General features: G+C 65.9%; 111 protein-coding genes, 3 tRNA genes and 2 pseudogenes (1 of these 116 cut by a window edge). 46 read left to right on the top strand and 70 right to left on the bottom strand.

What is annotated here, in order from left to right; genetic code table 11:
- Positions 1-136 precede the first annotated feature (136 nt).
- Positions 137-766 (top strand): gamma-glutamyl-gamma-aminobutyrate hydrolase family protein, encoded by a 630-nt coding sequence (locus RE429_RS15155; protein WP_414471558.1) that lies wholly within the window; start codon positions 137-139, stop codon positions 764-766.
- Between the two features lie 14 nt (positions 767-780).
- On the opposite strand, the gene RE429_RS15160 is transcribed toward RE429_RS15155, so the two are convergent.
- Complete coding sequence (locus tag RE429_RS15160) at positions 781-1,602, bottom strand: LuxR C-terminal-related transcriptional regulator (protein WP_414471559.1); 822 nt, start codon at positions 1,600-1,602, stop codon at positions 781-783.
- A 252-nt stretch (positions 1,603-1,854) separates the two neighbouring features.
- Here RE429_RS15160 and pyrE point away from each other — a divergent pair, with 252 nt between their 5' ends.
- Together pyrE and RE429_RS15170 are read left to right on the top strand one after the other, a co-directional pair.
- Positions 1,855-2,439, top strand: coding sequence for an orotate phosphoribosyltransferase (gene pyrE / locus RE429_RS15165; RefSeq protein ID WP_414471560.1), 585 nt, complete (start codon positions 1,855-1,857; stop codon positions 2,437-2,439).
- Positions 2,440-2,680: 241 nt separating this feature from the next.
- Positions 2,681-3,337 carry an NYN domain-containing protein gene (locus RE429_RS15170; RefSeq protein ID WP_414471561.1) on the top strand — a complete coding sequence of 219 codons (657 nt, stop codon included), beginning with the start codon at positions 2,681-2,683 and terminating at the stop codon, positions 3,335-3,337.
- Positions 3,338-3,507: 170 nt separating this feature from the next.
- On the opposite strand, the gene RE429_RS15175 is transcribed toward RE429_RS15170, so the two are convergent.
- The 3 genes from RE429_RS15175 to dapA all read right to left on the bottom strand — a co-directional run bounded on the left by RE429_RS15175 (position 3,508) and on the right by dapA (position 5,627).
- Positions 3,508-4,038 (bottom strand): glycine cleavage system protein R, encoded by a 531-nt coding sequence (locus RE429_RS15175; protein ID WP_414471562.1) that lies wholly within the window; start codon positions 4,036-4,038, stop codon positions 3,508-3,510.
- Between the two features lie 223 nt (positions 4,039-4,261).
- A complete protein-coding gene (smpB, locus tag RE429_RS15180; RefSeq protein WP_414471563.1) occupies positions 4,262-4,735 on the bottom strand; it encodes an SsrA-binding protein SmpB in 474 nt (157 codons plus the stop codon).
- A gap of 7 nt (positions 4,736-4,742) precedes the next feature.
- Positions 4,743-5,627 carry a 4-hydroxy-tetrahydrodipicolinate synthase gene (gene dapA / locus RE429_RS15185; protein WP_414471564.1) on the bottom strand — a complete coding sequence of 295 codons (885 nt, stop codon included), beginning with the start codon at positions 5,625-5,627 and terminating at the stop codon, positions 4,743-4,745.
- Between the two features lie 183 nt (positions 5,628-5,810).
- Between dapA and RE429_RS15190 the strand changes: the two genes are divergently transcribed.
- Positions 5,811-7,847, top strand: a complete 2,037-nt coding sequence (locus RE429_RS15190; protein WP_414471565.1) for a lytic transglycosylase domain-containing protein — start codon at positions 5,811-5,813, stop codon at positions 7,845-7,847.
- Between the two features lie 246 nt (positions 7,848-8,093).
- Here RE429_RS15190 and RE429_RS15195 read toward each other — a convergent pair whose 3' ends face one another.
- The 4 genes from RE429_RS15195 to RE429_RS15210 form a co-directional block, all read right to left on the bottom strand.
- Positions 8,094-9,338, bottom strand: coding sequence for a porin (locus RE429_RS15195; RefSeq protein WP_414471566.1), 1,245 nt, complete (start codon positions 9,336-9,338; stop codon positions 8,094-8,096).
- A 502-nt stretch (positions 9,339-9,840) separates the two neighbouring features.
- Positions 9,841-10,956, bottom strand: a complete 1,116-nt coding sequence (gene hppD, locus RE429_RS15200) for a 4-hydroxyphenylpyruvate dioxygenase (RefSeq protein WP_414471567.1) — start codon at positions 10,954-10,956, stop codon at positions 9,841-9,843.
- A gap of 84 nt (positions 10,957-11,040) precedes the next feature.
- The gene (maiA, locus tag RE429_RS15205) at positions 11,041-11,670 is read right to left on the bottom strand and encodes a maleylacetoacetate isomerase (RefSeq protein WP_414471568.1); all 630 of its coding nucleotides are present in this window, start codon (positions 11,668-11,670) and stop codon (positions 11,041-11,043) included.
- Complete coding sequence (locus RE429_RS15210; RefSeq protein WP_414471569.1) at positions 11,667-12,167, bottom strand: MarR family winged helix-turn-helix transcriptional regulator; 501 nt, start codon at positions 12,165-12,167, stop codon at positions 11,667-11,669. The genes maiA and RE429_RS15210 overlap by 4 nt, the downstream gene beginning before the upstream one ends.
- Positions 12,168-12,290: 123 nt before the next feature.
- Between RE429_RS15210 and hmgA the strand changes: the two genes are divergently transcribed.
- Complete coding sequence (gene hmgA, locus RE429_RS15215) at positions 12,291-13,658, top strand: homogentisate 1,2-dioxygenase (protein ID WP_414471570.1); 1,368 nt, start codon at positions 12,291-12,293, stop codon at positions 13,656-13,658.
- Positions 13,659-13,835: 177 nt separating this feature from the next.
- Here hmgA and RE429_RS15220 read toward each other — a convergent pair whose 3' ends face one another.
- Complete coding sequence (locus tag RE429_RS15220) at positions 13,836-14,924, bottom strand: TRAP transporter substrate-binding protein (RefSeq protein ID WP_414474218.1); 1,089 nt, start codon at positions 14,922-14,924, stop codon at positions 13,836-13,838.
- A gap of 74 nt (positions 14,925-14,998) precedes the next feature.
- On the opposite strand from RE429_RS15220, the gene RE429_RS15225 reads away from it, so the two are divergent.
- Positions 14,999-16,018 (top strand): fumarylacetoacetate hydrolase family protein, encoded by a 1,020-nt coding sequence (locus RE429_RS15225; protein ID WP_414471571.1) that lies wholly within the window; start codon positions 14,999-15,001, stop codon positions 16,016-16,018.
- A gap of 94 nt (positions 16,019-16,112) precedes the next feature.
- Positions 16,113-16,328, top strand: coding sequence for a dodecin (locus tag RE429_RS15230; RefSeq protein WP_414471572.1), 216 nt, complete (start codon positions 16,113-16,115; stop codon positions 16,326-16,328).
- Between the two features lie 296 nt (positions 16,329-16,624).
- Here the strand turns inward: RE429_RS15230 and RE429_RS15235 are convergent, their stop codons facing one another.
- The 3 genes from RE429_RS15235 to RE429_RS15245 all read right to left on the bottom strand — a co-directional run bounded on the left by RE429_RS15235 (position 16,625) and on the right by RE429_RS15245 (position 20,817).
- Complete coding sequence (locus tag RE429_RS15235) at positions 16,625-17,740, bottom strand: NADH:flavin oxidoreductase/NADH oxidase (RefSeq protein WP_414471573.1); 1,116 nt, start codon at positions 17,738-17,740, stop codon at positions 16,625-16,627.
- Positions 17,741-17,899: 159 nt separating this feature from the next.
- The gene (locus tag RE429_RS15240) at positions 17,900-18,865 is read right to left on the bottom strand and encodes a DUF6454 family protein (RefSeq protein WP_414471574.1); all 966 of its coding nucleotides are present in this window, start codon (positions 18,863-18,865) and stop codon (positions 17,900-17,902) included.
- A gap of 131 nt (positions 18,866-18,996) precedes the next feature.
- Positions 18,997-20,817 (bottom strand): ABC-F family ATP-binding cassette domain-containing protein, encoded by a 1,821-nt coding sequence (locus RE429_RS15245; RefSeq protein WP_414471575.1) that lies wholly within the window; start codon positions 20,815-20,817, stop codon positions 18,997-18,999.
- Between the two features lie 112 nt (positions 20,818-20,929).
- On the opposite strand from RE429_RS15245, the gene RE429_RS15250 reads away from it, so the two are divergent.
- Positions 20,930-22,975: an HWE histidine kinase domain-containing protein gene (locus tag RE429_RS15250; RefSeq protein WP_414471576.1), complete on the top strand. Its 2,046-nt coding sequence runs from the start codon at positions 20,930-20,932 to the stop codon at positions 22,973-22,975.
- Between the two features lie 6 nt (positions 22,976-22,981).
- Here RE429_RS15250 and RE429_RS15255 read toward each other — a convergent pair whose 3' ends face one another.
- Positions 22,982-24,340, bottom strand: coding sequence for a coniferyl aldehyde dehydrogenase (locus RE429_RS15255; protein ID WP_414471577.1), 1,359 nt, complete (start codon positions 24,338-24,340; stop codon positions 22,982-22,984).
- 266 nt (positions 24,341-24,606) lie between these two features.
- Here RE429_RS15255 and RE429_RS15260 point away from each other — a divergent pair, with 266 nt between their 5' ends.
- The 6 genes from RE429_RS15260 to RE429_RS15285 all read left to right on the top strand — a co-directional run bounded on the left by RE429_RS15260 (position 24,607) and on the right by RE429_RS15285 (position 32,689).
- On the top strand, positions 24,607-26,247 hold the full coding sequence (locus RE429_RS15260) for an ABC transporter ATP-binding protein (RefSeq protein WP_414471578.1): 1,641 nt from the start codon (positions 24,607-24,609) through the stop codon (positions 26,245-26,247).
- Between the two features lie 32 nt (positions 26,248-26,279).
- The gene (locus RE429_RS15265) at positions 26,280-27,716 is read left to right on the top strand and encodes an aldehyde dehydrogenase family protein (protein ID WP_414474219.1); all 1,437 of its coding nucleotides are present in this window, start codon (positions 26,280-26,282) and stop codon (positions 27,714-27,716) included.
- Between the two features lie 200 nt (positions 27,717-27,916).
- Positions 27,917-29,059: a class C beta-lactamase gene (gene ampC, locus RE429_RS15270; protein WP_414474220.1), complete on the top strand. Its 1,143-nt coding sequence runs from the start codon at positions 27,917-27,919 to the stop codon at positions 29,057-29,059.
- A gap of 173 nt (positions 29,060-29,232) precedes the next feature.
- The gene (locus tag RE429_RS15275; protein WP_414471579.1) at positions 29,233-30,714 is read left to right on the top strand and encodes an ABC transporter substrate-binding protein; all 1,482 of its coding nucleotides are present in this window, start codon (positions 29,233-29,235) and stop codon (positions 30,712-30,714) included.
- A gap of 188 nt (positions 30,715-30,902) precedes the next feature.
- Positions 30,903-31,850: an ABC transporter permease gene (locus RE429_RS15280; RefSeq protein ID WP_414471580.1), complete on the top strand. Its 948-nt coding sequence runs from the start codon at positions 30,903-30,905 to the stop codon at positions 31,848-31,850.
- Positions 31,847-32,689: an ABC transporter permease gene (locus tag RE429_RS15285; protein ID WP_414471581.1), complete on the top strand. Its 843-nt coding sequence runs from the start codon at positions 31,847-31,849 to the stop codon at positions 32,687-32,689. The genes RE429_RS15280 and RE429_RS15285 overlap by 4 nt, the downstream gene beginning before the upstream one ends.
- A gap of 13 nt (positions 32,690-32,702) precedes the next feature.
- Here RE429_RS15285 and RE429_RS15290 read toward each other — a convergent pair whose 3' ends face one another.
- Both RE429_RS15290 and RE429_RS15295 read right to left on the bottom strand, forming a co-directional pair.
- Complete coding sequence (locus RE429_RS15290) at positions 32,703-33,692, bottom strand: LLM class flavin-dependent oxidoreductase (protein ID WP_414471582.1); 990 nt, start codon at positions 33,690-33,692, stop codon at positions 32,703-32,705.
- Positions 33,693-33,876: 184 nt separating this feature from the next.
- Positions 33,877-34,965: a TRAP transporter substrate-binding protein gene (locus RE429_RS15295; RefSeq protein ID WP_414471583.1), complete on the bottom strand. Its 1,089-nt coding sequence runs from the start codon at positions 34,963-34,965 to the stop codon at positions 33,877-33,879.
- Between the two features lie 333 nt (positions 34,966-35,298).
- Between RE429_RS15295 and RE429_RS15300 the strand changes: the two genes are divergently transcribed.
- Positions 35,299-36,036 (top strand): hypothetical protein, encoded by a 738-nt coding sequence (locus RE429_RS15300; protein ID WP_414471584.1) that lies wholly within the window; start codon positions 35,299-35,301, stop codon positions 36,034-36,036.
- Between the two features lie 109 nt (positions 36,037-36,145).
- Here RE429_RS15300 and RE429_RS15305 read toward each other — a convergent pair whose 3' ends face one another.
- The 3 genes from RE429_RS15305 to RE429_RS15315 all read right to left on the bottom strand — a co-directional run bounded on the left by RE429_RS15305 (position 36,146) and on the right by RE429_RS15315 (position 37,837).
- Positions 36,146-36,472, bottom strand: a complete 327-nt coding sequence (locus RE429_RS15305; protein ID WP_414471585.1) for a cupredoxin domain-containing protein — start codon at positions 36,470-36,472, stop codon at positions 36,146-36,148.
- Positions 36,469-37,020 carry a DUF4142 domain-containing protein gene (locus RE429_RS15310; protein ID WP_414471586.1) on the bottom strand — a complete coding sequence of 184 codons (552 nt, stop codon included), beginning with the start codon at positions 37,018-37,020 and terminating at the stop codon, positions 36,469-36,471. The genes RE429_RS15305 and RE429_RS15310 overlap by 4 nt, the downstream gene beginning before the upstream one ends.
- 118 nt (positions 37,021-37,138) lie before the next feature.
- Complete coding sequence (locus tag RE429_RS15315; protein WP_414471587.1) at positions 37,139-37,837, bottom strand: RNA polymerase sigma factor; 699 nt, start codon at positions 37,835-37,837, stop codon at positions 37,139-37,141.
- A gap of 349 nt (positions 37,838-38,186) precedes the next feature.
- On the opposite strand from RE429_RS15315, the gene RE429_RS15320 reads away from it, so the two are divergent.
- Positions 38,187-38,408, top strand: coding sequence for an alkylphosphonate utilization protein (locus RE429_RS15320; RefSeq protein ID WP_414471588.1), 222 nt, complete (start codon positions 38,187-38,189; stop codon positions 38,406-38,408).
- A gap of 151 nt (positions 38,409-38,559) precedes the next feature.
- Here RE429_RS15320 and RE429_RS15325 read toward each other — a convergent pair whose 3' ends face one another.
- From RE429_RS15325 to RE429_RS15345, 5 genes are all read right to left on the bottom strand, one after another.
- Positions 38,560-39,108: an SRPBCC family protein gene (locus tag RE429_RS15325; RefSeq protein ID WP_414471589.1), complete on the bottom strand. Its 549-nt coding sequence runs from the start codon at positions 39,106-39,108 to the stop codon at positions 38,560-38,562.
- Positions 39,101-39,469: an ArsR/SmtB family transcription factor gene (locus RE429_RS15330; RefSeq protein WP_414471590.1), complete on the bottom strand. Its 369-nt coding sequence runs from the start codon at positions 39,467-39,469 to the stop codon at positions 39,101-39,103. Before RE429_RS15330 ends, RE429_RS15325 begins: the two co-directional genes overlap by 8 nt.
- Positions 39,470-39,535: 66 nt before the next feature.
- Positions 39,536-39,757, bottom strand: coding sequence for a SlyX family protein (locus RE429_RS15335; protein WP_414471591.1), 222 nt, complete (start codon positions 39,755-39,757; stop codon positions 39,536-39,538).
- Entirely contained in the window at positions 39,750-40,508 is a 759-nt protein-coding gene (locus tag RE429_RS15340; protein WP_414471592.1) for a rhodanese-related sulfurtransferase, read from the bottom strand. Before RE429_RS15340 ends, RE429_RS15335 begins: the two co-directional genes overlap by 8 nt.
- A gap of 103 nt (positions 40,509-40,611) precedes the next feature.
- Entirely contained in the window at positions 40,612-42,033 is a 1,422-nt protein-coding gene (locus RE429_RS15345) for an amidase (RefSeq protein WP_414471593.1), read from the bottom strand.
- Between the two features lie 330 nt (positions 42,034-42,363).
- On the opposite strand from RE429_RS15345, the gene RE429_RS15350 reads away from it, so the two are divergent.
- From RE429_RS15350 to RE429_RS15360, 3 genes are all read left to right on the top strand, one after another.
- Entirely contained in the window at positions 42,364-43,104 is a 741-nt protein-coding gene (locus RE429_RS15350; protein WP_414471594.1) for a Crp/Fnr family transcriptional regulator, read from the top strand.
- A 165-nt stretch (positions 43,105-43,269) separates the two neighbouring features.
- On the top strand, positions 43,270-43,551 hold the full coding sequence (locus RE429_RS15355) for a hypothetical protein (RefSeq protein WP_414471595.1): 282 nt from the start codon (positions 43,270-43,272) through the stop codon (positions 43,549-43,551).
- Positions 43,552-43,704: 153 nt separating this feature from the next.
- Positions 43,705-44,142 carry a hypothetical protein gene (locus RE429_RS15360; protein WP_414471596.1) on the top strand — a complete coding sequence of 146 codons (438 nt, stop codon included), beginning with the start codon at positions 43,705-43,707 and terminating at the stop codon, positions 44,140-44,142.
- Positions 44,143-44,211: 69 nt separating this feature from the next.
- Here the strand turns inward: RE429_RS15360 and RE429_RS15365 are convergent, their stop codons facing one another.
- Positions 44,212-44,649 (bottom strand): Lrp/AsnC family transcriptional regulator, encoded by a 438-nt coding sequence (locus RE429_RS15365; protein ID WP_370438224.1) that lies wholly within the window; start codon positions 44,647-44,649, stop codon positions 44,212-44,214.
- Between the two features lie 123 nt (positions 44,650-44,772).
- Here RE429_RS15365 and rocF point away from each other — a divergent pair, with 123 nt between their 5' ends.
- Both rocF and RE429_RS15375 read left to right on the top strand, forming a co-directional pair.
- Complete coding sequence (rocF, locus tag RE429_RS15370) at positions 44,773-45,717, top strand: arginase (protein WP_414471597.1); 945 nt, start codon at positions 44,773-44,775, stop codon at positions 45,715-45,717.
- A 7-nt stretch (positions 45,718-45,724) separates the two neighbouring features.
- Positions 45,725-46,783, top strand: a complete 1,059-nt coding sequence (locus RE429_RS15375) for an ornithine cyclodeaminase (RefSeq protein ID WP_414471598.1) — start codon at positions 45,725-45,727, stop codon at positions 46,781-46,783.
- A gap of 104 nt (positions 46,784-46,887) precedes the next feature.
- Here the strand turns inward: RE429_RS15375 and RE429_RS15380 are convergent, their stop codons facing one another.
- From RE429_RS15380 to RE429_RS15410, 7 genes and pseudogenes are all read right to left on the bottom strand, one after another.
- Positions 46,888-48,135 (bottom strand): NAD(P)/FAD-dependent oxidoreductase, encoded by a 1,248-nt coding sequence (locus RE429_RS15380; RefSeq protein WP_414471599.1) that lies wholly within the window; start codon positions 48,133-48,135, stop codon positions 46,888-46,890.
- Between the two features lie 84 nt (positions 48,136-48,219).
- Positions 48,220-48,927, bottom strand: a pseudogene (locus RE429_RS15385) (ABC transporter permease); the annotation flags it as partial.
- A 1-nt stretch (position 48,928) separates the two neighbouring features.
- Positions 48,929-49,642, bottom strand: coding sequence for an ABC transporter permease (locus tag RE429_RS15390; protein WP_414471600.1), 714 nt, complete (start codon positions 49,640-49,642; stop codon positions 48,929-48,931).
- Positions 49,643-49,842: 200 nt separating this feature from the next.
- Complete coding sequence (locus RE429_RS15395) at positions 49,843-50,604, bottom strand: transporter substrate-binding domain-containing protein (protein ID WP_414471601.1); 762 nt, start codon at positions 50,602-50,604, stop codon at positions 49,843-49,845.
- 50 nt (positions 50,605-50,654) lie between these two features.
- Positions 50,655-51,518 carry a MurR/RpiR family transcriptional regulator gene (locus tag RE429_RS15400; RefSeq protein ID WP_414471602.1) on the bottom strand — a complete coding sequence of 288 codons (864 nt, stop codon included), beginning with the start codon at positions 51,516-51,518 and terminating at the stop codon, positions 50,655-50,657.
- Positions 51,519-51,896: 378 nt separating this feature from the next.
- On the bottom strand, positions 51,897-52,271 hold the full coding sequence (locus tag RE429_RS15405; protein WP_414471603.1) for a hypothetical protein: 375 nt from the start codon (positions 52,269-52,271) through the stop codon (positions 51,897-51,899).
- 47 nt (positions 52,272-52,318) lie between these two features.
- Positions 52,319-52,825 (bottom strand): hypothetical protein, encoded by a 507-nt coding sequence (locus tag RE429_RS15410; protein ID WP_414471604.1) that lies wholly within the window; start codon positions 52,823-52,825, stop codon positions 52,319-52,321.
- A gap of 445 nt (positions 52,826-53,270) precedes the next feature.
- Between RE429_RS15410 and RE429_RS15415 the strand changes: the two genes are divergently transcribed.
- Positions 53,271-53,525: a hypothetical protein gene (locus RE429_RS15415; RefSeq protein ID WP_414471605.1), complete on the top strand. Its 255-nt coding sequence runs from the start codon at positions 53,271-53,273 to the stop codon at positions 53,523-53,525.
- Positions 53,526-53,761: 236 nt separating this feature from the next.
- The gene (locus tag RE429_RS15420; RefSeq protein ID WP_414471606.1) at positions 53,762-53,923 is read left to right on the top strand and encodes a hypothetical protein; all 162 of its coding nucleotides are present in this window, start codon (positions 53,762-53,764) and stop codon (positions 53,921-53,923) included.
- Between the two features lie 248 nt (positions 53,924-54,171).
- Here the strand turns inward: RE429_RS15420 and RE429_RS15425 are convergent, their stop codons facing one another.
- Complete coding sequence (locus tag RE429_RS15425; RefSeq protein ID WP_414471607.1) at positions 54,172-54,564, bottom strand: GFA family protein; 393 nt, start codon at positions 54,562-54,564, stop codon at positions 54,172-54,174.
- A 172-nt stretch (positions 54,565-54,736) separates the two neighbouring features.
- A tRNA-Ser gene (locus RE429_RS15430) sits at positions 54,737-54,827 on the bottom strand.
- Positions 54,828-55,006: 179 nt separating this feature from the next.
- Here RE429_RS15430 and RE429_RS15435 point away from each other — a divergent pair.
- Positions 55,007-55,360, top strand: coding sequence for a RidA family protein (locus tag RE429_RS15435; protein WP_414471608.1), 354 nt, complete (start codon positions 55,007-55,009; stop codon positions 55,358-55,360).
- 24 nt (positions 55,361-55,384) lie between these two features.
- Here RE429_RS15435 and RE429_RS15440 read toward each other — a convergent pair whose 3' ends face one another.
- Complete coding sequence (locus RE429_RS15440) at positions 55,385-56,179, bottom strand: glycosyltransferase family 2 protein (RefSeq protein WP_414471609.1); 795 nt, start codon at positions 56,177-56,179, stop codon at positions 55,385-55,387.
- A 162-nt stretch (positions 56,180-56,341) separates the two neighbouring features.
- Positions 56,342-57,184: an endonuclease/exonuclease/phosphatase family protein gene (locus RE429_RS15445; protein ID WP_414471610.1), complete on the bottom strand. Its 843-nt coding sequence runs from the start codon at positions 57,182-57,184 to the stop codon at positions 56,342-56,344.
- A gap of 217 nt (positions 57,185-57,401) precedes the next feature.
- On the opposite strand from RE429_RS15445, the gene RE429_RS15450 reads away from it, so the two are divergent.
- On the top strand, positions 57,402-59,963 hold the full coding sequence (locus tag RE429_RS15450; protein ID WP_414471611.1) for a heavy metal translocating P-type ATPase: 2,562 nt from the start codon (positions 57,402-57,404) through the stop codon (positions 59,961-59,963).
- Positions 59,960-60,409: a Cu(I)-responsive transcriptional regulator gene (cueR, locus tag RE429_RS15455; protein WP_414471612.1), complete on the top strand. Its 450-nt coding sequence runs from the start codon at positions 59,960-59,962 to the stop codon at positions 60,407-60,409. Before RE429_RS15450 ends, cueR begins: the two co-directional genes overlap by 4 nt.
- A 50-nt stretch (positions 60,410-60,459) precedes the next feature.
- Here cueR and RE429_RS15460 read toward each other — a convergent pair whose 3' ends face one another.
- The 3 genes from RE429_RS15460 to RE429_RS15470 form a co-directional block, all read right to left on the bottom strand.
- Positions 60,460-60,882, bottom strand: a complete 423-nt coding sequence (locus RE429_RS15460) for a VOC family protein (RefSeq protein WP_414471613.1) — start codon at positions 60,880-60,882, stop codon at positions 60,460-60,462.
- Between the two features lie 245 nt (positions 60,883-61,127).
- Complete coding sequence (locus RE429_RS15465; RefSeq protein ID WP_414471614.1) at positions 61,128-61,706, bottom strand: tyrosine phosphatase family protein; 579 nt, start codon at positions 61,704-61,706, stop codon at positions 61,128-61,130.
- A gap of 109 nt (positions 61,707-61,815) precedes the next feature.
- A complete protein-coding gene (locus RE429_RS15470) occupies positions 61,816-62,007 on the bottom strand; it encodes a hypothetical protein (protein WP_414471615.1) in 192 nt (63 codons plus the stop codon).
- On the opposite strand from RE429_RS15470, the gene RE429_RS15475 reads away from it, so the two are divergent.
- The 3 genes from RE429_RS15475 to RE429_RS15485 all read left to right on the top strand — a co-directional run bounded on the left by RE429_RS15475 (position 61,991) and on the right by RE429_RS15485 (position 64,307).
- A complete protein-coding gene (locus RE429_RS15475; RefSeq protein WP_414471616.1) occupies positions 61,991-62,695 on the top strand; it encodes a L,D-transpeptidase in 705 nt (234 codons plus the stop codon). The genes RE429_RS15470 and RE429_RS15475 overlap by 17 nt on opposite strands.
- 170 nt (positions 62,696-62,865) lie before the next feature.
- On the top strand, positions 62,866-63,282 hold the full coding sequence (locus tag RE429_RS15480) for a DUF1622 domain-containing protein (protein ID WP_414471617.1): 417 nt from the start codon (positions 62,866-62,868) through the stop codon (positions 63,280-63,282).
- Between the two features lie 212 nt (positions 63,283-63,494).
- Positions 63,495-64,307: an alpha/beta fold hydrolase gene (locus tag RE429_RS15485; RefSeq protein WP_414471618.1), complete on the top strand. Its 813-nt coding sequence runs from the start codon at positions 63,495-63,497 to the stop codon at positions 64,305-64,307.
- Between the two features lie 215 nt (positions 64,308-64,522).
- On the opposite strand, the gene RE429_RS15490 is transcribed toward RE429_RS15485, so the two are convergent.
- The 4 genes from RE429_RS15490 to galE all read right to left on the bottom strand — a co-directional run bounded on the left by RE429_RS15490 (position 64,523) and on the right by galE (position 68,600).
- A complete protein-coding gene (locus RE429_RS15490) occupies positions 64,523-65,497 on the bottom strand; it encodes a phosphoribosylaminoimidazolesuccinocarboxamide synthase (RefSeq protein ID WP_414471619.1) in 975 nt (324 codons plus the stop codon).
- A 127-nt stretch (positions 65,498-65,624) separates the two neighbouring features.
- Complete coding sequence (locus RE429_RS15495; RefSeq protein WP_414471620.1) at positions 65,625-66,716, bottom strand: outer-membrane lipoprotein carrier protein LolA; 1,092 nt, start codon at positions 66,714-66,716, stop codon at positions 65,625-65,627.
- 213 nt (positions 66,717-66,929) lie between these two features.
- Positions 66,930-67,460 carry a DoxX family protein gene (locus RE429_RS15500; protein ID WP_414471621.1) on the bottom strand — a complete coding sequence of 177 codons (531 nt, stop codon included), beginning with the start codon at positions 67,458-67,460 and terminating at the stop codon, positions 66,930-66,932.
- A 147-nt stretch (positions 67,461-67,607) separates the two neighbouring features.
- A complete protein-coding gene (gene galE, locus RE429_RS15505; RefSeq protein WP_414471622.1) occupies positions 67,608-68,600 on the bottom strand; it encodes a UDP-glucose 4-epimerase GalE in 993 nt (330 codons plus the stop codon).
- A 110-nt stretch (positions 68,601-68,710) separates the two neighbouring features.
- Here galE and RE429_RS15510 point away from each other — a divergent pair, with 110 nt between their 5' ends.
- A complete protein-coding gene (locus RE429_RS15510; protein ID WP_414471623.1) occupies positions 68,711-69,022 on the top strand; it encodes a hypothetical protein in 312 nt (103 codons plus the stop codon).
- 146 nt (positions 69,023-69,168) lie between these two features.
- Here RE429_RS15510 and RE429_RS15515 read toward each other — a convergent pair.
- The 7 genes from RE429_RS15515 to RE429_RS15545 all read right to left on the bottom strand — a co-directional run bounded on the left by RE429_RS15515 (position 69,169) and on the right by RE429_RS15545 (position 75,697).
- Positions 69,169-69,244, bottom strand: a tRNA-Phe gene (locus RE429_RS15515).
- Positions 69,245-69,341: 97 nt separating this feature from the next.
- Positions 69,342-69,548: a DNA gyrase inhibitor YacG gene (yacG, locus tag RE429_RS15520; RefSeq protein WP_414471624.1), complete on the bottom strand. Its 207-nt coding sequence runs from the start codon at positions 69,546-69,548 to the stop codon at positions 69,342-69,344.
- A 19-nt stretch (positions 69,549-69,567) separates the two neighbouring features.
- Positions 69,568-70,218 carry a Maf-like protein gene (locus tag RE429_RS15525; RefSeq protein WP_414471625.1) on the bottom strand — a complete coding sequence of 217 codons (651 nt, stop codon included), beginning with the start codon at positions 70,216-70,218 and terminating at the stop codon, positions 69,568-69,570.
- 106 nt (positions 70,219-70,324) lie between these two features.
- Entirely contained in the window at positions 70,325-71,179 is an 855-nt protein-coding gene (gene pssA, locus RE429_RS15530) for a CDP-diacylglycerol--serine O-phosphatidyltransferase (protein WP_414471626.1), read from the bottom strand.
- A 249-nt stretch (positions 71,180-71,428) separates the two neighbouring features.
- Positions 71,429-72,130, bottom strand: coding sequence for a phosphatidylserine decarboxylase (locus RE429_RS15535; RefSeq protein WP_414471627.1), 702 nt, complete (start codon positions 72,128-72,130; stop codon positions 71,429-71,431).
- 157 nt (positions 72,131-72,287) lie between these two features.
- Positions 72,288-74,201: an ABCB family ABC transporter ATP-binding protein/permease gene (locus tag RE429_RS15540; protein WP_414471628.1), complete on the bottom strand. Its 1,914-nt coding sequence runs from the start codon at positions 74,199-74,201 to the stop codon at positions 72,288-72,290.
- A gap of 176 nt (positions 74,202-74,377) precedes the next feature.
- A complete protein-coding gene (locus tag RE429_RS15545; RefSeq protein WP_414471629.1) occupies positions 74,378-75,697 on the bottom strand; it encodes a LysM peptidoglycan-binding domain-containing protein in 1,320 nt (439 codons plus the stop codon).
- 129 nt (positions 75,698-75,826) lie between these two features.
- On the opposite strand from RE429_RS15545, the gene RE429_RS15550 reads away from it, so the two are divergent.
- The gene (locus RE429_RS15550) at positions 75,827-76,435 is read left to right on the top strand and encodes a TIGR00730 family Rossman fold protein (RefSeq protein ID WP_414471630.1); all 609 of its coding nucleotides are present in this window, start codon (positions 75,827-75,829) and stop codon (positions 76,433-76,435) included.
- Positions 76,436-76,646: 211 nt separating this feature from the next.
- On the opposite strand, the gene RE429_RS15555 is transcribed toward RE429_RS15550, so the two are convergent.
- The 5 genes from RE429_RS15555 to cysS all read right to left on the bottom strand — a co-directional run bounded on the left by RE429_RS15555 (position 76,647) and on the right by cysS (position 81,051).
- The gene (locus RE429_RS15555; protein ID WP_414471631.1) at positions 76,647-77,096 is read right to left on the bottom strand and encodes a DMT family transporter; all 450 of its coding nucleotides are present in this window, start codon (positions 77,094-77,096) and stop codon (positions 76,647-76,649) included.
- A 247-nt stretch (positions 77,097-77,343) separates the two neighbouring features.
- A complete protein-coding gene (gene cimA, locus RE429_RS15560) occupies positions 77,344-78,939 on the bottom strand; it encodes a citramalate synthase (RefSeq protein ID WP_414471632.1) in 1,596 nt (531 codons plus the stop codon).
- Positions 78,936-79,445 (bottom strand): N-acetyltransferase family protein, encoded by a 510-nt coding sequence (locus tag RE429_RS15565; protein ID WP_414471633.1) that lies wholly within the window; start codon positions 79,443-79,445, stop codon positions 78,936-78,938. Before RE429_RS15565 ends, cimA begins: the two co-directional genes overlap by 4 nt.
- Positions 79,445-79,585 carry a hypothetical protein gene (locus tag RE429_RS15570; RefSeq protein ID WP_414471634.1) on the bottom strand — a complete coding sequence of 47 codons (141 nt, stop codon included), beginning with the start codon at positions 79,583-79,585 and terminating at the stop codon, positions 79,445-79,447. The genes RE429_RS15565 and RE429_RS15570 overlap by 1 nt, the downstream gene beginning before the upstream one ends.
- Positions 79,582-81,051, bottom strand: a complete 1,470-nt coding sequence (cysS, locus tag RE429_RS15575) for a cysteine--tRNA ligase (RefSeq protein ID WP_414471635.1) — start codon at positions 81,049-81,051, stop codon at positions 79,582-79,584. Before cysS ends, RE429_RS15570 begins: the two co-directional genes overlap by 4 nt.
- A 294-nt stretch (positions 81,052-81,345) precedes the next feature.
- On the opposite strand from cysS, the gene RE429_RS15580 reads away from it, so the two are divergent.
- Entirely contained in the window at positions 81,346-81,672 is a 327-nt protein-coding gene (locus tag RE429_RS15580) for a hypothetical protein (RefSeq protein ID WP_414471636.1), read from the top strand.
- An 88-nt stretch (positions 81,673-81,760) separates the two neighbouring features.
- On the opposite strand, the gene RE429_RS15585 is transcribed toward RE429_RS15580, so the two are convergent.
- Positions 81,761-82,267, bottom strand: a complete 507-nt coding sequence (locus RE429_RS15585) for a CreA family protein (RefSeq protein ID WP_414471637.1) — start codon at positions 82,265-82,267, stop codon at positions 81,761-81,763.
- Between the two features lie 256 nt (positions 82,268-82,523).
- Here RE429_RS15585 and RE429_RS15590 point away from each other — a divergent pair, with 256 nt between their 5' ends.
- The 3 genes from RE429_RS15590 (at position 82,524) to RE429_RS15600 (ending at position 85,575) form a co-directional block, all read left to right on the top strand.
- Positions 82,524-83,648: a DUF2865 domain-containing protein gene (locus tag RE429_RS15590; RefSeq protein WP_414471638.1), complete on the top strand. Its 1,125-nt coding sequence runs from the start codon at positions 82,524-82,526 to the stop codon at positions 83,646-83,648.
- A gap of 197 nt (positions 83,649-83,845) precedes the next feature.
- Positions 83,846-84,817 carry an ABC transporter ATP-binding protein gene (locus tag RE429_RS15595; protein ID WP_414471639.1) on the top strand — a complete coding sequence of 324 codons (972 nt, stop codon included), beginning with the start codon at positions 83,846-83,848 and terminating at the stop codon, positions 84,815-84,817.
- A complete protein-coding gene (locus tag RE429_RS15600) occupies positions 84,814-85,575 on the top strand; it encodes an ABC transporter permease (RefSeq protein ID WP_414471640.1) in 762 nt (253 codons plus the stop codon). The genes RE429_RS15595 and RE429_RS15600 overlap by 4 nt, the downstream gene beginning before the upstream one ends.
- Before the next feature lie 193 nt (positions 85,576-85,768).
- Here RE429_RS15600 and gltX read toward each other — a convergent pair whose 3' ends face one another.
- From gltX to RE429_RS15615, 3 genes are all read right to left on the bottom strand, one after another.
- A complete protein-coding gene (gltX, locus tag RE429_RS15605; RefSeq protein WP_414471641.1) occupies positions 85,769-87,109 on the bottom strand; it encodes a glutamate--tRNA ligase in 1,341 nt (446 codons plus the stop codon).
- Positions 87,110-87,303: 194 nt separating this feature from the next.
- On the bottom strand, positions 87,304-89,037 hold the full coding sequence (locus tag RE429_RS15610; protein WP_414471642.1) for an NAD+ synthase: 1,734 nt from the start codon (positions 89,035-89,037) through the stop codon (positions 87,304-87,306).
- 332 nt (positions 89,038-89,369) lie between these two features.
- Positions 89,370-90,755 carry a class II 3-deoxy-7-phosphoheptulonate synthase gene (locus RE429_RS15615; RefSeq protein ID WP_414471643.1) on the bottom strand — a complete coding sequence of 462 codons (1,386 nt, stop codon included), beginning with the start codon at positions 90,753-90,755 and terminating at the stop codon, positions 89,370-89,372.
- Positions 90,756-91,051: 296 nt separating this feature from the next.
- Between RE429_RS15615 and RE429_RS15620 the strand changes: the two genes are divergently transcribed.
- Entirely contained in the window at positions 91,052-91,888 is an 837-nt protein-coding gene (locus tag RE429_RS15620; RefSeq protein ID WP_414471644.1) for an FkbM family methyltransferase, read from the top strand.
- A 33-nt stretch (positions 91,889-91,921) separates the two neighbouring features.
- On the opposite strand, the gene gor is transcribed toward RE429_RS15620, so the two are convergent.
- The gene (gor, locus tag RE429_RS15625; RefSeq protein ID WP_414471645.1) at positions 91,922-93,307 is read right to left on the bottom strand and encodes a glutathione-disulfide reductase; all 1,386 of its coding nucleotides are present in this window, start codon (positions 93,305-93,307) and stop codon (positions 91,922-91,924) included.
- Between the two features lie 242 nt (positions 93,308-93,549).
- Here gor and RE429_RS15630 point away from each other — a divergent pair, with 242 nt between their 5' ends.
- The 3 genes and pseudogenes from RE429_RS15630 (at position 93,550) to RE429_RS15640 (ending at position 96,564) form a co-directional block, all read left to right on the top strand.
- A complete protein-coding gene (locus tag RE429_RS15630) occupies positions 93,550-94,521 on the top strand; it encodes a Bug family tripartite tricarboxylate transporter substrate binding protein (RefSeq protein WP_414471646.1) in 972 nt (323 codons plus the stop codon).
- Positions 94,522-94,587: 66 nt separating this feature from the next.
- Positions 94,588-95,058: a tripartite tricarboxylate transporter TctB family protein gene (locus RE429_RS15635; protein ID WP_414471647.1), complete on the top strand. Its 471-nt coding sequence runs from the start codon at positions 94,588-94,590 to the stop codon at positions 95,056-95,058.
- 7 nt (positions 95,059-95,065) lie between these two features.
- Positions 95,066-96,564: pseudogene (locus RE429_RS15640) on the top strand (tripartite tricarboxylate transporter permease).
- Positions 96,565-96,668: 104 nt separating this feature from the next.
- On the opposite strand, the gene RE429_RS15645 reads toward RE429_RS15640, so the two are convergent.
- From RE429_RS15645 to RE429_RS15655, 3 genes are all read right to left on the bottom strand, one after another.
- Complete coding sequence (locus RE429_RS15645) at positions 96,669-97,172, bottom strand: DUF2059 domain-containing protein (RefSeq protein ID WP_414471648.1); 504 nt, start codon at positions 97,170-97,172, stop codon at positions 96,669-96,671.
- 26 nt (positions 97,173-97,198) lie between these two features.
- Positions 97,199-97,834, bottom strand: coding sequence for a ribose-5-phosphate isomerase RpiA (gene rpiA / locus RE429_RS15650; RefSeq protein ID WP_414474221.1), 636 nt, complete (start codon positions 97,832-97,834; stop codon positions 97,199-97,201).
- 185 nt (positions 97,835-98,019) lie between these two features.
- On the bottom strand, positions 98,020-98,475 hold the full coding sequence (locus RE429_RS15655; RefSeq protein ID WP_414471649.1) for a hypothetical protein: 456 nt from the start codon (positions 98,473-98,475) through the stop codon (positions 98,020-98,022).
- Between the two features lie 108 nt (positions 98,476-98,583).
- On the opposite strand from RE429_RS15655, the gene RE429_RS15660 reads away from it, so the two are divergent.
- Positions 98,584-99,285, top strand: coding sequence for an HAD family hydrolase (locus RE429_RS15660; protein WP_414471650.1), 702 nt, complete (start codon positions 98,584-98,586; stop codon positions 99,283-99,285).
- 248 nt (positions 99,286-99,533) lie between these two features.
- Here RE429_RS15660 and RE429_RS15665 read toward each other — a convergent pair.
- A tRNA-Val gene (locus tag RE429_RS15665) sits at positions 99,534-99,608 on the bottom strand.
- Between the two features lie 159 nt (positions 99,609-99,767).
- The gene (locus RE429_RS15670; RefSeq protein WP_414471651.1) at positions 99,768-100,148 is read right to left on the bottom strand and encodes a gamma-butyrobetaine hydroxylase-like domain-containing protein; all 381 of its coding nucleotides are present in this window, start codon (positions 100,146-100,148) and stop codon (positions 99,768-99,770) included.
- 99 nt (positions 100,149-100,247) lie between these two features.
- On the opposite strand from RE429_RS15670, the gene moaA reads away from it, so the two are divergent.
- From moaA to RE429_RS15685, 3 genes are all read left to right on the top strand, one after another.
- Positions 100,248-101,285, top strand: a complete 1,038-nt coding sequence (gene moaA / locus RE429_RS15675) for a GTP 3',8-cyclase MoaA (RefSeq protein ID WP_414471652.1) — start codon at positions 100,248-100,250, stop codon at positions 101,283-101,285.
- Between the two features lie 102 nt (positions 101,286-101,387).
- Positions 101,388-102,203, top strand: a complete 816-nt coding sequence (locus tag RE429_RS15680) for a transporter substrate-binding domain-containing protein (protein WP_414471653.1) — start codon at positions 101,388-101,390, stop codon at positions 102,201-102,203.
- Positions 102,204-102,401: 198 nt separating this feature from the next.
- Positions 102,402-103,268: an NAD(P)-dependent oxidoreductase gene (locus RE429_RS15685; protein WP_414474222.1), complete on the top strand. Its 867-nt coding sequence runs from the start codon at positions 102,402-102,404 to the stop codon at positions 103,266-103,268.
- 177 nt (positions 103,269-103,445) lie between these two features.
- On the opposite strand, the gene RE429_RS15690 is transcribed toward RE429_RS15685, so the two are convergent.
- The 6 genes from RE429_RS15690 to cobT all read right to left on the bottom strand — a co-directional run bounded on the left by RE429_RS15690 (position 103,446) and on the right by cobT (position 109,184).
- Positions 103,446-105,842 carry a caspase family protein gene (locus RE429_RS15690; RefSeq protein ID WP_414471654.1) on the bottom strand — a complete coding sequence of 799 codons (2,397 nt, stop codon included), beginning with the start codon at positions 105,840-105,842 and terminating at the stop codon, positions 103,446-103,448.
- Positions 105,843-105,943: 101 nt separating this feature from the next.
- Positions 105,944-106,150, bottom strand: coding sequence for a hypothetical protein (locus tag RE429_RS15695; RefSeq protein WP_414471655.1), 207 nt, complete (start codon positions 106,148-106,150; stop codon positions 105,944-105,946).
- A 13-nt stretch (positions 106,151-106,163) separates the two neighbouring features.
- Positions 106,164-106,955 (bottom strand): enoyl-CoA hydratase-related protein, encoded by a 792-nt coding sequence (locus tag RE429_RS15700; protein WP_414471656.1) that lies wholly within the window; start codon positions 106,953-106,955, stop codon positions 106,164-106,166.
- Positions 106,956-106,961: 6 nt separating this feature from the next.
- Positions 106,962-107,606: a uracil-DNA glycosylase family protein gene (locus tag RE429_RS15705; RefSeq protein ID WP_414471657.1), complete on the bottom strand. Its 645-nt coding sequence runs from the start codon at positions 107,604-107,606 to the stop codon at positions 106,962-106,964.
- A gap of 46 nt (positions 107,607-107,652) precedes the next feature.
- Positions 107,653-108,162: a thermonuclease family protein gene (locus RE429_RS15710; protein WP_414471658.1), complete on the bottom strand. Its 510-nt coding sequence runs from the start codon at positions 108,160-108,162 to the stop codon at positions 107,653-107,655.
- Entirely contained in the window at positions 108,159-109,184 is a 1,026-nt protein-coding gene (gene cobT, locus RE429_RS15715) for a nicotinate-nucleotide--dimethylbenzimidazole phosphoribosyltransferase (RefSeq protein WP_414471659.1), read from the bottom strand. The genes RE429_RS15710 and cobT overlap by 4 nt, the downstream gene beginning before the upstream one ends.
- Positions 109,185-109,316: 132 nt before the next feature.
- On the opposite strand from cobT, the gene RE429_RS15720 reads away from it, so the two are divergent.
- The 3 genes in view from RE429_RS15720 to RE429_RS15730 are tightly spaced (at most 16 nt apart) and all read left to right on the top strand, a layout consistent with a single transcriptional unit that may run on beyond the window.
- Positions 109,317-110,153, top strand: coding sequence for an adenosylcobinamide-GDP ribazoletransferase (locus RE429_RS15720; protein WP_414471660.1), 837 nt, complete (start codon positions 109,317-109,319; stop codon positions 110,151-110,153).
- Positions 110,154-110,169: 16 nt separating this feature from the next.
- Positions 110,170-110,367, top strand: coding sequence for a DUF1289 domain-containing protein (locus RE429_RS15725; protein WP_414471661.1), 198 nt, complete (start codon positions 110,170-110,172; stop codon positions 110,365-110,367).
- Positions 110,367-110,389: the start of a TIGR02281 family clan AA aspartic protease gene (locus RE429_RS15730; RefSeq protein WP_414471662.1), read on the top strand. The gene runs 730 nt beyond the window's last position; the window shows 23 of its 753 coding nt (coding positions 1-23); its start codon is at positions 110,367-110,369; its stop codon lies beyond the right edge, outside the window. The genes RE429_RS15725 and RE429_RS15730 overlap by 1 nt, the downstream gene beginning before the upstream one ends.

Here is a 110,389-nt window from a genome sequence, read left to right on the forward strand (position 1 = left end):
GCATCGTGCGAAAAAGTGGCTCCGGTTTTTCGCGAGAACGATGCGCTCTTTCCAAGAAGGGAGCATCGGATTCGATCCCAAAAGTGGATTCCACTTTTGGGTCCGATGCTCTAGCGTCGACGGCACGCGCTACGACATGACGAAGAAGTACTTCGTCGCCGTTCACGGTGCCGGCGGCCTGCCTTTCGGCATTCCGTATGTCATGGACATGGTCGAAACCGTGGTCGACGCGTTCGACGGCTTCATGAGCGTGGGCGGCCGCTTCGCCTTTCCGAACGAATGGTTCGCCGAAGGCCAGGTTTCCAAGGCCCCGCATTCCGAGCGGCTCGACGTGGAACTCGCGCTCATGCGGGGCTTCCTCGAACGCGACAAGCCGGTGCTCGGCATCTGCAACGGCATGCAGGTTCTCGCGGGCCTGCACGGCTGCCGCCTCTCACCGGACGTGCGCGCGATGGGGCCGCATATCCTGGAACACGACAAGCGCGATCACCGGCATCCCGTCGCCATCGAAGACGATACCCGGCTGTTCCAAATCGTCGGGCGGCGCGAGCTTTCCGTGAACACCTTCCATCGGGAGGCCGTCATCGGGCTTTCGGATCGCGTGGTGGCGAGCGCCCATGCGGCGGACGGCGTGATCGAGGCGATCGAAGTTCCCTCCCGCCGTTTCGCGCTCGGGGTGCAATGGCATCAGGAATTGTTCGCAGGCCAGGACCACCCGGGCAATGCGATCTTCGAGGCGTTCATGCGGGCAGCCGAAAAGAGCTGAGCCCCTCCTTCCCGTCACGACCGGTGCGTCTGGATATGCATCGACGCCCAAAGTGCGGCCTGCGTGCGGTTCTTCGCCCGGACCTTGCGCAGGATGGACTTGACGTGGACTTTGACGGTCGCCTCGGTGATCTCGAGCCTGCGGGCGATGACCTTGTTCGATGCGCCCTCCGTCAGGCATTCGAGAACGGCTCTTTCGCGGGACGACAGCTCCTTTCCCCTGTCGAGATCGTGGGGAAGGCCCGGCCTTCGGAGGGTGGTCAGGACCGTCGCCGGGACGAGCGTTTCGCCCAGCATGACGAGGTCCAGCATCTTGAGAAGCGCTTCATGCGAGGTCGACATGTCGAGGCATGCCGCCGCCCCCGCATCGAACGCGATCAACATCCGCTGCGGATCGCACCGCTCGACGAACATGACGACCCGGGCGGATGGATTTTGCGCCAGGAGCGCCCGCACCTGCCGGCATGTTTCCCGATATTCCTCACCCGCGTTCGTGACCAGGAGCAGCGCCTCTCTCTGCGCTCCCAGCAACGGCCGCGCATCGTCGAGACTCGCGACGGAGAGAACGGGAGAATAGGCGCTCCCCGTCAGGATTTGCCTCACCCCCTCCCGGAGCAGGCCATTCGGCTCGATCAGGAGCGTCAGGACCTGCTCGGCGCCGCCGCGCTCTCCGGCTTTTCCTGCCGCCTGAGCGTGACGGAGCGGCGAGCGGCTGCCGGCACGGCCGATCCGGGCATGAGCGCCCATGATGACGGATGCTCTGGTCGCCTGAAAGCCGCCGGGTTCATCGCCCCTCTTTCCCGTCCCCGCGGGGAGTTCGACATTTCGTATTCTCATGGCTCTGGTCCTCATGTCCGGCCGCAGATAAGGCAGGCGGACCCGCACGACGCCTCGAGCGCGGATCCCGCCCGGCTGCCCGAGACAGGCCCCCTTGGCGTGGTGTAGATGGAACGTCATATCGTTTTTCAAGTGCGCCTCCACACAAGGACGACAGGCACCGGGAGGCCCCCCGGCGTTGGTCCCGGCGCGAACGCCCTTGCGTCTCGGCAGTTCACCTGCCACACAGCGCTGACGCAGGAGACCTGAGCCATGACCCCGAACGACATCCTCGACGAATTCCGCTCCGCCGGCGCCTTGCTCGAAGGGCACTTCGTCCTCTCGTCGGGCCTGCACAGCCCGGTCTTCCTGCAGAAGATGTTCGTGTTCCAGGACCCCGCCCGCACGGAGCGGGTCTGCCGGGCCCTCGCCGACAAGATCCGGCAGGCCTTCGGGAGCGTCGATTACGTGGTCTCCCCGGCCGTCGGCGGAATCGTTCCCGGCTATGAAACGGCCCGGCATCTCGGCGCCAAGGCGATCTTCGTGGAGCGCGAGAACGGCGTCTTCACCCTGCGGCGGGGCTTCACGATTCCGGAAGGAGCGCGTGTCGTGATGGTCGAGGACATCGTGACGACCGGCCTCTCGTCGCGGGAATGCCTGGCGGCCCTTAAGGACTATCCGGGGACCCTCCTGGGCGCCGCCTGCCTGATCGACCGTTCCGGCGGCAGGGCGGATCTCGGCGCGCCCCTCGTGTCCCTGGTCCAGCTCGACATTCCGGCCTACGAGCCCGACAAGCTGCCGCCGGAACTCGCCGCTCTTCCGGCGGTCAAACCCGGCAGCCGAAGCCTCAAATCGTAAAAATTGTTGATTTTTCAGTAGAAGGCTTGACGGCCCCCTTTCCGCCACCTTGACTCTTTTCTTTTACTCACCATTAAGTATTCGAGCTTGTGGTTTTTACTCGTCTAAAGGGTTGATAACAGCCTGTTCTCGGGCACGTCCTGTTCTTGTTGCGCAATTGTATTGTCCGCATAAATAATAGATGTCGCTGCGACCGATTGGGTTGTTATGCTGCCCAGGCAGACACAAAAAGAGAATACTTATGTCAGGCCAGCAGCGGATCGCACTCTTCATTGACGGAGCGAACCTTTACGCTACGACAAAGACACTTGGGTTCGATATCGACTACAAGCGTCTTCTGAAGGAATTCCAGGGTCGAGGCACGCTTGTGCGTGCGTTCTACTATACGGCGCTCGTGGAAGATCAGGAATACTCGTCCATCCGCCCGTTGATCGACTGGCTCGATTACAACGGCTATCGGGTGGTGACGAAGCCCACCAAGGAGTTCGTCGATTCGGCCGGTCGCCGTAAGGTGAAGGGCAATATGGATATCGAGCTCGCGATCGATGCGCTCGAGCTGTCGCCCTATATCGACCACATGGTGCTGTTCTCCGGCGACGGGGACTTCCGCTCGCTGGTCGAGGCCATGCAGCGCCGGGGCGTTCGCGTGTCCGTGGTCTCCACCATCACCACGCAGCCCCCGATGGTCGCCGACGAACTGCGCCGTCAGGCGGATGAGTTCCTCGACCTTTCGCAGCTCGCGTCCCGAATCGGCCGCGATCCCTCGGATCGGCCGCAGCGTGCGGCCGGCGAAGGCAACGACCGTCCCCGCCAGCAGCATCAACAGCAGCCCCGCAACGGAGCACTGGAGAGCCGCTATGGCATCCGGCAGGGCCAGGACGACGAGTTCGATCTCTGAGATCGCCGCTCCTAGCGCAAGCATTCTGACGGGATCGGAATGCTTGCTCTCTCTCTTTGATGACGCATCGTTCTTCGCGAAGAACCGGTTCCCACTTCTTCGCACGATGCGCTAGGAAAACGATGAAGCTCGGCCGGGTGCGACCCGGCCGTCGCCCCGCCCCGTGGCGGTCAAAGCGTTCCCGCCTCGACCTCGCAGTCCAGGCCGAGCGCGCCGGCGGTATTGCTGACCGTCGCCAGACATAGGTTGACCTGGCTCTCCGGAATGAACACGGCGAAACGGGTCACGTAGAGGCCGCCTTCCGCGCTGCCGAGCTTGCGGGCCTCCAGGCGCACGATGTTGGAATCGTACTGCTTGAACACTTCGGCGAGCCGCGCCACGAGGCCGAGCTGATCGCCGCCGCTGATCGTGATGCGATGCGTGATGCTGCCCGCGGGCCCCGGGCTGGGATCGAAGGCATAAGGAATGGCGCGAATCTCGGCACCGGCAAGATCCGGAAGCTGCCTGAGACCCGCCTCGATGTCGTCAGCCTCCAAACCCGCGGGCAATTCGCACAGGGCCACGAACTCCGCCCCGGAGCCCAGGGCCGAAAAGGTCGTATCTCTCAGGTTCACGCCGACATCGAACAGGTGCTCCGCAATCGCGGCGACAAGCCCGACGCGGTCGGGACCGAGAACGGAAACAAGAGCGACGGACGCCATACCAGATCCTCCCAGACAAAGGGTGGACTTAGAGCATCGGACCCAAAAGTGGATTCCACTTTTGGGATCAATTCGATGCTCCCCTGATAGAACAGCGCATCGTTCCGGCGAAAAACCGGGTCCACTTTTTCGCACGATGCTCCTTTTTTGGAGGAGCGCATCGTTCCGGCGAAAAACCGGGTCCACTTTTTCGCACGATGCGCTGGAGCGCTCCGGCGTCCTGTCAGCCCTTCTCGCGCATCAGGCGCGCCTTCTCGCGATTCCAGGTGCGCTGCTTGTCGGTCTCGCGCTTGTCGTGGAGCTTCTTGCCCCGGCCGAGCCCGAGCTCCACCTTCGCCCGCCCCCGATCGTTGAAATAGATCTTGAGCGGGATCACGGTGAAGCCCTCGCGCTGGGTCGCGCCGATGAGCTTGTCGATCTGGCGCTTGTGCAGCAGCAGCCGGCGCGGACGACGCGTCTCATGGTTGAAGCGGTTCGCCTGGAGGTATTCCGGGATATAGGCGTTGAAGAGGAAGAACTCCTCGCCCGACGGACCGGCATAGGCCTCCCCGATGGTGGCCTTGCCGGTGCGCAAGGACTTCACCTCCGTGCCGGTGAGCGCAATGCCCGCCTCGTAGGTATCGACGATCTCATAATTGAACCGCGCCTTCCGGTTGTCCGCGACGACGCGGTTGGCGCTCTTCGGAGCTTTGGACATCGGTTCTTCAGGTGTTGATCAGACCCGCATGAACCATCGCCGAACGCACCGCCTGCTTCGTTCCCTCGGAAACGGGAATGAGCGGCAGGCGCACATCGTCCTGCATCAGGCCGAGAATGGAAGCGGCGTGCTTCACGGGCGACGGATTGGTTTCGAGGAAAAGGTTGGTGTGGAGCGGCATGAGGCGGTCCTGGATCCTCAGTGCCGTTGCGTAATCGCCCTTCAGGCAGGCCTCCTGCATGTCGGCGCAAAGGCGTGGGGCCACATTGGATGTAACGGAAATGCAGCCGTGGCCGCCATGGGCCATGAAGCCGAGAGCCGTCGCGTCCTCACCCGAGAGCTGGATGAAATCGGGCCCCATGACCTGGCGCTGCTGGCTGACGCGGGCGATATTCGCGGTCGCGTCCTTCACGCCCGCGATGTTCTTGAGCTCGAAGAGACGCGCCATGGTCTCGACCGACATGTCGATGACGGAGCGGGCGGGGATGTTGTAGATGATGATCGGAATGCCGATCGCGTCGTTGATCGCCTTGAAGTGCTGATAAAGGCCTTCCTGCGTCGGCTTGTTGTAGTAGGGCGTGACGATCAGCACCGCGTCGGCGCCGACCTTCTCGGCATGCCTGGAGAAGCCGATGGCCTCGTCCGTGCTGTTGGAGCCCGCGCCCGCGATCACCGGGACCCTGCCCTTCACCTCGTCGACGCAGATCTCGACGACCCGGTCGTGCTCCTTGTGGCTCAGCGTCGGGCTCTCCCCCGTGGTCCCGACCGGAACGACGCCGTGGGCGCCCTGATCGATCTGCCAGTTGATGAAGGCCCTGAAGGCGGCCTCATCCACGGCGCCATCCCTGAAGGGGGTCACCAGAGCCGTGATGGAGCCATTGAAGCGGGTCATGATAGTCCTCGAATAGAAGCGGCAAATCTGAAGCGGGCCAGTCGGTCACACATAAGGGCTGCGGCCCATCGGCGCAAACGAACCTTTGAGGTGTTGTCCTAACGCGGCACTTGGTGTTTCCTCAAGAGAAACGTCGTCATAACGAGAGGCGACGACACGGGGGGTGAGCGGGTGAACCTCACAATGCGCCGTTCGATGGCTCTTCTGGCGTCCGTCGCCGTGTTCCAATTGTCCGCTCTCCCCGTTCACGCAGGCGAAATGCCGGCCGGCTCGCCCGTCCCGCCCGCCCTGGAGAGCTTCAGGCCTCCCTCCACGGCCATGGGAGACCTGGAACAGCTGCCGCTGATCTTCAAGGCCTATCGGGCCAACGATCCGACCGAGGCCGCGATCCTGCAGTCGAAACTCACGGATCCGGCCGCGCAGGCGGCCGCGGAATGGTTCGCCATCCGCAGCGGCCTCCCCCTCGGTTACGAGCGGATCATGGCCTTCCGGCGCGATTTTCCGGACTGGCCCATGACGTCGCAGCTCCGCCGGCGGCTGGAGGTCACCTTTCTGGCCGAGCGCCGCTCGAATGCGCAGATCCGCGTCTTTTTCGACAAACGTCCGCCCGTCACGCCGGCCGGACGCATTGCGCTGGGCCTCGCGCTCAAGGGAGACGGCCTCGACAAGGAGGCCGCGGATCTGATCCGCTTCGCGTGGCGGGAGGATACCTTCGGAAGCGACACCGAGCGCCGGATCCTCGACCAGTTTCCGGATCTCCTCACCCGGGCCGACCACCGCTACCGCATGGAGCGCTACCTCCTGAAGGAGAACTGGGGCGCCGCCCAGCGCGCCGCCGAACTCGCCGGCAAGGATTACGTCACCCTGGTCAAGGCCCGCATGGGCCCGTTCCAGGGTAAGAAGAAGGCCGACAAGGCCTTCGCGGCGGTTCCCGCCCCGCTCAGGACCGATCCGTCCTACCTGTTCTCCCGCGCCCTCTTTCAGCGCCGGGCGAACAACATGGCGGAGGCGGCCAGGATCATCATGCAGGCTCCCCGCGATCACGAGCTTCGCGTGGACGGGGACGAATGGTGGGCCGAGCAGCGCCGGATCGCCCGGGAGCTCCTCGACAAGGGCGACGCCAAGACCGCCTACATGGTGGCGAGCCACCACTCGGCCGAATCCCCCGCGGAGCAGATCGAGGCGGAGTTTCATGCGGGCTGGATCGCGCTTCGCTTCCTGAACGACCCGGAAACGGCCGCGAAGCACTTCGCGACCGCATCCCAGGCCGCCTCCACGCCGATTTCCCTGTCGCGCGCCGCCTATTGGCAGGCCCGCGCGGCGGAATCGGCAGGCGTCGCCGAGGACGCCAAGCACTTCTACACCCGGGCAGCCGGCTACCCGACCACCTATTACGGCCAGCTCGCCCGCGACAAGCTGGGCGAAAGCGTGTCCCTGCGCTCCGTCGAGCCCCTGAAGGACGATGAGCGCAAAGCCTTCGAGGCGCTCGTTCCCGTGCGCGCCGTGCGCCTCCTGAATCAGATCGGCGAGCCGGAACTAGCCATCGGCGTTTACGCCGACCTCGCCCAGGTTCTGAACGATCCCGGGCAGCTCGATGCTCTCGCGGCGCTCGCCACGTCCCAGCACAATCCGCGCGCGGTCCTGGCGGTGGGCAAGATCGCCCTGCAACGGGGCTTCCCGCTCGATCAGCACGCCTATCCGATCGCGGCCATTCCGGATTTCCAACCGGTCGGCGACGAGGTGGAGGCGGCCATGGTCTATGCCATCGCGCGCCAGGAAAGCGCATTCAATCCCAAGGCGGTTTCGAGCGCGGGCGCGCGCGGGCTGATGCAGCTCATGCCGGCCACCGCCAAGCGCACCGCGCAGCGATTCGGCGTCGGGTTCGACCTGAACCGCCTGGTGGACGACCCCTCCTATAACGCGAAGATCGGCTCCGCCCATCTCGGAGAGCTGATGGAGGACTGGAAGGGCTCCTACATTCTCGCCTTCGCCTCCTACAACGCAGGCGGCGGCAATGTGAAGAAGTGGATCCGGAGCTATGGAGATCCCCGCCAGCCCGAAGTGGACATGATCGACTGGGTCGAGAGGATCCCGTTCCACGAGACCCGGAACTACGTGCAGCGGGTTATGGAAAACCTGCAGGTCTACCGGGCGCGATTGAAGGAGAAGCCGGTCTCGGAGAGCTCCGAGACGGCGGATGCGGCGAAGACCGCCTATTGAGGCGAACCGAGCCTTCGCGCCTCGTCCCTATCGGCCTTCTGCCGGATCCGAAGGGGCTCCCGGAGGCATGCGCCTGAACTCCGTCGGCCACACCCGCCTTCAGGTCATCCTCGGGCTCCTGCCGTCAGCGGTGCGCGTCGTGGGATACGCAGAACCGATTCCGCTCTCCCGCATGATGCACTGACATGAAAAAGAAAACCCCGGTGTTGCCACCGGGGTTTCCTCTAACCAATCGGGTTGAACCGATTAGAAGTCGCGCTGGACGCGCAGACGAGCGGTCCAGAAGTCGTCGTTGTCGACGCCAGCCGTATCGAAGTCGCGGTTGATGTACTGCACTTCGGCGCCCAGGGTCAGACCGGAAACCGGCGACCACAGGATGTTCGTGCCAACCTGCCACTCGTTGAAGTCGGACGGAGCAGCGATGGCGTTGCTGCCGTACTCGACCTTCGCATACGAAGCGAAGACGTTCTGGCGGATCTCGGGGGTCCAGTAGTGACGGATGCCACCGGCAACCTGCCAGCCCTTCGTGGTCTCGATGTCGCCGTTGACGTCGTAGAGAGCCTCGATCGGGTTACCGCCGCCGAAGCCGAGATAGCCGAGGGCGCCGTCAGCATAGGTCGCAGCGAGCCAGAGGTTGTCGCCAGCGCCGAGCATCGGGAGGTTGAAGTTGAACTGACCCGTCACGGCGAAGCCGTAGTTGGTATCATCCAGAACAACGCCAGGAACGCCACCGATCACAGCCACACGCGGCATGGCGCGGAGCTGGTGGAGAGCACCCGACAGCTGAGCGGAGCCCCAGGTGCCAGCGTAGCGGATGTTGGCCACAACGTCCGGAGAACGCTGACCAGCGATCAGGCCAGCGCCTTCGCCGACCACGTCGCCGGCGAGACCAGCGCGACCCGAGTAGCGGCCCTCTTCGAGCGACAGCGAGGCCGAGAAGCCGTTGCCGAACGAGAAGGTGTAGGCCAACAGGTTGACGTTCGGCTGATCCGACCAACGGACGCCCTGCATCGTCTGAGCGTCGATGTCGCCGTTGTCGAAGAAGGTCAGCGCGCGACCGGCGGTCAGGCCACCGAACTGCACGAAGGCCTGATCGACGTTCGGGTTCGTGTTGACGACGCCGGGAACGCCGTTGAAAGCGCCGGTGTCGCGGGTGATCTCGAAGCGAACGAACGTGCGCAGCAGACCGTAGGCCGTAGCGGTACGAGCGTCGAGCTGGATGCGGCCACGGGTACGGAAGCCGATCGAGTCGTCAACGCGACCGAGCGGGCCTTCCGGCTCGACGTAGATGTAGTCAGCGCGGACGCGGCCGCCGACGCGGAGGCAGGTTTCCGTGCCGGGGATGTAGAAGAAGCCTGCGCCGTAGGTGGAGCAGACGCGAACGTACTCAACAGGAGCAGCCTTCTTAACGGGAAGGTCAGCAGCCTGAGCCCCGGCAACAGCAGCAAGACCAGCAGCCGATCCGAGGAGAAGGCTCTTAACGAGCTTCATGATAAACCTCCAAAGTTTCGAGACCCTTGGGGGGTCGGGTTTTTGTGCTTTGAAGGCCGAAGCCCCAAACACCTCCCTTTTCCCCTAGTGATCTGATGGCCCGCCTTTTGGCTGGAGCCGATCAAATGACGACTGGGGTGCCCCCGTCGCTGGAGCCACATTAGCCAGAGCGATCCGCCAAGCAACCGAATGAAGGCATAAACTGGGCAACCTGGAGGGCTTTTCACCGGCATGTTGCACAAAGGCAACGATTTCGTTTCCGGCCGTTTACTGTTCGTAAAACTTTGAAGCCAAATCCTAACAAACCCTTAATTTGCAAGGGTTATTGGATGGAGCAAGGCAGCCACGACCATAGTCGCGAGCCCGTGTTTTGCGGGATCACGAAGGGGTGAGCCTGTGAATAAGTCTGTCCACAATTGGGGCGAAGAAGGGCGTCTCGGGTCAAAATTGAGAAGGCCGGGACATGCCCGGCCTTCGGAGAATCGCGTCGCTAGCGGCCGTCTCAGGCGGCGCTCGGCTTCAGGACGCCGCGCCGAATCTGGTCCTCCTCGATGGATTCGAAGAGCGCCTTGAAGTTGCCCTCGCCGAATCCCTCGTCGCCCTTGCGCTGGATGAACTCGAAGAAGATCGGGCCGATGGCCGTCTTGCCGAAGCGCTGTAGCAGCACTTTGGTGAAGCCGCCTTCCACGACACCCTCACCGTCGATGAGAATACCGTTCGTCTGCAGCCGCTCGATCGACTCCTCGTGGCTCGGGAGGCGCTTGTCGACGCGCGAATAATAGATGTCGTTCGGGGCGGGCATGAATTCGAGCCCGTTCGCGATCAGGGTCTCGATGGATTCGTAGAGATCGTGCGACCCCAGCGCCACGTGCTGGATGCCCTCGCCCTTGTATTCCTGCAGATACTCCTCAATCTGCCCGGTCTCGCCCGCATCCTCGTTGATCGGGATGCGGATCTTGCCGTCCGGGCTCGTCATGGCGCGCGAATGCAGGCCCGTCAGCTTTCCCTCGATGTCGAAATAGCGGATCTGGCGGAAGTTGAAGAGGCGCTCGTAGAAGCCCGCCCATTCGTTCAGTCTTCCGCGATAGACGTTGTGCGTCAGGTGATCGATGTAATAGAGGCCGACGCCCTTGGGCTTCGGATCCTTCTCGCCGAGCCATTCGAAATCGACGTCATAGATCGAACCCTTCGCGCCGTAGCGGTCGACGAAGTAGATCTGCAGCCCGCCGATTCCTTCGATGGCCGGGATCTCGAGTTCGTTGGGGCCTCTGTCCGTCTGTACCGGCTTCGCGCCCATGGAGAGCGCGCGGTCATAGGCATACTTCGCGTCGACCACGCGGAAGGCCATGGCCGGCGCCGAGGGGCCGTGCTGGCTGGCGAAGCGCTCGGCGAAAGAGCCGGGCTGCGCGTTGACGACGAAGTTGATGTCGCCCTGCCGGTAGAGCAGCACGTTCTTCGAACGGTGTCTGGCGACCAGGCTGAAGCCCATGGTCTTGAACAGCCGGTCGAGAGCCTGCGGGTCCGGGTGACAGAACTCCACGAATTCGAAGCCGTCGGTTCCCATCGGGTTGTCTTCGCTGATGGCCGGCGGCGGTGCGTCGTGCGGGAACGGTCCCATGGCTTTCCTCCTGTTGCGGATGCAGTCCCCCGGGGGCTGCTCCTCTTCATCATGCGCAGGACCGCGGGCGGTCCTTGCGCCCATTCATCGAACCGCGTCCGGCTGGCGTTCCGGCGCGGCATCCTGAAAGGCGGGGAGTTCGGCGCAGGCCGCGTCCACCGCGAGGATCTTCGGATAGGCGTCGAGCGGGATGTTGAAGCGCCGCGCGTTGGAGACCTGCGGCACGAGATAGAGATCGGCGAGCGTGACCTGCGTGCAGAAGGCGTAGGGGCCCGGCTCGATCAGCGCCTCGATGGCGTCGAAGCCGTCGCGCACCCAATGGGCATACCAGGCATCCACCGCGGCCTGGTCGTGCCCCAGAGTTCGCTTGAGATAGCGCAGGGGACCGAGATTGTTCAGCGGGTGAATATCGCAGCCGACGATGGCGGCGACGGCGCGCACCTTCGCGCGGTTCAGCGCATCGGCCGGCAGCAGGGGCGGATCGGGGTAGACCTCGTCGAGATATTCGAGAATGGCCGGGGACTGGATGAGAACGGGGCCGCCGAGATCAAGGGCCGGCAGGCGCCTCTGCGGATTGACGGCGCCGAACGCCGCCTCGCGCTGCTCGCCCTCGAGAAGATTCACCGGCACGGATTCGTAAGGCACGTTCTTCATGTTGAGCGCGATCCTGACCCGATAGGCCGCCGAGGAGCGGAAATAGGTATAGAGCTTCACTCTCGTGCCTCCCCTTCCGGCGTGAGCTGCCGCGCGTGACCGCTCAGGCGGTCGATGAGCGAGCCGAGGAGTTTCTGCTCCTCCTCCGTGAGCACGGACACGAAGCGCTCTTCGAAAGCGAGAGCCTCGGGAGCCAGGGCCTCGTAGATCTCCCGCCCCTCCCCGGTCAGTTCGAGCAGCTCCTCGCGCCGGTCGTCCTGGTTGGGGCGCCGGGCGATCAGCCCGCGCTGCTCCAGGGCGGCGACGGCCCGCGAGACGGTGGATTTGTGCATGACCGCATGGGCCGCGATGTCCCGGGCCGTCCGGAACTCGTATTGGCCGAGGGTCGCGACCACCCGCCAGGCCGGGATGGAGAGGCCGAAGCGCTCCGCGTAGATCTGCGCCAATGCGTTGGAGGCCAGGCTCGCCAGCACGTTGAGGCGATACGGCAGGAAGCGCTCCAGGACGACCATGGGGCTGGAAACAGACTGTGTCTTCGCTGCGGATTGCCGGGTCATGGTTGACAATAATTCGTTGCGCATGCAACTAATAGGTCAAATTCGTTGCACAAGCAACTAGATTTGCGGACCGAGTGGTCAATATCCATTCCACCGATCGGTTCCATTCCAGGGAGAACGCTCATGGACGTTCAGACGGTCTCTGGCTTCGAATCCCAACAGCCCCGCCGCAGCGCCATCGTGCCCGGCTACATGTCCGGCTTCGGCAATTCCTTCGAGACCGAAGCGCTCGAAGGGGCGCTCCCCCTCGGGCGCAACTCGCCGCAGAAGATCACTTACGGCCTTTACGCGGAGCAGCTCTCCGGCTCGCCCTTCACCGCGCCCCAGGCCACGAACCAGCGCTCCTGGCTCTACCGCATCAGGCCCTCGGTGAAGCATTCCGGCCGCTACGTGAAAGTCGACAAGGGCCTCATGCGGACGGCGCCCGCCGCCCGCGACGAAAGCGACCTTCCCATCGGCCAGCTGCGCTGGGATCCGACGCCGATTCCCGACGAGGCTCTGACGTTCGTGACGGGCCTGCGCACCATGACGACGGCGGGCGATTCCGACACGCAGGTCGGGATGGCCGCGCATGTGCTCCTCGTCACGCGCTCCATGGAGAACGACTATTTCTTCAACGCGGACGGCGAATACCTCGTCGTGGCGCAGCAGGGGCGCCTGCGGTTTTTCACCGAGTTCGGGATCATCGACATCGAGCCCGGGGAGATCTGCATCATTCCCCGGGGCGTGATCTTCAAGGTCGAGCTCCTGGACGGTTCCGCGCGCGCCTATGTGTGCGAGAATTACGGCGGCTCCTTCACCCTTCCCGACCGCGGTCCCATCGGGGCGAACTGCCTCGCCAACCCGCGCGATTTCCTGACGCCGGTAGCGGCCTACGAGGACAAGGAGGCCCCCTCCCTCCTCTTCGTGAAATGGGGCGGGGAACTCTATCGCACGGAGATCGGCCAGTCCCCGCTCGACGTCGTGGCATGGCACGGCAACTACGCGCCCTACAAATACGACCTGCGCCATTTCTCGCCGGTCGGCGCGATCCTGTTCGACCATCCCGACCCGTCGATCTTCACCGTGCTCACCGCGCCCTCCGAGACGCCCGGCACGGCGAATGTGGATTTCGTGATCTTCCCCGAGCGCTGGGCGGTGGCCGAAAACACCTTCCGGCCGCCCTGGTATCACCGCAACCTGATGTCGGAATTCATGGGACTGGTCTACGGCGTCTATGACGCCAAGCCCGAAGGCTTCGTGCCGGGCGGCATCTCGCTCCACAACCAGATGCTTCCGCACGGGCCGGACGCCACCGCCTTCGAGCATGCGAGCAACGTCGACCTGCAGCCCGTGAAGCTCTCCGGCACCATGGCCTTCATGTTCGAGACGCGCTTCCCGCAGCGCGTCACGCGATACGCGGCCCAATCGCCGACGCTTCAGGACAACTACATCGATTGCTGGAAGGACCTGCAGAAGCACTTCGATCCGAACCGACGGGAGCCGCGATGAGAGTGGCGCGCCTTTCCGCGAGCCGGAGAGGCCGCACCGCATTCATCCCATTGCCGGGCTCAAGGCCCGGGATCGAAGGTCAATCCATCACCGACGGCGTCGAGAGCGAGAGGGGCACGGCGAGGCAGAGGAGAAGCGCCGTTGAATAGGCTCTTCTCCCCTGCGGCTTCATCGGGCTTACGACCGGCCGCGCGTGCGGATCATGAAGGTGTCGAAGGCGTATTCGTTGAGCTGCCACCAGGGCAGGACATCGTTGCGGTACGCAACCATCGAGTCGTAGGCCTTCTTGAAGTTGGCGTTCTTGGCCGACAGCTCGTCGTAGAGCTCGTTGGCGGCCTTGAGCGAGGCTTCCATGATCCCCGGCGAGAAGGAGCGCAGCTCCGCGCCGCCCCCGACCATCCGGCGCAGGGCCTGGCCGTTCACGGCGTCGTACTTCGCCAGCATCCAGTTGTTCGCGGCCTCGGCGGCGTTCGACATGATGGCCTGGTAGTGCTTGGGCAGCTCTTCCCACTTCTGCTTGTTGATGACGAGGTGCAGCATGGCGCCGCCCTCCCAGAAGCCGGGGGCATAGTAGTACTTGGCGACCTTCAGGAAGCCGAGCTTCTCGTCGTCGTAGGGGCCGACGAACTCAGCCGCGTCGAGCGTGCCGCGCTCGAGGGCCGGATAGACGTCGCCCGGCGCGATCTGCTGCGGCACGACTCCGAGCTTCGCCAGCACCATGCCGCCGAGGCCGCCGATGCGGAATTTGAGGCCCTTCAGGTCGTCGACGGTGTTGATTTCCTTGCGGAAGAAGCCGCCCATCTGGGCGCCGGAATTACCGCAGACCAGCGAGGTGCAATTGTATTTCGCCAGGATCTCGTTGATGATTTCCTTGCCGCCGGCGAAGTGCCACCAGGAATGGGACTGGCGCGCATTGAGGCTGAACGGCAGGCCGGTGGCGACGCCGAGCGCCGGCTCGCGGCCGATGTAATAATAGGTCGGCGTGTGGGCGCATTCGACGGAGCCGTTCTCGACCGCGTCCATCGCCTGGAGGCCGCCGACGATCTCGCCGGGCGCGAAGACCTGGATCTGGAACTTGCCGTCGGTCGCGTCCGCCATGTACTTGGCGAAGGTCTGGGCCGTGCCGAAAATCGTGTCGAGCGACTTGGGGAAGCTCGAGGTCAGACGCCAACGGATCTCCGGCATCGACTGCGCGATGGCGGGAGCCGCCACCGTGGTGGCCGCAGCCGCAAGGCCGGCCCCCTTCAGGAAGTTTCTTCTCTTCAACGTTGTCATTGGCGTTTCCCAGCAGACTCTTTCGTTGCAAGCTCGATAAACCACGAACAACCAGGTGGGTGGCTATGAAGCTTTCCTCGCTCAAACAGGGCCGTGACGGCCGGCTCGTAATCGTCTCGAGGGACCTGACCCGCGCGACGGACGCATTTTTCATTGTTCCGACGCTTCAGCAAGCCCTTGACGATTGGGAAAAAGTCGAGCCGCGCCTGCGCGACCTCGCGGAACAGCTCGAACACGGGTCCGTGCCCTCCTTCCGCTTTCACGAGCACGACTGCGCTTCGCCCCTGCCCCGCTCTTACCAGTGGGTGGACGGCTCGGCCTATGTGAATCACGTAGAGCTGGTACGCAAAGCCCGGGGGGCGGAGATGCCGGCCTCCTTCTGGACCGATCCGCTCATATACCAGGGCGGGTCGGATTCCTTCCTCGGTCCCCGCGATCCGATCCCCGCCCAGGACGAGGCGCACGGCATCGATTTCGAGGCGGAGATCGCCGTGATCACGGCGGACGTGCCCATGGGCGCGACCCGGGAGGACGCCGCCGAGGCCATCCGCCTCGTGGTTCTGGTCAACGACGTGTCCTTGAGAAATCTCATTCCCGGAGAACTCGCCAAGGGCTTCGGCTTCTTCCAGTCGAAGCCTTCCTCGGCCCTGTCGCCGATCGCCGTCACGCCCGACGAGCTCGGCGACGCCTGGGACGGCGGCCGCCTCCGTCTGCCCCTGCTGTCCAGCCTCAACGGCAAGCCCTTCGGCAAGCCCGATGCCGGGGTCGACATGACCTTCGACTTCCCGACCCTGATCGCCCACGCGGCCAGGACCCGGCCTCTCGGGGCGGGCACGATCGTCGGCTCCGGCACCGTCTCCAACCGGGGCGCGGACGGCGGGCCGGGCCGGCCGGTTTCCGATGGGGGCCTCGGCTATTCGTGCCTTGCGGAGCAGCGCACGGTCGAGACCATCCTGTACGGCGAGGCCCGGACGCCCTTCCTGCGCGTCGGAGACCGGGTCCGCATCGAGATGAAGGACAAGGCCGGCCATTCGATCTTCGGCGCCATCGAGCAGGAAGTGGAGGCCTATCGGACGGACGGCTGACCCGGCCTCCCGATAGGGGAATCCCGGAGCGCCGGCCTGGGAAATGCGGCGAGGCGCGCTACGTCCATGATGGCGACACGGCATGGAGCCCCTGATGAACGATCACGTCTACAAAGTCGTCGAACTCGTCGGCTCGTCGGAGACGAGCATCGAGGATGCCATCCAGACGGCGATCAAGCGCGCCAGCCAGACGTTGCGCAACCTGCGCTGGTTCGAGGTCCTGCAAACCAGGGGCCACGTGGAGAACGGCGAGGTGCGCCATTATCAGGTGCTTCTGAAGGCCGGGTTCACCCTGGACGAAGGCAGCTAGAGCCTTTTCCATGAACTTCGGTTCATGGAAAAGGCTCCTGTTGTTTGAGAAAGACGCCTTTTCTTCGCAAAACCGGCATCCACTTTTGCGGAAAAGGCTCTAGGGCATCGTTCGGACAAGCGGCTCCCTCCCGTTCATCGTCTTGCTCCCACGGCATTCCCGAAGACGTGGATGCCCGGCTCGGGGCCGGGCATGACGTCGGGGGCATGACGGCCGATCTCGTCACACCCGCGTCATCGCGATCCTTGTCCGTCATGGCCGCACTTGGCGCGGCCATGACGGGGACCGGGAGCCATTCAGTCGTCCGCCCGCATGTCGAAGAGGTTGGGATACTGGCGCGGCTGCGAGCGCAGGTACTGATCGGGCGCCTTGACGGCGGCTCCGAAATGGGCGGCCGCATGCCACGGCCAGCGCGGATCGTAGAGGATGGCGCGAGCCAGGGCGATGAGATCGGCGTCGCCCGTGGCGAGGATCGCCTCCGCCTGCACGTAATCGGTAATCAGCCCCACCGCGATGACGGGCATCTTCGTGGCGGCCTTCACGGCGCGGGCCAGCGGCACCTGGTAGCTCGGCCCCACCGGGATCTGCTGCGCCGAGGTCAGCCCTCCGCTCGAAACGTGGATCGCATCGCAGCCGCGGGCCTCGAGCGCCTGCGCAAAGGCGACGGTCCCGTCGATCGACCAGCCGCCGTCGGCCCAGTCGGTGCCCGAAACGCGCACGGTCACGGGCCGCTCCGCCGGGAAGGCCGCGCGGGTCGCCTCGAAGACTTCGAGAGGAAAGCGCATCCGGTTTTCCAGCGAGCCGCCGTATTCGTCCGTGCGCTGGTTCGACAGCGGCGACAGGAACTCGTGCAGCAGATAGCCGTGGGCCGCATGGATCTGAACCGCCTCGATCCCGAGCCGGGCCGCGCGCCTCGCCGAATCGGCGAAGGCGTCACGAATGCGTGCGAGTCCGTCCCGGTCCAGAGCGGTCGGCGACGCGTCGCCTGGAGCATAAGCGACCGAAGACGGCGCTTCCGTCCGCCACCCGTTGGAGTGGTCCGGCGAGATCTGGTGTCCGCCCTTCCACGGCACCTCCGTGGACGCCTTGCGCCCGGCATGGGCCAGCTGAATGGCGAGCGGCATGTCGGACCAGCGCCGGACACTGTCCAGGACCCGGCCCATGGCGGCTTCGGTCTCATCCGAATAGAGGCCCACATCCCCATAGGTGATGCGCCCTTCGGGCACGACGGCGGTCGCCTCGATGGTCAGAAGCGCGGCACCTGACAGAGCCAGATGCCCCAGATGGATCACGTGCCAGTCGGTCATGCACCCGTTCTCGGCCGAGTACTGGCACATGGGGGCGATCACGATCCGGTTGGCAAGGTCGAGCTTTCCCACTTGGAAGGGGGTAAACAATTTTGCTGGCGCCATCGGCTGTCTCTTACGTAGCGGGTGAATGCAGGGCTTATCGCCGTCCGGGCTAAAACGCACAACGGGTCCAAAAGGTCTGGGTGACATGCACTCAGCACGGACGGACAACCGGTGCCGCGCTGCGGCCCGTCGCCCGTCAGGCCCGGTACGGACAAGCCGCTACTTCACCTCGGCTTCGTAGATGTAGAGAACGGACTTGTCGTCTTCGGGCATGAAGTAGCCCCGGATCCCCGCCTCGCTCGCCTCCATCCAGACCGGATTGTGGGTCATGTCCATTCCCCCGGCCGTCCAGAGCAGCACCGGGGTCTGGAAGAGCGGGCGGCCATCCGTGAGGCTGACGAGGTCGAGGCCGCCGAGCCGGAACGGCCCCGCATCGGGCGTGATCCGCATTTCGGTGACGCCGGAGCACAGCATCCGGTGATCGCCGGCATATTTGCAGTCCTGATAATCGAGATAGTGCGACGTGTTGAGCGTCCTCAGCTTCTCGGGCGCCTCGTCCCCGTTGGTAGGCTTGCCGTCGGAGCCGAGCGTCCAGCGGTAGAACCTGCGCGAACCCCAGCTCACCCCGTGCAGGGAATTGTCGTCGGTGTCGTGAACCAGGCCGCCGATATGATCCGCGAAGCGGAACATCTCCTCCGCCTTCATGGTCTCCGGATCGACCCGGTAGATGATGGCGCGGCTGTTGGGTCTGTATTCCGCCACCGGCACCCAGATGTAGCGCCCGTCGTAATCGATCCCGCCCGGATGATAGATCGAGCCCTCCCCGAGGGTGATCTCGGACACGAGGTTGCCCTTCATGTCGATCTTGAAGAGATGACCGACGCCCGCGCCCGTGTCCCGGTCGTAGCCGTCCACCGGCTGCGCAAAGCGCTTGGTCGGCTCCTTGATCTCCACCGACGAGACGAACAGCGCATCGCCGATCTTCACCATGCCCTGCGGATGGTGGGTCACGAAGTTGATGGGAACGGCCATCACGGGCTTCCACTGCGTCCCGCGGGACAGCTTCGTGACCCGCTCGGCCAGGACGTTCCGGTCGAGATCGGCGGCCTGCAGGATCGAGGGCATGCCCGCCACTCCCAGCATCGTCAGAAACACGCTCAGGCAACGTCGTGAAAAGCGATCCATCGCACTCCTCCCTGGTGACGATCCGCTTCTAGCGAGCGGGTGATGTCACTTTAGTGTCGAGTCTCGATCCTGAGCAATGCCGCTGGGTCATGCCAACCACGCGGGATGGTTCGGAGCGCGATGGCTGGGTCCTACCCCTCCAGCTCTTCCCTCAGCATCTCCAATTCGAGCCACCGCTCCTCCGCCGCGTGCAGGTCCGTCTGGAGCTGCGCGAGCGCGTCCATGGCCTTCTGGAAGCGGGCCGGGTCGCGGGAATAGAGCTCGGGATCGGCGAGGATCTCCTGCACCTTCGCGATCTTGGCCTCCAGGTCCTCCATGCGCTGCGGGAGCGTCTTGAGGTCGTGCTGCTCGTTGAAGCCGAGCTTGCGCTTGCCCTGGGCCGGAGCCGCCGCCGGCTTGTCCGCCTTGGGCTCGCCGTTCCTGGGTTTCGCCTCCTTCTCGACGGTGCGGGCCTGCACGCCCTGGCCGCGCTGGGCCACCATGTCGGAATAGCCGCCCGCATATTCGATCCAGCGCCCCTCGCCTTCCGAGACGAGGACGGAGCTGACCGTACGGTCGAGGAAGTCGCGGTCGTGGCTGACCAGGATCACGGTGCCGGAATAATCCGTGATCATCTCCTGCAGCAGGTCGAGGGTCTCGAGGTCGAGGTCGTTGGTCGGCTCGTCGAGGACGAGGAGGTTCGAGGGCTGCGCCAGGGCGCGGGCCAGCATGAGCCGGTTGCGCTCGCCGCCGGAGAGAACGCCGACCGGGGTGCGGGCCTGCTCGGGCGAGAACAGGAAGTCCTTCATGTAGCCGATGACGTGCTTCGTCTGCCCGCCGATGGTGACGCTGTCGCCGCGCCCTCCCGTGAGGGTCTCGGCCACGGTGGCGTTGGGATCGAGGCTCGCCCGGCGCTGGTCCAGGGTGACCATCTGCAGGTTCGCGCCCAGCCTGACCCGGCCGGAATCGGGCTCGAGCTGGCCCGTCAGCAGGTTGATGAGGGTGGTCTTGCCCGCCCCGTTCGGCCCGATGATGCCCAGGCGGTCGCCGCGCAGGATGCGCAAGGACAGGTTCGCCACGATGGGGCGCTCGCCGTAGGATTTCGAGACCCCTTCCGCCTCCACCACGAGGGTGCCGGACTGCTCGGCCTCCGCGAGGGTCATGGAGACCGTGCCGACCGCGCGCGTCCGGTCCCGGTACTGCTGGCGCATGGCGTGCAGGTTGCCGAGGCGGCGGACGTTGCGCTTGCGCCGCGCCGTCACGCCATAGCGCAGCCAGTCGGCTTCGGCCACGAGCTTGCGGCCGAGCTTGTGATGTTCGGCCTCCTCCTGTTCCAGGACCTGATCGCGCCATTCCTCGAAATGGGCGAAGCCCCGGTCCATGCGGCGGGTGCGGCCCCGGTCGAGCCAGACGGTGGCCTCGGACAGGCTTTCCAGGAACCGCCGGTCGTGGCTGATCAGCACGAGGGCCGAGCGCAGGCCCTTCAGCTCGCCTTCGAGCCATTCGATGGCCGGCAGGTCGAGATGGTTGGTGGGCTCGTCGAGCAGCAGGATATCGGGCTGGGGCGCGAGGACATGGGCCAGGGCCGCCCGGCGGGCCTCGCCGCCCGAGAGATCGGCGGGCTTTTCCTCGCCGGTCAGGCCGAGCTGCTCCAGCAGGTAACGCGCCCGGTAGGGATCGTCGCCCGGGCCGAGGCCGGATTCCACATAGGCCAGCGTGTCGGGATAGGCGCTCAGGTCCGGCTCCTGAGCCAGGTAGCGCACCGTGGCGCCCGGCTGCACGAAGCGCTTGCCCCTGTCGGCCTCGATCAGGCCTGCGGCAATCTTCAGCAGTGTCGATTTGCCCGAGCCGTTGCGGCCGACGAGACAGGCGCGCTCGCCTGGTGATACGGAGAGGTCCGCGCTCTCGATCAAGGGCGTTCCGCCGAAGGTGAGCGCAATGTCCTGGAGGTGGAGAAGAGGAGGAGGAGCCATTCCTGCTCCCCTGACACCTCTTGCCTGAGGATGCAAGCACGCTTGTCGTCCTTACGGGGTGGACGCTCAACAATCTTTATGATCCCCTGCACCTCTCAGACTAGGCATCTGCATGACTCTGACGAGACGTTTGCTCCTCCTGGCCCTGATCTCCGTTCTGCCCGCGCTCGTCATCTGGGCATTTACGGAAGTCTCGCTGAGGCGTGCCCGGGAGGCCGAAATCAGCGAACTCGTCATCCGACAGGCGACGCTGGTGGCCTCGGAGGTCGGCCACATCTTCGATGGCGTTCACAGCCTTCTTCTGGCCATGGACGAGAACCCTTCCATCCGGTCCTTCGACATGCCGGCCTGCAACGCCTATCTGCGCTCCGTGCATCAGAAGGTTCCGCACATCATCGCCTTCGTGGTGCTCGATCTCGACGGAGCCGTTCGCTGCAACGACAGAGGATTCATCAACGCCGACCTGCGCTTCAGGGACCGGCCCTATTTTCAGGAAAGCATTACCAAGAGAGCGTTCGCGATAGGAACCTATACGGCCGAATTCACGGAAGCCGGGCTCGGCGCCTATTCGGTCATTCCCCTGTCGCTGCCGATCTGGGGCGAGGACGGCCACATCATCGGCGTCATCGCGGCCGCCATGGATCTGCGCTGGCTCGACAGGGAATTGAAGGAGCGCGTGCTCGCGGCCGGGGGCTCGCTCACCCTCGCCGACAGAAACGGCATCATCCTCTCGCGGGAGCCCTATCCGGACAGGTTCATCGGAACCAAGATGCCTGAGGAATTCTCCTCGCGCCTGTCAGCCGGGGATACCGGCAGCTTCACGGGGAAGAGCCTCGACGGCACGAACCGGATCTACGGCTTCATTCCGGTCGGCCGCCCTCCCGCCGAGGACATCTATGTGAGCGCGGGCCTGTCGTCGAAAGTGGCCTTCGCGACCATCAACGAGGCGGCGAAGCGCGGCTTCCTGCTGATCGCGGCGGCGCTCGTGCTGGCCCTCTCGCTCTCGTGGCTGGCCAGCCGCGCCTTCATCACGAAACCGTTCGAGATCATGACGAACGCCGTCCGGGACTGGCGGCGCGGCGACTATCAGGCCCGCATCGACCTGCCGAGGAATTCGGGCGAACTCGGTCTCCTCGCGAAAGCCTTCAACGACCTCATGGACGACGTCGCCGAGCGCCAGGAGGCCCTGAAGGCGAGCGAGGAACGGGCCCGTCTCGCCCTCGAGGCCGGGCACATGGGCACCTGGTGGTACGACCATCGCAAGCGCATGGGCGGCTGGTCGAACCAGGCCGCCGTCCTCCTGGGCCTGCCCGTGTCGCAATCGCTCAACAACGTGCAGGAGTGGAAATCGATCGTTTACCCCGACGACGCAGAACGGGTCCTCGAGAAGCTGCGCGCGGCGGTTCTCGGCAACGGCAACTACGAGGACGAGTACCGCGTGCGACGCCCCGACGGGACGGTGCGCTGGATCGGATCGCGGGGAAAAGTGTCCTTCGACAGCCGGAAAAGGCCCGCTTTCTTCGTCGGGATCATTCAGGACATCACCGAGCGCAGGCAGGCGGACGAGCAGCAGCGCTTCTTCCTCGACGAGTTGAACCACCGGGTGAAGAACACGCTGGCCACCGTCCAATCCATCGCCTCCCAGACCCTGCGCTCCTCCAAGAGCCCGGCCCAGTTCAAGGATTCCTTCGAGGGGCGGCTGCTCGCCCTTTCGATGACCCACAACCTGCTGACCCTGAAATCCTGGCGCGAAGCCGATCTGCACGACCTCATCGAGCAGGAGCTCGCCCCCTACAAGCGGGAAGCGGACGAGAGGGTCGCGCTCTGCGGCCCGAAGGTGAACCTGCCTCCGCGCTATGTCATCAATCTCGGCCTCGTCCTGCACGAACTGGTCACGAACGCCGCCAAATACGGCGCTCTCTCCATCCCGACGGGACGGCTCGACTTGTCCTGGGCGGTCGTCGAATCCGAGGACCGGCCGGCCCATCTGAGCATCCGGTGGGCCGAGACCGGAGGTGCGCAGATGCAGCCCCCCAAGCGTCAGGGCTTCGGATCGCGCCTCATCCGCCGCAGCATCGAGAGCGAATTGAACGGCACCATGACCCTCACCTTCGGCCCGTCGGGCGTCTCCTACGACATTTCCATTCCGCTGCCGTGATCGGCTTCATCGCAGCAGGAAGGACAGCATGCGCTCCACGCGGCGGCCGTAGGGCGGCTTCGTCATCCCGGCCCCGTTGACGCGGCCCCGGCGAAAGACCGAACGGGCATGGCTGAAGGTCCTGAAGCCAGCCTCGCCGTGATAGGATCCCATGCCGCTCGCCCCGACGCCGCCGAAGGGCAGCTCTTCCTGAACGCAATGGAGCAGGGTCTCGTTGACGGCGACGCCTCCGGACGAGGTCCGATCGAGCACCCGCTTCACGAGCCCCCTGTCCCGGCTGAACAGATAGAGCGCCAGGGGATGCGGGCGATCGTTGACGAAACCGATCGCCTCCTCGAGCGTGCCGTAGGAGACCACGGGCAGCACGGGGCCGAAGATTTCCTCCTGCAGGACGGCGGCATCCGCGCTCATCCCGGTCAGGACCACCGGTTCGAGCTTGCCCGCGGCGGGATCTAACCTTTCCCCGGCCGGGTTGATCGCGTGAAGGACGGCTCCCTTCGCCTCGGCGTCCGCCACGAGGCCGCGCAGGCGCTCGCGGTGCCGCTCGCTGATGATCGCCGTATAATCCGGATTGGCCGCGAGCGTCGGATACAACCGGCCCGCCGCGTCCCGGAAGGCGCGGACGAAGGCCGCCTCATGCTCTCGCGCAACCAGCACGTAATCGGGCGCGATGCAGGTCTGGCCCGCGTTGAACAGCTTGCCCACGGCGATCCGCTCGGCGGCCTCCGGAAGCGGGTAGTCGGGCGCGACGATCGCGGGCGACTTTCCTCCGAGCTCCAGCGTCACCGGGACGAGGTTCTCGGAGGCCGCCTTCATCACGTCGCGCCCGACCGCCGTCGAGCCGGTGAAGAACAGGTGATCGAACGGCAGGCGCGCGAAGGACCGGGCCACGTCCGCGCCGCCCTCCACCACCGCCGCCTCGCTCTCGTCGAACACCTCTCCGAGCACCCGCGCCAGGAGCGCCGAGGTGTGGGGCGTCAGCTCCGAGGGCTTGATCATGATCCGGTTGCCGGCCGCCAATGCGCCGGCGAGCGGCGACAGGGCGAGCTGCACCGGGTAGTTCCAGGGACTGATGATCCCGACGATGCCGAGGGGCTGATAATGGATGCGGCCCGAGGCGATCTGGAACATCATCCGGATCGGCCGTCTCCGGGGCTTCATCCAGCGCCGGAAATGCTTTCTCGCGTGGCGCAGCCCGGCCACGACGGGATAAAGATCGGCGAGCTTCGTCTCATGCGTCGAACGGTGTCCGAAATCCTGCGCGACCGCGCGCGCGAAATCGTCCGCATGGCGGATCAGCGCGGCCGCGAGCCCCTCCAGGGCGTCGTCGCGCCGGGCGACGGAGAGAGCCCCGTGCTCGGCCAAGGCGCGCCTCTGCCCGTCGAAAACCTCTCGAAGCCGCCTTTCGGAAGGCGCCACGCTCGGAGATGACACGCTCGGGGATGAAATGTTCTCTTGCACCGGGCACGAACTCCGCCTGAACCATGGCCAGGATATGGGTGCGGCGGGGCCCTTCTCAACCGGGCGGGTTTTCACGCCCCAAAGACGTGTGACGGATTGACGAACGGGCCGTGGGGCGAAGATGCTGCCGTCCTTGTCGGGTTTCCTTGGCCCGCAGCAGGAGATTCTGAGTGAACGGCCCCTCCCCCGTGCTGTCGATCGAGAACCTGTCCATCGGACTGCCTGCCCGGTCGGACCGGCAATATGCGATCAGGGACCTGTCGCTGGCGATCCGGCCGGGAGAGACGCTCTGCGTCGTCGGGGAATCGGGGTCGGGCAAGTCCATGACCGCCATGGCGGCCATCGGCCTGCTGCCGCCCGCCGTGACCGTGCTCTCGGGCGCCGTCAGGCTCGACGGGCGCGATCTTCTCACCCTCGACGAGGCGGGATGGTGCGACGTGCGCGGACGGGACATCGGCATGGTGTTCCAGGAGCCCATGACGTCCCTGAACCCGGTCATGCGCGTGGCCGACCAGATCGCCGAAACCTTCCGGGCCCATGGCCTGCTGAGCCAGGGCGACCGCGCCAAGCGCGCCCTCGAGCTGCTGACCGAGGTGAACCTGCCCCATCCCGAACTCATCGCCCGGGCCTACCCGCATGAACTCTCCGGCGGCCAGCGGCAGCGGGTGATGATCGCCATGGCGCTGGCCCTGGAGCCGAAACTCCTCATCGCGGACGAGCCGACGACCGCCCTCGACGTCACGACGCAGGCCCAGGTGCTTCGGCTGATCGACAATTTGCGCCGGAAAAGGGGCACGGCGGTTCTCTTCATCACGCACGATTTCGGCGTCGTCGCCGAGATCGCCGACCGGGTCGCCGTGCTCCAGAACGGCGAGCTGGTGGAGCAGGGAACCGCGACCGAGGTGCTGACGAATCCCCGGCATCCTTACACGAAACGCCTGCTCGAGGCGGTGCCGTCGCTCACGCCGCCGCCTGCGAAGCCCCTTCAGCACGAGCCCATCGCCCTGAAGGTGAACGCTCTCACAAAGACCTATGGCGGCCGCGGCCTCTTCGGCACGAGCCGCGAGGTTCGGGCCGCGAACGCGGTGACCTTCGACATCCGGCGCGGCGAGACCTTGGGCCTCGTGGGCGAGTCGGGCTCCGGCAAGTCGACGGTCGGGCGCTGCGTGCTGCGCCTGATCGAGCCCGACGGCGGAAAGATCGAAATCGGCGATCTCGTCTTCAGCTCCCTGTCGCAGCACGACCTGCGCCCACATCGGCGCAGGATCCAGATGGTGTTCCAGGATCCCTTCGCGTCCCTCAATCCACGGCGCAAGGCGGGCTATCTGATCGCGGAAGGTCCGATCACGCAAGGTGTGGAGCCCGAGCAGGCCTTTCAGGACGCGCGGAACCTGCTCGAGAAGGTGGGCCTGCCCGCGCAGGCCGCCGAGCGCTATCCGCACGAGTTCTCCGGCGGCCAGCGCCAGCGCATCGGCATCGCCCGGGCGCTGGCCATGAAGCCCGACGTCCTGGTGGCGGACGAGGCGGTGTCCGCCCTCGACGTATCCGTGCAGGCCGAGATCCTGAAGCTGCTCAAGGGCCTTCAGGAGGAGCTGGGCCTGTCCATTCTCTTCATCACCCACGATCTGCGGGTCGCCGCTCAGATTTGCGACCGCGTGGCTGTCATGCAAAAAGGTCGAATTGTCGAAATGGCGGAAACCGCACATCTGTTTGCGAACCCGCGCGACGCCTATACGCGCCAGCTCCTGGCCGCCGTGCCGGGACAAACCCGAACGATTGCCCGAATGATTGACGGAGCCCTAGACCGGTGAACGACCAGATCAACCCGCATATCGCACCCGACATGGTTTTCGGGCATCTCATCGGCGGCAAGGAGGTTTCAGCCTCCGACGGCATGATGCTGGATGTCGTCTCGCCGGTGGACGGCGCCCTCTTCGCCAAGATCGCGTCCGGCGCGGCCCAGGACGTCGATGCGGCGGTCGGGGCCGCGCGCAGCGCCCTCGAAGGATCCTGGGGCAAGCTGACGGCGACCGAGCGCGGGCGCCTGCTGATGAAGCTCGCCGCCATCGTCGAGGCGCATGCGGACGAGCTTGCCGCCCTGGAGAGCCGCGACAACGGCAAGCCCCTGCGCCAGTCGCGCGCCGACGCCATCGCGCTCGCCCGCTATTTCGAGTTCTACGGCAGCGCCGCCGACAAGCTGCACGGCGACGTGATTCCCTATCTCAACACCCATTTCATCGGCGTCGAACGGGTGCCGCACGGGGTCACGGGACACATCGTCCCGTGGAACTATCCGATGCAGATCTTCGGCCGCTCCGTGGGCGCAGCCCTGGCTGCGGGCAACGCGACCGTGGTGAAGCCCGCAGAGGACGCGTCCCTCACCATTCTGCGGGTCTCGCAGTTCGCCCGCGAGGCGGGCTTTCCCGACGGCGCGCTCAACGTCGTCACGGGCCTCGGCCGCACGGCGGGCGCTGCGCTCTCGGCCCATCCGGGCATCGACTTCCTGTCCTTCACGGGCAGCCCGGAAACCGGCACCGCCGTGCAGACGGCCGCCGCGCGGAACCATGTGGGCGTGACCCTCGAACTCGGCGGGAAATCGGCCCAGCTGGTCTTCGACGATGCGGATCTCGAGCGCGCCCTGCCGACCCTCGTCAACGCGATCATCCAGAACGGCGGCCAGACCTGCTCGGCGGGCAGCCGCCTGCTGATCCAGCGCGGCATCTTCGACGATGTCGTGAACGCCGTCGCGGAGCGCTTCCGGGCGCTGCGGGCGGGCCATCCCGAGCGCGAGCCCGATCTCGGCCCGATGATCAACCAGGCCCAGCAGCGCCGCGTCGTCGGCTATCTGGAGCGCGCCCGCAACGAGGGCCTTCACATCATGGGCGAAGGGGTCGTGGCGCTCGACGCGCCGGCCGAAGGCTTCTACGTTCCGCCCGTCTTCCTCGCGCCGGTGCCGCATCAGAGCCTCCTCTCCCAGGAGGAGGTCTTCGGTCCGGTCCTCGTGGCGACGCCCTTCGAGGACGAGGCCGAGGCGGTCCGGCTCGCCAACGGCACGCCCTACGGCCTCGCGGCCGGGGTGTGGACGCGCGACGCCATGCGCTCGACCCGCGTGGCCCGCGCCATGCGGGCCGGCCAGGTCTTCGTGAACTGCTACGGCGCCGGCGGCGGCATCGAGCTGCCATTCGGCGGCTTCGGCCGCTCGGGCCACGGACGCGAAAAGGGCTTCGAAGGCCTGATCGAATTCACGACCACCAAGACGCTCGTCATCGCGCACGGGTAGAGCGTCGTTCTGCGAAGCGTATCCGCTTCGCCGTTCACGAACGCGGCCCGTCGAACGGGAGAGCCGTTGCCGCACAAGCGCATCGTTCGAAACAGTGGCCCGGTTTTTCGCAAGAACAGCTCCCGGGCGCTGCATCCGACGACCGACGTGAAAGGGACAGATCTTTGCTGTTGCGTCCTTCCTTCAGACATGCCGCCGGAATTGCAGGCCCTCTTCTTGCCTTCCTCATCGGCGGGCTGTCCTGCGCGCTCGGCGCCGACGCAGACCGCGACGCCAAGGTGCGGCAGGCCGTCGACGAGGCGATGAAGCCGCTCATCGCGCAATACGACATCCCCGGGCTTGCCGTCGCCGTGACGCTCGATGGAACGCGCCATTTCATCGAATATGGCGTCGCCTCGAAGGAGCCTCGGGTTTCCGTGACCCGCGACACGCTCTTCGAACTGGGCTCGGTCAGCAAGACCTTCACGGCCACCCTGGCGGCCTATGCGGAGATCGAGGGGAAGCTGTCGCTGAACGAACCCGTCAGCCGGCATATGCCCGAGCTGCGGGGAAGCGCGCTCAGCAAGGTGCGGGTCCTGGATCTCGCGACTCATACGGCAGGCGGTTTCCCGCTCCAGCTTCCCGCTCAGGTGAAGAGCGAGAAACAGCTCGTCGCCTATTATCGCGACTGGACACCTCAATCCGCTCCCGGCAGCTCCCGCAGCTACGCCAATCCGAGCGTCGGCCTCCTCGGCGTGATCACCGCGCGGGCCATGGACGACAATTTCGGGACCCTCGCGGAGCGCCTGTTTCGCGAACTCGGACTGCGGCGCACCTATGTGAACGTTCCCGCGGCGGACATGAAGTCATATGCCTGGGGGTACAATCGCAACGGCCAGGCGGTCCGCGTTTCGCCCGGTCTTCTTGCAGCGGAAGCCTACGGCGTGAAGTCGAACACGGCGGACATGATCCGCTTCATCGAAGCGAATATGGGCATCGGCCCGGCGCCGGCGAAGATCGCCCGCGCCATCGACAGGACACAGACCGGGTATTTCCGGGCGGGCGATCTGATCCAAGACATGATCTGGGAGCAGTACCCCTACCCGGTCGCGCTCGAGACGATGGTTGCCGGCAACTCCGCGACAATGAGCATGAACGCCGTCCCGGCGACCGCGATCGATCCGCCCATGGCCCCGCGCGGGGACGTGATCCTCAACAAGACGGGATCGACCAACGGTTTCGGCGCCTATGTCGCCTACATTCCCGGGAAGAAGGCCGGAATCGTCATGCTCGCGAACAAGGCCTACCCCAACGATGCGCGGGTGAAGGCCGCCTATCACGTGCTGTCGCGCCTGACGGAATAGCGGCGTCCCTACCCGGCGGGTCGCTTTTTGAGAGATTCAGGCGTTCGAAAGTCCGCGACCTTCTAAAAATCGGCCTAAAAATCGGCGAGGAACATCTTCCATCCGCCGTCACACTGCGTAATCTGAGGGCCAATACGACCCTCGCTCCTTGCTACCGGATGGAGTTCCGCCTTATGTCGAAGCGTTTCCTGGCCGCCGCCCTGCTGCTCTCCGTGAGCGCCCTTCCGGCCTTCGCGGCCAAAACCTCCCTCGTCGTCGGCATGCCCATCGAGCCGCCGGGCCTCGATCCGACGATCGCCGCGCCTGTCGCCATCCGCGAGGTCACCCTGGCCAACCTCTACGAAGGCCTGGTGCGCATCGACAGGAACGGCAAGGTGCAGCCGCTTCTCGCGAAAAGCTGGGAGATCTCGCCCGACGGGCTCGCCTACACGTTCCATTTGCACGAGGGCGTGAAATTCCACGACGGCACCGCCTTCGATTCCGGCGACGTGAAATTCGCCTTCGACCGCGCCCGCGATCCGAAATCCACCAACGCGCAGAAGCAGATCTTCGCGCCCATCGACAGCATCGAGACGCCCGATTCCGCGACCGTGGTGATCAAGCTGAAGGAAACCTCCGGCAACTTCCTCACCTATCTCGGCTGGGGCGATGCGGTGATCGTGGCGCCCGAATCCGCTGCCGACAACGCGGCCAATCCGGTCGGCACCGGGCCGTTCAAGTTCAAGTCCTGGACGCGGGGCGACAAGGTCGAACTCGTCAGGAACCCGGATTACTGGCAGAAGGACAAGGTGAAGCTCGAGAGCGTCACCTTCCGCTTCATCAGCGACTCGCAGGCGCAGGTCGCGGCCCTGCGCGCGGGCGACATCGACGCTTTTCCGAACCTCGCCGCGCCGGAGCTTTTCGCCGAGTTCCAGAAGGATCCGCGCTTCAAGGCCGTGGCCGGCAACACGGAGGGCGAAACGGTCGCGGGCATGAACAACGCCAGGAAGCCCTTCGACGACGCGCGCGTGCGCCGCGCCCTCATGCACGCCATCGACCGCAAGGCGCTCGTCGAGGGCGCCTATTCCGGCTTCGGCACGCCCATCGGCAGCTTCTTCTCGCCCAACAATCCGGCCTATGTGGACATGACCGGCGTCATTCCCTACGACCCCGAGAAGGCCAAGGCTCTGCTCAAGGAAGCAGGTTATGCGAACGGGCTCTCGATCTCGATCAAGACGCCGCAGATGGCCTATGCGAGCCGCTCGGCCGAGCTGATGGCGGCGATGTTCGCCGAGGTGGGAGTCGAGATGAAGATCATCCCGACCGAATTCCCGGCGAAGTGGATCGAGGAGGTCTTCAAGAACAAGGATTACGATCTCACCATCGTGTCCCACACGGAGCCGCTCGACATCGATATCTTCGCCCGCGACAACTACTACTTCAATTACAAGAACGACACGTTCAAGGCCCTGATCGCCGACGCCGCCAGGACCACGGACGAGAAGGCGCGCTTCGCCAAATATGCGCAGGCGCAGAAGATCCTGGCCGAGGACGTGCCCGCCCTCTTCCTGTTCCAGTTGCCGAAGCTCGGCGTGTGGAACGCGAAGCTCCAGGGCATGTGGGAAAACTCGCCGATCCCGATCAACGACGTGACGGAAGCGTCGTGGACGGAGTGAAGAACGCGCTCACGCCTCTTCCCTCCCCCTTGCGGGGAGGGTTAGGGTGGGGGTATCGGCGCGGACCCGCATAGGCGGCCGCTCATGCCCCCACCTCCATCTCCTCCCAGCAAGGGGGGAGTGTCGATCGGCAGTCCATGAATCGCTTTCTCGTCAAGCGCGCGACTCGCATAGGGCCCATCTAGGCCATGCTCCGCCTCATCATCTCCCGCCTGACATCCCTCGCCGTGACGCTTGTGCTGGTCTCGCTGGCGATTTTCCTGATCCTGGAAGTGCTGCCGGGCGATCCGGCGGCGATCATGCTGGGCACGGCCGCGCGAGAGGATACGCTGGCGGCATTGCGGCAGGAGCTCGGGCTCGATCAGCCCGCCCTCATCCGCTACGTGCACTGGATCGGCGGCCTTCTCCATGGCGATCTCGGCACGTCCATCACCTACAAGATGCCGGTCTCGACCCTCGTGGCCGAGCGCATGAGCGTCACGCTGCCGTTGAGCCTGCTCGCGATCCTCATCTCGACCGCGCTCGCCCTGCCGCTCGGCGTCGCGGCCGCCGCGCGGCGGGACGGCCCGGTGGATCGCGCCGTCCTGGTCTTCAGCCAGATGGGAGTCGCGGTGCCGAATTTCTGGATCGGGCTGTTGTTCATCCTGTTCTTCTCGACGCGCCTGGGCTGGTTTCCCGCCGGCGGCTTTCCCGGCTGGGAGGCAGGATTGTGGCCGGCCTTCCAGGCTCTGCTTTTGCCCGCCGTGGCGCTCGCCCTGCCCCAGGCCGCCGTGCTGACCCGGGTCACGCGCTCCGCCACGCTCGAGGTCATCGCGGCGGATTTCGTGCGCACGGCGCGGGCCAAGGGCGTGAGCCGGGGGGCCACCCTGCGCCGGCACGTAGTGCCGAACGCCCTCATTCCCGTCACGACGATCCTCGGCCTTCAGCTCTCGTTCTTCTTCGGGGGCGCGATCCTGGTCGAGAACGTGTTCAACCTGCCGGGGCTCGGCCGCCTCGCCTATCAGGCGCTCAACCAGCGCGATCTCGTGGTGATCCAGGATATCGTGCTGATCTTTTCCGGCCTCGTGATCGTGGTCAATTTCCTCGTCGACATCGGCTATACGATCCTCGATCCGCGCCTGAGGAGCCGGGCATGACGCTGCGTTCCCCCATCCGGCTCAACACCGCTCTCGTGGTCGGCGGCATCCTCACGGGGCTTCTCATCGCGACCGCCCTCCTGTCCCTCGTCTGGACGCCGGAGGTGCCCACCCGCGTACGGGTCGCCATGCGCCTGAAGGCGCCGCTGGAAGCGGGCCTTCTCGGCACCGATCACTTCGGCCGGGACGTGACCTCGCTGCTCATGGTCGGAGCCTGGAACTCGCTTGCCATCGCGTGGCCCGCGGTTCTCCTGGGCGCTGCGATCGGCACGGCCATCGGCACCAGCGCGGCGGCGTGGAAAGGCCTCGCCGACGAGATCGCCATGCGGGTGTCGGATGTCGTGTTCGCCTTTCCGGCCGTGCTCTCGGCCATCATGATCGGCGCGCTCGTGGGGTCCGGCCCGCTCGCGGCCATCCTGGCCATCGCGGTCTTCAACGTGCCGGTCTTCGCACGGGTCTCGCGCGGCGTGGCGCTGCAGGTCTGGGCGCTCGACTACATCGCGTCGGCCCGCGCCATCGGCAAGCATCCTCTGCGCATCACATGGGAAGACGTGATGCCCAACATCGCGGGCGCGCTGATCGTGCAGGTCACGATCCAGCTCGCGCTCGCCATCCTGACCGAGGCGGGACTGAGCTATCTGGGCCTCGGCGTGCGCCCGCCCAATCCGAGCTGGGGGCGCATGCTGAGCGACGCGCAGACCTATCTTTCGCAGGCCCCTCACCTCGCGATCGCGCCGGGCGTCGCGATCGCGCTCTCGGTGCTCGGCCTGAACCTGCTCGGCGACGGCCTGCGCGACGCGCTGGATCCCACGCTCAAGGACCGTGGCGCGACGGCTTGATCCGCGCGATGCCCTACCCCATGGCCTCCCGCACATCCGCCAGGATCTCGTAGGAGCGCAGACGCTGTCCGTGATCGTAGATGGCCGAGGCGACGATCAATTCGTCCGCGCCCGTCTGCTCGAGAAAGCCTTCGAGCCCTTCGCGCACGGTCTTCGCCGAGCCGACGAAGGAACAGGCCAGCATGGCGGACGCCTGCGCCTTCTCGGCGGGCGTCCAATAGGTCTCGATATCGTCGATGGGCGGCTGCAGCTTGCCGCGCGTGCCGCGGAACATGTTGGTGAAGGCCTGCTGCGCCGAGGTGAAAAGGACCCTCGCCTCCTCGTCCGTATCGGCCGCGATGACGTTCACGCCCACCATCGCATAGGGCTTGTCGAGCTGGGCGGAGGGCTGGAAGCGCTCGCGATAGACCTGAAGCGCCTGAAACAGCGCGTTCGGGGCGAAATGCGACGCGAAGGCATAAGGAAGGCCCAGCATGGCGGCGAGCTGGGCGCCGAAGAGGCTGGAGCCCAGAATCCAGATCGGCACGTTGCTGTCGGTTCCGGGCACGGCCTGGATCGCCTGCCCCGGCTGGAGCGGCCCGAGCAGCGCCTGCAGCTCCAGCACATCCTGCGGGAAGGTATCGGCGCTCGTGGGATCGCGGCGAAGCGCCCGCATGGTGCGCTGGTCCGTGCCGGGAGCGCGTCCCACGCCGAGATCGATCCGGCCCGGGAACAGCGCGTCGAGGGTGCCGAACTGCTCGGCGATGATCAGCGGCGCATGGTTCGGCAGCATGATGCCGCCCGCGCCCACGCGGATCGTCTTCGTGCCGCCGGCCACATGCGCGATCGCGATGCTCGTCGCGGCGCTGGCGATGCCCACCATGTTGTGGTGCTCGGCCAGCCAGAAGCGGCGATAGCCCCATCGCTCCGCGTGCTGCGCCAGGTCGAGAGAGTGGCGCAGGGCGTCGGTGGGCGTGGCCCCTTCGGGAACATGCGCGAGATCGAGGATGGACAGCGTAGGCATGAGCACGTCTTTCTGAGGCTTTTCGGGCAAAAATCAGGTCGAGCATGGATCGGGTTGCCCTCAGATCAGCACTCGGCGGGCGCGATGCAAGCCCTCAAGCTCTCCGCTCAGAGCGGAGCAGCCCTGCAAGGAAAAACCCGGCGCTTGGGACGCCGGGTTTCACGAGTTTCCGTCCCGTGCGGGCTCAGCCGCGGGTGCGGGCGCGGATCATGTAGCTGTCGAACGCATATTCGGCGACTTGGAACCAGAGATATTCCTCGTTCCGGAAGGCGCGGATCGAGTCGATGATCTTCTTGAAATCCGCGTTCTCGGCCGAAATTTCCGCATAGACCTCGTTGGTCGCCTTGTAGGCGGCGTCGAGGATCTCCTGCGAAAACGGACGCAGCTGCGCTCCTCCGCCGACGAGGCTGCGGAGCGCCGCCGGGTTCTTGGCGTCGTACTTGGACAGCATGTCCATGTTCGTGGCCATGCAGCCCGCCTGCAGGATCGCCTTGTAATTCTTCGGCAGGGATTCCCACTTTGCCTTGTTGAACATGAAGTGGATCGTCAGGCCGCCTTCCCAGAAGCCGGGATAGTAGTAGAACGGCGCGACCTTCTGGAAGCCGAGCTTCTCGTCGTCGTAAGGGCCGATCCACTCGGCGGCGTCGATGGTGCCGCGCTCGAGCGACGGGTAGATGTCGCCGCCCGCCACCTGCTGCGGAATCACGCCGAGCTTCGCCATGACCTGACCGGCGATGCCGGCGATGCGCATCTTGAGACCCTTGAGATCCTCGACGGTCTTGATCTCCTTGCGGAACCAGCCGCCCATCTGGGTGCCGGTATTGCCGCCCGGAAGAGCGTACATGTTCTGCTTGGCCATGAACTCGTTCACGAGGTCGATGCCGCCGCCGTGGTAGTTCCACGCGTTCAATTGGCGGGCATTGAGGGTGAACGGAAGCGCTGCCGCCGCCGCATAGGTCGGGTCTTTGCCGACATAGTAATAGGCGGCCGTATGAGCCATTTCGACCGTGCCCGAGGAGACGGCATCGGCTGCCTGGAAGGTGCCGACGATCTCGCCTGCGGCGAACGGCTGGATCTGGAACCTGCCCTCGGTCGCCTCGGCCACGTATTTCGACAGGAAGTCCGCGCCGCCATAGATCGTATCGAGGGACTTCGGGAAGCCCGACGTCAGACGCCAGCGGATTTCAGGATTCGACTGCGCGATGGCCGGCTTCGCGATGGCGCCGGCGGCGATGCCCGCACCGGCCGTGGCAAGAAAATTGCGGCGTTTCATGGGTCCCTCATCTGTCCTGGTATCTGTGTTGCTTACGCAACGTCAGCTTGTCGGGCAATTCGCCGTAAGAATAATGCATCGAATAGGGTGCTTCCGACCTTGGCAGCCTGTCATGACCGCCCGCCGAGGCAGGCGCGGGATTTCACGCAAATGTCGGAAAGTAGACACCTGTCGCGGCGAGGGACTACCTCGCATTCGCCAAGCATATTGAGAGAATACCCCTAGCTCGCCGTCAGCAACTTCCATTATTTCATAGAGTCGCCACATTTTCTTAACTGAATTTTATCGTAACGAGGGGAAGGGCCAGAAGGCTCTTGAATGCCGATGAACAGGATGAGAGTTTTACTCGGCTCAGTCATCGTGCTTGCGGTCGTAAGCAGCAGCGCCGAAGCCCGGAAAGTCTATTACGATATCAACGGCAAGCGATATTCCTACAGCACGAACAATCGCGCGGAGGCGGCGCGGGCGAGAGAACGGATCGCAGCCGCCAAGGCCGCGAAAGCCGCGAAGGCCAAAGCCGAGGAGGAGGTCGCCAAGCATCCCCTGGTCAAGGCCCTGGGCTCGACGACGCAAAGAGAAGCCCGATTGGCCCAGGAGAAGCTCGACGAGCTTCTCGACGGTCCGTCCTCGACGGAAGCCCGGAAGTCCTCCCCCGAGCGCTGGGCCCTTCTGAAAGAGAAGCGGAAAGACGACGGGACGGACGAGCAGGCCACCAAGGCCGCAGCGTCCGCGCCGGTGCCTCATGTCACCGCCGCCGTCCTTCAGGAGCCCGCGCACACGCCCCCGATTCTGGTCGCCGCCCCGCTTCCGCCTGTCGCCGAGCCGGCCGGTCCTTCGTTCCGGACCAAGATCAGATCCATCTCGTTCGATGTCGAGACCGGCATCAAGACGACCGTCATGATCGACGGGGCGGTCGAGGAGGAACCGTTCGACAGCGGCGTGCTGGCCCATATCGCGTCCGAGCAGGGACAGGCCAACAGCCTGGTGGCCTTCGTGAAAAAATTGCGCAAGGTCGCATCCGACGAGGCGACGGGTTCGATCATGGCGGGGGCTGCACGGCCGGGCCCCTGAAACGCGAGAGCGTCGAACGTGAGAAGTGGGCACCGGTTTTGCGTGGAAAGATGCCCAAGGCTCAAGACCCGAGCCCGCGCCGTGGCCGAGCGGCGCGGGCTCCGTCGTCTCAAGGCTCGACGATGATCTCCCCCGTCATGGTGGGATGATAGCGGCAGATGTAATCGAAGGTGCCCGGAACCTTCATCACCGCGCTCCCGCTCCGGCCGGGCATGAGGTCGACGTCCCAGCTCTTGTCCGTCGCCGTCGCGGTGTGGGCGACGATGTCCTGGTTCTGCCATTCCACCCTATCGCCCACATGCACCCTGATCTGCTTCGGACCGTACGCGACCTCCTTCATGACCACGCGGTCGACACCTCCCGCAGCCAGGGAGGGCCCGAGCATCAGGAGCGAGACCACGAGGGCCTTGAGCGGTCTTGCAGCCGCCATGGTCATTGCAGGGCCGCTCCGGATCGCGTGGCGAGATCGTGCACCAGATGCTCCGCATGCTGCTCATGCCCCTGGAAGATCTTGAGCCCGGTGGAGAGCAGGTCCTTCAATTCGCCGTTGGTCGCGGATGGGATGAGCGTATTCTGAAGCGCGCCGTTCACCTGCTGGTGAAAGGCGACTTCGTTCTGCGCATAGGCCTTGTCGAAGGCCGCACCCTTCAGGCCTTCCAGTTCTTTACGCTTCGCATCCGCCTGCTGCACGAGAGAGCGGCTCGTATCGTTGTCCTCCGGCTTGACGTTCAGCTTCTTGACGAGCGCCAGAGCCTTCTCGTTCACGGCCGTGTGGTCACGCACCATGTCGTTCGCGAAGGTGCGCACCTCCTTGTTCTTGGAGTGCTTCAGGGCGAGTTCCGCGGCTTTGATGTCGATCTCGCCCGCCGTGTAGGCAATGTGCGCGATCTGGGGGTCGGTGGGGCGCGGTCCCTGCTGGGCGAGCACCCCTTGAGAAGCGAGACAGAGGCAGGTCCCCAACAGGGCTATGGAAAGTCTGGACATGCGATCCTCCTGTAGCATCCGGCATGAGCGGGACATCCGGGAGAATGTCCTTCATGTCCTGGGGTTGGATGCGGCAGGGACGAGCGGGGTTCCCGATGAAAGGCATCGTCCCGCGGGATCAGTCCTGCGCCTGCTCCAAGCGGCGCATGACGCGCTCGGCGATCCGTGCGCAGCGCAGGCCGTCGAAAGGAAAGGCGTCCTTCAGGGTCGAGACGAGCTGCGCCGCCAAGGCCCGCCGGAGCAGAAGCCGCGCCCGGTGCAGGCGCGTCTTCACGGTCGCCGGATTGATCCCGAGCTGGGAAGCGGTTTCCTCGATGCTCATCTCCTCGATCTCGCGCATCATGAAAACCGACCGGAAATCCGGCGGCAGGCCGTCCACCGCCCGCTCGATCATCCGGCGAAGCCGGGCTCGCCCGGCATCGTCCTCCGGATCGCTCGGATTGGACGGACCGGGAAACATCAGCACCCGCGCCTGCCCGCCCTCCATCCGATCCAGCAGACTCAGATCCACGAGGTCCCGTCGCCTCCGCACGCGCCCGAGCGCCTCGTTGATCACGATGCGCGTCAGCCAGGTGGACAGGCGGGCATCGCCCCTGAAATCCTGCAGATGGGAGAAAGCCTGGAGGTAAGTCTCCTGCACCGCATCCTCGGCCTCCGCGTCGTTCCCGAGGATCCCGCGCGCAACCCGGTAGAGGCGCCGGTTGTGACGCTGCATGATGATCCTGAACGCCTGGCCCTCTCCGGCCAGGGCATGCCGGACGAGCCCGGAATCGTCCAGGGCTCCCGGATCGGTGACGGCTTCCATCCTGATCCGCATGGGACACCTGCCTGATGCAACATCTGCCTGATGCGACATCTGCCTTCAGGACCTTGGATGCTAGCATGTCCGAAAAGGTTCCCGCAGCCCCGGCGCATACGCGCATGAAAAACGGCGCTGCGGCTTCCTGCGTGGGCAGGTGGAGTGCCAGGCGGGTCCGTAAGAGCCCGGATGGACAAAGGACCGGCCCGGCGGCTAGCGCATCGTGCGAAAAAGTGGCCCCGGTTTTTCGCAAGAACGATGCGCTCTTTCCAAGGAGGGAGCATCGGACCCAAAAGTGGGTTCCACTTTTGGGTCCGATGCTTTAGCCCTTCCGGGCCGGGCGAACAACGCGCCGTGGGAGATCGAGATGTCCGATAGGGTTGTCAGGGACAGCAATGGAGCCCAGCTCAATGAAGGCGATTCCGTGCAGGTGATCAAGGACCTGAAGGTGAAGGGCTCCTCCACCACTCTCAAGCGGGGCACCGTGTTCAAGAACATCCATCTGACGGACGACGCAGGTGAGATCGAGTGCCGCTCGGCGCAAATCAAAGGCTTGGTGCTGAAGACCGAGTTCGTGAAGAAGGTCTGAGAAGCAGAGGCGCCACGCCCGGGCCTGTCCCGCGCGCCCACGTCGTTTCTCCGAGACGTCCCAAGACGTGAATGGCCGCACCACGTGCGGCCATGACGTTGAGAGCCGGGGCTCCCTTCGGCGATAGGCCGAAACCCCGCCGCGATGTCGGTCAAGCCGGAAGGCGCTGCTCGTAGTCGTTCTTCAACCGCGCCCAACCGTCCCAGAACGGTTCCGGCGCCCTGCCCGTCATGCGGGCCGCCAGAATATCGAGGTGTATGTGCCATCCGGCGCTGACGCTCAACAGAGTCGAGCGGTCGGGCACGCGGCGATGGATCACGGTCAGCAGAACCTCGTACCCTTCCGGCTCCAGCTCGAACGTCACGCCCCCGGTGCTGCCCCAGGTGATGCCGAGCCTGCGGAGCGGCTCGAGCTCGGTGATCCGGCTCTGCATGCGGTTCTCCTCGGAGATCCCTGCCGGACGCTGGCCAGGGGGGTCGCTGAGCTCGTCGTTACGCCACGTCAACTCGACAGGCGCCCCGACATTCAGCTCCATGTGACCGGCTGCCAGCCACTGACGACGCAGCTCGCTCTCGGTGAGATAGGCCCAGACCCGCTCGATGGGACCGGGCAGAAGGCGCTTGATCGTCAATGTGGCCGGCTCGGTCAGCACGCCATAGGGGTCCAGGGTCGCAAGGTCCGTCGTCGCAAGGTCAGTCATGGGGCGTCTCCTTTGAGGGTGGTTTTTTGCGGCCATCCTCCTCGCGGAGGAGCCGCTCCAGCACATCCAGACGTTCGGTCCAGAAGCGTTCGTAGAATGTCAGCCACTCGTGGGCGCTCGCGAGCGGCCCGGGGTCGAGGCGGCAGACATGGGTCCGCCCCCTCACTTCGCGGTGGATCAGTCCGGCATTCTCCAATGCCTTGATGTGCTTTGAAGCCGCGGCGAGCGAGATCGCGAAGGGCTGCGCCAATTGACCGACGGTCCGCTCGCCCCCGGCGAGGTCGCGGAGCATCCGCCGTCGCGTGGCATCGCCCAGGGCATGAAAGACGGAGTCCAGTCGAGATGTTTGTAATTCAACCATGTGGTTGAATATATGCGCGCGCGTTCAGATAGTCAACCATCTGGTTGAAGGACGGATCTGCAGGTCTCAATAATGCGGCGGCGGAGGCTCCGGCGCGCGAGGTCCGGCCGAGCCGTCCTCGACCTCCTGGACCCGGTCGAGCAGTTCGGCGAGCTGACGCTTCAACGCGTCGATCTTCTTCCACTGGTCGATGACGGTCTGGTTCAGGTCCTCGATGACCTGATCCTGATAGGCGGTGCGCACCTCCAGGGCTTCCAGGCGCGCCTCGACGGATTGCACATCACTCATCGGTCAACAGGCTCCTGTCCTCCGGGCGCTCGGCGAGACCATGGCCGAGGGACACGCGCTCGTCGAACACGAAGCAGCCCCCGCTCCAGCGGCTCTCGGCCTCCGGCACATCCTCGAGATATTTCAGGATGCCGCCCTTCAGGTGATAGACCTCCTCGAAGCCCTGGCCCAGCATGTAGGAGCTGGCCTTCTCGCAGCGGATTCCGCCGGTGCAGAACATGGCCACCTTCCGGTGCCGGGCGGGGTCGAGTTCCTTTCGGACGAATTCCTTGAATTGGCTGAACGTCCCGATCCGCGGATCCACCGCGCCCTCGAAGGTCCCCATCGCGACCTCGAAGTCGTTGCGGGTATCGAGCAGGATGACTTCGGGATCGGCGATCAGCGCATTCCAGTCCGACGGCGAGACATAGGTGCCGACCTGCCGGGTCGGATCGGTCTGCGGATCGCCGAGCGTCACGATCTCCTTCTTCAGGCGCACCTTCATGCGCTTGAACGGCATCTCGGACGCGGTCGAGAACTTCAGCTCCAGATTGTCGAGGCGGCCCCGAAACAGGGCTCCCTCGCGCAGCTCGGCGATGAGGGCATCGATCCCCTCCTCCGTGCCGGCCACGGTGCCGTTGATCCCCTCCCCGGCGAGCAGGAGCGTGCCCCTGATCCCGTGATCGGCGCAGACAGCATGGAGCGGGTCGCGGATCTCCCGGAAATCGGGCAGCGCGACGAACTGATAGAGAGCGGCCACTTTGTACGTCATGGCCGTTCTCTACCAGCGCCCGGCCTTCCGGAAAACCCGGTGCGACGATCCGTGGTGCAATCCGAAAGGATCTGCCGAAAGGATCTGCCGAGAGAACCTGCCTTTACGGCGTCGGCCAGGGCCGCCTGTCGGAGCACATCTCCTCCCAAGCCTGCGAGAGCCTGAGAACCCCGACGTCGTCGAAACGGCGGCCGATGATCTGCAAGCCGATCGGCAGCCCGGCCTTCGTGAAGCCCGCATTGACCGAGGCCGCGGGCTGATCCGACATGTTGAAGGCGACCGTGTAGCCGATATGCTCGAAGGGTCTTTGAGGATCGTGGATCGGGGACGCGAGCTCGGCTTCGTAGGCCACGTTGGGAGCCACCGGCGAAAGGACGAAGTCGAAGCCGTGAGTGGCCGCCACGGCCGCATGGCGCATCGCCATCATCTGGTTCATGCCGGAATAGACCCGGGCTCCGGTCAGGCCCTTTCCGCCCTCGGCCCAGGACAGGATATAGGGCAGGACCTTGGCGCGCTCGTCCTCGCCCAAGGGTGAGATGTCCATCCAGGCGCGCTGGCGCCAGAAATCGTCGAGCCCGTCGAGCATCTCGCGGGTGACGAAGGGCCTCATCTCCTCGACAATGGCCCCGGCCTCCCTGAAAGCCGACGCGGCCCTTTCCACGGCCGCGCGCACTTCGGGATCGAGGGGCAGGCCGATGCCGGCCTCCATCATGAGGCCGATCTTCAGCCCTTTGACGTCGATCGCGAGATCGAGCCAGGGCAAATCCTGATACGGCAGGCTCATCGGATCGCGGGCATCCGGCCGCGTCAGGCTCGTCATCATCAGGGCGGCATCGTGCACGGTGCGCGTCATCGGCCCGGCGACGCGTCCATAATAGGTCGGGTCGATGGGCACGCGTCCGAAGCTCGGCTTCAACCCGAACACGCCGCACCATGAGGCCGGGAGGCGAATGGAGCCTCCGATATCCGTACCGATGTGAAACGGGCCGTAGCCCGCCGCAGCAGCAGCCCCCGCGCCCGCCGAGCTGCCGCCCGGATTCTTGGACAGGTCCCAGGGATTGCGGGCCAGCGGGTGAAAGCTCGACAGGCCCGAGGAGAGCATGCCGTAATCGGGCATCGTGGTCTTGGCGAGAATGACGACGCCGTCCTCGCGCAGGCGCGCCGCCGCGGGCGCATCCTCCTGGGCGGGCGTGAGCGGCCGCGCCGCCGTGCCGAGGGGCACGGGCGTGCCCCGCGTCGCGATGTTCTCCTTGATGGTTGCGGGAACGCCGTCGAGCGCCCTCGCCTCTCCCCGGGCCCAGCGCCGCTCGGATTCCTGCGCGCTCTTCAGCGCCTCGTCGGGATCATAGGCGTAGAGAGCCTGGAGACGGGGCTCGCACGCCTCGATGCGCGCGATCACGGCCTTGGCGGCATCGACGGGCGAAAGGGTTTTGCCGGCATAGGCCTCGAGCAGATGCGCAGCCGGCCAGTCGGCCGGATCGGAGGAGAGTCGAGGGAAGGTTCTTGGCAAGGTTCTTGCACTCACGTGGATGGTCCCGAAGCAGCATGGAATCGCGTTATTGCCATGCTGCGCCATCACCTTCCCAAGGTAAACAGGGGTAATCCCGAAGGGAATGTCGGGACTGCATCCGGACATGCCTTGACGAAAGGGGTCATGAAATACCTCCTTTCCGCCAATCCTCCCTCCGTCGGGCGACCGAACCTATCGGATCCGGATGGATTTTCGGGATCACCCCATGCGACGATCCGGTTCGCGGCGGCGGCCGATCGATTGACACCTCAGGTTGCGCTGGGATCTTGTATGGAGATCGGCTCCAAACCGAGCCGGAATCGATTCAGATTGGTACGCCTCGATATGCCGCCTTGTCCTGACGCGGTCCCCCATCGTAAGAACCGGCTCCTTGCAGCCTTGGAGCCCGAGGATTTCGGTGTTCTTGAGCCGCATCTCGAAATTGTGGACCTCCCGAAAGGCGGGCTCGTGTACGATGCCGGGGAGTTCATCCGGTATACGTACTTCCCCCACAACGCCATCGTGTCCCTGTCGACCATTCTGAAGGACGGCGGTACCGTGGAGATGGCGCTGTTCGGGCGGGAGGGCATGTTCGGCCTTGTGAGCGCGCTCATGACGCGCCAGTCCTTCGGGCGTTACGTCACCCAGGTCGCCGGCACGGCTTCGCGTATCCTGGTGGATCGCCTGATCGATGTCGGGCGCGAGAGTCCCCGGACCCTGGAACTGATGTTCAGGTTCACGGAAGCCCTTCTGGCGCAGACGCTTCAAACCGTCGCCTGCAATGCCGTCCATAGCGTCGAGGCCCGGTGTTGCCGCTGGATCCTGACGACGCGCGACCGGGTCGACCGCGACGCTCTCCCCCTGACCCACGAAACGCTCGCCGAAATGCTGGGTGTGCAGCGCTCTACCGTCAGCAGTGTCACACGGGCTCTACAGATGGCCGGTTTAATCCAGCAGGGCCGAGGGGTGATCACGATCGTCAACCGCGCCGGGCTCGAGCGGATGTCCTGCGAATGCTACCGCAGGATCCGCAGGAGCTTCGAGCGGCTGCTCCCCGGCACCTATGGATTGGCGGAGGACGCATGACCGAAAGTATCCGCTCCCCTCAAAAGAGAGGTCAGCTATGCAAAGGTCACGCTTCTCCAAAAGAAAGGGCAAAAAATTTCTCGGTTTTGTCGGAAACATAGCAGACGGAGTACTCATGCGTCAGTACCATCGATGTTGTTAACCTAAGTTAATATGGAGCAAGGGATGAAAGAATCCGAGTTCTGTAATAACGGTCCAAGTGACGCGCAAAGCACTCCAAAAATTTACTCTCCGGCTACTCAACCCTTACTTCAGTCTCTCCTTTCAACCTTGGCTGATATAGACTTCGAGTATGAACGTCAGAGAGAGAAGGTCAGCAGAGGCTCGACGGATCTCAACCTGAGAATCCGCGTGCTCGAAAGGCTCAAGGTACAGCACCAGGAACGGCGTCTGCCGTATATCCAGCAATTGGCCATCTTGCAGGAACGTATGATCCCGCACAGATGACCGGGGCATTCAAGCCTATGCGCAGGACGACAATCGACAAAGGGTCGCACGCATCCCTGCGAAGCGACTTCGGGGCCCATAACAATGCATCAGGTCACGGCACGCCACCGTCAGATCTGAGCGTCACTCCGGATTTCTCGAGGGAATGAGCCCATGACTGAAGAAGAAATTGAAATCGTCGCGGAAGAGCTGGCGAAGATCGGCGGCGTCTCCTGGTATCCTGGGCGCGAACAGGGCACCCTGATGAGACTGGTCACCGACCGCTACCGCGACCGGGCCCGCGTCGCGATCGAAGCTCTCGACCGCTACCGCGCAGGCCGGAGCGCCTCCGTCGTTCAGGACAACGGCCATCAAGAGCCCTGCGAACAGAGCAAACCTCCTCACGCCCCATCCGGTGAGATCAAGCCCGGCAGCACGGTGGTCTATCGTCCTCCCGGGGACCGGCGGGCCTATCCCTGCCGCGTGGTCGAGATCGAAGGCAGCCGTGCCTATCTCGCTCCCATCCTCAGGGCGTGCACGGATTGGGTTTCGATCGAATACCTCACCCCGCAGAGCGAGGTTCAGTCGCTCGCATCGCGGGATCAGAATTGACGTCGCGGCCCTGTCCCGGCGCGGGAACGCGGCGGCGCCGGGGCACATGGCTGCGCATGACGTCTTTCCCTACAATCTAGCCCGGGTGCTGCGCGGGGTCGCCAGCAGCAGATTGGTCTCCGATGCGATCACGCCGGGGATCAGGCGGATGCGCCTGAGGATGCCGTCGAAATCCGACAGGTTGGCCGCCCCCAGCTCCACGATGAGATCCCACTTCCCGTTCGTCGTGTGAATGGCGCTGACTTCGGGAAAACCGCCCAGGGCATCCACGACCCGATCGGCCGCGCGCCCCTCCACTTCGATCAGCATGATGCCCCGCACCGGCAGGGACACGGCGTCGGCCCGCAGGATCACCGTATAGCCGACGATATCGCCCGAGCGCTCCAGACGCTCCATGCGCGACCGCACGGTCGCGCGGGAGACATCGAGCTCGAGCGCGAGATCCGAGACGCTGCGCCGCCCGTTATGCCGCAGAAGCGTGATGAGGCGCTGATCGAGATCGTCCATGGCCGCCATTTTGCAAAATAAGTGCTTCCAGATTGGTCGATTATGTTTCTCGAATTGTCAAACTGGCCTGTTCAAAACGCCAAGCCCTTCCCCTAGCTTGGCTCATGAGATGTGGAGAACCCGATGACGCAAAAACGCTGCCTTCTTATCGGCGTGCCCGTTCAGGAGGGCTCCGGCCGGCTCGGCTGCGATATGGGACCGAGCGCCTTTCGCACGGCCGGCCTTGCGACCGAACTCGCCGGCCTGGGCTACGAGGTCGAGGACCGGGGCAATCTCGCGCCCGCCCGCCTGCGGGCGCTGAAGCACGAGAACCCGGCCGTCAAGGCGCTGCCTGAAGCGGTCGCCTGGACCGAGACCATCGCCGAGGCGGCCTTCGCGGCAAGTGGAGAGGGCATTCCGATCTTCCTGGGCGGCGATCACAGCCTGTCGGCGGGATCGATCACGGGCCTCGCCCGGCGCGCCGCGGAAGAAGGCCGCGAGTTCTTCGTGCTGTGGCTCGATTCGCATCCGGACTTCCACACCCTCGAGACCACGACGAGCGGCAACCTGCACGGCGTTCCCATGGCCTATGCCACGGGCCGTCCGGGCTTCGAGGGCTATTTCCCGAAGGTTCCTCGCCCGGTGAAGCCGGACCATGTCTGCATGATGGGCATCCGCAGCGTCGACCCGGCTGAGCGCGCGGCGCTCGCCCCCTCGGGCGTCACGATCCACGACATGCGCGCCATCGACGAGAACGGCGTCGGCCCCCTCCTCGACGCCTTCCTGAAGCGCGTCGCCATGGCGGACGGCATCCTTCACGTGAGCCTGGACGTGGACTTCCTCGACCCCGGCATCGCGCCGGGCGTCGGCACCACGGTTCCGGGCGGCGCCACCTTCCGCGAGGCCCATCTGATCATGGAGATGCTGCACGACAGCGGGCTCGTGAGAAGCCTCGATCTCGTCGAGCTCAATCCCTTCCTGGACGAGCGGGGCCGCACGGCTCTGCTCATGGTCGATCTCGCCTCGAGCCTCATGGGCCGGCGCGTCCTCGACCGTCCGACCCAGAGCTACCGCCACACACCAAAGTGAACGCACCATGACCCCGAAGCTCAACATCGTCCCCTTCGTCAGCGTCGATCACATGATGAAGCTCGTTCTCGCCGTCGGCGTGGAGCGCTTCCTGATCGAACTCGCCGAGTACATCGAACTCGACTTCCGCCGCTGGGAACTGTTCGACAAGACGCCGCGCGTGGCCTCGCACAGCCGCGAGGGCGTGATCGAACTCATGCCCACCAGCGACGGCGAGGTCTACGGCTTCAAATACGTGAACGGGCATCCCAAGAACACGCGTGAAGGACGCCAGACCGTCACGGCCTTCGGCGTGCTGGCGGATGTGGGAACGGGCTATCCCGTGCTCCTGACCGAGATGACCATTCTGACCGCCCTGCGCACCGCCGCGACATCGGCCGTCGCCGCCAAGCATCTGGCGCCGAAGAACGCCCGCACCATGGCGATCATCGGCAACGGCGCGCAGGCCGAGTTCCAGGCCGTCGCCTTCAAGGCGCTGCTCGGCATCGACAGGCTGCGCCTCTACGACATCGACCGTTCGGCGAGCGCCAAATGCGTGCGCAACCTCGTCGGCCACGGCTTCGACATCACCGTCTGCGGCACCATCGAGGAGGCGATGGAGGGGGCCGAGATCGTCACCACCGTGACGGCCGACAAGCAGAACGCCACGATCCTCACCGACAACATGGTCGGCTCGGGCCTGCACATCAACGCGGTCGGCGGCGACTGCCCCGGCAAGACGGAGCTGCATGCCGACATCCTCAAGCGGTCGGACATCTTCGTCGAATACCCGCCCCAGACCCGCATCGAAGGCGAGATCCAGCAGCTCGCGCCCGACCATCCGGTCAAGGAGCTGTGGCGCGTGATCGCCGGCCAGGAGCCGGGCCGCGCCAGCGACCGCCAGATCACCCTCTTCGATTCCGTGGGCTTCGCCATCGAGGATTTCTCCGCCCTTCGCTACGTGAAGCGGCAGATCGAGGCGACCGGCCTCTACGAGGAGCTCGATCTCCTCGCCGATCCGGACGAGCCGCGCGACCTCTTCGGCATGCTCCTGCGCGCCGCCGTCGCGGCTCCCACGGCTGCGTGAAGCCGGAGCCTCGGCCCCGGACAGCCGCGTTCCGACCCGCCATGACGGGGGAGCGATGACGTCGACGTCAGAGCGGGTCCGGCCTTCGGTTCCCGCTTGATGCTCTAAAAGCGATCCGCGCGGTAGGGCGACGGATCGCAGAAGGGCTCCTCGCCCGTCATCATCTCCGCGAGCAGGCGGCCCGTCGCGGGGCCGAGGGTCAGCCCGTGATGGGCATGGCCGAAGCAGAACCACAGGCCCGTATGGCGAGGGGCCGGCCCGATGACGGGACGCATGTCCGGCAGGCAGGGCCTGCGCCCGAGCCACGGCTTCGGATCGACCCGCTCGCCGAGCGGAAACAGGCCGCGGGCGAAGGTCTCCGCCTGATCGAGCTGCCGGGGGTCATCGGGCGCATCGAATCCGGCAAGCTCCACGCCCGTGGTCAGCCGGATGCCCCTGGTCATCGGAGCAAGAACGTATCCGCCCTCGAAATCGAGCACCGGCTGGTTCAGGCGCGCCTCTCCCTTCGCACCGTAATGCATGTGATAGCCGCGCTTGACCGCCAGCGGGATCCTGTAGCCGAGGGGCTCGTACAGGCGGCCGGACCAGGGGCCGAGCGCGACGACGGCCTGACCCGCCGTGACGGGTCCCTCCTCCGTCGCGACGGTCCAGTCGCGCCCGCTTCGCGTCAATGCCCGCGCATCGCCCGACGCGAAGCGCCCGCCCTGAGACGTAAAGAGCGCCGCATATCCCTTCGTGAGCGCCTCCGGGTCCGACACGGTCGTGGGATCGCGCCAGTGAATGGCCCCGATGGGCGCGCCGAGCAGATCGGGTTCGCGCCGCTTGAGCTCCGCGACGTCGAGCACGTCGTATCGCAGGCCGTATTGCTCCACGTCGGCGGCCGCGGCCAGAGCCTTCTTTCGTCCCTGCGCGGTCCGGAAGGTCTCGATCCAGCCGCTGCGGCGCAGAAGATGCGTCACGCCGGCTCGTTCGATGAGCCGGTCGTGCTCCGCCACGCAGCTTTCGATGAGCGGCAGCATGGCGTCGGTCGCCTCTCGCAGCCGCTCCGGCGCGGAGTGCCGCCAGTACTGGAACAGCCACGGGCTCATTTTTGGCAGATGGGACAAGCGGTAGCGCACGTCCGGAGAGCGGTTCAGGCCGTAGCGGAGAAGAACCGGGAGGCGGCGCGGCATCGCGTAGGGAACGACGCTCGCCCGCTCGATGAGACCGGCATTGCCATAGCTCGTCTCCTCGCCCGGCGAGCGGCGGTCCACGAGACAGACGGAGCGGCCGCGCGCCTGGAGGTGAAGCGCAGCGGAGACACCGACGATTCCTGCGCCGAGCACGACGACGTCATAACGCATGATGAGCAATCTTTATTGAGCGTTGGGTTTGAGAGCGGTCTTCGCCGGGCGGCCGAGCCAGGTCCGGCGCGCCGGTCGAGGCCGATCCTCCATCCGCAGATGACGGGTCAGCCGCCTTTCGAGAAGCGCCCAGAGCCGCCTGATGCATTCGACGATCAGGAGGTAGAGCACGGCCGCCCACAGATAGAGTTCGAAATTGTACGAACGCGAAAAGGCGAGCTTGGTCACGCCCATGAGATCGTAGATCGTGACGAGCGACGCGATGGCGCTGGCCTTGATCATGAGGATCAGTTCGTTTCCGAGCGGCCGCAGGCAGACGATCATCGCCTGTGGGAAGACGACCTTCACGAAGGTGATGGCCTTGTGCATCCCGAGCGCCGCAGCGGCCTCGCGCTGCCCGCGCGGCACGGACTGGATGGCGCCCCGGAAGATCTCCGCCTGATAGGCGGCGGTGTTCAGGGTGAACGCGAGCAGGGCGCAGTACCAGGCCTCGCGGAAGAACCACCAGAGGCCGAGATCGGTCCAGAAGGCGCGCAGCGATCCGAGGCCGTAATAGAGCAGGAACAGCTGCGCGAGCAGCGGCGAGCCGCGGAAGAAATAGATATAGGCGCTCGTGAGCCAGCGAAGGAAAGCCTTGTCCGAGAGGCGCGCCAGCGCCAGCAGCAGCCCGAGGATGCCGCCGAGCGTGAAAGAGATCGCCACCAGTTGCGCCGTGACGCCGACGCCTTCGACGAAGCGCCAGCCGTAACGGTCGAGAAGGTCGAGATCGAGGACGAGGCCCAGAAGATCGCGAAACGTCATTCTAGCCTCGCGCATGGCCGCGATCGGCGCGGCGTTCCAGAACCGTGAAGGCGAGCCCCGATCCCGCCGAGAGCACCAGGTAGATGACGCAGGCCGCGAAATAGAACACCACGGGCTGCTTCGTGGCGCCCACGGCGAGGTTCGTCTGCCGCATCAGGTCGACCAGCGAGATCGTCGAAATCAGCGACGTGTCCTTCAACAGGGTCAGCCAGTTGTTGGAAAGCCCCGGCAGCGCCGCCCGCATGAGTTGCGGAAACACGATCAGCCGGAAGGTCAGGAACCGGGACAGACCGAGCGCGCTTCCCGCCTCGTACTGCCCGCGCGGAACGGTGTTGAGCGCGCCGACCCAGACCTCGCTGGAAAAGGCCCCGAGAACCAGACCGAAGGCCACGACTCCGGCCAGGAAGGCGTTGATCTGCAACTGCCCCCCATAGCCCATCGCCGCCATGAGGCGCTGGATCAGGATCTGGCCGCCGTAATAGACCATCAGCAGGGTCAGAAGCTCCGGCAACCCGCGGAACACCGTCGTGAAGAGAGTAGCCGCGGTCCGGGCCCGGGCGCTGCGGGAGCGCGCCATCAGGGCGATGGCGAGGCCCAGGAAAATGCCGACGGGCAGCGTGGCGAGCGCCAGCGACAGGGTCACGGCGGTTCCTGCCGCGAGCGCGCTGCCCCAGCCTCCATCGGAAAAGGAAAGAAGCGACAGAATATCCTGCAACGGACCGTCCTTTGCGCAGGGATTGCGGCAGGCGCCGGCGCGATGAACCTGCGCCTGCCGACAGTGAAGCGTTAGCGCATCGTGCGAAAAAGTGGACCCGGTTTTTCGCCGGAACGATGCGCTCCTCTAGAAGGGAGCATCGGATTGAATCCCAAAAGTGCAAATCCACTTTTCACGTCCGATGCTCTCGTTCGGACGATTCAATAGATGTCGAACTCGAAATACTTGCCCTGGATCTTCTTGTAGGTGCCGTCCGCGACGATCTCCTTGATCGCCTTGTTGAACTTCTCCTTCAGATCCTTGTCTTCCTTGCGGATCGCGATGCCGGCCTCGGACATGGTGCCATCGATGTCGCCCAGGAGCTTGCAGCAATCCTTGCCGGCGTTCTTCAGCCATTCGACCAGCACGAACTTGTCGGCGACGGAAGCATCGAGGCGCCCGCTGGCGAGATCGGCATTGGCCTCGTCCTGCGTCGGATAGAGCTTAGCCGAAGCGCCCGCCTTGCCGTACACGTCCTCCGCGTAGATCGCCTGGGTCGTGGACGATTGCGCGCCGACCGTCATGCCTTTCATGGTGGCGGAAGCGGTATCCTTGATCTTCGAGTCGTTCGGAACGGCGACGGACAGCGGCGTGCGGTAATAGCGGTCCGTGAAGTCGATCTGCTTCTTGCGCTCGTCCGTGATCGTCATCGACGCCACGACCGCATCGAATTTCTTGGCGAGCAGCGCCGGGATCATGCCGTCCCAATCCTGGGCCACGATGGTGCACTTCACCTGCATCTTGTCGCAGAGCGCATTGGCGATTTCGACGTCGAAGCCCTGCAGCTTGTTGTTGGAATCCATGAAGTTGAAGGGCGGATAGGCGCCTTCCGTTGCGATGACGATCTCCTTCTTGTCCTGCGCGGACGCCAGCGACGTCATGCCCAGAACGCAGATTCCTGCCGCGAGAAGTGTCTTGTACATTCTTGTACCCTCTGTTGTTTCGACCTGACCGGTCCTCTTCACGCCTGACCTCACGGGCTCTCCGTGTAGCCGACGAATTCGTGATAAAGCGCAGCCGTCGCATTGAGCCGCTCTTCGACCTGCGGGCCGAGTTCGTTGAAGACGGCATTCAGCAGCAGATGCACGAGAGACAGCATCGGCGCGGTCGATTCCCAGAACAGATTGAGATCGGTCGGAATGCGGAACACCTCGCTCGTACAGCCGTCCGCCCAGTCGCAATAGGTGTCCGTGACCAGGGTGACCGGAATGCCGCGCCGATGCGCCTTCAGGGCCAGAAGTTCCGCGTGCCTGGAATAGCGGCGCGCCTCGAAGATCACGAGCGCCGATGCCTCCTCGCCTCCGAGGAGCGCCTCGGCGAAATGCCCGGAGCCCGCGTCGAGCAGATGCACCCCGTCGCGCAGATACTGAAGGTTATGGACGAGCGAGGCGGCGATGCCCCTCTCGGTCTGGAAGCCGGCCACATGGACCCGCGACGCCGTCGCCAGGCGGTGGCTCACGGCCTTGAAGGCCGCCGATTGCGCATATTCATAGACCCGGACCAGGGCCGCGATCTCCAGCTCGAAGCTCTTCGTAAGCTCGCCGAGATCCTGGCGGCTGCGCCTGCGGAATTCCTTGAGCCGGTCGCCCAGGAGCCAGGGGCTTCCGCCCAGGTCCGTCCTCAGGTGATCCTTGAGATCCTTGAGATGCCGATAGCCGATGGCACGGCAGAAGCGCCCGACCGTGAGCTCGCTGACGCCGATCTTCTGAGCGATGGAGGCCGAGGTCTCGAAGGGCAGCTCGTTCAGGTTCGCGAGCATGTAGCTCGCCACCGCCCTGCCCGACGCCGTGGCCCTCTCCAGACTCTCTTCCAGGCGCTGCTTTACGTGCCGGCTCAAGACCGCTCTCCCCCGGGCCATTAAGACAGCTCTCTGACATAAATGCAATCATTGCTATCTTTCTGTCATTGAGAGACCGACAGGGTCCATGAGCCTGGAGCATCGTCCGGGAGAAGCCGAAGGGCCGTGACGGCCAACCGCACCGTCACGCCGCAAAGAGGGGGCCCCCCGGGGCGAGCCCGGGAGGGACGAGCGACGATTTCACGTCGACCGGCCCGGCCGCGTGACGGCCGGGGAAGACCCGGCCATCCACGTCGTTATGAACCGCGGAGGGGAGAAGACGCGGACTCCCAGTTTTGGGATGTCCTCCGATGCGCCCATCCTGGAAAGAGCGCATCGTCCTGGCGAAAAACCGGGTCCGCCGTTTCGCCCGATGCGCTAGCGGGTCGGAGGCGGCCCGCCGGGAGGCGTTCCGCCCGGACCGCCACCTCCTCCGCCACCTCCGCCAGGCATCGTATTGCGGGCGCGTTCCAGAAGCGTCGTGGCGGCGTCCACGCAGGCTCTCATCGAATCCCTCGGGTCGCAGCGCACGGCGAGCGTCGCATCGCCCGAGCGCAGCAGGAAGCCTGCGCCGCGCTGCGGGCCCCGGCTTGCCATGCCGCCGCCGTCGTCGATTCCACGCAGGAGATCCTCGAGCCCGCGATCACGGCGGCTATAGCCTCCTCCACGGTCGCCGGAATCGTCCGAGCTCTGGCTGAAGGCGGGTAGCGAGATCAGCATCAGGCCAGCCGCCGCAACAAGGACCTTCTTCATCTCAGTTCTCCCATGGGTCAGGACCGGGTCAGGACATTCGGTTCGGATCAGTCGCGGCAGATGCGCCTGCGCACCACGACCAGGAGGCTGCCGTCCTGATCGCGAAGGATTCGGGTGAAGAAGAAGCAGCCCTCTCCAAAGCGCTCCGCGATCCGCTCGCGCAGACGGCCGCGCAAGCCGCCGCCTCCGCCGCCGTCACCCTCATCTTCCCACCGTGAGGCGAGGCGTTCGCGAAGGCGCTCGCGCAGCTCCGGATGGTCCTGCAGAAAGTCCCTCAACTCGGCTCGACGGTCCATGCGCTCACGCCTCATGTCCATGAGTTCGCCGCGCCGGTCGCGGCGCTCCTGGATCATGTCCATCAGCATGTCGCGGCGGTCCGAGCGTTCGTCGATCCAGCTTTGGACGAGATCGCGCAGGTTGCCGCCACCGACATCGGTTTCGCTGTTGCTCCAATCGTCGTCCTGCGCCGCCGCCGGACCGGTCGTCGCCAGGAGGAGTGTCGGCGAAGCGACGAGCGTGAACGCCGCTACCGCCAAAACGGACAAACGGGTCATGATGTTTCTCCAGTTGTGAACGAAACGCTTCAACTCGGACGCACATCCGCGCCGCTCGGCGAAACTCTCGCGCCCCACGCGACGGCGAGGCGGATTCGGCGCGGAAACCCAGACTGTGCCGTGAAGAACCAGTGTCGTCGCAAGGCGGGAGCTCGAAGCGCATGGCTTGAAAGCTGCACTCTTCAAGGCACCGGCTGATCGGCATGCTCATTCTACCGAGCATGGTGTCCTGATTGAGTCCGCTCCTTCGCTCTCGCTGGATCGTTCGCGAGAATTAAGCGGTAGTCCTTTGGCACTTCCGGGAAGCCCGACGGAGTTCGTGTCGCAAAGTGTTCAGCCCTTGTCCCAATGAATCAAGCGGCTTTCGGCCGAACCTGCTCTCATCGCACGGCCCCGAATGCGTGAGCATGGGCAGCAGCCCGCAGCCCCATGGAGGAATGACGCAATGAAAGCCGTCTTTACCGCGACGATGCTGGCGATCGCACTCGCAGCCTCACCGGCCTTGTCACAGCAGCCGCGGGACCCGTTCGAGGCCTCGGGCGAGATCCGGATCCCGTCCCAAGAACAGCTCGAGCATGAGGTGTTCACGCAGCCGCGGAACAACTTCTCGTCCATCGATACGGTGGCCGACGGCGAGATGGACCGCATGGACCGCGAGATCGATCGCCTCGTCGATCGCGGCATCTGCAGCGGCTGCTGATCCCGGAATGCGGGCATCATCGGATGCCGAGACATCGTTTGGCGACACGCAATATCGTGGCGTCTGCGATGTCGCCGGCGGCTCGATACCCGTAATATCCCCAACCTTGTCCGAAATAGTCGTCGGGTTGTCCTGCGGGCGCGAAGGGGAGCCACATTCTGGCCTAACTGCCAAGCAAGCCTTGTCCGCCTGCCCTTAGGGCAGTTCAATCGGAAGGAACGAGGACCCATCACCCGATGCGAGACAGCACACCGTCGACCTCATCGCCTGACGTCTCCCCCGCTCTGCGCCAGCTCGAGCGGACGATCGTCGCGTCGATTGCTCTGATGAAGCGCATGCGGCGCGAGCGGCGGCGATCGCTGCGTCCGGACGCGGCAGCGCAGAGCGCGAAGCCGTAAGCGGAACGCTCAAAATCCCATTGGCCGCCTCGACAGGCGGGCCTCCCGAAAATCTTTCAAGGCAGGACACGAAGACCGGGTCGCGGTTTCAGCGCATCGTGCGGAAACCGCGACCCGGTTTTTCGCAAGAAAGATGCGCTCTTTCCAAGAAGGGAGCATCGGAGGAAATTCGGGTCGTAAGCCGGATTCGGGCCGAAGGGATAGCGGGCCGTCGCAGAGCGGATGGGCCTTCGCACCCGTCGTGCGGCCTACTCCTCGAAGCGGCTCGTGGAGTTGCGATCGCGCTCGTATCGCCGCACGAGCGGGAACGGCGGCAGCCAGGACTCGCGGCGGACGGTCCAGAGTTCGTAGGTCGGCATCAGCTGGTCCGGAGCATCCAGGGATCCCAGATGCACTTCGACTTCGTCCGCCGTGCGCGAGAAGACGGGCGATCCGCAGCGGGGGCAGAAGAAGCGCCCGGCATAGTCGCGTGTTTCGCCGTCGATCGTCACCGCATCCTGCGGGAACACCGCGGAGGCGTGGAAAAGAGCGCCATGATGCTTGCGACAGTCGAGACAGTGACAAAGGCCGACCCGGTACGGCAGTCCCGACGCCACAATTCGAACGTTGCCGCACAGGCAGCCGCCCGTGAAACGGTCCATGCCGCGTCTCCTCCGGTTCCGTCAATCGGTCGAGCCTGGGGAACCAGAACCGGCGGCTCGATCGGGAGCCGGGTTATCCCCAGAGTTGTCCCTGGACTATGCACCTGATTCACGAAGGAATGTCCCCCGAATATCCCCGGCGCACAAAAGTCCTCGTGATGTCAGGGTGATATGGCGGAGACGGAGGGATTCGAACCCTCGATACCCTTTTGGGGTATGCTCATTTAGCAAACGAGTGCCTTCAGCCTCTCGGCCACGTCTCCGTTCGCGAATGGACAGGGTTCACAACCCTGCTTCGCAGGTGGCGCAATAGACGCGAACAAGGGCCCTTCGTCAAGGCCCAAAAGCACCCTGTTAAGAAGGAAAAGCCGCCCGCCTGACCTGGGCCGGGCAGTGCTCTCCGTGTTAGGAGGCGGCATCGAAGAGACCAAAGGAGCCTGACGTGGCAGACATCAAGCGGATCGGCGTCGCCGCCCGTTACAGCGATCTCGTGATTCACGGGAACACGGCCTATTTTTCGGGCTACGTGCCCGAGACCACCCTGGCAGGGACGGTCACGGAGCAGACCCGGGACGTGCTGGCGCAGATCGAGCAGTCCCTGACCGAGATCGGCAGCGACAAGTCCAAGCTCCTGCAGGCCACGATCTGGCTCACCGACATGGCGTCCTATGATGAGATGAACGCGGTCTGGGACGCCTGGGTCGTGCCCGGCCATACGCCCGCGCGGGCCTGCGTTCAGGCGCGGCTCGCCGATCCGGCTTATGCCCTCGAGATCCAGGTCACGGCCGCGCTCTGACGCGACGTTTCCCCGCGAAGGCGCTCAGGCCTGCTCGGCCTTGGTCGCCTTCGCCATGGAGCTCAGGCGCTTTTTCTCGTAGTGCTTGGCGAGGCGCAGGTGGCGCCAGATGGCGTAGTTCATGGCGATAAGAAAGCCGTAGGTGCCGCGCAGGAAGTGCAGCCGCCCGAAATAGGCCTTGAGGAAAGCGGCCGGGAACTCGCAATAGACCCGCCAGGTCGGGATCGAGACACCCCGCACCTCGAGGTCGAGGGCGAGCTGGTCGGTGTAGAAGTTGAGCTTGGCGATCTGGTCGCCGAGCGAGCGGATCGAGCGGTGATGGACCAGGCCCTTGAGCTTGCCGACCCGCGTGCCCGGCTTGAGCTCGACCCGGTCATGGACCAGCGAGGTCGAGTAGCGCCCCACCTCGCGGCGATAGAGCCGCACCGGCGCGATCCGGTAGGCGAGCGGATGCGGCGCGGCCTCGCCGGGATAGGTCTCGGCGATGCGCAGGCCATAGGCCGGGCGCGCCGGCTCGCCATGCGCGAACAGCGCCCGGATCTCCTCGCGCAGGGCCGGCGAGAGCTCCTCGTCGGCATCGAGGTTGAGCAGCCAGGCGTGGCGGCACTGATCCTCGCCGAAGCGCTTCTGCTGGCCGTAGCCCGGCCACGGATTGAACAGCACCCGCGCGCCCAGCTCCTCGGCCAGCGCCTGGGTGCCGTCGGTCGAGCCCGAGTCGACGACCACGATATCGTCCGTCAGGTCGCGCACGGCGCGGATCGTCGCGCCGATCCGGTCGGCCTCGTTCTTGGCAATGATGAACACGGACAATGGCAGCATGGCAACGGCTGCCTAGCCGCCCGCGAAAAAGATGGCAAGGGGTTCCAGGCCCTTAGCGCCCCCTTGCGTCTCTGTGTTGTTTTTGGGTCCCGCGCACGGGCCTTCGGGCTCGCGGGACTCCGGGGGCCTGGGCTGGGTCATGGAGGCGGGCGCGGCGCGCCCTCATTCCGAGGCGGGGCCCTGGCCGGACGCGATCAGCTCCCCTTGCGGCGCCTCCCTGCCGCCCGCGGCCGAAGCCGTGGCGTGGCTGCGAACCCGGAGTTCCGCCAGCAGGGGGAAATGGTCCGAGGCGACGCGGGTGAGCAAGGTCCTGACCGGGGCAGCCTCGACCACCTCCACCGAGCCCGTGACGAAGACGTGGTCGAGGCGGAGCAAGGGGGCCCGGGTGTGGAAGGTCGGCTGCGGCGCCCCGCGCGCGCTCGAGAGCTGCGCGTCCCGCAGCCGGTCGGCGATCATGCGGTAGGAACGCGAATAGGGCGGCGCATTGAAGTCCCCGAGCAGGATCGCCGGATCCGCGCATTCGGGATGTCCCATCCAGTCGGGTCCTACCAGGGCCGATGCCTGAGCCCGGCGCTCGCCGGACCGGAGGGACAGGTGGGCATTGATGACATTGACCGTCTGTCCGTCGATCTCGGTGCGCACCCACAGGGCGCTCCGCTTCTCGAAGGAGGGCCTGGTCGATTGCGTCGGCAGGCGACCGGATTTCACGAGACGGGCGGGATGCCTGGTGAGAATGGCGATCCCGTATTGCTCGCCCAGGATCCGGATCGTGGGCTGGAAATGGAGATCCATTCCGAGCTTCTCCGCCAGCCCGGCAGCCTGGTCGGCCTCCCCGGCCCGCGTGCGGCCGGCCCGCACCTCCTGAAGCGCAACGATATCCGGGTTGCACGCCGCGATGACCTCGGCGGTCCGCATGGGCGAGATTTTTCGATCGGTGCCCAGCCAGCGGTGAACATTGTAGGTGAGGATCCGGAAGGGGCGCCCCTGGTGATGGCTATGCTTCAAAGGTCGATCCAGCTCGGTCAAGGGTGACGATGGACATGCATGGCCTTCGTGCAGGCATGCGGCGACGTTTCAGCCCGCGACCTATGGCGCGAACATGTCGGAACAATGGCCCATGATCGGCCCGAGTTCCTGCAAAACGCAACCGTAAGGCCGTCTTGACCTTCCCATGATTGGAAGGATTACACCTCATCCCCATATAGGGATCAGGAGAGTCAAGATGGCCGCCACCAACCGTTCCGCCGCTTCGGAGAGCCTCGACATTCCCGTCCGGGGAATGAGCTGCGCATCCTGCGTCGGCCGTGTCGAAAAGGCGATCCGCGCGGTTCCCGGCGTGACCGCCGCGAATGTGAACCTGGCGACCGAACGGGCGCATGTGGCGTTCGCGGCCGACCGGGCCGATTCCCGCGCGGTGGCCGAGGCCATCCGGGCCGTGGGCTATGAGCCTGCGGAACACCATGCGGATCTCGCGATCCAGGGCATGACCTGCGCATCCTGCGTGGCGCGGGTCGAGAAGGCGCTCAAGCGCGTTCCCGGCGTGGTGGACGCCCGCGTGAATCTCGCGACCGAGCGCGCCGGCGTCGATTACCTCGGCGGAGCCGACGTGGTGGCCCGGATGATCGCGGCCGTCGATGCAACGGGCTACGAGGCCCGCGAGATTCGCCAGGACCGGGATGCGACGGACCGGGATGCGACGGACCGGGACGAGACGGACCGGGAGCGCTCGGCCCGCGAGGCCGAGATTGCGGGCCTGAAGCGCGCGCTCGCCATCGCGGCCGTCCTCACCCTGCCGGTCTTCGTGGTCGAGATGGGCTCGCATTTCATCGACGCCATCCATGACTGGGTCATGAACACCCTCGGCCACCAGACCAGCTGGTATCTGCAATTCGCCCTGACCACGCTCGTCCTGTTCGGTCCGGGCCTGCGTTTCTTCCGCAAGGGAGTTCCCGCCCTGCTGCGGGGAGCGCCCGACATGAATTCCCTCGTCGTCCTCGGCACCAGCGCGGCCTATGCCTATTCGGTGGTGGCGACCTTCGTGCCGGAGGCGCTGCCGGCCGGCATGGCCAATGTCTATTACGAGGCGGCCGCCGTGATCGTGACGCTGATCCTGCTCGGCCGCTTCCTCGAGGCCAAGGCCAAGGGCCGGACCTCGGAGGCGATCAAGCGCCTCGTCGGCCTCTCCCCCAAGACCGCCCGGGTGATGCGCGACGGCGCGACGCTGGAAATTCCGCTCGACCAGGTGCTCACCGGCGACATCGTGCAGGTGCGTCCGGGCGAGAAGGTGCCGGTCGACGGCGAGGTCGTGGACGGTTCCTCCTTCGTCGACGAATCCATGATCACCGGCGAGCCGGTTCCGGTCCACAAATCGGCGGGCTCGGAGGTCGTCGGCGGCACGATCAACAAGAACGGCGGCTTCACCTTCCGGGCCACGCGCATCGGCGCGGACACGGTCCTGTCCCAGATCATCCGCATGGTGGAGCAGGCGCAGGGCTCGAAGCTGCCGATCCAGGCGATGGTCGACACGATCACCGCATGGTTCGTGCCCGCCGTCATGGCGGCGGCGGCCCTGACCTTCGCCGTCTGGCTTATCCTCGGGCCGGAGCCCGCCCTCACCTTCGCGCTCGTCAATGCGGTGGCCGTGCTCATCATCGCCTGTCCCTGCGCCATGGGACTGGCGACACCGACCTCGATCATGGTCGGCACGGGACGCGCGGCGGAGCTCGGCGTGCTCTTCCGCCAGGGCGAGGCGCTGCAGAGCCTGAAGGAGATCGGCGTCGTCGCCCTCGACAAGACGGGCACGCTCACGCAGGGACGCCCCGACCTGACGGATTTCGTCACCGCCGCCGGCTTCGCCGAGGCCGATACCCTGAGGCTCGTCGCGGCCGTGGAGGCCCGCTCCGAGCACCCGATCGCGCAGGCGATCGTCGCGGCTGCCGAACGGCGGGGCTTGACGCTTCCCGTCCCCGAGAGCTTCGAGGCCGTGCCCGGCTTCGGCGTCTCGGCCGTCGTGGAGGGCCGCAGGGTCGATGTCGGTGCCGACCGCTTCATGCGGAAGCTCCGGCTCGACGTGGCGGCTTTCGCCGACACGGCGACCCGCCTGGGCGCGGAGGGCAAGAGCCCGCTCTATGCCGCGGTCGACGGCAGGCTCGCGGCCATCGTCGCCGTGGCGGACCCGATCAAGGAATCGACGCCGGAAGCCATCGCGGCCCTGCACGGCCTGGGCCTCAAGGTCGCGATGATCACCGGCGACAACCACAGGACCGCGCAGGCCATCGCCCGGCGCATCGGCATCGACGAAGTGGTCGCTGAGGTGTTGCCCGAGGGCAAGGTGGACGTGGTGAAGCGCCTGCGCCAGGCCCATGGCCGCATCGCCTTCGTGGGCGACGGGATCAACGACGCGCCCGCGCTCGCCGAGGCCGATATCGGCATCGCCATCGGCACGGGCACGGACATCGCCATCGAGAGCGCGGACGTGGTTCTCATGTCCGGGGACCTGCGCGGCGTCGTCAACGCCATCGCCCTGTCGAAGGCGACGATCCGCAATATCGGGCAGAACCTGTTCTGGGCTTTCGCCTACAACGTGGTGCTGATCCCGGTCGCCGCGGGCGTGCTCTATCCTGCCGACGGAACCCTTCTGTCGCCCGTCGTCGCGGCCGCCGCCATGGCGCTCTCCAGCGTCTTCGTGGTCGGCAACGCGCTGCGGCTGCGTCGCTTCAAGGCCCCCATCGAGTCGCGGCAGAGCCCAATGCCTGCCGTCCAAACCGCAGGAGGTGCGGCATGAACATCGGACAAGCGGCTTCGGCCTCCGGCGTTTCCGCCAAAATGATCCGGTACTACGAATCCACCGGTCTCATCCCGAAGACCGTGCGCACGGAGGCGGGCTACCGCGTCTATTCGGATGACGACGTGCATACGCTCCGTTTCATCCGCCGCGCCCGCGATCTCGGCTTCTCCGTGGAGCAGATCGCCGATCTCGTCTCGCTGTGGCGCGACCGCGACCGCGCGAGCAAGGACGTGAAGGCCATTGCCCTCGGCCATGTGGACGTGCTCGAGCGCAAGATCCGCGAGCTGCAGGAGATGGCCTCGACCCTGAAACATCTCGCCGAGCATTGCTGCGGGGATTCGCGTCCCCATTGCCCGATTCTCGAAGAGCTCGCGAGCGAGGAGCCGCTGCCCGTCCATGCGCGGGCCGAGGATGCGCGCTTCGGCGCTTTGGGCAAGGCGTAGCAATCACGAGCGAGCGTCCGCCGCGATGGGGCGGCGGACGCAAGCCCCCGTTACACGCCGAAGGTCACATGCCCCTCGGGGCTGATCGCCCAGGCGGGGTTCCACGCGATCTCCCATGCATGCCCGTCGGGATCGGCCACATACCCTCGAAAGCCTCCATGCGGCGGCGCGTCGGCCGGCCGCATGATCCGGCCGCCGGCGCGGGACAAGCGATCCAGCGTGGCCTGCACATCCTCGCGACGGGAGACATTGTGGGCCAGAGAGAAAAGGCCCGGCGCGGCGCGATCCTCGCGCCGCATGTCCTCGGCGAGGGCGTGCCGGATCCATGTTCCGAGGACGAAACCGTTCATCTGGTAGAAGACGATGTCTTCGTTCTCGAAGACGGGGCTCCAGCCGAAACCCTCGACATAGAAGCGCCGGGAGCGGGCGAGATCGCCCACGCCGAGCGTGATGACGGATATCTGTTGTTGCATCGGGTCATGTCCCTACGTTGTCCCGGCGCACCATGCGCCGGGGCTCACGTCATGGGACTTGGTGCAACCGCACCAGCCAGAGCTTCCCGCAGGAAACGACCGGGCTAACCAAACCGGTCCGCCTTTTTCGACGGTGCGAGAGTACCGGTCCCGGGCTCCCGGTCAAGAACCGATGCTCCCACGATAGAACAGCGCATCGCGCGTACGAAGAACCCGGCCCACTTTTTCGCCAATGCGGTGGGGCCTCAGGCCGCCATCTCGACCTCGCGGCCGCGGCCGAGATCCTGCATCCACTTCGCGAATTCGGGCTTGCGCCCGATCTGGCGTCCGTAGTGCCGGCGCAGGGCGTCGACGAGGCGGCCGTTGCGGGACAGATAATCGTCGGCGAACGCGATCATGCGCGAGTTCGGCCAGGCCTGGGGCCTGATCTCGACCAGGCGCTCGAAGAGACGGTCTTCGCTCTCGTCGGGCGTGCTCTGTGCCATCAGCGTGAGCATCGCGGCGGTCGAACGCGAGATGCCCATGTGGCAATGGACGAGCAGATGCCCTTCCGTGCGCTGGGCCCTGCCCGCCGCCACCTCGTCGCCGAAGCGCAGCACGGCCTCCACGTGCTCGGCCTGCGGCAGGATCATGCCCTCGATGGGATTGATGATGTCGTGGAAGCGCAGGATCGTGCGGTGGTGGGGATCGTAGGCGCCGAAGGCCTCCGGATCCGGATGGTCCGGATCGAGAATCGAGAGCACATGCGTGACGGCCCTCTCCTTCTGGTCCGGCAATTCGGAAATCCCGCAGATCGTCAGCATGGAAACGGAAAGAGATTGCATCGCGTCACTCATTGAAGGAAAGGCCGTGCCCCTCGCAGGGCCCTGCGCGGACGTTGTACCCATCCCGGGGGAATTCTTTCAACCCTGCCCCATGATTGTGTCCTTTTGATCACAGCGCGGCCCAGCCACATTTCTGCCATTGCGGTAACACCTTGTTGTCACCACCTGGGCTATGAACTTCTTGGATCTTCAGCGCCGCCACCAACCCCTGGCGGTAAAAGCGAAAAACCAGAAACTGCGAGCCTCCCCCACTGATGTTTGCTCTCACGGCCTCACGCTTGCCCATGTTGCGAAACGCCATCCGCTTCTGCGCCCTGCTTCTCCCGATGGCGCTCGCGGCCTGTGTCACCCCGTCGGGTCCGCCGCAGCAGGCGGTCAGCCGCATCGATCCCGCCTTCATGACCATGTACGGCTCGCGCCCGGACGAGGCCCATCCGCTTCCCGCCACCGACATCTCCGAAGTCGACCCGCGCTTCCTGCGCCGGGAGGTTGCCTATTACGGCCGCGAGGAGCCCGGCACCGTCGTGGTCGATACATCGGCCCATTATCTCTATCTCGTGCGGGAAGGCGGCCGCGCCATCCGCTACGGCATCGGCGTGGGCAAGGAGGGCATGGCCTGGGCCGGCCGCGCGCGCGTCGGCCGCAAGGCCACATGGCCCAACTGGACGCCCACCGCCGCGATGATCAAGCGCGAACCCGAGCGCAACCGTCCGTGGGCCGGCGGCATGCCGGGCGGCATTCAGAACCCCCTCGGCGCCCGCGCGCTCTATCTCTACAACAACGGCGTCGACACCATGTACCGCATCCACGGAACGACGGAGCCCTGGTCGATCGGCCAATCGGTCTCGTCCGGCTGCATCCGCATGTTCAATCAGGACGTGATCGACCTCTATAGCCGCGTGCCCGTCGGCTCGCCGGTGGTGGTGCTGAACGGCCGCAGCCCCTTCAACGACGTCGACACGGAAGACGGGCGCGTCTCGTACTACTAGAGCGGACGCCATCTCGAGCATGAAGCAAGGGCCGGTCTCAGACCGGCCCTTTGTCTTTGGCGCACCGAGCTTCCGCGGGCCTCCCCTGGTGGGCCGGGCGCGCTGTCCTATGAATCATTGTCCAGGCTCCGTGCGAAGGATTGCTCGAAGGATTGCTCGAAGGATTGCTCATGGACGATTGGTTCCCGCAGGCCCTGAAGCTCACCACGCGCGCCATCGAGGTGGGCGGCATCGCCATCATCGTCCTCGGCACCCTGGGGGCGACGCTCGCCGTCCTCTGGCAGTTGCTGCAGGGGCGCGGCCTGGACGATGTCTTCGGGCTCTACCGCTCCAATATCGGGCGCGCGATCCTGCTCGGCCTCGAGTTTCTCGTTGCGGCCGACATCATCAACACGGTCGCCATCGAGCCGTCCCTGGAAAGCCTGCTCATCCTGGGCGGCATCGTGCTCATCCGCACGTTCCTGAGCTTCTCCCTCGAAGTGGAGATCGAGGGACGCTGGCCGTGGAAGCGGCACCGCCCCGAACCCGGCGGTAAGGGTCGCGGCCCGGGCGACCTGGCGGTTGACGGCGCGGATTTCCGCCCATAAGAAAACACTCCGGCCCGCAAGCCGCCGCCGCCCTTCAAGCGTCCGTCGGCTCCACAATCTGCCTTTTCCTCCGCTCCACCCGTGCGTGGACGGCGTGCGATCGCGCACATCGGTCTGCGATCCCCTCCGGCAGTTTTCCATTTGACTCGAAGCAGCCCTGTTCCTCTCGCGCGGATTCCGCGACGGGCTGCCTCCAGCGACAGCTTTCGACCATGACGACTTTCGACACAGGCACATTCCTGAGCCGGATTCCCTTCGCGAAGATCGGCTCCGGCCCCGACCCCATCGTCGTTCTCAACGGCGGGCAGGCCTTCGTCCGGCGCCCTACGCCCGCCCGCACGGCAAGAGACGCCAAGCGCATCGCGCGGCTCCTGCCGTCCCATCGCACGGCCTATGTGCTCGGCTACGATCCCGCGCCGCCGGCGGGCTACAGCATCGGTTCCATCGTCGGAGACGTGTCGCGGATCCTGCGCGAGGAGATCGGTCCCGCGAGCGTGATGGGCATCTCCTTCGGCGGCTTCGCGGCGACGCGCCTTGCCGCCGCCCATCCCGATCTCGTGAAGGATCTGGTCCTCATGGTGAGTGCCCACCGCTTCTCGCGGGAGGGCCGCCGCAGCGTCGACCGGCAGATCGCGTGCGCCTGGCAGGGCGATTTCGAGGGCTTCCTCGACGAATTCGGCCTCGTCTTCCGACGCCCCTGGCTCAATTGGCTGCTCCGCATGCGCCTGAAGCAGGAGCGCGGCAGGCTCCGGGAGACGATGAACGATCCCGCCACCATCGTGCGTGGCCTTCACGCGGTGGCGGGCGAGGATTTCGGTTCAAATCCGGATTGGCTGAAAGCGATCCGGGCCCGCACGCTGCTCGTCGGCGCGACCCGCGACCCGTTCTTCGACGTCGACGCGATGGAGGAAACGGCCCGGCTGATTCCCTCCTCAGAGCTCAAGCTGTTCAGGGGCGAAACGCATATGCTCCCCGTCGAACGGACCCGGGCCGTGGCGAAGGCCGTGAAGGCGTTTCTGCAGTGACGGCCGGGCTTGTCCCGGCCAGCCGGGTCTTTGAGGCGCGATGGTTCCCAAGACGTGGATGCCCGGCTCGGGGCCGGGCATGACGACGCGGAGGATCCCCGATCGATGCGCGACAGCATCGGATGTGACATCGGACCCACATCCGATGCTGTCAGTCTATGGTTTTCTGAGCATCTTTCCACGCAAAACCGGTTCCCACTTTTGCGTCCGATGCTCTAAAAGTACCGCGCCAGATTGGTCCGGATGCGCTCCAGCACCGGAACGTCTGCATCCGGCAGGGCGAAGCTCCGGCCGGTGATGCGCTCATAGGCGTCGATATAGACGCGCGAGGTTTCCAGGATCACGTCGGCGGGGATTTCGGGGATCGGATCCTTGTAGGGATCGCAGCGCGCGACGACCCAGCTGCGCACGAAATCCTTGTCGAAGCTCTCGGGCCGCTCGCCCGCCTCGAAGCGCTCCGCATAGCTCTCGGCGAACCAGTAGCGGCTGCTGTCGGGCGTATGGATCTCGTCGGCGATCATGATCCGGCCCGCCTCGTCGATGCCGAACTCGTATTTGGTGTCGACGAGGATGAGACCGCGGGCCGCCGCCATGTCGCGCCCCCTGGCGAAGAGCGCGAGAGCGTAATCCGACACGGTCTTCCACTGCTCGGCGGTCAGCAGCTTGCGCTCGACGATCTCCTCTGCGGTCAGCGGCTCGTCGTGGCCGCCATCGAAGGCCTTGGTGGTCGGCGTGATGATCGTCTGCGGCAGCTTCTGATTGTCGCGCATGCCGTCCGGCAGGCGGATGCCGTACATCTCGCGCGCGCCCTGCTTGTAGAGCGAGAGGATCGAGGTGCCGGTGGTTCCGGCGAGATAATCGCGCACCACGATCTCGACCGGCAGGATGGTGAGCGTCTTGCACACGGCCACGTTCGGATCGGGATATTCGATGATGTGGTTGGGGCAGAGATCCGCCGTCTGCTCGAACCAGAACCGGGCGGTCTGCGTGAGCACCTGCCCTTTCAGCGGAATGGCCGCCAGGTTGCGGTCGAAGGCGCTGATGCGGTCGGACGCGATGATGATGCGCCGCCCGTCCGGCAGGTCGTAATTGTCGCGCACCTTGCCCCGGTAATGGTTCGGCAGTTCCGGGATCGTCGCATCCTCGAGAACGTAACCGGCATATGCCCCCAGGGCTGCTTGATCGACCATGCTCACCTGCCACGGCTGTTCGGGTTCCGGCCCTCCGCGGGGCCACGCCGAGTTCTAGACCGAATCCTCGGGCAGGCTAGCCCCCGGTTCGAGAAACATGGGCCTTTCCACGGGTTCGATCCGGAGTTCAGTTGGCGCCGGCGCTCCTGCGCTGCACCACGTTGAGGCCGGACAGGACCACCGTGGTCTCGTAGCCCTGGGAATCCACGATGGTCCATTGCTTGAGGGCGTTCGCGCGGCTGTCGAAGCGCAGCGTGATCTTGGACGTTCCGCCGAGCGTCGCGCTGTCGTCGAACGCCACCGTGATCATGCCGTCGCGGCCGATCTGGACGTCGCGGATCTTCGTGTCGCGCGCCAGATCGACGTTCTCCTGCACCAGGAACTTCAGGGGCGTCTGGCCGACGGGATAGACGTCGTTGGTGCCGAGCTTCTTGTCCCGGATCGCCACGTTGCGCCCGTCCGACACGATTTCGAGGGTGCTCGGCGGCGAATAGGCGAAGTGCAGCCGCCCCGGACGCTGCACGGAGAGGGTTCCCTCCACCTGCTGGCCGTTGGGGTTCTTCTGCACGAAATAGGCGGACATCTGCTCCATGCTGTTGAAATAGGCGTTCACCCGCTCCAGGGCGGCCGCCGGAGAGGTCGGGTTGGGCGGAGAAACCGGCGTGACCGGGGCAGCCCGGGCCGCGACGGAGGTCGACGCCGGAGCGCTCTGCGAGGGCGTCGCGCGCGCGGGCTTCGGCGGCTCGGGCACCTTGACGGGAGCCGGCTCGGGAGCCTTCGGCGCTTCGACTGCCTGGGCCTGCGGCTGCGGCGCGGGCTTCGGGGGTTCCGAGACGGCTTCCTTCACCGCAGGCGCGGCAGGAGCGGGTTTCGGCTCCGGTGCGGCGGCCGGCTGGGTTTGAGGCTGCGCGGTCTGCTGACGGGCCGGCGGCTTCGGCTTGGGCGCCGCAGTTCTGGTCTGAGGCTTGGTCTGAGGGTTGGCCTGGGGCTTGGCCTGCGGGTGAACCGGAGTCGGGGCAGCCGCGGGAGCGGCGGGCTCCGCCTGCTGAACCGGAGCGGCCTGCGCCTCCGGTGCGCCGCCCTGCCCCTGACCGGGCTTGAAGATGCCGTCGAGGAAGCGCGTCAGCGGGTCGGCCGCCCGCTGCTGGGCAAGGGCCGGCGTAGCGACCGCCAGGACGAGGGCGAGACCGGCGGAACGGCGCAAAGACTTCTTGAGCATGACTCGACTGCAAACCCGAAAACAGGACATATCCGCAAGGCGGCTCGCCGCGTGAGCGTGGCGGTCCAGCCTTATCGCGTCGATAAAGGGCTGAATGAAGGCACTCATTTGGGGATGAAAGCGAGTCGCGTCCAGAGCATCGGACACGGAAAGTGGGAACCGCTTTTCGCCCGCGCGGCCCGCCGGCTGTGGACACGACCCGATCGCTGCCCGTCAGGCGGCGTTGGCGAACTCCTCCTCGTCCTCCGCGGGACGGACCGGGGCCGGCTTCGGCTTGGGCTTGGCCGCGCGCGGACGGGACTGGCGCTTCTTCTTTGCGGGCTTCCTCACCCCCATGCCGCTCCACCAGCCCTGCCAGCTCCAGGCCCCGGGACCGGCGATGAGGGAGAACATCAGCCCGGACAGGACGCCGAGATTGGCGAGGAAGAGCGCCTGCTCGACCTGGCGGTTCAGGCCGCCATAATCCCAGAACCGGTGCAGGGCTCCGGTGGAGATCGCAACGGTCGCGATCAGGGCCAGGGCGCTCACGCGCGGTGCAAGGCCGAGGATCAGGGCAAGGGGAGCCACGATTTCGGCGACCGCGATGGCGGTGGCCACGATGTCGCCGTAAGGAATGCCCTTGAGGGTCAGCGCCGCCGCGAAGCCCGAGATATTGGCGAGCCGGCCAATGGCGGGGGGCAGGAAGCAGCAGGCCAGCAGGATGCGCCCCAGGAGCAGAATTCCGTTCGTCGCGCCCGCATTCATGATCAGCCCTCTCCTCATCGCCCGCGGCCCGGAATCGCGGGCCGCCGGTCCGCATTAGAGGCAGAGGTTCTTAACCTGTTCTTAGCACGCCCGGCTTTCCACGCCTTCTTGAGCGCGGGCCGGCCGGAAGGCGTGTGACCCGCTGCGTCAGAGGCGCATGTTTCGCTCGCGCAGCATGGACTCCCAGCGCAGGGTGTGCTCCACGATCGTCGAGAGATCGTCGTAGCGGGGCTGCCAGTGAAGCCGCGAGCGGGCGCGGGTGGAATCGGCCACGATGCTGACCGGATCACCCTCGCGCCGGGGTGCGAGGCGGGCCTCGAGCGGCCGCCCGGAGATCTTTCGGACCGTGTCGATCACCTGCGACACCGAATAGCCGTGGCCGTAGCCGCAATTCACCACCAGGCTCTCGCCGCCGGCAGCGAGATGATCGAGCGCCTGCATATGGGCCGAGATCAGGTCGCTCACGTGGATGTAGTCGCGGATGCAGGTGCCGTCCGGGGTCGGGTAATCGGTCCCGTAGACCTCCATGGAGGGCCTCATGCCGAGGGCCGTCTGGACCGCCACCTTGATGAGATGGGTCGCATTCGCGGTGCATTGCCCGTGCCGCATGGCCGGATCCGCTCCCGCCACGTTGAAGTAGCGCAGGACCACGAAGCGCATGCCGTGCGCCGCCGCCACGTCGCGCAGCATTACCTCGGTGAGCTGCTTGGAGCTGCCATAGGGCGAGAGCGGCGCGAGCGGCGCATCCTCCGCAAGGGGCCGGTCGGACGCGTTGCCGTAGACCGCCGCCGTGGAGGAGAACACGAAGGTCTGGATGCCCGCCGCGACCGCCGCCGCCAGGAGCGAGCGGCTCTTGACCGTGTTGTTGAGGTAATAGCCGAGCGGATCGCGCACCGATTCCGGCACGACGAGCTTGGCGGCGAAATGCACGATGGCGTCGATGGAATGGGCTTTGAGCGTCTGGAACACCAGCTCGTAATCGCCCACGTCGCCGACCACGAGGGGCACATCCTCAGGGACGGACCATCGGAAACCGGTCGAGAGATTGTCGAAGACAACGGGATTGTGGCCCGCATCGCGCAGAGCCAATACCATGTGGCCGCCAATATAGCCGGCCCCTCCAGTCACCAGAACGTTCACGGGATTCCTCGATGCTCTTTGCGTCATCGTGGCCTGAACGGGCCTGGATTTCCAGTGCGGCCTTCTGGCAAAACACACGGCCTACACGGACATTTATGATAGGGTGCCGCATGAACGAACGCACGGAATACTGGTGGGTCCACCACGAGTCCCGGATCCAGCCGGCGGAGGTCGGATTCGTCGGCGGCATTCCCGTGCATTTCCGGTTCCTCGGCACCGCAGGCGAGGTCCGGGCGGAATCGGCCGAACTGATCGAGCGCCTGCCCACCCCGCCCGCGCCCGTCTTCCGCGCCCCACCGGCCGCAGCCGCCGCTCCCGCGGCCAAGCCGCAGAAATCCGGGTCCTGGCTGTGGTTCATCGGCATCCTGCTCCTGATCTTCGTCGCGCAATGCTCAGGGCCGATCTTCGATGCGCTCAAGTGAGGATCAAAGCACAGACCCGAATGCGGGGTGCTGCGCGCATTCGGATGCGCTGTTCTTTAGCGGGATCAATTCGGTGCTTTCGGTCCGAAACGCAAAAAGCGCTCCACGGGAGCGCTCATCGAACCTCTGATCAATCAGAAAAGGAGTGGTGCCCAGGGGCGGAATCGAACCACCGACACTGCGATTTTCAGTCGCATGCTCTACCAACTGAGCTACCTGGGCATCCGGGGCGCGGCGTGTGCCGTGCGCGTCGTGGGGCGGTGTATAGTCAGACCTTTGCCGCGTGTCCAGCCGCCCCGGAAGAATTTTTCGAAGAAATTTATTCGCCGTCTTCCCGGTCGTCCTCGCCCCGGTCCTCCGGGTCGTCGACGGCCGGAATTGCATAGCCGCCGGAGAGCCAGCGGTTCAAGTCGACATCCGAGCAGCGCTTGGAGCAGAAGGGCTTGAATTCAGGGGTCGCCGGCTTGCCGCAGATCGGGCATTTGCCGGTCGACGCCAGGGGCTTGTTCTCGTTGGCGGGGTCCATGCCTTGCTCCTCTCCGGAATCAGGCGGCATCGAGCCAGGTCCCGCGCACGGGAAATCCCTCGCCGTCGAGCAGCGCCACGGCCTCGTAGAGGGGCAGCCCCACCACGTTGGTGTAGGAGCCGACGAGCTTCACCACGAAGGTGCCCGCCAGTCCCTGGATCGCATAGCCGCCCGCCTTGCCGCGCCATTCGCCCGACGCGAGATAACGCTCGAATTCCTCCCGTGAGAGACGCTTGAAGCGCACCCGGGTTTCCACGAGCCGCTCGCGGAGCGAATCCTTCGGCGTGATGAGGCAGATGGAGGTATAGACCCGGTGCGCCCGCCCCGAGAGTATCCGCAGGCAGCCCGCCGCCTCGTCCACCACCTCGGCCTTGGGCAGGATGCGCCCGCCCGCGACCACCACCGTATCGGCGGAGAGAATATAGGCGCCCTTCAGGTCCTCGCGGTTGCGCGCCGTCTTGCGGGCGACCTCCGCCTTGGAGCGGGCGAGGCGCTTGGCCAGGTCCTTGGGGCCCTCGTTCTTCAGAGGCGCCTCGTCCACGTCCGCGGGCAGAAGGGCATCGGGCTCGATGCCGGCCTGCTGCAGAAGGGCGAGCCTGCGGGGCGAGGCGGACGCCAGAACGAGCTTCGGACGCAAGCCGGAATTCGACACCTCGGAAGAAGACGCCACTTTGATCTCCACGCTCCAGGGCCGAGAAAGCCCGTCAGGACGATTGACACTTTGCCGGGCGCAAGGCCTTGCGCCCGGTCACAACATGGCACCGGCGACGCTTGAATCAAGCGGCGGAAGGCGGCTCGCTGTCCGGCGGCGCCGGGGGCGGGTTCGAGAGGCCCTTGGCGGCCTCGGCGCGGGCGAGCTGGCGATAGCGCATCACGCTGAACGGGATCGAGCCGAGGAAGAAAACGGTGATGCCGGTCAGCATTTCCCAAGGAAAATTGACCAGAAGCCCGAAGACGGCCACCGAAAGCACGAAGATCGGCAGCACCCACTCGCGCGGCACCTTCACGCCGATGGTCTTGCCCGAATAGACCGGGATCGTGGAGACCATCAGAAAGGCCAAGCCCAGCAGGTAGACGAGCGCGATGGGCGCGACCGCGGGGCCGACCGGAAAGCCCAGGAACGAGAGATAAAGCGGCAGCATCGAGGTCAGCGCGCCCGCGGGAGCGGGCATTCCGGTGAAGAAGTTCTTCTTCCATTCCGGCCGGTGCGGATCGTCGAGCATCACGTTGAAGCGGGCCAGCCGCAGGACCATGGCGATGGCGAAGACCAGGACGGCGATCCACCCGATCGCTTTGAGCTCGTGCAGCAGGAAGCTGTAGAGGATGAGGGCCGGCGTCACACCGAAATTGACGAAATCGGCCAGGGAATCGAGCTCGGCCCCGAAGCGGGACGTCCCCTTCAGCAGGCGCGCCACCCGGCCGTCGATCCCGTCCAGCACGGCGGCCACGACGATGGCCACGACGGCCGGCTCATAGCGCCCCTCGAAGGCCAGCCTGATGGCCGTGAGGCCCAGGCACAGGGCGATCAGCGTGATGATGTTGGGGACGATGACGCGAAACGGCACGGGCTTGAACAGCCGCTTGCGCGGCTCGTTCGGATCCGGGGCGAAGGGAGGAAAAAGATCACTCATGGCATGAACCTAACGCATCACGCGGAAAAGTGGACCCGGTTTTCACGAACGTGGCCCTTCGGGTCGAAGATCCGGCGGCGCCTGGAAGGGAGGAGCAGCCTGACCCGTGAGCCAAGCTGGGCAGGGTGTGGTCATGGGAGAAGCGCAAATGGCTGTGGACAGTTCCGTCCCACGGCCCCGGTGGACGGCAAGGGATCAGGCAAGGGATCAGGAAGGGCGCGTTTCCGCCCTTCCTGGCGCAAAGGACGGTCAGCCGTTGCGGTATTGGCGGGCGGGCTCGTTGGCGGTCAGATCGGCCAGAACCGTCTCGCCAGCCACCGCCGTCTGGCCGAGGCCCACGAGGACCTGGGCGCTCATGGGCACGTAGATATCCAGCCGCGAACCGAACCGGATGAGGCCGAAGCGCTCGCCGGTGCTCAAGGCATCGCCCACCTTGACGAAGGAAACGATGCGGCGCGCCACGAGGCCCGCGATCTGCACGACGCCGATCCGGGTTCCGGCCGTCTCGATGACGAGGGCGTTGCGCTCGTTGTCCTCGCTGGCCTTGTCGAGCTCCGCGTTGAGGAACAGGCCGGGCGTATAGAGGATCTGCTCGATGCGGCCCGTCACCGGCGAGCGGTTCACGTGGCAGTCGAACACGTTCATGAAGACCGAAATGCGGGTCATCGGCTCGGGCGGCAGGCTCAGCTCCGCCGGGGGCACCGCCGTGGTGATCAGATTCACCCGTCCGTCCGCCGGAGAGACGACGAGGCCCTCGCGCAGCGGGGTTACGCGCGGCGGATCGCGGAAGAAGTAGCAGACCCACACCGTCAGGATGGCGCCGATCCAGCCCAGCGGCGACCACAGCCACGCCAGGACGAGGGTCGCGAACAGAGCGATCAAGATGAAGGGATACCCTTCCTTGTGGATCGGAACGAAGATGCGGCGCATCGATTCGAGGATATCGGTCATTCTCTTGAAGCCTTGCTGGAGCATGATCGGAGCGAGCGGAAACCGGCTGCTCGCCCGGACCGTGCGGCAAAAATCGGATCGAGAGCCTGACCACCCTCCAAGGGGACCCGATCAAGCTCTTGAGTTTGCAAGGGGATGGCAGGAGCCGGCCTTCCCGTCAACCTGCCACGCTTTCGCCGGCCCGCTCCTCTTCCTCGGTGCGCTTCAGGGTCTCGCGGGCTTCGTCCGCCTGCCGCTGGCGGTTCCACATGGAGGCATAGACCCCGCCGAGTTCCAGAAGGCTCGCATGGTCGCCCCGCTCCACGATGCGACCGTGGTCGAGAACGATGATCTCGTCGGCCCCGATCACGGTGGACAGGCGGTGGGCGATCACCAGGGTGGTGCGGCCGCGGCTGACCCGGTCGAGGGCGTCCTGGATCTCCTTCTCCGTGAAGGTGTCGAGAGCCGAGGTCGCCTCGTCGAGGACGAGGATCGGCGGAGCCTTCAGGATGGTGCGGGCGATCGCCACGCGCTGCTTCTCGCCGCCCGAGAGCTTCAGCCCGCGCTCGCCCACCGGCGTGTCGTAGCCCTCCGGCAGATAGCCGATGAAGCGGTCGATCTGGGCGAGGCGCGCCGCCTCCCTCACCTCGTCCGGGGTCGCATCCCAGCGGCCGTACTGGATGTTGTAGCCGATGGTGTCGTTGAACAGCACCGTGTCCTGCGGGACCATGCCGATCACCTTGCGCAATGAGGCCTGCTGCACGTCGGCGATGTTCTGGCCGTCGATGAGGATGCGCCCGCTCGTGGGCTCGTAGAACCGGAACAGCAAACGCGAGATGGTGGATTTGCCCGCGCCGGAAGGCCCCACGATCGCGACCGTGTGGCCCGCGGGAACCTCGAACGTCACGCCCTTCAGGATCGGGCGCTCCGGGTTATAGGAGAAGTGCACGTCCTCGAACCGCACGACGGCCTGCCCGACCTCGAGCGGCTTCGCGCCCGGCTTGTCCTGGATCTCCGGATTCTGCTCGATGATCCGGAACATGTCGTCGATGTCGATGAGCGCCTGCTTGATCTCGCGGTAGAGCATGCCCATGAAGTTCAGCGGGATGTAGAGCTGAACCAGCATGGCGTTGACCAGCACGAAGCTGCCCACCGACACCCGCCCGGCCATGATGTCCCGGGCCGCCAGAACCATCACGACGGCCATGCCGATGGAGAAGATCACGGCCTGTCCGGCATTGAGAACGGCGAGCGACGTATAGGTCTGCGTCGAGGCCGACTCGTAGCGCTCCATGGAGCGGTCGTAGCGTGCGGTTTCCCGCCGCTCGGCGCCGAAATACTTCACCGTTTCGTAGTTGAGCAGGGAATCGACCGCCTTGGTGTTCGCGTCGGTGTCGGAATCGTTCATCTGCTTGCGGATCGAGATCCGCCACTGGGTCGCCTTGTAGGTATAGGCGAGATAGATCACCACCATCACGAACACGACGAACGAATAGACCCAGTCGAACTCCCAGGCGAGCAGGCCCAGCACCAGAACGAATTCGAAAATGGTGGGGATGAGCGTCAGCACCACGAGGCGCGACAATTCCTCGATGCCCTCGCGGCCACGCTCGAGCACGCGGGTGAGGCCGCCGGTCTTGCGCTCGAGATGGAAGCGCAGGGACAGGCGATGCATGTGCTCGAAAGCCTGGAGCGCGAGATTGCGCACCGCATGCATCGCGACCTTGGCGAAGAGGCCGTCGCGCACCTGCGTCAGCACCGCCATGAGAATGCGCGTGACGCCGTAGACGAGCGTGAGCAGGACCGGCGATTTCCACAGCCAGGAGCCGGCGGTGGCCGCCACCTCCGCGGGCTTGGCGCTGCTGCTCGTCACGGCCACGAGCGCGTCGGTCGCCCATTTGAAGGCGAACGGCGTCACCATGGTCACGCCCTTGGCCACGAGCAGCAGGCCGAAGGCCAGGAAGACGCGGCGCTGCAGGTCGGGCCGCCCCTGCGGCCAGAGATAAGGCCAGAGCTTCGTCCAGGTCGCAGCCAAGCCGTTGGGGTTGCGCGCGGCGGCGCTCGTCGAGGGGACGGAAGTTGTGGGAGGCATGACCAGAGAATCCGAGTGAACTGTCGGACCCCGATATAAGGGATCGGGCCGAGGAATTCACCCCGCTCCTTTCCGCGGGCGTTTTCAGGTAAACGTTTTCAGGTAAAGCGGATCCGGTCCGCCGCCCGACAATAAGGCAAAGCCTGGTACGGAGCTGGCTCCGCCCCCTGCCCCGATCAGTTGGTGCCCTGCTCCTGCTTGCTGGGGAGCACGAAGACCTGGCCCGGATAAATGAGGTTCGGGTTGCGGATCTGGTCCTGGTTCGCCCCGTAGATCACGGTGTAGCGGTAACCGCTGCCGTAGATCCGCTGGCTGATCCGCCAGAGATTGTCGCCGCGCGAGACGATCGCCGTGTTGATGTTGGGAATCATGACCGTTCCCGCCGCCGCGACCTGAGCCTCGGCGGGTTTCGCCGCCGTTTCGGCCTGAGCGGACGGAGCCGGAGCCGGAGGCGCCGCCGCCACGTCCGCCCCGGGCTGGGCGGAGGCCACCTGGACCGGCACGTTGAAGCCGACCTCGGCCCTCGATTTCACGTGGCCGGAGACCGGGTCCACATCGTCGAGGCGGATGCGGTAATCGCCCGGGCGAACGCCCGAGCCGATGGAGAACGACACCTTGCCGTCCCCCCCGGCCCCGCCGGGAGCGATAAGGGCCTCGTTGAGATACAGGCGCACCGTCGCACCGGGAGCCGACAGGCCGGACACGAAGAGCTTTCCGCTCTCGGTCTCGACGCTGACGATCTTGATCTCGGGCCGGGGCGTCGGCTGGGCCTTGGGCTCCGGAGCGGCGTTCGCCTGCTGCGGCGGCTGAGGCGCAGGCGCCGCGGGCGCGTCGACCTTTGCCGGCGGATCGGGCTCCTTCGGCGTATTCTGGGCGACCTGCGGCTCCGGCGGCTCGGGGTTGGACAACACGACCGTCGGCTGGTCGGGCGTGGTCAGGGTGACGAGAGGCCGCTTCTGGGCCGCATCGATGACCACCGTCACGCTCTGCGCGGAGCGCTGGCGCACCCCGTCGGGCGCGATCGATTGCAGCACGATCTGGTGGGAGCCCGGCGGCAGGGCCGGCGGCACGATCGCGAAGAGGCCGGAGGCATCGGCGACGGCGCGGGCATGGACCTGATCGCCCCGAAGGAGCTCGATGGTCGCCCCGGCCGCGGCGCGGCCGGCGATCACGCTTTCGCCATTGGGCTCGACGCGCACGAGATCGAAGGAGGGTACGACGGGAGCCTCGGCGGGCTTCTGGCCGGCGGGCTTCTGGCCGGCGGGCTTGGCATCGGCCCTGGGCTCCGGCGCCTTCGACGCCGCGGCCTCGGCAGCGGGCTTCTGCGGCGCTGCGGCATGGGGCTGCACGGCCGCCTGAGGAGCGTCGGCCCGCCCGGACGTTACGGACGCGCTCGGAAAGGCCCAATAAAGAGCGCCAACAAGAACCGCGACGACGCCGGCAGCTGCCGCACCGAGAATTGCGATGGTACCTTTAATCTCTGTCGCCTGCGACATGTGCTTTTTCTCAAACGCGGCACTTTCGTGCATTTAAACCGTTTATCTTTCAAAAGGCTACGGCCATAAAAGGGAATCTCTATGTTTTATGATACGACGCGGGAGGCTCCCCACCTCCCCGAAGGGCCCATGTCAGATCTCAAGGCTATTCAATCCATTTGCGTCTATTGCGGCTCCGGTTTCGGAGACGACCCGGTCTTTGCTGCAAATGCGGCGGCATTGGGTCGGACCATGGCTGAGCAGGGAATCAATCTCGTCTACGGCGGCGGCAATGTCGGCCTCATGGGCACGGTCGCTCAGTCGGTGCTGGACCACGGCGGCTATGTCACTGGCATCATTCCGGACTTTCTGAAATCGCGCGAGAAGCTCCTCGACGAGGTCCAGGAGACCATCGTGGTTCCCGACATGCACACCCGCAAGCGCCTGATGTTCGAGAAGGCCGACGCCTTCGTGGCCCTGCCGGGCGGCATCGGGACGCTGGAAGAGCTGGTCGAACAGATGACATGGGCGCAGCTCGGCCGTCACACGAAGCCGATCCTGATGCTAAGCACCAAAGGCTTCTGGAAGCCCCTGCTCACCCTCTTCGCCCATATGCGCGACCAGGGCTTCATTCGCCCGGGGCTGGAGCTCAGCTATCTCGTGGCCGAAAAGGTCGAGGACGTCGTCCCGATGCTCGAGGCCGCCGCGCGCCGCGTCGGCATCGTCGAGAATGCGGACCTGATCGAGACGAAGTTCTAGAGCAAATTGCATTCTGACGGGATCGGAATGCTTGCTCTCTCTTTGATGAAGCAGCGTTCTTCACGCAGAACCGGTTCTGCGGGAAAAGATGTTCGCGATCAAAATGTTGAAGCGTCGGACGTGAGTTCGATGTCGCGCCCGACGCTGCAAGAGGCTCGCTTCACGCGCACATGCGGTCTCCCATTTCCGCACCATGACCACGCGACGCCGCTCATCCCGCGCGGGACAGAACGAGCCCGCCCAGGATGAGCAGAGCCGCCACGACGCGCTGCCAGGAAATTTCCTGCACCGGCAATCCGAACGCCCCGACCGCGTCGAGGATGAGGGCTGCGACGACCTGTCCGAATACGAGCGCCGCCACGGTGCTGACCACACCGAGCTGCGGCACGCCCCAGATCACGATGGCCACGTAGAACGCGCCCAGGAGGCCTCCGAGCCAGGACCACCACGGCGCGGACGCGACGGCGCTGCCCGAGGGCAAGCCGCCGCGAAAGGCGCTGATGACGGCGAGGATCAGAAAGCCTATTCCGAAAGAGATGCAGGCGGCCAGCAGCGGATCGCCGAGCGAGCGCGCCAGCGCGGCGTTGATGGGGGCCTGCGACGACAGGAAGACGCCGCCGAGAAGAATGCCGGAGATCGGCAGCAGGAGTGAGATGTTCATGGGTTGTTCCGGTCCGTGACTGTGGTCGTTCATAGACGCGCAGGCTATCCGTTTCAAACCCCTCGGCGGCGCAGGAAGCGGAAATGGCCCGGTCGAAGCGGGCAGCCCGCCGGCGCCACCGTCTCTCCCGTCATCCCCACAACCGTGTCATCCCCGCGCAGGCGGGGATCCCTCAACACGGCCCTCGAAGGACAAGCGCATCGGCTCACGAGCCCCCTATGAGGGCAGCGCTTCCCGTGAGACGGCGTCAGAGCGTCGCGCCGCTCTTCAAGAGCTTGTAGGTCATGGAATCGGTCAAGGCCTGGAACGACGCGTCGATGATGTTGGCGGACACGCCGATGGTGGTCCAGCGTTCCCCCGACGCATCGGAAAACTCTATCAGGACCCGCGTCACGGCGTCCGAACCGCCCTGATAGATGCGCACCTTGTAGTCCACCAGTTCCAGATCCTGGATCAGGTGCTGATACTTGCCGAGATCCTTGCGCAGGGCCACGTCGAGCGCATTGACCGGACCGTTGCCTTCGGCGGCCGAGATGAGAACCTCGTCGCCCACGCGCACCTTCACGATGGCCTCCGACGCGGTCACGAGTTCGCCCATCGCGTTGTAGCGGCGCTCCACGTTCACCGAGAAGCGCTCCACGTCGAAGAAGGCCGGCACTTCGCCCAGGATCCGCTTGACCAGAACGTAGAAGGACGCGTCCGCCCCCTCGAAGGCGAAGCCCTCGGATTCCTTGCGCTTCACCTCGTCGAGCACGCGCGCGACGCGCGGATCGCCCTTCTCCAGGGCGAGGCCGCAGCGCTTGATCTCGGCCAGGATGTTCGATTGTCCGCCCTGGACCGAGACCAGAACCTTGCGCGCGTTGCCGACGACTTCCGGCTCCACGTGCTCGTAGGTGCGCGGATCCTTCAGCACGGCGGAGGCATGGATGCCGGCCTTGGTGGCGAATGCGCTCGCGCCGACGAAAGGCGCGTGACGGTTGGGCTGGCGGTTGAGGATCTCGTCGACCTGACGCGACACATGGGTGAGCTGGCTCACGGCCTCGTCCGCCACGCCGAGCTCGAAGCGGGAGGCGTAAGCATCCTTCAGCTTCAGGGCGCCGATGAGCGTGATCAGATTCGCATTGCCGCAGCGCTCGCCGAGGCCGTTGAGCGTGCCCTGGATGTGCCGGGCGCCGGCCTCCACGGCGGCCAGCGAATTGGCGACGGCGCAGCCGCAATCGTCGTGCGTGTGAACGCCCACATGCGCGCCCGGCACGACCTTCGTGACGGCGGTCACGATCTCCGCCACCTCGTGAGGCAGCGTTCCGCCATTGGTGTCGCAGAGCACGGCCCAGCGCGCGCCCGCCTCATACGCCGTCCTGGCGCAGGAGAGCGCATAATCGGGATTGGCCTTGTAGCCGTCGAAGAAATGCTCGCAATCGACGATCACCTCGCGGCCTTTCGCGCGCGCGGCCTCGACGCTGTCGCGGATGCCGGCGAGATTTTCCTCGAGCGTCGTCTCGAGCGCCACGTGCACGTGGTAATCCCACGCCTTCGCGACGAAGCAGATCGCGTCGGCCTCGGCATCGAGAAGCAGCGACACGCCGGGATCGTTCGAGACCGACCGGCCGGCTCGCTTCGTCATGCCGAACGCGGTGAACTTGGCGTTCTTCGTACGCTTTTCCGAGAAGAAGGCGGTGTCGAGCGGGTTCGCGCCCGGATAGCCGCCTTCCACGTAGTCGATGCCGAGCCTGTCGAGCAATGCCGCGACGGCCCGCTTGTCCTCCAGCGAAAAGTCCACGCCGGTGGTCTGGGCGCCGTCGCGCAGGGTGGTGTCGAAGAGATAGACGCGCTCGCGGCTCATGACGACAGCTTCCGATCCTCGGCGGGTGCGAGGCGTTTTTCCATGGTGGTGGTGCCGAGCCACTCGTCGCCGAGCGACAGGGTGTTGCGGCGCTGCGGCTGGAACCCCTGCTTCTGGAAGAAGGGCAGCGCGTTGTCGCTGACCTCCGCCACGAGGCGGGCGGCGCCGCGCGCCGTCGCGAGCCTCTCGACCGCGTCGTAGAGCATGGTGCCGACCCCCTGCCCGGCCACGGCGGGATGCACGTGGAAGAGCTCGATCAGCTCGTTGTCCTTGAGCGCGATGAAGCCGACGGGCGATCCCTCGACCGTCGCCACGAGGGTGAGATCCTTCGCAAGCGTCCCGGCGAAATCCTCTTCCTCCGCCTGCAGCATCCAGGCCTCCTGCTGGGCCTCGCTGTAATCCTCGCCCGTCAGCTCCTCGATGCTCGCCTGAAAGACCTCGACGAGCACCGGAAGATCGGCGGGAAGGAAGGGGCGCAGGCCCGGTTTCGGCATCGACTGTCCCATCAGCGTGCGCCCTCCTGGATGACACCGTCGTCACGGCCGCACGTGGCGCGACAATCCACGTCCTGGAAACACCGCGCCGGAAAGGCGTGGATGCCCCGCTCGAGGCCGGGCATGACGAGGGAGAATGCCGGAACGCTCATCGCGCGACCTCCCAGGTCGTGGTGCCGTCCTTGTTGTCCTTCACGACGACATTGAGTGCCGCGAGTTCGTCGCGGATGCGGTCGGATTCGGGCCAGTTCTTCGCCGCGCGCGCCTCTTTCCGCGCGGCGATCAGGCCCTCGACCACCGTGGGATCGACCGCGAGCGCGGCACGCTTGCGGGCCTTCCAGCCTTCCGCCCCTTCCAGGAGGAAACCCATGGCGCGCAGGTTCGCGCCGAGCTCCTCATGGCCCCCCTGCCCGTCGAGAGCGTGCAGCTCCGCGAGCATTTTGGGCGTGTTGAGGTCGTCCGCGAGCGCCTCGACGATGTGGTCCGACAAGCGTGCCGCCTCGCCGTGGCCCGCGAGCTCGTACCAGCGGTCGAGGGTCTTCTCGCTTTCCTCGAGTCCCTTGGCGGTCCAGTCGATGGGCTGGCGATAGTGGGTGCGCAGCATGTTGAAGCGCAACGCTTCGCCCGGCCAGTCCTTCAGGAGGTCGTGGATGGTGAAGAAGTTGCCGAGCGACTTCGACATCTTCTCGCCTTCGACCTGCAGGAAGCCGTTATGCATCCAGACATTGGCCATGCGCGGCGTATCGAACGCGCAGCAGCTCTGCGCGATCTCGTTCTCGTGATGGGGAAACACGAGGTCGATGCCGCCGCCGTGAATGTCGAAGACCTCGCGTTCCTGCGGGTCGGAGCAGGCGAGCCGCGTCTCGAAGGCCTGGATCAGGTGCTTCCACGCCATGGCGGAGCACTCGATGTGCCAGCCGGGACGGCCCGGGGTCGCGATGCCGGCGGGCGACGGCCAGGCCGGATCCTGCGGGCCGGACGGCTTCCAGAGCACGAAATCCATGGGGTCGCGCTTGTAGGGAGCCACGTCGACGCGGGCGCCGGAGAGCAGCTCGTCGAGGGAGCGCTTCGAGAAGGCGCCGTATTTCGGCACGTTCGGCAGCCTCTGCATGGCCGCGACCGAGAAGAGCACGTGCTCCTCGGCCACATAGGCGGCGCTCCTCTCGATGAGCCGCTCGATGATCATGCGCATCTCGTCGATGTGCTCGGTCGCCCGGGGCTCCACGAAGCTCGCCCGCCCGCCGGGCAGGTTCACGTCCTCGGGCATGAGGACGCCGAGCGCCCGGATGTCGGCGTGGAACTGGTCCTCGGTCTTCAGGGTGACCTCCCGGATCGCCTCGTTATGGGGCAGGTCCGGGTAATCGCGGGCGGCACGGGCGTTAATCTTGTCGTCCACATCCGTGATGTTGCGCACATACGTGACCGCTTCCGGACCGTAAACATGTCTCAGCAGACGGAACAGCAGGTCGAACACGATGATGGGGCGGGCATTGCCGATATGGGCGTAGTCATAGACCGTGGGGCCGCAGACATACATGCGCACGTTCTTCGGATCGATCGGGACGAACGCGTCCTTCGACCGGGTGAGCGTGTTGTAGAGCTTCAGCTGAGGCGCCATGAAACCAGGTCCCTGTCAGGCCACGGGGCCGGAGATTGGTTTCATTCTTGGAATGAGAACGAGACGGCTCCAGCCAGCGTGGCGCGCTAGCCGCAAATAATCCCGGAAATGAGGATCGTTGCCGTGTTCATGAGAGCATCAATGCCCCGTCCTGGGACAGGCGTCAAGGTTCCCGTGCCGATAAGCACATTCCATTTGCATCCATGCAAGAAACGGGTCTTAACCAAACCCGTTAGACCTTTATTCACGGGCTCCCGTGATAGTAAAGCACTTATTCAATCGATGAGGTTTTCTATGCGCCGCGCATATGCCGTGCTCGGGTTGGGCACTGCCGTGTTCTTTTCAGCCGCGTCCCTGACGCTGCTTTCGAACGGCACCCGGGCCTCATCGACCGAAGCAACCTTCCTGGTCCCCGCCGCCGATGGCTACGGCGTCGCGGAATGCCTCATCTCAAGCCAGGCATGTGGCCAAGTTGTGGCGGATACCTGGTGCGAGTCGCAGGGCTATGTCAGGGCGGTCTCGTTCCGCCAGATCGAGGCCGAGGAAGCGACCGGCTCGATCCAGAAGGTCTCGGTCGGCGACGCCGAACTCCGTCCCGTCTCGATCACCTGCTCGAACTGAGCCCTGGATCCATAGCCCCTGACGATGCAGAACAAGGCGAGAGGCGGCTGTGCCCTTCCGGGAGCGTCGGCGTTTATGAATCCTCGCCTTACTTCTTCAGCCAATCGCCGCATTTGGGCGGCGTTTCCACGCCCCAGGGCATCAGCGGCACGGTAGAGGTGGAGTTCTTGGGCGAGCCCTCGATGGGCCGGTCCGAGTAGACCATGTAGACCAGGGTATTGCGCTTCGCGTCGCAGCCGCGGACGATCTGCATCTTCTTGAAGATGAGCGAGCGGCGTTCGCTGAACACGACGTCCCCCTGGCCGAATCGCTGCTTGAACGTCACGGGCCCGATCTGGCGGCAGGACAGCGAGATGTCGGACACCTCCTCGGCCACGCCGAACGTGCCGGAGATGCCGCCCCGCTCCGGGGTCGTGTAGTGGCAGGCCACGCCCTCCACGAGGGGATCGTCGATGCCGTAGACGGCGAGCTTGTCGTCGGGGGTCAGCGCGCGCCAGACGGTCGATTTCTTGAAGATCAGATCCGGCTCCTGGGCCAGGGCGCCCGTAGCGCCTCCCGCGACGAGGGCGAGGACCAGAGCGATTCGAGCGAGCATTCCCGTTGTCTCCTGCTGTTACGCTGCATGTGGGGATGCCGCCCGCCTTTGACGAGGGCCCGGAAATGCGCCCGCAACCTTATTTGCTCCCGGAGCCGGATGAGGGTACATGCATGCTGCTGTCTTGAGGCTTCACCGGAGGCCTGCGAGGGGGTAAATCACAATAGGGCCCAATTCCGGCGGCACATGACCTCAAGCGTCAAAGTCAGCTCCTGGCCATGACGCCGCACCGGACCCGAGTTCTGCGATCAGCTTGATGACAAAGACATTCCTTCTCCGCACCCTCCTTGCCGTGACGGCCTTCCTGGCCGCCGGGCAGGCCGCCTTCGCCCAGTCGGCCGAGTGTCAGCGCTTCCGCGCGGAACTGGCGAATCTCGAGCGCAGCGGAGGCGGAGCGCCGACCGGGCAGATGCAGGCCCAGCGGTCGGAGATCAACCGCCTGGTCCAATACTACAACTCGATCGGCTGCGAGCGTGGTCCTCTCGGCTTCCTGGCCGGTCCCGCCCCGGCCCAGTGCGGCACCATCGCGGGGCAGATCCGGCAGCTCGAGGCCGGCTATGCCCGTCTCGCCTCTCAGGCCATCGACCCGTCCGAGGTCGAGACGCGCCGCCGCCAGCTTCAGGTCGCCGTACAGCAGAGCTGCTCGGGCGAGCAGCCCCGCGGCTTCTTCGAATCGATCTTCGGCCCGCCGCGTGGTCAGCAGCCGCAGCAGATCATGCCCGAGGGACAGCCGATCATCGCCGATGAGGGACAGCGTGCCCTCGGCGGCGGCCGCCTGATCTGCGTGAAGGCATGCGACGGCGCCTTCTTCCCGCTCACGACGCCCCCCGGCGGCCAGCAGAGCGCCGACGAGATGTGCCAGGCCCTCTGCCCGGGTACGGAAACGACGGCTTACGCCTATCCCGGCGGCGACGACGGCCTGACCCGCGCGGTCTCGCTCTCGGGCAACAAGCCCTATACGTCGCTCGCCAACGCATTCAAGTTCCGCAAGAATTTCGACGAGAGCTGCGCCTGCAAGCGGCAGGACGAGAGCTGGTCCGTGGTCCTGCGTAAGGCCGAAAGCATGCTCTCGCAGCGTAAGGGCGACATGATCGTGACCGCCGAGAAGGCGGAGGAGATGTCGCGTCCGAAGGCCGTACAGGCCCGCAAGGCGGCCGAGAAGAAGGCCGACGAGGAAGAGAAGGCCGCTGCCGAGAGCGCCGCCGCCGCTCCGACCGCCAGCAAGGAATCCTCGGGCATCGGCCCGCAATCCATCGAGAACACCCGGGTCGTCGGAGAGAACGAGGGCAAACAGCAGGAAGTCGTCGCCGGGAACGGCCAGAAGAAGACCGTCCGCGTGATCGCCCCGAATCTCATCCCGGTGCCGAACCCGCAGAACTGATTCGCCCGTCAGGGCCGCCCCTGATCCCACCTCCCGGTCCGGCAGAGATGACGGCGGAGCGCAGGTGTGGCCGGGAGCCCTTCTCTCTTGCCGGCAGGCCCCCTTGCCGGCAGCCCCCTTGCCGGCAGCCCCCTTGCCGGCAGCCCCCTTGCCGGGAGGAGGGTTCGCGGGGCGCATTTCATGCTATGAAGCGCCCCATGAAACCGCTCGATCACACACGAATGCCGCAGGCCGCCGGCAGGGCCGATCCGATCATCTCGGTCTCGGGCCTGTCCAAGACCTATGCGTCCGGGTTCCAGGCCCTGCGCAACATCGACCTCACGATCCGCCGGGGCGAGATCTTCGCCCTGCTGGGCCCCAACGGCGCCGGCAAGACGACGCTGATCAGCATCATCTGCGGCATCGTCAATCCGAGCACGGGCACGGTCACGGCGGACGGACACGACATCGTCCGCGATTACCGCCCCGCCCGCACGAAGATCGGCCTCGTGCCGCAGGAACTCACCACGGACGCCTTCGAGAGCGTATGGGCGACGGTGAATTTCAGCCGCGGGCTCTTCGGCAAGCCCGCGAACCCGGCCCATGTCGAGAAGATCCTCAAGGACCTCTCCCTCTGGGAGAAGAAGGACACGAAGATCATGGCGCTGTCGGGCGGCATGAAGCGCCGCGTGATGATCGCCAAGGCCCTCTCGCACGAACCGAACATCCTGTTCCTCGACGAGCCGACCGCCGGCGTCGACGTGGAGCTCAGGCGGGACATGTGGACCATGGTGCGCGGCCTTCGGGAGAGCGGCGTCACCATCATCCTCACGACCCATTACATCGAGGAGGCCGAGGAGATGGCCGACCGGATCGGGGTGATCAACAAGGGCGAGATCATCCTGGTCGAGGACAAGCACGTGCTGATGCAGAAACTCGGCAAGAAGCAGCTGACGCTGCATCTGCAGAGCCCGCTCGGCGCGCTGCCCACGGACCTGCAATCCGAGCACCTCCAGCTCTCGGCCGACGGCACCGACCTGATCTACACCTTCGATGCGCAGAGCGAGGAGACGGGCATCGCCACGCTCCTGCGCCGGCTCAACGAGCACGGCATCGACTTCAAGGATCTGCACACCTCCGAGTCGTCGCTCGAAGACATCTTCGTCAGCCTGGTGAGGGGGCGCCCGTGAACGTCTATGGCATCAAGGCGATCTATCTCTTCGAGATGGCGCGCACCTGGCGCACGATCATGCAGAGCATCGCGTCGCCGGTTCTCTCGACATCGCTCTATTTCATCGTCTTCGGCTCGGCCATCGGCTCGCACATGGCCAAGATCGACGGCGTGAGCTACGGCGCGTTCATCGTGCCCGGCCTCATCATGCTGTCGCTCCTGACGGAGAGCATTTCGAACGCCTCGTTCGGCATCTACATGCCGAAATTCACGGGCACGATCTACGAGATCCTGTCCGCGCCGATCTCCGCCATCGAGACGGTGATCGGCTATGTGGGCGCCGCCGCCACGAAATCGGTGGTCATCGGAACGATCATCCTGGTCACGGCGCGGCTCTTCGTGGATTTCTCCATTCAGCACCCGCTCTGGATGGTGGCGTTCCTGGTGCTCACCTCCGTCACCTTCAGCCTCTTCGGCTTCATCATCGGCGTATGGGCCGACAGCTTCCAGAAGCTCCAGGTGGTCCCGCTGATGATCGTGACGCCGCTCGCGTTCCTCGGCGGCAGCTTCTACTCCATCAACATGCTGCCGCCCTTCTGGCAGAAGGTCGCCCTGTTCAACCCGGTGGTCTATCTGGTCAGCGGCTTCCGCTGGAGCTTCTACGGCGTCGCCGACGTGGATGTCGGCATCAGCCTCGGCATGACGTTTCTGTTCATGCTGATCTGCCTCGCGGCGATCTGGTGGATCTTCCGGACAGGCTACAAGATCAAGGCTTAGCGCATCGTGCGGAAAAGTGGACCCGGTTTTCGCTGGCGCGGCCCGCTGGGTCCGCTCCGAACGATGCGCCATTGAAGAAGTGGAGCATCGGATCGGATCCCAAAAGTGGAATCCACTTTTGGGATCCGATGCTCTAGGCTCTCTCGAGGTCATGGCCGGGACAAGCCCGGCCATGACGAAAAAGGTCGATGTCTTACGCCGCCTGCCCGGCCAGCCGCGCCTTCGCGCGCTCGGGGCCGATCAGCGGCAGGAGGCTTGCGAGTTCCGGGCCGTGATCGAGGCCCGTGAGCGAGAGGCGAAGCGGCATGAACAGGGCCTTGCCCTTGACGCCCGTTTTCGCCTTCACGGCCTCGGTCCATGCCTTCCAGGTGGAGGCGTCCCACGGCCCTTCCGGCAGCAGGTCCAGCGCCGCATCGATGAAGCCCCTGTCCTCGATGACGGGCGTCACCGGGCCGCGCACGACCCTGGCCCAATCCGACACGTCCCGCACCTTCGTCAGGTTGCCCCGCACGGCGTTCCAGAACGTTTCGCCCAGATCCGCGTCGAGCGCGGCGAGGCGCTCGCGCACGGCCCCGTAGGGCATCTCGTGGATGAGGCGCGCATTGAGGTGCTCCAGCTCGCTCTCGTCGAATTTCGCGGGCGCGCGGGAGATGTGGGAAAAGTCGATGAGCCGGGCGAGTTCACCGAGATCGGCGACCGGGCGCACGGCTTCCGCCGAGCCGACGAGCACGGCGAGCGAGGCCACCGCCTGGGGCTCGAGTCCCGCCTCGCGCAGCCCCTGCACCGAGAGATGGCCGAGTCGCTTGGAAAGCCCCTCGCCGCTCGCCGTGATCAGCAGGCTGTGATGCGCGAAGGTGGGAATGGCGGCCCCGAGCGCCTCGAAGATCTGGATCTGCACCGCCGTGTTGGTGACATGGTCCTCGCCGCGGATCACGTGCGTGATCTTCAGCTCGATGTCGTCGACGACGGACGGGAGCGTATAGAGATAGGTTCCGTCCTCGCGCACCAGCACGGGATCGGAGAGCGAGCTGCAATCCACCCGGCAATCGCCGCGCACGAGATCGGTCCACGCCACGTTCGTATGGTCGAGGCGGAAGCGCCAATGGGGCTTGCGCCCTGCCTCCTCGAGGGCCTTGCGCTCCTCGTCCGTGAGCTTGAGCGCGGCCCGGTCGTAGATCGGCGGCAGGCCCCGGGCGAGCTGGCGCTTGCGGCGGAACTCCAGTTCCTCCGGCGTCTCGTAGCAGGGGTAGAGACGGCCGACATCCTTGAGCTGCTCGGCCGCAGCGTCGTAGAGATCGAAACGCTCCGACTGGCGCACGACGATGTCGGGCTCAATGCCCAGCCACTTCAGATCGGTCTCGATGGAATCCGCGTATTCCTGCTTCGAGCGCGCGAGATCCGTGTCGTCGAAGCGCAGGATGAAGGTGCCCCCCTCACGACGCGCGAAAAGCGCGTTGAGCAGGGCCACGCGGGTGTTGCCGATATGGATATGCCCGGTCGGGGACGGGGCGAAGCGAACGATGGGCTTGGACATGGAACCGGTATGGCGAAGGGCGCGCGGCCGCGCAAGGGGCAACCGGTTCGGACAGGGGGCTCTCCTTCACATCCCCCTTTCTTTCATGGCCGCGCTTGTTCCTGTGCCCCCGTCATTCCGAGGCAAGCGCAGCGAGAACCCGGGATGGCACGAAAAGCGGCATTGGCGGGGGACGAGGACGGGAAGAGCTCTCCTCACACGTCCATCGAACCCAGGCGAGGCTTGCCCGTCGCCCGCTCCAGGGCTTCGTCCTTCCGGTGAGCCGCAAGACCCTGGTCCCGGAAGCGGTTCACGATGGGATAGCGCCGGTCGCGCCCGAAATTCTTGCGCGTGACCTTCACGCCCGGCGCGGATTGGCGGCGCTTGTACTCCGCGAGATGGAGCAGGCGCTCGACCTTCTGCACCACCTCGGCATCATAGCCCCTGGCGACGATGTCGGAGACGCGGAGCTCCTCTTCCACGAGCCCGCGCAGGATCTCGTCGAGATCCTCGTAAGGCGGCAGGGAATCCTGGTCCTTCTGGTTCTCGCGAAGCTCCGCCGTGGGCGCCTTCGTGAGAATGTTCTGAGGGATCACGATGCCGTCTGGCCCCAGGGCGCCCTTCGGCTTCCAGCGGTTGCGCAGGGCGGACAGGCGGTAGACCTCCATCTTGTAGAGGTCCTTGATCGGGTTGAAGCCGCCGTTCATGTCGCCGTAGATCGTGGCGTAGCCCACCGACATCTCGGACTTGTTGCCGGTCGTCACCACCATGGCGCCGAACTTGTTCGAGATCGCCATGAGGATGGTGCCGCGCGCGCGGCTCTGGAGGTTCTCCTCCGTGATGTCGCGCTCCCGGCCCGCGAACAGGGGCTGGAGCGCGGTCTCGAAGCCCTCCACCGGCTCGGCGATGGGCAGGATGTCGTAGCGTACCCCGAGGGCGCGGGCGCAATCCTCCGCATCCTTCAGGGATTCGCCGGAGGTGTAGCGGTAGGGCAGCATCACGCAATGCACGCGCCCGGGGCCGAGCGCATCGACCGCCATGGCGGCGCAGAGGGCGGAATCGATGCCGCCGGAGAGGCCGATCACCACGCCGGGGAAGCGGTTCTTCTCCACGTAGTCGCGCAGGCCCAGGACGCAGGCGGCGTAATCGGCCTGCCCCCCCTCCTCGACCGTGGCCATGGGGGCCTCGCGGCAGACCCACCCCTCCTCGCCCTTCTCCCACAGGGTCAGGACGACGGCCTCCTCGAAGGCCGGGAGCTGGCAGGCCAGCGCGCAATCCGCGTTGAGGACGAAGGACGCGCCGTCGAAGACCAGCTCGTCCTGGCCGCCGACCTGGTTGAGATAGACGAGCGGCAGGCCGCTTTCCGTCACCCGGGCGGCGGCGATGTTGAAGCGCTCCTCCGTCTTGCCCCGGTGATAGGGCGAGCCGTTCGGCACGAGCAGCAGCTCCGCCCCCGTCTCGGCCAGGCATTCGACCACGTCGCCGTCCCAGATGTCCTCGCAGATCGGAATGCCGATGCGCACTCCACGGAAGTTCACGGGCCCCGGCAGGGGACCGGGATCGAAATGCCGCTTCTCGTCGAAGACGTCGTAATTCGGCAGGTCCACCTTGTAGCGGACCGCGATCGAGCCCCGGTCGAGGAGCGCATAGGCGTTGTAGAGTTCGTCGCCCTCGCGCCACGGCAGGCCGATGAGCAGGCCCGGTCCGCCCTCCGCCGTCTCGCGGGCCAGGCGCTCGAGGGCGGCGCGGCACGCGTCCTGGAAAGCGGGTTTGAGCACGAGGTCCTCGGCCGGGTAGCCCGCGAGGAACTGCTCGGCGAACATCACGAGGTCGGCCCCCATGCGGGCCGCCTCGGCACGGGCGCGGCGGGCCTTCTCCTCGTTCCCGGCCACGTCGCCGACGATGGGATTGAGCTGTGCAAGAGCGATTTTGAGCGTGTTCTGAGCCATGGCTCAGAGAAGTAGCGCGCCGCCGGGTGCGCAGCAATGCGAAGCGGGAACGATCCCCTCCGCAAATGGGTCTCGGCGCGCCCCCACGCCCGTCATGAAGATGAAAGACGGGTCACAGTCCTCGGAACCCAATACAGTCCAGGTCGTTATCCCAGCACGAATTAGGCAATGGAGGCAACATGTTTAAGGGTGGTTTGCTTTGGCTGATCGGCATTCCTCTTCCGATCATCCTGATTCTCTACTTCATGGGCTGGCTGAGCTAGGTTCGTTTGTCGCGTATCACTCACCCATGACAGTAAAAGGGGCGCTCATGGCGCCCCTTTTCTTCATTCTCACTCGGCTGCCAGGGCGGCGGGCCGTTCGCGAGCCTGACGCTCGCGCTTGATCAGCTCCGAGGTCAGGAACGCGATTTCCAGCGCCTGCTCCGCGTTGAGGCGCGGGTCGCAATAGGTGTGATAGCGGTCGGAAAGATCCGCATCGGTGAGCGCGCGGGCGCCGCCGGTGCATTCCGTCACGTTCTTGCCGGTCATCTCCAGATGGATGCCGCCCGCATGCGTCCCTTCCGCCTGATGGATGGCGAAGAAGTCCCTCACCTCGCCCATGACGCGCTCGAAGGGCCGGGTCTTGTAGCCGGAGGCGGCCTTGATCGTGTTGCCGTGCATCGGATCGCAGGACCACACCACCGTGCGGCCTTCCTTCTGCACCGCGCGGATCAGGCCCGGCAGATGCTCGGCTACCTTGTCGGAGCCGAAACGGCAGATCAGGGTGAGACGTCCGGCCTCGTCCTCGGGATTCAGGGCTTCGATGAGCCTGAGGAGCGAATCCGCCGTGAGCGTCGGGCCGCATTTGAGGCCGATCGGGTTCTTGATGCCGCGCATGTATTCCACATGGGCATGATCCACCTGACGGGTGCGGTCGCCGATCCAGACCATGTGGCCGGAGGTGGCGTACCAGTCGCCGGTCGTGGAATCCACGCGGCTCAGGGCCTCCTCGTAGCCGAGCAGCAGGGCTTCGTGGCTGGTGTAGAAATCCGTCGAGCGCATCTCGGGATGCGTCTCGGGATCGATGCCGATCGCCCGCATGAAGTTGAGGCTCTCGGTGATCCGCTCGGCCAGCTCGCTGTAGCGCGAGGATTGCGGCGAATCCTTTACGAAACCGAGCATCCAGCGATGCGCGTTCTCGAGATTGGCGTAGCCGCCGGTCGCGAAGGCGCGGATCAGGTTGAGCGTCGCGGCCGATTGGCGGTAGGCCTCGAGCTGGCGGCGCGGATCGGGCGTGCGCGCCTCGGGCGTGAAGGCGATGTCGCTGATGATGTCGCCCCGGTAGCTCGGCAGCTCGACGCCGTCGATGGTCTCGGTCGCGGAGGAGCGCGGCTTGGCGAACTGTCCCGCCACGCGGCCGATCTTCACCACGGGCGAACCGCCCGCATAGGTGAGCACCACCGCCATCTGCAGGAACAGGCGGAAAAAATCGCGGATATTGTCGGCGGAATGCTCGGCGAAGCTCTCGGCGCAGTCGCCGCCCTGAAGCAGGAAAGCCTCTCCCTTGGCGACCTTCGCCAGCTCGCGTTTCAGCTTCCGGGCCTCGCCCGCAAAAACGAGCGGGGGAAAGCCTGCGAGCTGCTGCTCTACGCTTTCAAGCGCCTCCGGGTCCGGAAAGGCCGGAACCTGCTGGATCGGCTTGTTTCTCCAGCTGTTGGGCGTCCACCGCTCAGTCATGACACTTGGCTCCCGTGTCGTTTGTATCCTCTCGTGGCCGCAACAAGCGGCACGAAAGGGCACCTATACACGACACAATCAAAAAGGCGAGTGCCGAAAGGACGCGTTTCGGCCCGAGACGATCAACGAGGGGAGAGCCGCGACGCCTTCAAGAGAACGGGCCCTCGCAAGAGAACGGGCCCTCGCAAGAGAACGGGCCCTCGCAAGAGAACGGGCCCTCGCAAGAGAACGGGCCCTCGCAAGAGAACGGGCCCTCGCAAGAGGATGGACCCTCGTCTCCACGGCCGAGCCGACCCTTGACCAACACGGCGGTTGCGCGCAGAAGCGCACGGGAACGGGTGGGCGCGACCGGCGGCAAACTTGCGGATCCGGTTCGTTCTGCGGGAATGGGAGTCGATCAGACAATGGCGTTGCGACCGGTTCACAGCCTTCGCAAGAGGCTCGCGAAGCTGCGGAGATTTCCATCGATCGGCTATCGCGACGGGGCTCCCCTCATTCTCGACCCGCGCAACTGGATCGACAACCGGCTTCTCGCCGGAGCTCCCTACGAGAACGCCCAGCTCGCCTTCGTTCGCGGCGAAATCGAAAGGCGCGGCCTCAGCCAGGTGGTGGATATCGGCGCCAATATCGGTCTCTACACGGTGCTGCTGGGCCGGGAGGCGGCGGTCACGGCCGTGCACGCCTTCGAGCCGGTCAGGCGCAACTACAACCAGCTCCTCGGCAACGTCTTCGCCAACCGGCTGGACATGAAGGTGACGGCGCACCGGTTCGGCCTGGGCGACGAGACCCACGAGGTCGTCATTCACGTGGACCCCACCTCGACCGGCGTCTCGCGCCTCGACCTGACCACGACCGCCAGGAACCTGTCCGTCTTCACCGAGCAGGAGACCATCCAGGTGCGCCGCCTGGACGACGTCCTGTCCCTCGACGGCGAGACGATCTTCGTCAAGATCGACGTGGAGGGCATGGCCGAGGCGGTCCTGCGCGGGATGTCCCGCCTCCTGGACCGGACCGCGGGCCTGCTGCAGGTCGAGATCTCCGAAGCCGAGCAAGGCGCGGTCGCGCGCCTCGAAGGCCATGGCTGGCGCTTCGTCAAGCGGATCGAGGGCGATCAGTATTTCACCAAGGAGTGACGGGGGGCTCGCCGAGGCTGCGCGCTTCGGGCCTCACCCGACATCCACCGGCTTCTTGACAACGACGGGCGTCCGCATGGTCACGAGTTCCTCCGAGGCCGTGGGATGGACCGCGACGGTCCGGTCGAAATCGGCCTTGGTGGCCCCCATGGTGACGGCGATGCCCGCGAGCTGGATCATCTCGCCCGCATCGTGCCCCATGATGTGGACGCCGACGACCTTGTCGGTGGCCTTGTCGACGACGAGCTTCATGAACACCCGGTCCGCCCCGCCCGACAGGGTGGCCTTCATGGGCCGGAACGCCGTCTTGTAGACGTCGATATCCCCATAGACCTCCCGCGCGGCATGCTCGCCGCAGCCGATCACGCCGATTTCCGGGGTCGAGAAGACCGCCGTGGGGATCAGGTCGTGATCGACGATGGTGGGTCGGCCGCCGAACACCGTGTCGGCGAAGGCGTGGCCCTCGCGGATCGCGATGGGCGTGAGGTTCGCCCGGTTGGTCACGTCGCCGACCGCGTAGATCGACGGGATCAGGGTCCGGGAATAGGCATCGACAGGGATCGCCCCCACCTCGTCGACGGTGATCCCGGCCTTCTCCAGGCCGAGTTCCTTCGTGTTCGGTCGCCGCCCGGTCGCGACGAGCACCTGGTCGACGGTGACGACCGAGCCGTCGGACAATGTCGCGGCGATGCCGTCCGCCGTCCTGTCCAGGCGCGTCAGCGTCCTCTTGAGCGCGAGGTCGATCCCGCGCCGGGCATAGGCCTCGCCCAGCGCATCGCGCACGTCCTCGTCGAAGCCGCGCAAGAGCTTGTCGCCCCGGTGGACCAGGGTCACGCGGCTGCCGAGCCCCGCGAACACCCCTGCGAATTCCACCGCGATATAGCCGCCGCCGACGATCATGATGCGCTTCGGCTGGGTTTCGAGATGAAACACCTCGTTCGACGTAATGCCGAGTTCGCCGCCCGGAATGGGAGGATCCATGGTCGGATGGGCTCCGACCGCCACCAGGATGAAGCGGGCGCGGATGCGGGCCCCCGTCGCAAGGACGTGAACCGTATGGGCATCCTCGATCACGGCGCGGCTGTTGACGATCTCGACCCCTGCCTTCTCCAGGTTGGTCCGGTAGATCCCCTCCAGCCGGTCGATCTCCTTGTCCTTGTTGCGGATGAACGTCGCCCAGTCGAAGCTCGGCTCCCCGACGGTCCAGCCGAAGCCCGCCGCGTCGTGGAATTCGTCGGCGAAGCGGCTGGCATAGACCATGAGCTTCTTCGGCACGCAGCCCCGGATGACGCAGGTGCCGCCGACCCGGTATTCCTCCGCGACCATCACCCTGGCGCCGTAGCCCGCCGCGATGCGGGCGGCGCGGACCCCGCCGGAGCCCGCTCCGATGACAAAGAGATCGACATCGAACTGGGGCATGGGGTGGTCTCCGTTGGGAATCGGCTGAACGCTGCCCCTCATATAATGGCTGCTCCGCCGATGCCGCCAGTCCTCGCGCCAAGCTTGCAGGACATGGCCCGCATGCAAGGATCCACGTGGCCGCCCCTTAAGCCAAGGTTCAATGCCGACGAGGAACTCGGATGCTTGCCCGGGGTGCAAACCGGCTTTAGGGTCTGCCGGACACGTTCTGACGTGACGTTCAGTCCCTTGGAGGAAACAGAATGAGGCAACTCGAAAAGAGCTTCTGGCGCGGCGCCCTCGCGGCGGCAGCGGTTGCAGGCTTCGTAACATCGGCAGCCGCCCAGACCGAATTGAAGATCATGGCTCCTGCGGCGCCTGGCGGCGGCTGGGACCAGACGGCGCGGTCGATGCAGCAGGCTCTGATGCAGGCCGGGCTTGCCAAGGGCGTGCAGGTCACCAACGTTCCCGGCGCGGGCGGTTCCATCGGCATCGCCCAGCTCGTGAACAACGCGAAGGGCGACGGCAGCCAGCTCATGGTCATGGGCTACGTGATGGTGGGCGCGCTCCTGACCAACAAGTCGCCGGTCACGCTCGACCAGACGACCCCCATCGCCCGCCTGACGGCGGAATACGAGGCGATCGTGGTTCCGGCCGAGTCCCCGATCAAGTCCGTGAAGGACCTGGCCGCGGCCATCAAGGCGGATCCGGCGAAGGTGACGTGGGCGGGCGGCTCGGCCGGCGGCGTCGATCACATCGCGGCGGCGCTCTTCGCCAAGGCGGCCGGCGCCGACCCGACCAAGATCAACTACATCCCGTTCTCGGGCGGCGGCGAGGCCCTCGCGGCGATCCTCGGCGGCAAGGTGACGGCCGGCATCTCCGGCTACGGCGAGTTCGAAAGCCAGATCAAGGCCGGCAAGCTGCGCCTTCTCGGCCTGAGCTCCCCGGCCGACAAGGCCACGGCCGAGCAGCCCTCGATCAAGGCCGAGGGCGTCGACCTCGAGATCGCCAACTGGCGCGCCGTCGTGGCGCCTCCCGGCATCTCCGCCGACCAGAAGAAGGCCCTGACCGACACCATGGACAAGCTGGCGAAGGCCAAGGAATGGCAGGAGATCCTGAAGGCCAAGGGCTGGGATGACGCCTACCTGTCCGGCGACGCGTTCACCAAGCTCCTGGGCGAGGAAGTGCTCCGCACGAAGGACGTCCTGACCGCGGTGGGACTGGTGAAGTCGTAAGCCGCCGCTGACGAACCAGGCGCCGCGTTCCCCGAGCGCGGCGCTTTTGCTTTCAGGATCTTTCTCATGTCATCTCAGCATCGGCGCATCGACACAGCGGGCTTCGTCATCGCTCTCCTCCTCCTCGCCCTGGCCGGCCTGGTCGGGTGGGACATGACCAAGCTGCAGCTTCTCTCCCCCTACGACGTCGGCCCGAAGGCCATGCCCGTCATCGTGGCCATCGGCCTCGCCCTGCTTGCCGTCGGCAACGGGATCGGCGCCCTGCGCGGCGACCTGCCCGAGCGCGAAAGCCTCGATTGGAAGCCGATCATCCTGATCGTCGGCGGCCTCGCCGTCCTGATCACCCTCATCGCCATCGGCGGCGGCTTCATGATCGGCACGGCCATCCTGTTCGCCACGACCTCCGCGGCCTTCGGACGCCGCGCCTTCGTGACGGACCTCCTGCTCGGCATCGTGATCGCGCTCGTCGTCTATCTGCTCTTTGCCAAGCTCCTGACCCTGTCCCTGCCGGCAGGGCCGCTCGAGCACCTTCTCTGAGGCCCCCATGGAAGCCTTTGTCTCCCTGGCCCACGGCCTGACCGTGGCGATCGAGCCGATGAACCTGCTGTTCGCACTCATCGGCGTTCTGCTCGGCACGGCCGTCGGCGTTCTGCCCGGCATCGGCCCGGCGCTCACCGTGGCGCTCCTGCTGCCGGTCACCTTCAGGCTCGACCCGGCCGGCTCCATCATCATGTTCGCGGGCATCTATTACGGCGGCATGTATGGCGGCTCGACCACCGCGATCCTGATCAACACCCCGGGCGAAAGCGCCTCGATGGCGACCGCCCTCGAAGGCACCTGATGGCGAAAGCCGGACGCGCCGGGCCCGCGCTCGCGACCTCGGCCATCGGCTCGTTCGTGGCCGGCACCTTCGCGACCCTGGGGCTGGCGCTGCTCGCGCCCTATCTCGTCGACATCGCCGTGCGCTTCGGCCCCGAAGACTACTTCGCCCTGATGTGCGTGGCCTTCGTGACCGTCTCGGCCACCTTCGGGGATTCCCCGGTCCGCGGCCTCACCAGCCTGTTCCTCGGCCTGGTCCTCGGCCTCGTGGGCATCGACATCCTGTCCGGGCAGGCCCGCCTCAGCTTCGGCGTGCCGGAGCTCTACGACAACATCGAAGTGACGACCCTCGCGGTCGGCCTCTTCGCCGTCGGCGAGGCCCTCTACGTCGCCTCGCGCCGCCACGTGCACGAGGAGAAGCTCGAAGCCGTGCGCGGCTCGCTCTGGATGACCAAGGACGACTGGAAGCGCTCCTGGAAGCCCTGGCTGCGCGGGACGCTCTTCGGCTTCCCGATGGGGGCCCTGCCGGCGGGCGGCGCCGAGATCCCGACCTTCCTGTCCTATGCGACCGAGAAGCGGCTCACCAAGCATCCGGAGGAGTTCGGCAAGGGCGCCATCGAGGGCGTCGCCGGCCCCGAGGCCGCCAACAACGCCTCGGCGGCCGGCACCCTGGTGCCGCTCCTGACCCTGGGCCTTCCGACCTCCGCCACGGCCGCCATGATGCTGGCGGGCTTCCAGCAATACGGCCTCAACCCCGGCCCGCTGCTCTTTGCCGAAAAGCCCGACCTGGTGTGGGGCCTGATCGCGAGCCTGTTCATCGCCAACGGCATGCTGCTGGTGCTGAACCTGCCGCTGGTCGGCGTGTGGGTGCGCCTGCTCGCGATCCCGCAGCCCTGGCTCTATGCCGGCATCCTGGTCTTCGCCACCATGGGCACGATCGCCGCCAACCCGTCGCCCGTCGAGCTCATCATGCTGGCCGTGTTCGGCGTGGTCGGCTTCCTGATGCGCCGCTTCGACTTCCCGATCGCGCCGGTCGTCGTGGGCCTCATCCTGGGACCCGTCGCCGAAAGCCAGCTGCGGCGCGCCCTGTCGATCAGCCTCGGCGATCCGCTGGTCCTGCTGCAGAGCCCGATCTCGGCCACGCTTCTCACCATCGCCCTGATCGCCCTCATCCTCCCCTTCGTCATGAAGGGCATGGGCCGCTTCAAGGCCGTCGAGGATTGAGAGCATCGGCTCTCACAATGAAGCAAGCAACGAAAAAGGCCCGGGAAACCGGGCCTTTTTCAGTTCTGCGGGGCTTCGCGCGTCGTCCGACGGACGGATCAAGCTCAGTTCAGGCCGTGGCCGCGCTTGCCCATTTCCTCGCGGGCGCGGGTCATGATGTATTCCGAGGTCCGCTGCGACCACAGATCCATCTGGCGCACCACGTCGTCGAGAACGGCCGGCTGGAGCTGCACGTATTTCTGACCGACGGCCGACTTGTAGAAGGCCGCGACCTCCTTCAGCTCCGCCTCGGTCATGCGCGTGGCCAGGATGCGGGCGCTCGCATCGATCAGTTCCTGCTTCTTCTGCTCGACCTCGGGCCGCAGCCCGGCGACGACCGCGTCCAGATCCTTCTGGATGTCGGGGTTCGTGACGCTCATGCGCTGCAGGCGGGCGAGCAGCGGGCCCGTCAGCGCGTCGAAGGCGCCGGTGATGCCGGAGCCGATGGCAACCTCACGCCCGGCCGCCAGATGGCTCGCGGGCAGATCGGCCTGCTGGGCGAAAACGGGGCTCGCCAGCAGGAACAGCGCGACCGAGGTCGCAGCCAGTCGGGAAGCGGAACGGATCATAGAAGGGACTCCAATAAGGCTTAAGGTCAGAGCTGACCGAGTTCGACAAGCCCCTCCCCGGTCGCGAGGATCGCACCGGTGGCGAGACCGAGAAAGAGGCCGTGCTCGACGACTCCGGGGATGTTGTTGAGCGTAGAGGCCAGGACATTGGGCTTGTCGATGCGGCCGAGATGGGCATCGAGAATGAAATGGCCTCCGTCGGTGACGTAAGGAGCCCCGTCGGCGGCGCGCCGAAGGCGCAGCTCGCCCGTCATGTTGAGGCTTTCCAGCAATTTGCCGACGGCCCGCTCCGTGGCCGTGAGCCCGAAGGGAACGACCTCGATGGGCAGGGGAAACTTGCCGAGCTTGGCGACGCGCTTGGAGCCGTCCGCGATCACGATCATGCGGGCGCTCGCGGCGGCCACGATCTTCTCGCGAAGGAGTGCTCCGCCGCCGCCCTTGATGAGGCGCAGGTCGTCGTCGAGTTCGTCGGCTCCATCGACCGTCAGGTCGAGTTCCGGCACCTCGTCGAGGGTCGCGAGCGGAATGCCCTCGCGCTGCGCCTGGTCGCGGGTCGCCTCGGAGGTCGGCACGCCGACGACTTTAAGGCCGCCACGGACACGCTCGCCGATGGCCGCTACGAAGTGCGCCGCCGTCGAGCCGGTGCCGAGGCCCAGCCTCATGCCGTCGGTGACGAGCTGGGCTGCCTTTTCGGCTGCTGCACGCTTGAGATTGTCGCTCACTGAGGACCTCTAGATCTGTCGCCCCGCCCGAAAGGCGGACCGTAATCCGCCTCTACCACGCGAGGGTGTTGAAAAGAAAGATGGTTTCATATCCGCCCTCGGTCGAACGCTCTGGAGGACCAGGTTCAAGGACGCTGGGGCGAGGCTCCCGTACCCGAGCCGCCCGACGGTGTCGATGCGGAAGGTGCGATCGTCGACGCGGCGGAGGACGGCCGCGCCTGCGGCGTGCACACGACCCGCTCGTCGAAGACGTAGCAGATGCTCATGTCGCCCGTGCGGAAATTCACGCGGAACACGCCCCCTTCCCGCTCGTGGCGGGATGCGACCAGCCCGTATTCTCCGGGCTGCTGGGCTCCGGCGCCTTCGCCCGGGCTGAAGCAGAGCGTCACCCCGATCGTGCCCTCCTGCAACCCGTACTGGCAGGAGCTGACCTCGCCGGTCACCCGGTCGATCCGGTAGATCCGGTTTAGGTCCGTCTGCGGCGCGGGCACGAAATCGTAGGACGCCGCCAGGGCCGGGCCCGGCAGGCCCGCCAGGGTCAGGGCCGTCGACAGAAACGCCGCGCAACCAAAGAGCCGCATTCATCACTCCATCACGGTAAGAACGAATCAACCGGGGCACCATATCATCCCGGCCGATTGATTCCCCCGCCGATTGATTCCCCCGCTTGGAGCAGGTAACCGAGGCTGATGACCATTCATACCCCGCAAATCGCCCCGCCCATCGCTGTCTTCGACCTCGATGGAACCCTGGCCGACACGGCCGGCGATCTGGTGGGAACGCTCAACGTCATTCTCGAGCGCGAAGGCCTCGCCTCCCTGCCGGTCGAACAGGCGCGAGACATGATCGGCGCAGGCGCCCGGGCCCTGATCGAGCGCGGGTTCGAAGCGGCCGGAAAGGAGCTGGCGCCGGACTATCTCGACGAGCTCTACCGCCAGTTCATGGTGCATTACGGCGAGAATATCTGCGTCAGGACCGAGCTTTTTCCGGGGGTCGCGGCGGCTCTCGACCGGCTCGAGGCCGCCGGTTTCATCCTCGCGGTCTGCACCAACAAGGTGGAGGAACACTCGGTCAAGCTCCTGCACGAACTCGGGATCGGCCACCGCTTCGCGGCCAATTGCGGACGCGACACCTTCACGTATTTCAAGCCCGACCCGCGCCACCTGACCCTGACCATCGAACGGGCGGGCGGCGATCCGTCGCGGGCGATCATGGTGGGGGATTCGCGGACCGACATCGTCGCGGCGCGCAACGCGGGCATCCCGGTGGTGGCGGTTCCCTTCGGCTATACGGATGTTCCGGTGAAGGATCTGAACCCCGACATCGTGATCGATCATTTCGACCAGCTCTTCGCCGCCGTGGAGACGCTGATGAAGCCGATGGCGGCTTAGACCATCGGACATGGAAAGATGCTCAAGACCAAAGACTTGCAGCATCGGACATGATCCCGGGGTGAGGGCGCCGCATCGGGCGAGCCGCGGCCGTCGCGCTCGTTCCTGAAACGCCGGCGACTCTGGATCCCCGCCCGCGCAGGGACGACAGGATGGAGGATCGCCACGAGAGACTGGAACGACGAGGGTGCGGGCGACGATGGCCCATCGGCCCGCCTTCCGGAAAAGCTGATCTGTCAGGAAGAAAATGGTGGGCGCGACAGGGATTGAACCTGTGACCCTTCGCGTGTGAAGCGAATGCTCTCCCGCTGAGCTACGCGCCCTGACCAGCGCCTTCTACTGGCGTCGGAGGCCCCGCGTCAAGCCATTGAGTGGGGGCCTGCGACAAGATTTTTCAGCTCCGGTCTGGCAGCGCCGATTTGATCGGCCCGCTCACGGGCCGCAAAGACGGACATGACGGCGCGGGAACTGCTCCCGGGCCGTCAGCGCACTTTCTCCCGCAAGAGACCCTTGGCGGAAAGCTCGTCGAGATAGGCCTGCCATTTCTGCCCGTAACCGGCCCCGAGCTCATAGAGATAACCCCAGCCGTAGATGCCGGTGTCGTGCAGATCGTCGAAGACGAGCTTCACGGCATAGTTGCCGACCGGCTCGACGCCGATGATCTCCACGTCCTTCTTGCCCGGAACCGTCTTGCGCTCGGAGGGAGCGTGACCCTGCACCTCCGCCGAGGGGCTCGTCACGCGAAGATACTCGGCAGGGAGGTCGAAGGCGGCGCCATCGTCGAAAGCGACGCGCAGGCTGCGCCTGTCCTTGGCGAGGCGAAGCTCCGTGGGCCAGCGCTCGGTTGTCCGCTCGGTTGTCATGGAGACGGTCCCTTTCCGGCTTTTTTCCTTTGACGAGAGCTGCTTGAATTCTACATTGAAAGCAAGCCTTCGTGCGTCATCATCGAGGATATGTCCCTGATGCGGGGATCAACAATCGAGCTTCCAGGCACCTCCTCCGCCCCTGCCCTGCTGGACCCGTTCGGGCGCGCCGTGACCTATCTGCGCGTGTCGGTGACGGACCGCTGCGATTTTCGCTGCGTCTATTGCATGTCCGAAGACATGTCCTTCCTGCCCAAGCGCGACCTCCTGAGCCTCGAGGAGCTCGACCGCATCTGCACGGCCTTCGTCGGACAGGGCGTCCGCAAGCTGCGCATCACCGGCGGCGAACCTCTGGTGCGGCGGGACATCATGACCCTGTTCCGCACCCTCTCGCGCCACCTGGAATCCGGCGCCCTCGACGAACTGACCGTGACCACCAACGGCTCCCAGCTCGCGCGGTTCGCCCAGGAACTCGTCTCCTGCGGCGTCCGGCGCGTGAACGTCTCCATCGACACCCTCGACCCGGACAAGTTCCACCGCATCACCCGCTGGGGCAATCTCGCCAAGGTGCTGCAGGGGCTCGATGCGGCGCAGGCCGCCGGCCTCAAGGTGAAGATCAACGCGGTGGCGCTCAAGGGCGTCAACGAGGACGAGATCGAGAGCCTGATCGCGTGGACCCACGGACGCGGCATGGATCTGACCCTCATCGAGGTCATGCCGCTCGGCGAAATCGACGGGCAGCGCATCGATCAGTACCTCCCTCTCTCGGAGGTGAGGCGGCGCCTCGAGGCGCGCTATACGCTGCAGGATCTCGCCGAGCGCACCGGGGGGCCCGCCCGCTACGTGAAGGTTGCGGAGACGGGCGGCAAACTCGGTTTCATCACGCCGCTGACGCACAATTTCTGCGAGAGCTGCAACCGCGTGCGGCTGACCTGCACGGGACAGCTCTTCATGTGCCTCGGCCAGGAAGACGCCGCCGATCTGCGCGCGCCCGTCCGTGCTTCGGAGGACGATGCGCCGCTGAACCGGGCGATCCTCGACGCCATCGCCCGCAAGCCGAAGGGCCACGATTTCATCATCGACCGGAATCATGCCCGCCCGGCCGTCGGCCGCCATATGAGCATGACGGGCGGTTAGGCCCCGCCCGACGGCGGAGACCTGAAACATAAGGCTTTCTGTCAATTGACGGCGCGGCGCTTTTCCCATGACATCGGCGCTGAACGAACAGGCTGAGACATTGTGAACGCAGTCGAATTGGGGCGGAAAATTGCAATCTCCGCAGGATTTCTCGCAGCCGTTGCGGCAGGGCTCGCCGCGCCCAAGGCGTCAGCCGAAGAGGCCCAGCCTGCGCGCGCGCCGGCCATCCGCATCGCGATCGAGGGCGCCTACCCGCCCTTCAACTTCATCGACCCCAACAGCAACGAGCTGCAGGGCTTCGAGGTCGATCTGCTGAAGAGCCTCTGCGAGGCGATGCAGGCTCAATGCGACATCGTCCAGCACGAATGGGACGGCATCATCAAGGGCCTGCTCAACAACGAATACGACGCGATCATGTCGTCGATGGAGATCACCGATCGGCGCCGGAAGCGGATCGCCTTCACCGATCCCTATTACCGCATCCCCGCCGTCTTCATCGGCTCCAAGGAGGTCGCGCCGGGAGAGGTCACGCCGCAGGCGCTCGCGGGAAAACGGATCGGGACCATCGAGCGCAGCGATCACGAGGTGTATCTCAAGACCTACTACAAGAAGTCCGAGATCGTCCTCTATGCCAAGGCGGAGGAAGCCAATCTCGACCTGCTCGTGGGGCGGATCGATGCGGTGTTCGCGGACGAGCTTCTCCTCTCGAAGTTTCTGCAGAGCCGGGAAGGCGAATGCTGCCACGTGCTCGGCGATGCTCCCGCCGACCCGGCCTATCACCGGGAATCCTACGGGATCGGCCTGCGCAAGGACGATGAGGACTTGCGCGCCCGGTTCAACCGCGCCATCGCGCAGGTCAAGGCGAACGGCACCTACGACCTGATCCGCTCCCGGTATTTTTCCTTCGACATCAAGTAGAGCCCGTTTTCCTCCGCGCGTTCGCGTCCCGCAGCATCGGATCCGTCCGTGGCTCCCCTTTCCGGAAGTGCGCATCATGCTCCCTTCTGGGAAAGAGCGCATCGCTCATTGCGGACCCGAAGGGCCACGTTCGTGAAAACCGGGTCCACTTTTCCGCACGATGCGCTAAGAACCAAAGAGACGAAACGGGAGCTGATGATGGCGAAGGTCGCATTTCTGGGTCTGGGCGTGATGGGCTATCCCATGGCGCGGCATCTCAAGGACAAGGGCCACGAGGTGACGGTCTACAACCGCACGGCGGCGAAGGCCGACAGATGGGTGTCGGAGAACGGCGGCCGCGCCGCCACGACGCCGCGCGAGGCCGCAGACGGCCAGGAGGTCGTGTTCGCCTGCGTGGGCAACGACGACGATCTGCGCCAGGTCACCACGGGCGAGGACGGCGCCTTCCACGCCATGGGCAAAGGGTCGGTCTTCGTCGACCATACGACGGCCTCGGCGGAAGTTGCGCGTGAGCTCTACGCCGCCGCGAAGGACAAGGGCTTCGCCTTCATCGATGCGCCGGTGTCGGGCGGTCAGGCCGGCGCGGAGAACGGTGTCCTCACGGTCATGTGCGGCGGCGACGCCGACATGTATGCCAGGGTCGAGCCGGCGATCATGAGCTTCGCCCGCGCCTCGCGCCTGATGGGCCCGGCCGGCGCCGGCCAGCTCACCAAGATGATCAACCAGATCTGCATCGCGGGCCTGGTGCAGGGCCTCGCGGAGGGCATTCACTTCGGCCAGAAGGCCGGTCTCGACATCGAGGCGGTGCTGGACGTGATCTCCAAGGGCGCCGCCGGATCGTGGCAGATGGAGAATCGCGGCAAGACCATGAACCGGGGCAAGTTCGATTTCGGCTTCGCCGTGGATTGGATGCGCAAGGATCTGTCGATCGTGCTCAACGAGGCCCGCAGGAGCGGCGCGAGCCTGCCCGTCACCGCTCTCGTCGATCAGTTCTATGCCGATGTGCAGAAGATGGGCGGCAACCGCTGGGATACGTCGAGCCTCATCGCCCGGCTCCAGAAGTAAGCCCACCGGCTTTCGGCCGACATCATGAGAAAAGCGCCGGGACCTCACGGTCCCGGCGCTTCTCGTTTGCGGAGTTCCAGCACCGGACGTGAATTCGAACGCCCATCCGATGCTGTCAGTCTCTGTTTTCGAGCATCTTTTCACGCAAAACCGGTGCCCACTTTTGCGTTCGAGGCTCTAATTGTTTCCCTCGCAGGGCCGCCCCGGCTTGCAGGTCGGCCGGTTGTTGGCCGGCGCGGAGGGCCTGCGCATCTCCTCGCGGGCGGACGGCGCCTGCGGCGGGGCCGATTGCCGGAAGGCGGGGGCCTGCGGCTGCGGCCGGGCGACGGGCGCCATCCGAGGCTGAAGCCCCTCCCGGGGGTTAAGGCGCGGCTGCTCCATGGGAACCGGACGCGGCTGCGCCATCGGCCGCGGCATCTCCTGGCGAAGCTCGTGCATCGGCTGGACGGCGGGACGGGACGGACGCAGGCGCTCCTCCTCCCGGACGGTCGGGCGCCGAAGACGAGGATCATCGCGGCGGCCGTCGTCCATCATGCCGGGACGCGGGAGGCGCGGCGCGACGGGGCGCTCCTGCTCGTCGCCCGGACGCGGCGTACGCAGCGCGGCAGGACGTTCCCGCTCGACCTCCGGACGGACCCGCTCGACCTCCGGACGGAGCGGGCGGGCCGCGGAGGGCCTGTCCTGCCCCATCTCGGGTCGGCGGGGGCGCGGTGCGATCTCGGGGAAGTCCCGGGCCGAAGGAGCCGCGGACGGGCGGCCCGGTCGCGGCGCGGCCGGAAGCGGAGGCCTCGCCATCCGATCCTGCCGATCCTGCCGATCCTGCCGATCCTGCCGGTCCTCCACAGAGCGGTCGGGCCGTCCCGGAATTCGCGGAACCGGAGCCTCCGGGCGCGCAGCGCCGGGCGCGGGGCGATCCAGCTCGGGCCGCAGGGCCGTGGGCACGGGAATGGGACGGCTCGGCAGGCGGGCCCCGCCTCCCGGCTGGAAACCGGACAGCTCCCGGGTCGTCGGCTCCCGCGGGGCGACCGGACGCGCCACTACCGGGATCGGCTGGGGTTGCGCCGTCAGGCCCGGCTGACGCGGCACGACCGGCACCGGACGCAGGCCGCGAGGCGGACGAGGTTCGCCGGGTCGGCCCATCAGGGGAGCCGCGATGGGCGGCGGCATCACCGGAATGGCGACGGGACCGCGGGGGGTCACGGGCGCGATCGGCTGGTAGAACGAGCGCGGCGGACGGGCATAGCGCGGCACCGGGATCGGCGCCGGGATCGGCAGCACGCCGACCAGGATCGGAGGCGGCGGCGGCTCGCGGATGATCGTGACGAAATCCGTATCCTCATCGTCGTAATAGGACCGGAAATAGACCGGCGGCGGCGGCGGCGGCGGAGCCTCGCGGATGATCGTCACGACCTCCACGACCTCGACCCGCTCCACCACGGGAAGCGGCGGCGGCAGATCGTCGTAGACCACCTCCTCGAAGACCGGCGGCGGCGCGACCGGCGCGGACAGGCGGACGAGCCTGCGGCGGCAATCCGCGGCATGCGGGCCGTTCGGATAGCGGCGCAGATAGGTCCAGTAGGCTTCGTTGGTGTTGCGGCTCACCGTGCGGCGCCAGACGACCGCTTCGCGGCGGGCGGCCAGCAGCGCCGAGACCCGGCGGCCGAGCGGATGATCGGGATAGCGGCGCAGGAACGCTTGATAATCCTGGATCGTGTCGCGCTCGACGGCGATGTTGTAGGCCTCCTCGGCGGGCACCTCCTCGATCCGGCGCACCTCGCGGACGTAAGGCGGCACCGAGGCGGATTCCCCGGGCTCGAAGAACACGAAGGGCGTGTCCCCCAGATTGGCCATGTGCCAGGGCGTCTGCAGGCCCTGCGTGGTCTCGTGGGTGCGCAGGCGGACGCGGTTGAACATCTCGTCCAGGGGCACGCCGGGCTGGCGGATCGTTTCCGCGAGAGCCGTGGCGTAATGGCCGTAGGGCCCGGGCGCATCGCCGGTGGTGATGCCCGGAGCCGACGAGAAGGCGATCAGGAAGCCGGCAGGAGGCTCCATGAGGGCGAGGCCGCGGGCGACCGGATCGCCGCCTGCCGGCAGCGAGAAATCGCGCGCCATGTCGGCCACGACGATACGGGTCCGCGCCGGAACGCGCTCCAGCGAGCGGACCAGGTCCGACAGGCGAAAACCCTCGATCGGGATATCCGCGTCCCGCTGGATCCGGGCATCCACCGGCAGAAGATAGTTCTCGCCTTCGAGCTGAAGTCCGTAGCCCGAGAGATAGACCATCACCGCATCGTCGGTCCCGAGCTCCTGGGCCTTGTCCAGGAAGTCGCGCACCACGCCGCGCAGGTCGTTGGCGTTCAGATCGCGGCCCTGGACCACCTCGAAGCCGGCGCTGGTGAGCGTCTGGGCGACGAGACCCGCATCGTTGGCGGCGGTGGCGAGCGAGCGGCCGTCATAGGCGCTCTGACCGAGGACCAGCGCGAGCCGTTGCTGCGCAAAAGCCGGGAGGGCGGGTCCCGCAAAGGCCGCCAGGGCGAAGACGGCAAAAACGATAGCACGTTTCAGGTGAGGCACGGTGCGCGAACCTTTCTCGCTCGAAGAAGCGGGCATTGCACGGCAAAGTTAGGAAGATCCGCTTGAACGCCTCGTGAACGAACCGAGGCGGACTCGAGTCCCTATCGTCGGGTCACGGTGAGATAGACGATGAAGGCGCCGATCCCAAGGGCCAGCAGGGTGATGACCAGCTCCCGGGTCTCGCCCGTGAACGCCACGCCCCGGTACATGTCGGACAGGCGCTGGGCATGCTCCGGGTCGCGGCCCATGAAGAGCCCGATCACGACGGCCAGGGTTGCGAGAATGAGGATCCAGGGCAGACGACGCATGATGGCTTCCTCCTCACCGGCCTTCGAAGCGGGGAGCGCGCTTCCCGCGGAAGGCGGCGACGCCCTCGGCGAAATCGCGGCTGAAGCCAGCCTCCCGCTGGAGCCGGGCCTCGAGATCGAGCTGGGCCTGGAGGTCGTTGGAGAGGCTTTGCGCCACGGCCTGCTTGGTCAGGCGCTGCGCGAGGCCCGGACCTTCGGCGAGCCCGGCCGCGAACGCCGCCACGTCGACCGCGAAGGAGGCGTCGTCGAAGACCTTGAAGACGAGGCCCATCGTATGCGCATCCTCGGCCGGAACCGGCTCGGCGGTGAGCATGAGGGCAAGCGCCCGCTTGGGACCGACGAGCCGGGGCAGGATCCAGGTGCCGCCCGCGTCCGGCACGAGGGCGATCCTGGAGAAGGCCTCCTGAAGATAGGCGGAGCGCGCGGCCAGGACGATGTCGCAGGCGAGCGCGATGTTCGCGGACGCGCCGACCGCCGGGCCGTTGAGAGCCGCGATGGTGATCTTGGAATATTGGGCGAGCCTGAGGATCAGGGGATTGTAGTCGCGGGCGAGCGGCGGCCCGAGATCGATGCGGCCCTGCTCGTCCTTCGGCAGGGTCTCGGTCAGGTCCTGGCCCGAGGAGAACGCCCGGCCCTCGCCCGTGAGCACCACGACGCGCACCGCCTCGTCCTGCTCGCACCGGTCGAGCGTTTCCCGCAATTCGGCATGCATGGTGCCGTTCAGGGCATTCAGCTTGTCGGGCCGGGCCAGAGTGATCGTGGCGACAGGCCCTTCCACGGCGCAGCGCAGGGTCGTCAGAGTCATGTGGTCCTAAGCCTCCGAATGGTCGCGCTTGAACATAGAGCGGATTTCGGAGCGAAGAACAGGCAAAAGCTCCTCTTCGAACCAGGAATTGGTCTTAAGCCAGCCGTTGTTGCGCCAGGAGGGATGCGGGAGCGGCAGGATGCGCGGCTTCTGCGGATTTGCGAGAATCGAACGCCATCGCCGCACGGTCTCTGTCAGACCGTCCCGGAAATCGTCGCCCAGATGCCAGGCCTGGGCATATTGGCCGATGAGCAGGACGAGCTCGAGACGGGGCAGCGCCTGAAAGAGCGGCTGCCGCCAGGTTTCCCCGCATTCCCGCCGGGGGCCCAGATCCCCGCCCGTGGCGTCGTGCCCCGGAAAGCAGGCCCCCATGGGCACGATGGCGACCTTGGTCTCGTCGTAGAAGTCCGCCTTGTCGAGCCCCAGCCATTCCCGCAGCCTCGCGCCCGAACGGTCGTCGAACGGGATGCCGCTGGCATGGGCCCGGGTGCCGGGGGCCTGGCTGGCGATGCAAAGACGGGCCGAGGCGCTGCCCTGAACGATCGGGCGGGGTTCGTGAGGCAAGGCCCGGCCGTAGCGCGGCGCGTCGCGGCAGATGCGGCAGGCCCGGAGACGGCGTGCGAGGTCGTCGAAATCGGGACAGGGATCCATCCGTCTCAGATGGGGATTGCGGCGGGCTTTCGCGAGAGGCGGCCCTTCATCGGCCCGCGTGGGAGCGCCGCCACTCCTGGGGCCGCTCGAATTCGCCCGCCCAGAGGCCCGCGGCGCGGCTTCGCGCACGCGTCTCCTGCAGGTCGTAGTCGCGCCCATAGGAAACGGCCCAGCCCTCCTCCACCATGCGCGCCCCGATATCGCTGCCCTTCACGGTGCAGCGGGCGAGAACGCGCCGGTAGCGGTCGCGGCCGGACGAGCGGCATTGAACGCTCTCACCCGACACGATGTCGATGAGGGCCCGGCGGGCGGCGTCGCCGCAGCGATAGGTGCGCCCGGAGCGCGAGCAGGTCTGCTTCATCTCCGGCGCATCGATGCCCTTCAGGCGGATTCTGTTCCCGCCGATGCGGATCGTGTCGCCGTCGGTGATGGAGGCGCGCCCCTCCAGGGCGCGGTCGTTCGGCTTGAGGGCGACCACCGACCCGGCGGCCAGCGCCAGGGCGATGACCAGGGACGGGAGGCCGCTCCCTCCGGACCGGCGGCGACGCAGCCTCACGACAGGCGCTCGGAGACTCCCGCCTGGCCGAACGTCGCCATGTACCGATGGATGGCGGCGGCCGCCTTCACGATGCCCATCGCCAGCGCCGCCCCAGATCCCTCGCCGAGGCGCATGCCCAGCGCCAGGAGCGGGATCTTGCCGAGACGGGCGAGCACGTCCTGATGCGCGCCTTCCGCGCTCAGGTGACCGGCCACGCAATGGTCGATGGTCGAGGGGTGGATGGCATGGAGAACGGCGGCGGCAGCGGTCGCCACATAGCCGTCGAGCACCACGGGGATGCGCTGGAGGCGCGCGGCCAGGATCGCGCCCGCGATGGCCGCGACCTCGCGGCCGCCGAGACGGCGCAGCACCTCGAGTGGATCCTTGAGGTGCTCGCCATGGAACGCGACGGCGGCCTCCACGGCCGCGACCTTGCGTGCCAGGCCCTCGTCGTCGAGACCGGTGCCGCGTCCGACCCAATGCGCCGCCGGTCCCCCGAAGAGCGCCGTGTAGATGGCGGCCGCCACGGTGGTGTTGCCGATGCCCATCTCGCCGACCGCCAGAAGATCGGCTCCGCCCGCGATCGCCTCCATGCCGAAGGCCATGGTGGCGACGCAGGCCTTCTCGTCCATGGCCTCCGTCTCGGTGATGTCGCCGGTGGGCATGTCGAGGGCGAGGTCGAACACCTTGAAGCCGAGGCCGTAGGCCGCGCAGATCTGATTGATGGCCGCGCCGCCCGCGGCGAAATTCTCCAGCATCTGCCGGTTCACCTCCGACGGATAGGCCGAGACGCCCTTGGCGGTCACGCCGTGGCTTCCGGCGAACACGCAGACCAGCGGACGGTCCACGGTCGGATTGGGCTTGCCCTGCCAGGCGGCGAGCCACTCGGCCAGCCATTCCAGACGCCCGAGGCTGCCGGCGGGTTTCGTCAGCTGCCGGTCCCGCAGTCGCACGGCTTCGATAGCGGCCTCGTCCGGACCGGGCATGGTCGTGATCAGGCGGCGGATATCGTCGAAGGGCGAGGATGCGGGATCGGTCATAGGGGGCTCCGGCCCGTCGGGGCATTGCGGAATCTGATGAGGCGTGACCTATAAGCATTTTCCGGCCACGTGGACACCGGTCCGCGGCAAGAAAATGCGGTCCGGAAACGGCGCGACCGCATGGGGTGAAGCATGTCAGAGCCAATCGAAGTGCCGCAGGATGCCTCGACCGGCTTCTGGCGGTCCGTCACCGTCGATCTCGCGCACTGCCTGCGCTTCTATTCGCGCCTCCCGGTGCCGGTTCTGCCGTGGGAACAGAACGCCCATGCGCTGCCGGACTTCCCCCGTCTCGTCCGGGTCCTGCCCCTGGCGGGCTTCGTTCTCGGCATCCTCCCGGCGTTCGCCCTCGCCTTAGCCCATTTCCTCGCTCTCGGCCCCTGGCTCGCGGCGATCCTGGCGGTCGCGGCCGCGACCCTGACCACCGGGGCGTTCCATGAGGACGGCCTCGCCGACACCGCCGACAGCTTCGGCGGCTCGACCCGGGAGCGCCGGCTGGAGATCATGCGCGACAGCCGGATCGGCTCCTTCGGCGCCTCGGCCCTCTTCCTAGCCCTCCTGCTGCGCATCGGGGCGCTGGCGCATGTGACGATGGCCGCCGGCTGGACCGCCGGCGTCGTGGCCGTGCCGATCACGGCCGCCCTCTCGCGCGTTGCGGGCCTCATGCCCCTCGTCTTCCTCTCCTTCGCCCGCATCGACGGCGCGGCCCATGCGGTGGGGCAGCCCTCGCGGGAAAGCTTCTGGCTCGCCGCCGGGCTGGCGGGTCTGATCGCCGTTGCCCTCGGCCTGATCGGCGCTCTGCCGCCATCCGGCATCGCCCTGATGATCGTGCTGTCCGGGCTGGTGGGCTGGGGGTTCATCCGGCTCGCGGACAGGCATCTGGGCGGTCAGACCGGCGACATCGCGGGCGCGACCCAGCAGATGGCGGAGATCGCTGCGCTGATCGGCCTCTTGACCGCGCTTCGGCCGTAACGACATGTGAGAGATCATGGTTCGCGTCTCCAGCCCCTGCATCCGCGTCTGTTCCCTCGACCCCGAAACGGGGCTCTGCGAGGGCTGCGGCCGCACGCGCGAGGAGATCACGCGCTGGTACCGCCTGACCGAGGAGGAGCGCCAGCAGATCATGGCGGGGCTGCCGGAGCGCATGCGCGAGGCCTTCGCGCCCGAACGCGACAAGGCCGAGTGATGCCGGGGATCCGGGGCGCAGG

The organism is Microvirga sp. M2 (assembly GCF_047497095.1).
GTDB lineage: Bacteria > Pseudomonadota > Alphaproteobacteria > Rhizobiales > Beijerinckiaceae > Microvirga.

Excerpts from the sequence above, each read along its gene's own strand:
- RE429_RS15660 (WP_414471650.1), top strand. The coding sequence starts at position 98,584 with ATGACCATTCATACCCCGCAAATCGCCCCGCCCATCGCTGTCTTCGAC.
- RE429_RS15175 (WP_414471562.1), bottom strand. The coding sequence starts at position 4,038 with ATGGCGTCCGTCGCTCTTGTTTCCGTTCTCGGTCCCGACCGCGTCGGG.
- RE429_RS15555 (WP_414471631.1), bottom strand. The coding sequence starts at position 77,096 with ATGAACATCTCACTCCTGCTGCCGATCTCCGGCATTCTTCTCGGCGGC.
- RE429_RS15210 (WP_414471569.1), bottom strand. The coding sequence starts at position 12,167 with ATGACCCGGCAATCCGCAGCGAAGACACAGTCTGTTTCCAGCCCCATG.
- RE429_RS15330 (WP_414471590.1), bottom strand. The coding sequence starts at position 39,469 with ATGGTTGAATTACAAACATCTCGACTGGACTCCGTCTTTCATGCCCTG.
- RE429_RS15705 (WP_414471657.1), bottom strand. The coding sequence starts at position 107,606 with ATGGATCCCTGTCCCGATTTCGACGACCTCGCACGCCGTCTCCGGGCC.
- cueR (WP_414471612.1), top strand. The coding sequence starts at position 59,960 with ATGAACATCGGACAAGCGGCTTCGGCCTCCGGCGTTTCCGCCAAAATG.
- RE429_RS15460 (WP_414471613.1), bottom strand. The coding sequence starts at position 60,882 with ATGCAACAACAGATATCCGTCATCACGCTCGGCGTGGGCGATCTCGCC.
- RE429_RS15420 (WP_414471606.1), top strand. The coding sequence starts at position 53,762 with ATGCGAGACAGCACACCGTCGACCTCATCGCCTGACGTCTCCCCCGCT.
- RE429_RS15250 (WP_414471576.1), top strand. The coding sequence starts at position 20,930 with ATGACTCTGACGAGACGTTTGCTCCTCCTGGCCCTGATCTCCGTTCTG.
- RE429_RS15580 (WP_414471636.1), top strand. The coding sequence starts at position 81,346 with ATGCGCCGCGCATATGCCGTGCTCGGGTTGGGCACTGCCGTGTTCTTT.
- RE429_RS15335 (WP_414471591.1), bottom strand. The coding sequence starts at position 39,757 with ATGAGTGATGTGCAATCCGTCGAGGCGCGCCTGGAAGCCCTGGAGGTG.
- moaA (WP_414471652.1), top strand. The coding sequence starts at position 100,248 with ATGCGGGGATCAACAATCGAGCTTCCAGGCACCTCCTCCGCCCCTGCC.
- RE429_RS15720 (WP_414471660.1), top strand. The coding sequence starts at position 109,317 with ATGTCAGAGCCAATCGAAGTGCCGCAGGATGCCTCGACCGGCTTCTGG.
- RE429_RS15230 (WP_414471572.1), top strand. The coding sequence starts at position 16,113 with ATGAACGATCACGTCTACAAAGTCGTCGAACTCGTCGGCTCGTCGGAG.
- RE429_RS15510 (WP_414471623.1), top strand. The coding sequence starts at position 68,711 with ATGAACGAACGCACGGAATACTGGTGGGTCCACCACGAGTCCCGGATC.
- RE429_RS15695 (WP_414471655.1), bottom strand. The coding sequence starts at position 106,150 with ATGCGTCGTCTGCCCTGGATCCTCATTCTCGCAACCCTGGCCGTCGTG.
- gor (WP_414471645.1), bottom strand. The coding sequence starts at position 93,307 with ATGCCCCAGTTCGATGTCGATCTCTTTGTCATCGGAGCGGGCTCCGGC.
- RE429_RS15645 (WP_414471648.1), bottom strand. The coding sequence starts at position 97,172 with ATGATCCGTTCCGCTTCCCGACTGGCTGCGACCTCGGTCGCGCTGTTC.
- RE429_RS15480 (WP_414471617.1), top strand. The coding sequence starts at position 62,866 with ATGGACGATTGGTTCCCGCAGGCCCTGAAGCTCACCACGCGCGCCATC.
- RE429_RS15450 (WP_414471611.1), top strand. The coding sequence starts at position 57,402 with ATGGCCGCCACCAACCGTTCCGCCGCTTCGGAGAGCCTCGACATTCCC.
- hppD (WP_414471567.1), bottom strand. The coding sequence starts at position 10,956 with ATGGGACCGTTCCCGCACGACGCACCGCCGCCGGCCATCAGCGAAGAC.
- RE429_RS15355 (WP_414471595.1), top strand. The coding sequence starts at position 43,270 with ATGAAAGAATCCGAGTTCTGTAATAACGGTCCAAGTGACGCGCAAAGC.
- RE429_RS15280 (WP_414471580.1), top strand. The coding sequence starts at position 30,903 with ATGCTCCGCCTCATCATCTCCCGCCTGACATCCCTCGCCGTGACGCTT.
- RE429_RS15265 (WP_414474219.1), top strand. The coding sequence starts at position 26,280 with ATGGTTTTCGGGCATCTCATCGGCGGCAAGGAGGTTTCAGCCTCCGAC.
- RE429_RS15500 (WP_414471621.1), bottom strand. The coding sequence starts at position 67,460 with ATGAATGCGGGCGCGACGAACGGAATTCTGCTCCTGGGGCGCATCCTG.
- dapA (WP_414471564.1), bottom strand. The coding sequence starts at position 5,627 with ATGACCCGCTTCAATGGCTCCATCACGGCTCTGGTGACCCCCTTCAGG.
- RE429_RS15240 (WP_414471574.1), bottom strand. The coding sequence starts at position 18,865 with ATGGATCGCTTTTCACGACGTTGCCTGAGCGTGTTTCTGACGATGCTG.
- RE429_RS15245 (WP_414471575.1), bottom strand. The coding sequence starts at position 20,817 with ATGGCTCCTCCTCCTCTTCTCCACCTCCAGGACATTGCGCTCACCTTC.
- RE429_RS15360 (WP_414471596.1), top strand. The coding sequence starts at position 43,705 with ATGACTGAAGAAGAAATTGAAATCGTCGCGGAAGAGCTGGCGAAGATC.
- RE429_RS15540 (WP_414471628.1), bottom strand. The coding sequence starts at position 74,201 with ATGCCTCCCACAACTTCCGTCCCCTCGACGAGCGCCGCCGCGCGCAAC.
- RE429_RS15670 (WP_414471651.1), bottom strand. The coding sequence starts at position 100,148 with ATGACAACCGAGCGGACAACCGAGCGCTGGCCCACGGAGCTTCGCCTC.
- pyrE (WP_414471560.1), top strand. The coding sequence starts at position 1,855 with ATGACCCCGAACGACATCCTCGACGAATTCCGCTCCGCCGGCGCCTTG.
- RE429_RS15615 (WP_414471643.1), bottom strand. The coding sequence starts at position 90,755 with ATGACTGAGCGGTGGACGCCCAACAGCTGGAGAAACAAGCCGATCCAG.
- RE429_RS15610 (WP_414471642.1), bottom strand. The coding sequence starts at position 89,037 with ATGGCTCAGAACACGCTCAAAATCGCTCTTGCACAGCTCAATCCCATC.
- RE429_RS15405 (WP_414471603.1), bottom strand. The coding sequence starts at position 52,271 with ATGAAGAAGGTCCTTGTTGCGGCGGCTGGCCTGATGCTGATCTCGCTA.
- RE429_RS15190 (WP_414471565.1), top strand. The coding sequence starts at position 5,811 with ATGCGCCGTTCGATGGCTCTTCTGGCGTCCGTCGCCGTGTTCCAATTG.
- RE429_RS15590 (WP_414471638.1), top strand. The coding sequence starts at position 82,524 with ATGACAAAGACATTCCTTCTCCGCACCCTCCTTGCCGTGACGGCCTTC.
- RE429_RS15495 (WP_414471620.1), bottom strand. The coding sequence starts at position 66,716 with ATGCTCAAGAAGTCTTTGCGCCGTTCCGCCGGTCTCGCCCTCGTCCTG.
- RE429_RS15440 (WP_414471609.1), bottom strand. The coding sequence starts at position 56,179 with ATGCTGCCATTGTCCGTGTTCATCATTGCCAAGAACGAGGCCGACCGG.
- RE429_RS15565 (WP_414471633.1), bottom strand. The coding sequence starts at position 79,445 with ATGGGACAGTCGATGCCGAAACCGGGCCTGCGCCCCTTCCTTCCCGCC.
- RE429_RS15485 (WP_414471618.1), top strand. The coding sequence starts at position 63,495 with ATGACGACTTTCGACACAGGCACATTCCTGAGCCGGATTCCCTTCGCG.
- cimA (WP_414471632.1), bottom strand. The coding sequence starts at position 78,939 with ATGAGCCGCGAGCGCGTCTATCTCTTCGACACCACCCTGCGCGACGGC.
- RE429_RS15285 (WP_414471581.1), top strand. The coding sequence starts at position 31,847 with ATGACGCTGCGTTCCCCCATCCGGCTCAACACCGCTCTCGTGGTCGGC.
- rocF (WP_414471597.1), top strand. The coding sequence starts at position 44,773 with ATGACGCAAAAACGCTGCCTTCTTATCGGCGTGCCCGTTCAGGAGGGC.
- RE429_RS15340 (WP_414471592.1), bottom strand. The coding sequence starts at position 40,508 with ATGACGTACAAAGTGGCCGCTCTCTATCAGTTCGTCGCGCTGCCCGAT.
- RE429_RS15235 (WP_414471573.1), bottom strand. The coding sequence starts at position 17,740 with ATGGCGCCAGCAAAATTGTTTACCCCCTTCCAAGTGGGAAAGCTCGAC.
- RE429_RS15225 (WP_414471571.1), top strand. The coding sequence starts at position 14,999 with ATGAAGCTTTCCTCGCTCAAACAGGGCCGTGACGGCCGGCTCGTAATC.
- RE429_RS15160 (WP_414471559.1), bottom strand. The coding sequence starts at position 1,602 with ATGAGAATACGAAATGTCGAACTCCCCGCGGGGACGGGAAAGAGGGGC.
- RE429_RS15550 (WP_414471630.1), top strand. The coding sequence starts at position 75,827 with ATGTCAGATCTCAAGGCTATTCAATCCATTTGCGTCTATTGCGGCTCC.
- RE429_RS15350 (WP_414471594.1), top strand. The coding sequence starts at position 42,364 with ATGCCGCCTTGTCCTGACGCGGTCCCCCATCGTAAGAACCGGCTCCTT.
- RE429_RS15570 (WP_414471634.1), bottom strand. The coding sequence starts at position 79,585 with ATGAGCGTTCCGGCATTCTCCCTCGTCATGCCCGGCCTCGAGCGGGGC.
- hmgA (WP_414471570.1), top strand. The coding sequence starts at position 12,291 with ATGGACGTTCAGACGGTCTCTGGCTTCGAATCCCAACAGCCCCGCCGC.
- RE429_RS15275 (WP_414471579.1), top strand. The coding sequence starts at position 29,233 with ATGTCGAAGCGTTTCCTGGCCGCCGCCCTGCTGCTCTCCGTGAGCGCC.
- RE429_RS15725 (WP_414471661.1), top strand. The coding sequence starts at position 110,170 with ATGGTTCGCGTCTCCAGCCCCTGCATCCGCGTCTGTTCCCTCGACCCC.
- RE429_RS15320 (WP_414471588.1), top strand. The coding sequence starts at position 38,187 with ATGTCCGATAGGGTTGTCAGGGACAGCAATGGAGCCCAGCTCAATGAA.
- pssA (WP_414471626.1), bottom strand. The coding sequence starts at position 71,179 with ATGAGTGATCTTTTTCCTCCCTTCGCCCCGGATCCGAACGAGCCGCGC.
- RE429_RS15465 (WP_414471614.1), bottom strand. The coding sequence starts at position 61,706 with ATGCAATCTCTTTCCGTTTCCATGCTGACGATCTGCGGGATTTCCGAA.
- RE429_RS15305 (WP_414471585.1), bottom strand. The coding sequence starts at position 36,472 with ATGACCATGGCGGCTGCAAGACCGCTCAAGGCCCTCGTGGTCTCGCTC.
- RE429_RS15475 (WP_414471616.1), top strand. The coding sequence starts at position 61,991 with ATGTTGCGAAACGCCATCCGCTTCTGCGCCCTGCTTCTCCCGATGGCG.
- RE429_RS15295 (WP_414471583.1), bottom strand. The coding sequence starts at position 34,965 with ATGAAACGCCGCAATTTTCTTGCCACGGCCGGTGCGGGCATCGCCGCC.
- RE429_RS15545 (WP_414471629.1), bottom strand. The coding sequence starts at position 75,697 with ATGTCGCAGGCGACAGAGATTAAAGGTACCATCGCAATTCTCGGTGCG.
- smpB (WP_414471563.1), bottom strand. The coding sequence starts at position 4,735 with ATGTCCAAAGCTCCGAAGAGCGCCAACCGCGTCGTCGCGGACAACCGG.
- RE429_RS15410 (WP_414471604.1), bottom strand. The coding sequence starts at position 52,825 with ATGACCCGTTTGTCCGTTTTGGCGGTAGCGGCGTTCACGCTCGTCGCT.
- RE429_RS15365 (WP_370438224.1), bottom strand. The coding sequence starts at position 44,649 with ATGGACGATCTCGATCAGCGCCTCATCACGCTTCTGCGGCATAACGGG.
- RE429_RS15470 (WP_414471615.1), bottom strand. The coding sequence starts at position 62,007 with ATGGCGTTTCGCAACATGGGCAAGCGTGAGGCCGTGAGAGCAAACATC.
- RE429_RS15585 (WP_414471637.1), bottom strand. The coding sequence starts at position 82,267 with ATGCTCGCTCGAATCGCTCTGGTCCTCGCCCTCGTCGCGGGAGGCGCT.
- RE429_RS15635 (WP_414471647.1), top strand. The coding sequence starts at position 94,588 with ATGTCATCTCAGCATCGGCGCATCGACACAGCGGGCTTCGTCATCGCT.
- RE429_RS15155 (WP_414471558.1), top strand. The coding sequence starts at position 137 with ATGACGAAGAAGTACTTCGTCGCCGTTCACGGTGCCGGCGGCCTGCCT.
- RE429_RS15415 (WP_414471605.1), top strand. The coding sequence starts at position 53,271 with ATGAAAGCCGTCTTTACCGCGACGATGCTGGCGATCGCACTCGCAGCC.
- RE429_RS15685 (WP_414474222.1), top strand. The coding sequence starts at position 102,402 with ATGGCGAAGGTCGCATTTCTGGGTCTGGGCGTGATGGGCTATCCCATG.
- RE429_RS15195 (WP_414471566.1), bottom strand. The coding sequence starts at position 9,338 with ATGAAGCTCGTTAAGAGCCTTCTCCTCGGATCGGCTGCTGGTCTTGCT.
- RE429_RS15490 (WP_414471619.1), bottom strand. The coding sequence starts at position 65,497 with ATGGTCGATCAAGCAGCCCTGGGGGCATATGCCGGTTACGTTCTCGAG.
- RE429_RS15310 (WP_414471586.1), bottom strand. The coding sequence starts at position 37,020 with ATGTCCAGACTTTCCATAGCCCTGTTGGGGACCTGCCTCTGTCTCGCT.
- rpiA (WP_414474221.1), bottom strand. The coding sequence starts at position 97,834 with ATGAGGCTGGGCCTCGGCACCGGCTCGACGGCGGCGCACTTCGTAGCG.
- RE429_RS15395 (WP_414471601.1), bottom strand. The coding sequence starts at position 50,604 with ATGTACAAGACACTTCTCGCGGCAGGAATCTGCGTTCTGGGCATGACG.
- RE429_RS15630 (WP_414471646.1), top strand. The coding sequence starts at position 93,550 with ATGAGGCAACTCGAAAAGAGCTTCTGGCGCGGCGCCCTCGCGGCGGCA.
- RE429_RS15700 (WP_414471656.1), bottom strand. The coding sequence starts at position 106,955 with ATGACTCTGACGACCCTGCGCTGCGCCGTGGAAGGGCCTGTCGCCACG.
- RE429_RS15535 (WP_414471627.1), bottom strand. The coding sequence starts at position 72,130 with ATGACCGATATCCTCGAATCGATGCGCCGCATCTTCGTTCCGATCCAC.
- cobT (WP_414471659.1), bottom strand. The coding sequence starts at position 109,184 with ATGACCGATCCCGCATCCTCGCCCTTCGACGATATCCGCCGCCTGATC.
- RE429_RS15375 (WP_414471598.1), top strand. The coding sequence starts at position 45,725 with ATGACCCCGAAGCTCAACATCGTCCCCTTCGTCAGCGTCGATCACATG.
- RE429_RS15170 (WP_414471561.1), top strand. The coding sequence starts at position 2,681 with ATGTCAGGCCAGCAGCGGATCGCACTCTTCATTGACGGAGCGAACCTT.
- RE429_RS15655 (WP_414471649.1), bottom strand. The coding sequence starts at position 98,475 with ATGCGGCTCTTTGGTTGCGCGGCGTTTCTGTCGACGGCCCTGACCCTG.
- RE429_RS15325 (WP_414471589.1), bottom strand. The coding sequence starts at position 39,108 with ATGACTGACCTTGCGACGACGGACCTTGCGACCCTGGACCCCTATGGC.
- RE429_RS15425 (WP_414471607.1), bottom strand. The coding sequence starts at position 54,564 with ATGGACCGTTTCACGGGCGGCTGCCTGTGCGGCAACGTTCGAATTGTG.
- RE429_RS15315 (WP_414471587.1), bottom strand. The coding sequence starts at position 37,837 with ATGCGGATCAGGATGGAAGCCGTCACCGATCCGGGAGCCCTGGACGAT.
- RE429_RS15300 (WP_414471584.1), top strand. The coding sequence starts at position 35,299 with ATGAGAGTTTTACTCGGCTCAGTCATCGTGCTTGCGGTCGTAAGCAGC.
- gltX (WP_414471641.1), bottom strand. The coding sequence starts at position 87,109 with ATGTCCAAGCCCATCGTTCGCTTCGCCCCGTCCCCGACCGGGCATATC.
- yacG (WP_414471624.1), bottom strand. The coding sequence starts at position 69,548 with ATGGACCCCGCCAACGAGAACAAGCCCCTGGCGTCGACCGGCAAATGC.
- RE429_RS15290 (WP_414471582.1), bottom strand. The coding sequence starts at position 33,692 with ATGCCTACGCTGTCCATCCTCGATCTCGCGCATGTTCCCGAAGGGGCC.
- cysS (WP_414471635.1), bottom strand. The coding sequence starts at position 81,051 with ATGGCGCCTCAGCTGAAGCTCTACAACACGCTCACCCGGTCGAAGGAC.
- RE429_RS15595 (WP_414471639.1), top strand. The coding sequence starts at position 83,846 with ATGAAACCGCTCGATCACACACGAATGCCGCAGGCCGCCGGCAGGGCC.